The sequence below is a fragment of the Sphingobacterium sp. 18053 genome (assembly GCF_902706145.1).
Taxonomy (GTDB): Bacteria; Bacteroidota; Bacteroidia; order Sphingobacteriales; family Sphingobacteriaceae; genus Sphingobacterium; species Sphingobacterium paramultivorum.
Genome location: NZ_CACSJW010000004.1, coordinates 115,343 through 230,685, shown reverse-complemented (window position 1 = coordinate 230,685; position 115,343 = coordinate 115,343). Strand labels below are relative to the sequence as shown.

Here is a 115,343-nt window from a genome sequence, read left to right as displayed (position 1 = left end):
TATGGAGGATGCAAAGCGGAAAAATATACCTGTGGTTGGCGTTGGAGAACGCTGTTATATTGAGAATGCTATTTTGGATAAAAATTGTCGTATCGGTAACGATGTACGGATCAATGGCGGACCTCATTTGCTGAATGCCAATCATCCCACTTATACCATTTGTGACGGCATTGTTGTTATCAAAAAAAATGCAGTTATTCCAAACGGAACAACAATAGGATTGACAAGCCTATAAAATTTATAGAACAAGGGAGATAATATATTGTTATCATTGCAAGTTATTCTAATGGAAGTATCGCGAAATACGGCTAATCTACAGGCTCAATTTATGGCAGATAGCAATAATTGTTTCATGGTACTGTCTTTGCTAGCAAAGAGCATTTTAATATAATGAAATCGTATGCAATTGAGACAGGTTATCTCCCTTTTTTTTATACTGTTTGTCTTTGTAGGTTGTGATACCTCATTGATGGTTCAAGGTAGTGGTGTCTTGCGTGATGCCTCGCGTAGATTTGAACTTCGTAACGGCAATCGAACAGTCGTTTACATTCCAATGCGGCATCTGGGTACGCGTGTGTACTATGATCAAATCCAGCGTGCTGTAGATTCTCTTCAACATTTGGGCTATGTTGTTTTTTATGAAAGCATCGCTTATCAGGTGGATAGTGCGGCACAACGTGATCTGTATGACCGCAAATTTAGAAAGCTTACTGGTAATCGGCTAGGGTTGCAGCAATGTGTTGAAATACCGGGCGATACCTCCCGGGTTCTTCGGGCGCCCATTTACCGTAAACTGGGGCAGCGAATCATTAGTCAGCCCGATTATTCTTTTTTTCTGGTGAATTATGAAACGGCGGTGAATGCGGATATTCCCAAAAACAAATTGCTTGACGAGTTTGAATATTTGTATGGTGCAATCAGCCTGGATGATTGTGATTACAAAACACCGCTCCAGGAACCTTATTCCTGCAAACCTATAAAAGCAGCATTAAAAAACAAATTTGATAAAGAATTCGTCATGAAAAAAAGGGAAGAGAACCTGGCTTCGTTAGTTGCTGACGCTCCACAGCAAAAGATTTTAATCTTATTTGGAACCTCACATTTTAAAGGCTTTTTACGTAATTTGCAGGCTCGGGATCCCAAATGGATACAGATCAAATAGTATGCTAGGAAAACTATTCATTATACTGCTTATACCAGTAACCATTTATGTTGTTTATTACCTGTTAAATCGTACGGCCAAAAATAGCAAAGCCATTAAACGTGTATTAAGCGACGAAGGCAAGGAAATTCTAGAAAAAGAAGTTGCCTATTACCGCAATCTGTCCACTGCGGACAAAGCGGAATTTGAAACCCGCTGTTTAAAATTTTTGGATACGGTCAAGATTGAAGGTGTGGGTGTAACGGTTGAGCTGAAAGATTATATGATGATTGCCGCCAGTGCAATTATTCCAATATTTGCCTTTAAGAAATGGACTTATCCCAATTTGACCAATATTATGGTTTATCCTTCCCAATTCAATACTGCATATGAATTTGAAGGCCATGCTGACCGTAATATTATGGGTATGGTGGGTGAGGGAGCCATGAACGGACAAATGATATTGTCTAAATCGGCACTGGAGTATGGCTTTAAGAATCCAAAGGATGGACAGAATACAGCGATACACGAATTTGTGCACTTGATCGATAAAACCGATGGCACAGTGGATGGCATTCCCACACATTTGATGGATAAAGCTTCAGTCATTCCTTTTATGAATCTGATACGGGAAGAAATTACCAAGATAAAAGAAAATAAATCTGATATTGATGTATATGGCATGACCAATCCAGCTGAGTTTTTTGCGGTTGCGTCTGAATATTTCTTTGAGAACCCGGCGAAATTCAAGACCCATCATGCCGAGCTCTATAAAGCACTTTCTGAAATTTTTGAACAAAGTTAGTTATAGATAAATAAAATTTTAGTATTTTTAAGGCAAACAGAAGTTGTTTGCCTTTTTTCTGCGAGCACCCTGCTCCTGGGCTAGAAAGAAGATCATCGCTTCGCTAAAGTTTTGTTAATTATAACTGTTATGCCTAAAACTACAATTTATTCTTCTATTGCCCTGGCTTGTATGCTATTTTGTGGCAGTAATCCGGGATTTTCCCAGCGGCGTTTTGCTACAGGGACAACATTTACTGAAATGGCCGATCCCACAAAGGATACTTTATCCAACTGGTCGAATGTTAAAGCCGGTCTACATGCTTCGTTTGTATCGATAGACAAACGTTATCCCAAATCTGTTAATCCAAATCTGACAACACAACGTACGGCGACTGTGGATGCCTGGAAAGGTGAGCAAGTATCGGCGCAAGTATTGTTATGGACCAGTGCTGCCGCAGCAGATGTTGCTGTATCGGCAAGTGAATTAAAGTCTACAACAGGCAAGGTGATCGGTAGCGATGCGGTACAAGCACGTTTTGTTCGTTATGTCATGACTGATGAATTTGCAAGTGGTTGTGGCCATCGTAAACCAGAAGATTTTAAAGCCTCTCTGTCGGCAGATATGTTGGATGATCTGAAAAGCTATGACCTTGAAGCTAAGAAAGTCCGTCCTGTATGGATTACAGTAAAAGTTCCCAAAGAAGCTGCTGCTGGACAATATAAAACGACAATTTCGGTTAAGCAAAATGGTCAGGTAAAGGAACAGTTACAACTTACGGTCAATGTGCAAAATCATGTGCTGCCACCTGCATCCCAGTGGACTTATCATTTGGATCAATGGCAACACCCTTCTGCTGTGGCTCGCGTCAATAATGTGAAGATGTGGAGCGATGAGCATTTTGAAGCGTTGAAGCCTACTATGAAACAACTTGCAGCTGCAGGGCAAAAAGTGATTACTGCAACTTTAAATAAGGATGCCTGGAACGTACAGACGTATGATCCCTATGCAGATATGATCACCTGGAAGAAGGCAAAAGACGGTTCATGGACCTATGATTATACTGTTTTTGATCGGTGGGTAAACTTTATGATGGATTTGGGGGTCAACAAACAGATCAACTGCTATTCGCTTTTACCATGGAATAACGAGGTACATTATTTCGATGAGAGCAAAAATGAACTGGTCAATGTTATTGCGAAGCCCGGTACAGCTATATTCGAGGAACTATGGACGCCTTTCTTAAAGGATTTTAGTAAACACATTACCGCAAAGGGCTGGTTAAAGATTACCAATATTGCGATGGATGAAAGAGGCCGGGAGGAAATGGATCCAGCAATAGCATTGTTGGAAAAAGTAGCGCCTGAATTTGGTGTTGCATTTGCAGATAATCACAAAAGCTACCAACGCTATCATAAAAGTACCGATATCAGCGTTGCCGCTGGAGATCCTTTTGATCAGAAAGATCTCATTGAGCGACGTAAAAAAGGGTATATCACGACATTTTATGTTTGTTGTTCGGACGAATTCCCAAATCAATTCACGTTCTCGGATCCAGCAGAATCCACCTATATGGCTTGGTATGCGCTAGCGGCAGGCTTCGATGGAGCATTGCGTTGGGCATTTAACTCCTGGGTCAAAGATCCGCTGCATGATTCAAGGTTCCGTACCTGGCCAGCGGGAGACACTTATATTGTTTATCCACAAGGAAGAAGCTCTATCCGTTATGAGCGTATGTTGGAAGGTATTCAAGATTATACCAAAGTCGGCATTCTTAAAGCAAAGTTGGAGAAGTCAAAAGATCAAGCTAACCTTGCGAAGCTAAATGCAAAAATTGCAAAATTGAATACCGCTAAACGCTATGCGGACTGGAACAAAGATCTCAATGATGCGAAGCGTTTTGTCGATGAATTGTCGCGACAAATCAACTAAGGATTTATTAAGTCTATAATTTTAAAAAAGCTGTTTCAATCAATTTGAAACAGCTTTTTTGTTGATTACAATTTTTTTCTATTTTAAGTGCAGCGGATTATTGGCTGAAATTTTCGGGGCAGTGTCCTTGCTTCTCGTTGAGGCTATCCTTGCACATGCGATCATTTTATACGCTTGGGTAATACAGTATTGTTCAGGTAGTATCCCAAACCATTACGCTAAATTATTGTTGTTATTAAGTGGCGATAACATAATTTGCATAAGGTCGCTGTCACAAAATCTTAAATTATAGTATAAGTATGAAAAATGTAGCACACCAGATTGTGGGTCTTTTAAAGGATGCGGGAATTCAGCGTATTTATGCCGTAACGGGCGATAGTTTAAATTTTTTCAACGAAGCTGTTCATGCAGATGGAACGATGCAATGGATACATGTAAGACATGAGGAAGTGGGGGCATTTGCCGCAACGGCAGAGGCTGATTTGCACGGGATCGCCTGTTGTGCGGGAAGCAGTGGACCAGGACATGTGCATCTGATCAATGGGGTTTATGAAGCACACAAGACACGGGTACCCATGCTTGTGATCGCATCAACCTGTGCTACATACGAATTTGGAACCGATTATTTTCAAGAAACCAATCCAATCAAATTGTTTGATGATTGTTCTTGCTACAATCAAATGATCACTCGACCAGAGCAGGTGCAACGTATGGTGCAAAATGCATTACAACAGGCTATCTCTAAACGGGATGTGGCGGTTATCGGTTTGCCTGGTGATGTATCAGAAATGGAAGCGGTTCAAATGAATACCTCAACCAAGGTGTTTTTTACCGAGCCGCAAATTAGACCTTCGGAGATGGAAATTGGGCGATTAGCCCAATATATCAATCAAGCAGAAAAGATAACCTTGTTCTGTGGTGTGGGAGCCAAGAAAGCACAGGAGCAAATTGTAGCGTTATCACAAAAGATCCATGCGCCGGTGGGTTATTCATTTAAAGCAAAGTTGGATATTCAACGCGACAATCCCAATGAAATCGGCATGACCGGACTTTTGGGCATGGCGTCGGCATTTCAAAGCATGCACCATTCGGATCTTATTTTACTTTTGGGGACTGATTTTCCTTATAAGGATTTTATACCGACCAACAAAACCATTGTCCAGATTGATATTGAAGGTGAAAAGCTTGGTCGCAGGTCCATCGTAGACTATGGGCTTGTGGGGGATATCGAGCATACTTTAAAAGCGGTATTGCCTTTTGTGGAAGCGCGTTCGGATACAAAATTTCTGGAGAAGCAGCTTGCTTCTTATGCAAAGGTCAAGGAAGATCTCATGACTTATGTGGACGATTCGGGCAGTGAATGCGCGATACAGCCTGAATTTGTTGCGCATACCATTGATCAAAAAGCCAGTGATGATGCGATTTTTCTGCTTGATACCGGGATGTGCTGTGTGTGGGGAGCACGTTATATTAATCAGCGAAAGGATCGTATCATGCTGGGGTCTTTTAACCATGGGTCTATGGCTAATGCCATGCCAATGGCTATTGGAGCGGCATTGACACATCCTGAACGTCAGGTTATTGCTTTTTGTGGTGATGGGGGACTATCCATGTTGTTGGGGGATCTCGCAACAATAAAACAATATAACTTACCGATTAAAATCATCGTCTTTAACAACCGTGCACTTGGTATGGTTAAATTGGAAATGCAGGTATCAGGTCTGAAAGATCAGGAAACCAATATGGTCAATCCAGATTTTGCGATGATCGCTCAAGCGATGGGAATACGCGCATTTACGGTCACTCAGCCCCAAGAAGTGGATGCTGTTATCACTGAAGCTCTTGGTATGACGGACGAGCCTGTCCTGATCGATATATATACCAATCCCAATGCATTGGCTATGCCGCCCAAGATATCCTTCAGTCAAATGAAAGGGATGACAGAAAGTATGGCAAAATTAATGTTGTCGGGTAATTTCGAAGAAGTATGGGATACCATTAAGTCTAACTATAAACATTTGAAATCGCTTTAATCACTTGTGATATTCGAATTGTTAAACATATTAAAAGCCCCTCGAAGCATAACAGCTGAGGGGCTTGTTTTGTGTTAAAAGTGACTTGAATGTGTGGCTGTCAGACCATAATATGCTGATCAGCGGATAGTCGAAATTTGGAGGAAAATGTTATCTCAACATTGACGTTGAACAAACCAAAGACTTTTAAGTAATTCTTCTTTACAGCGTCTGAGTTTTTCAACTTTGGATTCGGAAGAAATGGTAACTTGCTCTTTAACAATAATAGCCAAGTCTGTTTCAATGGACAATTTTGTGAGTGATGTACATCCACTATCAAATTTCTTAAAGCTTACATCTTTCATACTAATATTGGTTAAGAATTCCTGAATTTTATAGAGTACAATTTACTAATAAAAATTAGCTTTACAATAAGCCAGCAATAATTTTATTGTTACTAAATTGTTTATTTTTAATAGCTTATATCGTGCTAAAATAATCGAGTGCTATCTAACTTATAAACAATATTTGCTTGCTTTTTGTTTTCTGAATTTTAAATTTTTAAATGTTAGTTATTTAAAACAAAATTTCTTTTGAATTGCTATCTATACTATCAAACAAAAAAACACGATGAGAATAAGAAATTTTGGATTTATAGTGCTGCTGTGTTGCGCTGCCTGCCATCAGGAACAAAAAAAACAGGATACTTCGGCGAAACTCGGTGACACTGTTCAAAGTACTCAACCATTGGATACCGGAAGTTTTCTTACAGGAAAGAGTACGTATCAATACCTTAAAAATGGCGATACCATTTCATTATCAATCACTGTTGATGGAGAAAAGGTTCAGGGTGATCTAAGCTATGCCTGGAAGGAAAAAGATCGTAATAAGGGACATATTGATGGTGTATTGAAGGGGGATATTTTAACTGCCGATTATACTTTTTCTTCTGAGGGACAGGAATCCGTCCGCCAGGTAATATTTAAACTATCCAAAGAGCGTGCACTGGAAGGTTATGGTGCGATGGAAGAGAAGGCTGGAAAAATGACTTTTGCCGATCCTAAAAAGATAGCTTTTGATGAGAAATTCGCGTTAGAAAATTTAGCGAAGGGCCAATGAGATCAGCTTGGGAATAAAAATTAAGAGGCCGATCAATAGTGCAGCGATGCTGCTGATCATCACTGCCGCTGCGGCAACATCTTTAATTTTTTTTATGTTTGGATTATCTTCAGGACAGATAAAGTCGGCTATATTTTCCAATGCGGTATTTAACAATTCACAGACAAATACAAAACCAATGGAAAAGAGTACAGCAATCCATTCGTAGGTACTTATGTGAAGCACAAATGACAGGGTAATGGCAATAATGGCCGCTATACAATGCACCCTGAAATTATGTTCTTCCTGCCAGGCTGTTTTTAGCCCACTGAACGCATAGTGAAAACTCTTTAATCTAGCACGAAATGAAAAGTTGTTTTTGGCCATAGTTGTCCTACTATTTTCTGTAAAGATAGCGCTTTCTGCTTATCTTGGCATACTGGATTTTTTATTGTATTTAGTCCGAGTTATTCCTTTGCCATATCCATCTGATCAGCTTTCTTGTTCATCCTTTTTACTTTATGGGGCTTTTATTACAAATGCAGCTTAATTTTGATTAAATTGCTGTATGATCTATAATTTTGATAAAACGATTGTTCGTCGTGGTACCGATTCGGTCAAATGGAATCAACATGATTATGACGATTTGATTCCACTCTGGGTTGCGGATATGGACTTTCCAGCAGCACAACCTGTTGTGGATGCACTTGCACAACGGGTTCAACATGCTGTATATGGATATGCCACTATTCCAGATACTTTTTACAGCGCGGTTATGAGCTGGTCTTCGCAGCGGCATAAATTTGTACTTCAGCCGGAATGGATACTTCCTGTGATCGGTGTCGTACCGGCGCTCTCGGCTTTGGTTAGCGCATTTACCTCACCCGGTGACAAGGTTTTGGTTCAAGAGCCTGTATATCATTGTTTTTTTTCTTCAATAGAACGCAATCAAGCTGAGGTGGTTTCCAATGACTTGATTTACCGCAATGGTGAGTATGCCATTGATTTTGAAGATTTTGAATATAAAGCAAGTGATCCGAAAGTCAAGTTATTTATTTTATGTAGCCCACATAACCCCGCTGGCCGTGTTTGGACTAGAGCTGAGCTTGAACGTCTCGGTGAAATCTGTTTGCGGCACCAGGTTTTAGTCATTTCGGATGAAATTCATTGTGATCTGGTATTTGAGGGCCATACACATATTCCTTTTGGAAGCCTCAGTGCGGCCTTTTTGGCGAATTCGATTACCTGTGTAGCACCGAGTAAAACCTTTAATTTGGCAGGACTCCAGGTCGCTACGGTCTTCGTGGCCGATCCTGAACTCAAAAGGAAAGTGCAGCAGGCTTTCTTAGCCAACGAGATAAGTAGCATAAGTCCCTTTGCCATTACAGGTCTGATCGCTGCGTATGAGTCGGGGGGAGAATGGTTGGATCAAGCTTTAAGCTACATTCATGCGAATTATGTTTATCTGAAAGGCTTTATGGCTGAATACCTGCCTGCTTTGCATGTGCTTCCTTTGGAGGGTACTTATCTGGTATGGGTAGATTGCGCCGCTTTGGGGATTTCAAGTCGAAAATTGGGGCAGCTCTTATTGGACGAGGTACATGTACAGGTCAATGTCGGTGCGATGTATGGCAAGGGAAGCGACGCCTTTATTCGCCTCAACATTGCTTGTTCAAGGGAAGTTTTGACAACAGGCTTGTTGCGTTTGAAGACTGTTTTCTCCTCTTTACTGCAAGGAGCAAAATAGTATACGAATAGATGCTGCGTTGGTAGATGAATAGGTTCCGATTTACGGAGAGTTCTTCGTTCATAGTATCATGCCGCCGAGCGAAAAGGAAATAGCGTAATGAACAAAAAAATCCGCTGTATCTCTCGATGTAGCGGATTTTTTGAAGTTTGTTTAGACCCTATTAAATACCCATTTCTTTCAGAATGAAATGCGCGTTGTCAATTTTATCGGCAACCCAGAGGACATAACGAATGTCGACTCCGATGGATCTGCTGTAACTCTCGTTCCAAGCGAAATCATTAATTGTTGCGTCATAAGCACGGTCAAAATTTACACCAATTAATTCACCATTGGCATTCATTATTGGAGATCCTGAATTTCCGCCTGTAGTATCCATATCATATAAGATATTGACCGGCACAGATCCCAGATCTTTTTGAAGATAAGGACCAAAATTCTTATTGAGGTAAGCTGTCTTGATTTCTTGCGGGTAGTCAAATTCTGCTAAACCAAGATTTCCTTTTTGAATGATTCCTTCGATTGTCGTGAATGGCTTCATATAAGTTGCATCAGCAGGAGAGTAGCCTTTGATGTGCCCATACGTCAGACGTAAGGTTGAGTTTGCATCAGGAATAAAGTTTTTGGCCTGAAAAATTTCCTTGACGGCAACATAATCGCCCATTAATTTGTTCAGTACCCCTTCACGTCGTTTTTGTTCAGCAGCGAACTGGACAATATCATTGTTCAATTTGCCCTGGAAATCCAATAATTTGTCGTCAAATTTCTGAAGTGCATCGGCATTGGCCAAGACAGTATTTAGTATGTAATTTTGATCGCCAAGTTTACTGTTCTGAATAATCTCTGTTGCAAATTCTTGTGCGGTAGCCGTATTAAATTGTAATTTCTGAATGGAAGCCAATTGATTTTTACCTTGGAATGCGATGGCATCTTCCAACATTCTGGAGAAAATACGCTGATCAGCCTGCTTATTGTAGCTTTCGTAGGTTTCTTTAACAGCGGTTTTTAATTTTTCGATATTCAGATCGAAAAGCTGCTTGGTAGCTTGGGAAGATTTTTCCTTTGTCAAGTTGGTTTTCAGAACGTTTAGGTCGCGGGCTACTTTCAATAAGCTCGTACTATTGTAAATATTATTGATCCAAAGTTCTTTCAGGGCATCTTGATCACTCAGCTGATAATAGGCGTCAATATCAGTGAGTAGACTTCCATATTTGTTTTTCAGTTCGGGTTTACTTAAGATAAACGCCGCCAGTGCTTCGTCTTCTTGTTTTTTTGTCGATAGCAAGTCGATTCCTCGTAAACCCTTGAGTTTACCACGATAGTTTTTCAATACATTCGCATTACGTTTTATGCGTGTTGCCAAGGACAAGGCGATATCGGTATTATCTTTTCCTGCTTCCTCCATCTGTTTATTTTGGAAATCATACAGGTTGGATACGTAAGGCAAAAGGTATTCCTGTTGATATTGAATATATTGTGCTGGTCTGTGTCGGAATGTTTTTCCGGGATAACCAAGGATAAAGGTGAAATCATTTTCCCGGACACCATTTGGATTGACTTTAAGGTGTTTTTTGGGCTGGTAAGGAACGTTGTCTTTAGAATAAGGTGCAGATTTTCCGTTTTTGCCGACATAAGCTCTCAGAAAAGAATAATCTCCGGTGTGGCGTGGCCATACCCAGTTATCTGTCTCTCCACCAAATTCACCGATGTTTTGACGTGGAATATAAACTAAACGAACGTCTTCGATTGTTTTATAACGGAATAGGACATAACTTTTACCGATAAACATTTCCGATACTTCAGCTTTAATCGTGGGATCTTCTTTTTCCGCTTGTTTAACCAGTTCTTGTTGTTTACGTTTAATCGTATTGATACGCTCTACCGGGTCACTGATGTTGGCGACAGCATTTAATATTTTAGCGGAAACATCCTCATAAGAATCGGTAATTCTTATTTTTAATCCTTTTGCCTCAATTTCCTGTTCTTGATTTTGTGCGACAAAACCGTTTTTTAAGTAATTGTTGATTGCAGTACTGGCAAGTTGAACGGCAGAAAAAGCACAGTGGTGATTGGTAACGATCAGACCACGGTTTGAGACAAACGACCCTGTACATCCACTGACTTGAACCAGGGCATCTACCAGTCCGACCTGACCGGGATTGTAGATATCTTTCTCACTGATCTTTAACCCAGCTTTCTTCAATCCAGCTCTATTTAATTCGCTCAATGGAAACATTCCCTCATCGGGATTTGCCTTGCTGTAAGGACTGTTTGCCATGGTTAAGAATAAAGCTAGTGCAATTGTCGTACGATTTATAAACTTCATAGGATTTTAACTATCAACTGTTGTAAATCTCCAAATTTAAGAAAAGCATTTTGATGAAATCGATTTTTTATGTGAACTAATGTAACAATAGTGGATATACTGGATCTTTTTGGCAAGGTATTTATTGTATAATCGGCAGGCCAAATGCTCCTGTTGACTTTAATTATAAAGGATTTGACATTGGTTTACGACAGGATTCGTAATTTTGTGCTTTAAAGATAGTAAGATGACCTTAATCCAACTGGAATATATTGTAGCTGTTGATACCTACCGAAGTTTTGTTGCAGCTGCAGAAAAATGTTTTGTCACGCAACCGACGTTGAGCATGCAAATACAAAAACTTGAAGAGTCTTTAGGGGCAAAAATCTTCGACCGGAGCCGTCAGCCTGTTGTTCCTACAGAAATCGGCGAGAAAATTATTCTTCAAGCTCGATTGGTATTGACGGAAAGCCGAAAGATCAATGAGATTGTACAAGATAAAAAAGGGGAAATTGAGGGTACACTAAGGGTCGGTGTTATCCCGACAATCGCACCTTATTTACTTCCGAATGTGCTGACCACATTTATGGAGAAATATCCGAAACTACAATTGCAGATATGGGAATATACGACAGAACGGATTGTGCATGAATTGAAGGTCGGACTTTTGGACTGTGGTGTGCTATCTACTCCCTTAAATGATCCCGGGATTTTGGAATCACCCTTATTTTACGAGAATTTTGTTGCCTATATTTCAGCCAATAGTCCACTGTTTCCAAAAAAGATACTGAGTGGTGATGATATTGCCGATGATAAACTTTGGTTGCTCAATGAAGGACATTGTATGCGCGGGCAGGTGCTTAATATTTGTCATCACAAACATAATCAAGATCTTACAGGGCGATTTGAGTATAATACGGGTAGCGTAGAGACCCTAAAACGTATGGTAGATATCAACGACGGAATCACGATATTGCCTGAGTTGTCGATTTGGGATTATTCCGATGAACAATTGGATAGGATCCGTTATTTCAAATCACCGGAACCAGTACGGGAGATATCATTGGTGACGACGCAAAATTATGTAAAGAGACATGCAATTCAGGCCTTAGAAAAAGAAATATTGGCCGTAGTACCCGATAAATTCAAAACAAAAAAGAAAAAGGAAGTGTTGAGCTTTCAATAGAACGATATGAGAAACCTCAAAAGACGTTTTTTTAAAAAAATAGACCAGATCAATCAATGGCGAATGAAGAAAGTTTCTAACCGGAACTTTATCATTATACTCGCGTTTTTGGTTGGAATTGTTGGTGGTATTATGGCATCTGTGCTAAAAAGATTAACCCATTTTATTGCAACGACTATACAGGATGATATCGATTGGAAAGTAAAGTACTCGGTTTACTTGATTTTTCCATTGATCGGGATTCTGCTCAGCGTGTTTTTTGTTCGCAAATTTTTGAAAGGGAAGAAGATGGAGCACGGGATTACCCCGATTATTTATGCCATCAGTCGGAAAGGCAGCCGATTGGATCCCAGCAATATTTATTCTCAGGTGGTGACATCGGCTATTACCGTTGGCTTTGGCGGGTCCTGTGGTTTGGAAGCTCCTGTTGCTTTGGGTGGTTCTTCTATCGGTTCTAATATCGCCCGTTTCTTTGGATTGCAGTATAAGGAAGTTACCATGTTATTGGCTTGTGGTGCAGCTGCAGGAATTTCAGGCGCCTTCAACAGCCCTTTGGCAGGAATGATTTTTGCTATCGAGATCTTGCTTCCCGAATTTTCAATTCCAGTGTTCATTCCTTTGCTGATCTCATCGGCATTGGCTTCTGTTGTCTCTCGGGTGCTTTATAATGAACCCTTATTCAGTACGTTCAATTCCGATTGGCAAGTTTCGGCATTGTTGTTTTATTTGCTATTAGCTGTGCTGATTGGGCTTTATACGATTTACTTTGCACGTGTTTCCAGGAGTGTGGGGAAATGGTTTTCTAAGATTAAGAATCCCTATAATAAAGTGTGGGTCAGTGGTATTGCCTTAGGTCTGATGATTTTTGTATTCCCAGCGCTGTATGGTGAGGGCTATATTACCATTCAGCAGATTCTCAATGGTCAGTTTAACTCGATTGTTAAGAACAGCTTGTTCTCAGACTACAAGGATATGGGATTAGTCGTCCTGGGCTATACGATATTGACTTTATTTGGAAAATCCCTTGCTGCATTATTTACCTTAAATGGCGGTGGAAATGGTGGGGTATTTGGGCCAAGTTTAGTGATGGGAGGTCTGTTGGGCTTTGCATTTTCTTATGGTGTAAACTTGACGGGAATTGCCGAGTTAAATGTACCAAATTTTGTGGTAGCGGGGATGGCCGGTGCGTTGAGTGGAATTATGCATGCGCCGTTGACGGGCATATTTTTGATTGCAGAAGTGACGGGAGGTTATACTTTGATGGTTCCATTGATGCTGGTTTGTTCCATTTCCTATTTGATTAATCGGTCGGTTTTAAAGCATTCCATTTACACCAAGGTATTGGCGGAGTCTGGTGATCTAATTTCTTATGAAGACAAGGATCGATCCGTGTTAAGTATGATGCGGATAAAATATGTATTGGAAACTAATTTTGTGATCTTACGCCCTGACGAAACACCAAAAGGTCGACAAACCGACATCATCCATAGTAAACGCAATATCTTTCCGGTGGTGGATTACGAAGGGAAATTTATGGGGCTTCTTTATAGCGAGTTTCTATTTTCGGTATTATTGGGCGAAGTGGATGGGGGAGATACGACCTTTGAAAAATTAGCTCAGAAGCCAAATGATACGGTAGGAATCAATGAAAACATGGAAATTGTGATGGCTAAAATGAATAAGGACGACACGTGGATACTTCCAGTTTTAGGGGATGAAAATAAGTATATGGGCTTTGTTTCCAAATCGAGTGTATTCAACAAATATCGTGCGTTACTGATACGTCAGGGGCATTATTTGGAATAAATCGAGTACACATTGTTAGAACTCGAAATGAACCGTGTTCGGATAGGCTTCCTTGGGTTGGCTTTAAACCCAAGGAAGTATAGCAAATTTTTTAACCGCGTAAAGCCATTATCTTTGTGACATATTTTCCGATAATATCAAACTCCAAGTTGACTGTGCTACCCACTTCAACTTGTTGCAAGTTGGTATGCTCTAGTGTATACGGAATGATAGCAACGGAAAACTGATCGTCTTTAGAGTCTACTACGGTCAAGCTGATACCATTTACGGTAATAGATCCTTTTTCTACGGTGATATTTTGTTTGGAAACATCATATTGAAAGGTAAAAATAAAACTACCATTTTCATCTTTCTTTTGGATACAACGCGCAGTCTGATCCACATGTCCCTGGACGATATGTCCATCAAATCTTCCGCCTGCCAAAGTACAACGTTCCAGATTGATCAGGTCGCCCACCTTTAATTGAGCGAGATTTGTCTTCTGTAGGGTTTCATCAATTGCCGTAACTTTATGTAGATCATTGTTCAATCCCACAACGGTAAGGCAAACGCCATTATGGCTTACACTCTGGTCTATTTTAAGTTCATTGGAAATAGCAGAACTGACGTAAAAATGGATATTGCTTTTTTCCTGTTCGATATTTTCTATTTTTCCTAGGGTTTCTATGATTCCAGTAAACATGATATTTTTTTTGATTTATTCCAAAGTTACTAAATAATTAAATGAAATATCGCTGTTTAGATAGCACAAATACTGTCGCGATAAATCATGCCTATGCAAATTGAAACTAAACTTGATATTCAAGCCAATTGGATCGCTAAAAGGAGCTTTAAAAAGGGCAACCCCTAATTTCGAGCCTGTCTATTGAGCCAATTGAGTCTATAAAGAAAAGATTAATTGATAAAATGATGCAATGAGGTGACAGATCATTCTATAGTAAATTTAAATAATGCAATGGTTAAATACTGTGGTTGGGACTAGCTGAGCGAAGCTACCAAAAAAATAGCCTGTTGAAAAATGCAAAAAGATTGTAGTGTACATTGTACACTTACTATTCCTTTTGTGATTGCTGTGCTAAAACAAATTTATGGGAGTTGAAAAAAAATATAACAAAATTTTTGTTTATATCATTTGAACCACTATCTTTGTCCTAGGTTTAGGTTGATTGCCTCTTACAAAGAGGTATTTATAAAAGCTTAGCAGGTCGCCCGACCGAATGCTAAGCTTTTTTTTGTGATCATTTTTTTTTGATTATTATTCCCATAAACACTTAATAGCAAGTTGTTTACTTTCTTTTATAAAATTCTGGGATGGGGATGCGGGCTGTGTGGTAGCAGTTAACTTTTGAAGGCATACCATGCTGTCAGCATTAGCATGGTGAGGTATTCAAATTTTTTCGATTTGAAACGTTCTTTTAAGGCATGTAATGCTTTGGATCTCGCATAATAGATGGTTGATGCGGTTGTGTTCAATGTTTCGCAAATTTCATCTGTATTCAAGCCTTCCAAAAAACTGAGCTTGCAGATCTGAGCTTGTTGTTTGGGAAGCAAATTGATTTCAGCAAGTAACAACTCGGTGAGTTCTGTTCGGAATATCTTCTTGAGTACATCTTCATCTGGAACCGACATATGCTGAAGAATATCGAGCTCCTCTTTCCGTATTTTGAATTGAGTAGTTCTTTGCATATCGATACAGGCATTTTTAGTAGCGATAAAAAGAAAGGCTTTAAGGCTTTCATAATTCTCTACCTTTTGTCTATTATTCCAGAGTTTAACAAAAACATCTGAGACAATTTCCTCGGCATCGGTTTTGTTACGGAGGTAGGAAAAGGCAAAATAGCGTAAAGAATGACCAAAATGATCCATAAAAAAGCATAAAGCCATTTCATCACCTTCTTTCAGTGTATTGATGTATGATTCTATTTGCCGCATACTTGGTTATTGATCGTTTTACGTTGGCCGTCGGAATATGTTATATTCCTGTGTGGTCAATACGTCATTCAATAGGTAAATTCACATAAGAGCCCCGCTATGGATTGCTTGGCTAAATTACATAAAAAACTTGGGTTGTCATGATTCAATCCGGACAACCCAAGTTTTTTAAGATTAAAAAATTAAGAAAGAAATCGATTTATTTTTTAATCATCTTATTCGCTACAATCTCCCATTCCTGTATATGAGCAGGCTGGTGTTCATTATTGACAATTTCATCGAAATGCTGCAGCATTTGTGGGTGCTGTACCGCGATATCTTTTTCTTCCCAAGGGTCTGTTGTTAAATCATATAATTGCCATTTTGCTTTGGGGTTTTTCTTCAGATCGAGTTTGACTGCCTTCCAGCGTCCTTCGCGTATGGCGATCTGGCCGCCCTTTTCTGGATATTCGAAATAAAGATATTGATGTTTTTGTTGGTTCTTTTCACCCAGCCAGGTTGGAAGGAGGGAGAGCCCATTGCTGTGGCCGGGGCTTTGTTGAACCAGCTGAGCGAAGGTAGCCATGAGATCGTACTGGGCCGAAATCAAGTCTGTTTCGGAATTCGCTTTGATGCGGTTGGGCCACCTGACAATTAACGGAACTTTGATACCGCCTTCAAAAACATCCATTTTCAATCCTCTAAGTGAATCGACACTGCGAAAAAAACGATAATCTATACCCCCATTAAAACCAGTTCCGTTGTCACTGGAGAACAAAATAATGGTATTGTCATCTATTCCCAATGATTTGATATGCTTCATAATCGTGCCGACCTGGTCATCCAGATAGGTGATCATACCGGCATAGGTTGCTCTTGGATAGGGGGTAGCCGTATAGCCGTCCTGTCCGTAATAAGGTTTATCATGGAAGAGGTCCTTATATTTATCTACATATTCCTGGGGAACTTGTAGTGATAAGTGCGGCAATGTATAAGGAAGGTATAAGAAAAAAGGTTTGTGTTGGTTTTTGTCGATAAAAGCCAGTGCTTTCTCTGTCATTAGTTCAGGTGCATATTCCTTACCGTCAAACTGTTTGAATTCCTCCGCCGTGGCCTTACTGGAATCCAAAGGAGAATGGACAAATTTTTCCTTGTTTTGAAGGGGATATTTTGTTCCATTTTCCCAAAGATGTGTTGGGTAGTAATTGTGTGCCTGTTTTTGGTCCAGGTAACCAAAGAAATAGTCAAATCCCTGTTTATTGGGGCTTCCGGTGGAATTATTCATCCCAAGTCCCCACTTTCCAATGGCAGCGGTCTGATAACCAGCTTTTTTAAATAGGTGAGCCATGGTATATGTTCCTTCAGGTAGTGGCATCTGGCCACCCTCGAGGCTATCTGCGAAACCGCCCAATTCATAATTTCCACGAATATAAGATTGGCCTCCATGCTTGCCTGTTAATAACATGCAACGGGCTGGGGCGCATACTGGAGTACTTGTATAGTGGTTTATAAAGCGTAAACCTTCATGTGCCAGCTGTTGGATATGTGGTGTTTTGATCAATCGTTGTCCATAGGGCTCAGTTTCGGCATAACCTAAATCGTCCGCATAAAAAAATATAATATTGGGCAATTTATGCTGCTTTTTCTTTTGTTGTGCAAAAAGAGTCCCCCATCCGAGGAGGATGAGGGAGAGTCCAACTTTTAGTTTCATTTTTTACGTTCTCCTTCCAATAATTGCTTGAGTTCAGCGACCTTTTCTGGATATTTTGAAGCCACATTATTCTTTTCGCCGATATCATTTTTAAGATCGTATAACTGATCTTCCGGAAGACTTCCTGTTTCAGTATCGGTTAATTTCATGTAGGGGGAACCTTTGCTTGGCGCAATATATTTCCATTCGTCCTTTACGATGGCAAGTGTCTGTGCATGCTGAACCATACTGCTACGTCCCTTATTATCTTGACCGGTTAAGGTTTTCAAGAGTGGCGCGCTGTCTTTTGCTTCATCTGCCTTTAGTGGAACATCCAATAATTGGGCACTTGTTGCCAAGAGGTCTATTTGGCTGATCAATGCATTGGAAACTTTTCCCTGTGCAACGCCCTTGCCACTTACGATAAAGGGTACGCGAGTTCCGCCTTCGAAGATGCTATATTTGCCACCGCGTAGTGGACCTGCGGGTAAATGGCCATTTTGCTGGGCCACAGCGCCATCCATATAGCCGTCGTCGAGAACGGGGCCGTTGTCGCTGCTGAAAATTATAATCGTGTTTTTGTCAAGTCCCAAAAGTTGCAATTGCTGTTGAATTTGTCCGACGGTCCAATCCAATTGAAGAATTGCATCGCCGCGGTAGCCGAGTTTGCTTTTACCTTTAAATTGTGTTGCGGGCATGCGAGGGACGTGTGGTTCTGTCAAGCAGAAGTAGAGAAAGAACGGTTTGTTTTGATGTTGCGAAATAAAGTCCTGGGCTTTGTGAAGAAATGTTGTGGAAACTTCTTCATCTACCCATCTGGCACGTGTTCCACCGCTCATGTAACCGATTCTTCCGATACCGTTGACAATAGTTTGATTATGTCCCTGGCCAGGTGAAGAATGCATTTTGAGCAGTTCGGGATGCTCTTTTCCTGTGGGGTCGTTACCTATTTTCTTTTCATAGTCGACCAGGATTGGATCATTGGCCTCTGCAGCCACGACCTGATCATTTTCAAGGAACACCGTTGGGACGCGATCTGCTGTTGCAGGAAAAATGAATGAATAGTCGAAACCTACATCATTAGGCCCGGGTTTTATTGGTGCATTCCAGTCTTTTTGGACCTGATTTCCGAGTCCCATATGCCATTTGCCAACAATGGCAGTAGCGTAGCCCGCATGTTTAAATACTTTGGGTAAGGTGATTTTATCAGTAGGAACGATTAGCTTGGCATCTCCGGGCAGAATGCCTGTTCCTTCCTGACGCCATGGATACGTTCCGGTCATCAATGCAAAACGGGAAGGGGTACAGGTTGCCGAAGTACTATGAGCATTGGTAAATCGTACGCCACTTTGGGCGAGCTTATCCAGGTTGGGGGTTTCGATCTGTTTGGCACCATAGCTGCTTAAATCACCAAAACCAAGGTCGTCAGCATAAATATAGATCACATTCGGTTTACTAGCCTTTTGGGCAAAACTAACCGTGGGGAGCGCTGCGAAAAGGCTCGAGGAGAGTAATAACGTTAGGGATAGTGGCTTCTTCATATACGTTAAGTTTTGTTTAAAGGGTATCGTTTGACAATTGACGATACCCAAGATACTATTTTAAATTTGGATTGATATTAACTTCATTTTGTGGAATTGGCCAATGTTCATCTTGGCCAGCTCGGAAGGACTTGCTGGTCACATACCATCGGCTATAAGGGTCTTTACTTCCACCGGATTTTATACGAAGATTTTTCGCATTTGGAAATGGAGCGCCATAAAAGTCACCTTTCAGTACATCCTTTGCGATACCCCAACGTAGTAAATCCCAATAACGTAGTCCTTCCAATGCGAGTTCAATACGTCTTTCGTTGCGTAACGTCGTACGCAAGGAGGTACTACTTTGGACGTTAATGGCTGGCATATTAACGCTGCTTCTTTTTCTGACAGCGTTGATGGTTTTGTCCAGTAGGTCGCTGGTAATAGGATCTCCATTTTCGAGTTTGGCTTCAAGGTAACTCAGGAGAACTTCGGCGTAGCGTACAATAGGAACGTCGGCTCCAGAGTTTTGTAAGTTTCCACTAAACCCTTCGTCGTTGAACTTGCGTAATCCGTAGCCCGTACGTGTGGCCTGTTTTGTGGTTGTCAATTGGTCGATAGATAGGGTGGAGTCGGGGTGAGACGTATATTTAAGGTTTTTGAAACGGTCACCATTCGTTATCACCGTGAAGGCTAAACGCGGATCCCGGTTTTTGCTGATGTCTTGCGCATTATACCGCGCATCATCGTACGAAAATGCCGTTCCATCGGTGAAACCATAGCTTTCTACAAGACTACCGAGCGGGCAGTGAAGATGCCAGCCGCCTGCGATTGCCGGAAAATTGTGCTGAAACATACCGTTTCCGGCAAGATCAACCAAGTACTGCGTGGCAAAAATAATCTCTTTGCTCGTTTCGTTGGTTCCATTAAACAAGCCTGAATAGTTAGGATCTATGCTATTTTCATTGGCATTGATGATCTGCTCATAGCTTTTGATAGCGTCGGCGTAAGATTTTTCTGCCAGTTGGATGCGTCCAAGGAAAGCGAGGGCTGCCTGTTTACTTGCGCGGCCCCGTTCTGCGGTAGTCAATTTGCCATAACTAGGTAAGTCGTTTGCTGCTTCCTGCAATTCACGCGCGACAAATGTAACCAATTCCTGTTTTTTCGCTTTGGAAACCTGATTTGCTTCACTGGGTGTTAAAGTTTTGGTAACTAAAGGGGCATCACCCCAGTATTGGGACAGGTAGAAATATTGGCAAGCACGAATAAACCGAGCTTCTGCTTTAAATCGTGCGAGTAGATCTGCTGAAATAGGAGTTTTATCTATGTTTTCAAGAAAATAATTTACACGGGCGATTTTCTTGTAGGTATACATCCAATAATTGTCTAAGTTGCTATTATTGCTTGTCAAGGTACCATGGGATAGTTTATTGAAAACCGAATTATCACCACGTCTATCGTAGGCATTGTCCGAAGCAAACTCCAGGTAAAGAAGTCCGTTATAGGACCACCAATCTGTGGGGCTGAATTCGGCGAGGGAGTTCATTTGTATTTCCGCTTTGTATAATCCTGTCAGCGCTGCTCGAGCATTCGTTTCGTTTGTCCAAAAGGTTTCGTTGGCAAATTTATCCAGTGGATTGGTTTCCAATTGTTTTTTGCAACTGGTACTTAGGCTTGATGCAAAAAGAATGCATAAGGCCAATTTTATAGGTTTGTATGAGATGTGTATCATGGTTTTTTATCGATTGGTTAGAAACTAAGGTTAACCCCAAATGTAAAATTGCGCATAATAGGGTAGTAGGCTCCGCTTGAATTGATTTCGGGATCCCAACCTTTTCTATAGCTGCTTTTCGTGAATAGGTTTTCGGCATTTGCGTAAACCCTTAGACCCGACAATTTCCATTTGGTAAGGATGTGCTTAGGTATGGTATAGCCCAATTGGATGTTCTTGAGTCGTAGGTAGCTCGCATCCAGTAACCAGTAGTCTGATAGCAGGGTATTTGGTGTGCCGGTATTCGGAAATTGTTCAATTCTTGGGTATATGGCATTTCGATCGGGATTGGCTGCAGTCCATCTGCCGTCAGCTTGCCAGCGTTGGATATTGCCGTTTTGTGTCAACGCAAATCCAGCATAATTGTCCAATAAGCCTTTGACACCGCTTACACCTTGAAGAAGTATTCCTAAGTCAAACCCTTTGTAGTTCATTCCGATATTCATCCCGTAGGTGTATTTGGGGATACGTGATCCAATTACAGTTCGGTCGTACGTAGCGTCTACTTTTCCATCAGGTACACCGTCGGGGCCACTGATGTCCTTGTATCGGATATCACCAGGTTGCGGTTTGGGGTTGATGTTGGTTTGATTGGCATAGCTTGCAATATCGGCTGCGTCAACAAACAAGCCATCGGCTTGGTAGCCGTAGTAGGCTTGAATCGGGTAGCCGATAAACAGGGTGGAACCATTTCCCACTAAGCCATTCGGTTGATTGATATTGCCGACTCCCAAATCGACGACCCTATTTTTGACCGTAGAGAAGTTCAGATTTACGTTGTAAGAAAAATCATTTAATTTTTTTTGATGCCCTAGTGTAAATTCCCATCCTGTATTTCGAAGTTTTCCAGAATTTTGTACACCTACTTCAAAACCCAAAATTTTGGAAACACTAGAACCTGGGCTCACCAAAATATCGTAAGTATATCGGTTGTAATAGGTACTGCTGAATGTCAGTAAATTTTTAAATAAAGCCACTTCCACGCCCGCATCTGCCGTTCGGGTCGATTCCCAGCGTAGCATAGGATCAACAATTGTGGTTCGAGCGACCCCTGGAGAAATAGTGTTTCCAAAGGGGTAATTATAACCCGGATTTAAAACATCCTGGTATGGGTAGTTGGAGACAACGCGCTGTTGGACATTATTGACAATATTTTGGTTACCGAGAATCCCATAAGATCCTTTGATTTTTAATTCGTCTATCCAACTATAATGGTCTTTTATAAACGATTCTTCGCTTAGTAGCCAACCTACTGCAATCGAAGGGAAGGTAGCATATTTTTTATTCGTTGGAAAGCGGGAAGATCCATCGTATCGAACAACACCTTCGACAAGGTATTTCTTGGCATAGTTATATTGTACGCGTGCAAATAAAGATTCCAATGCCCACTCAGTAGCTGTACCTGTGTTTTGTTGCCCATCTGGTGAGCCTACATTTAACTCGGTAAGATCATTGCTGGGGAAATTCTGGCGGTAAGCGCTTAAACCTTCGCTGTAGCCTTTCTCGAAAGAATAACCGCCCAATATTTTCAAGGAATGTTCCCCGATCGTTTTATTATAGTCTGCTAAGGCCTGAAAAGTTTTATACGTTTCATAAGGAGCAGTTTGATTGAGGCTAGAAGGTCCGAGCGTAATGGAATTGTTGATCCGTTGTGAGGCTCTAAAAAGTTTTGTGCGGCCATTCGTCTGCGTATAGCCCCCAATAGCGGATAAGGTCAGATCTGAAATTGGTTTCCAGTCGAGTCTTGCGTTTCCTGAGATATTGGACACTTTTTCTTTGTAGAAGGATTCGCTCTCCAGGAAAGATACTGGTGTCCCCTTCAGGTTATTCCCTGCGCCCCAGTCGCCATTGCTCAGGCGGATCGGGTATATGGCAGGATAGCGAATCACCTGAGAAATGATATCCGTCATGCTGGAGAAGTCAAGCGTTGCTGGTGCTGCCGGTTCGTCTGTTTCGGTCTGAATTGCCGCTACCCGCGTCGTTAATTTGAGCTTGTCATTGAGGTTTGATATGAGATTGAGGCGGACATTGTATTTGTCAAAATTGTTTTTGATGACAATACCTTTTTGATTGAGAAAGCCAGCAGATAAGGTGTATTGTATTTTATCTGTGGTATTGGATATATTTAAGTTGTGGCCTGTTTGCGCCGCTTGGGACTTGAATGAACTGGTCAAGTAGTTACTATTTGGATAGTTATCGGGATCCGAGCCATCTTTAAATTTTTGGATCTCCTCTGCCGTGTAGCCGCCGCCGCCACTTGTCGTTTCATTGAGCAAGGAAGCGTACTCCCAAGAGTTGACAAATTCGGGGAAAGCTGTTGGTTTCTGGATACCGTAATAGGCATTGTAATTGACCGTTAATTTTCCACCCGTTGCCCCGGTTTTTGTTGTAACTAGAATAACGCCGTTTGCGGCTCTAGCTCCGTATATGGCTGCCGAAGAGGCGTCTTTCAGTACCGAGATCGATGCAACATCATTTGGATCGATATCATTGAAGGAATTGGTGGGTATACCGTCGACTAAAATAAGTGCGTCGGTACTTGCACCGAACGAACCCACCCCACGGATCTGTATGGTATTGTTTGCTGCTCCAGGCTGACCAGATCGTTGTATAACGGTCACACCGGGCATTTGACCTGTAAGGGCCTGAGCAAGCTGGGGAACCGAGCGTTTTGCTAGTTGTTTCCCATCAACTTGGGAAACCGAACCGATTAATTCTTTCTTTTTTGTCGTACCGTAGCCTACGACGACGACTTCTTCCAAAGCATCGACATGTTGGCTAAGTTCAATATTCAGGTAAAGCTGGTTGGATAATGGGATTTCTTTGGTTTGGTAGCCGATCATTTTAATCACGAGTACGGCATTATTATTTGCTTCGATCTGAAAGTTACCACTTTCATCTGTGGTGGTTGCCCTTGTCGAACCTTTTATTATAATCGTCGCGCCTTGAAGCATTGTTCCTTTGCTATCGTGAACATTTCCTTTGAATGTGCGGGTTTGTTGTACTAACGTGTAGTTATTTGGAAGCTCATAAGTCGGATAATTTGTTTTTAACTTCGTTACGACAAGCATATTATCCTGAAAACTCCAATCGACAGGTTGGTCTTTTAAGAGAACCTGTATGGCTTTTTCTAAAGGCATATTACGAACCTGCGCCTCAATTTTAATGTCGGCAAGTTCTTTACCATTCAACAGAAAGGGGACGCCACTCTGTTTTTGGATGGTACGTAATACCTGCACCAAAGACATTTTTTTGGCGTTAATAGTAATTGATTGTGCGTAGCTAGCTGCAGACAGCTTAACAACACATGCAAGGGTAAAAAAGGCACTAAGCTTCATTTTGGTCTTCCATTGCTTGGGTATGTTCACAGCAATTCGATTTCTATGAACAAGAAAATTAAAATTCATAAATTTGTTGAATTAGGGATATAATCTATTATTAAACTGATTGGGTAAATCGGTCAAAAATGGAGATCGCTATTATGGCCGATTAATGTTCGTAGCATTGGTCGGCTTTTTTAGTATCTCGTTTGGTCTCGTTAGGTTGGTTTTCTCATAATTTTTGTTTTTGGGTTATTTTATGGATAATTGGTTAGTTTGAAACAAAGAGTTTACGAACTCCATTTTCTTGGATCAATTCAAATTTAATATGGCTACGCTCCAGGATCTTTAGGACTGCCGCGAGACTTTTCGTGCGTTTAATTTCGCCATATAAAAGTGTTTCTTTTATCGGTTGCGTGTAGATGATTTGCAGGTCATACCATTGACCGATCAGTTGTAGAGCAGTATGAAGGTCCGTTTCATTAAAATAGAATTTATTGTCGAGCCATGCGATGTAATTAGCGGGATCGACCACTTTTTTCGATAGTTGACCCGAAGCTAAGAGCGCTTGCTGATTGGGCTTGAGCTGTAACGTTTGCCCTTGCGCCGATAGATTGATACTCCCCTCTACAAGCGTTGTACTACTTTGGGATTTCGAATAGGTGTTTACGTTGAATTCAGTGCCCGTGACTTCAATTTGTTGCCCGTTGGAAAGGACATGGAAGGGAACCTTTTTATTTTTTGCAATTTTAAAATAGGCTTCACCGTCCACTTCAACAACACGTTTGTTTTTTGCAAAATGAAGCGGGTATTTAAGTGTTGTTTTTGCATTGAGCGTAATCTCCGATCCATCTTCCAGTTGGAGTTGCAGCATTGTGCCAGTAGGGGTGTTGACCGTGGCCATCAGATCTCCTTTTAAAGATGCGTTTTGAAGGATAGTACCGTCTTCGTAGGTTAAATTTTCTCCTGAAACCAAGGCTCCTTTCTGACTCGATACCTGGAGCACTTTGCCGTTCGAAAGCCGTATTTCTGCCTGGTTGCTCTGTGCTTCTACGTCATTTAAGACGATTCGATTACTGACTGGTGCAACTTGTTTTCTAACCATGAAATACATCAAACCTCCTAAGATTATGCTTATTATAGCTGCAGCGTAGGGAAGCAAGCGTTTCATATTTCTGATGGGGGATGATTTTACCGCAGTGGTCCGAATTGTTTCTAGGGTCTTTGCTTTTAACCTTTCGTTCCAATCCATTGCATCTGAAGCCTGAAGCTCGTTCCATTGATTTAAGTCGTTTATCAAATCATTGCTATCCAGGAGGTCTTCAAAAAAAATACGGTGTTCTGCTGATTCATCCAACCATAACTTTAAATCAGCCTTTTCATCGGACGTTAAGTTGTCGCCAATGTACTTTATGATTAGTTGTTTGATATCATCAGTCAATCTCATGGTGTATAATTTTAGATAGATACGTAACAGGAAGGATAAACCTTAGTAAAAAAATGAAAAAATAATCAGGGGTAGCGTGCCGACAAATATTAAGGTCCAAGCGTCCAATATCGTCAATACCACGTCCAATATTACTTTGACATTTATCTTTCAAGGATTAATTTGCACCTTTAAAAAGATTATTGTCTTTATTAAAGCTTGATGTTAGTGGGATTTTTCAGCTGTAACTTGTGAAAAACCAGCGTTGAATTCAGTTTTGGAATTGCAGCTCCCCGCAGGAACTGGTCGAAATTTATTAAAGGGAAATAGGGGGGAGCGAGGAGTTCAGGCCTATTCGCCGCTTTGTTTATTTATTTTAAAATATTGTGCTGATGAAAAGAAAGCTAAGTTTTATTTTCTTGCGAGTTATAGGGTTTAGTGTATTGACGACCTTTGTCCTTACAGCTATACTTCAGGCAAATAATGAGGCGGCAAAAAGAGCACGGTGTTACATGCCCTTATTTACTGAATTGCTGCTTTCATTCGTGGCACTCTGTATTGCGATTGGTACGATATCTATTTTTCTAAATCTAAATAAGCAATTCAGAAACAGTAGGGTTGGACGGGCGCTATCCTTTGTTTTATTGCCCGCTGCTATTAGCCTATTGTTTTCGTCCTTTCTGATCCAAGCTGGCGGAGCATCCAATATATTTGAAATGCTCCACATGGCTGCAACCGTAGTTCCGGTATGGGGGTTGATCTTATGGCAATATAATAGATTTAATCATTGGCTGACTACTACGGCTTACCAACATTAATTATAATGACAGCCATTAAAATCAGGAGTATGCCAAACCATTGGAATCCCGATACAACTTCCTGTAGAACCAACATGGCAGATAAGGTTGAAACAGGGATCTCCAGACTTGAAATAATATTTCCCATCGCTATGCCAGTTTTCGGGATTCCCTTTGTAAACAATAAAGGCGGTAGGATCGTTCCAAAAATGGCAATCAGTAATCCCCAGGGTAATGCATTAGGTTGCATATACCGAATAATATCAATGTTCCAAAATGCTACGATGAGCAGCAGTCCGCCTAAGACCAAGAATTGGCTACGTATCGGACTCGGCAGCTCTTTTTCCACTGTGCTTGAAGCATAAATTGCCAGCGCATAACTTATTCCCGCTCCGAAACCCAGTATTATTCCTCTGTAGTCAAGGTCATTATTGTTTTGGAAGAGATTGGTTGCTAAGGTCGTGCCGAGCAAAACAATAATAACTCCTGTTATCTTGCCTTTTGATGGAAACTTTTTCAACAGCACTGCTTCTGCAACCAAACTTATCCAAATGGATTGCATCAGTAAAATAATTCCAACGGATACGGGGATATATTGGATGGAGAGATAGTAAAGTGTTGTTGTTAGACCAAGGGAAATGCCCCAGACCATCAGTTTAATTTTTGATGAAAATTTGATGGCGTTATGTTCTTCTGCATTACGTTTTGACAACAGATTAAAGGCCAACAAAAAGAGAAAACCAAACATAAACTGCAGAAAGGTCAACAGACTTGTGTGTATCCCTAAATGGTTTGCATATTTCACAATTGTTGCGAGCAGTCCATAGCTGCAAGCGCCTGCAGCAACATAGAGTGTCGATTTATAGTCCTTCATGTTGAAAGTAGTTTTGAAATAAAGCCAACTGTTGTGATAGTGATTTGCTCCAATAAGCAGTATCGTGTCCTCCTTTTGATTCGATGTAAAGATGCTCGATATTTTTGTCGGTCAGATGCTTGTGGAATATACGGTTCATTTCCAGCATTTGCAGGTCTTCAGTTCCACAATCGAGGATATAGCGTTGTTTATTGTGCTTCATTTTATCTTCGTTGCTGTAGATGCGGTCTACATCGTTCAGATTTTTATAGTCGCCCAATACCTTGTCTACCTGATATTGCTGGTAGGCCTGTCCGAAGCGGTCGAAATCAAGAGCACCGCATGAACTTCCGACGATCGAAAATGTCTGTGGATAGGCTATGCCGATGTGCAATGCTCCGTAGCCACCCATGCTCCAGCCCAGTATTCCGCGCGCATTTCGGTTTTGTTGCGTCGGGTAGTGATGATCGATGTAACTTACTAGCTCATTTCCAATAAAAGTGGTGTACTGTGCATGTGGATCGATGGGACTATCTACGTACCAAGAATTGAAATTTCCATCTGGTAGTACATAGATCGTCTGAAATATTTTTGCTTTTTGGATTAAGTCCGGAATGTCTTCTTGCACGGTACGGGTGGGGTTACCGCTATAACCATGGAGAATATAAACTGTTTTATAATTGATCCCGTATTGCATGTCGGGTGTAATTATAATGGTTTCAATGTTTTTGTCCATTTTGGCACTATGGATTTTTGTCTTAACGACTTTTTGTGCCGCCAGTGGTAGGCTAAGGGCAGAAAATAGGAGTGTGTATACTGTTTTCATAGCTTAAAATTTTGTCTTTATAAGGCAAAATTCAACAGTATAATCTTTAAAAACGTATACACATGTTGATGGAATTATTCTTTTAATTCCTTACGGATGCGACTTAATTGCGTGGGAGTTACACCAAGATAGGAGGCGATATGATGCTGCTTGAGGCGTTTGAAAAGCACCTGATTCTTATGAAGTTCAAGATAACGTTCCTTTGCAGATTCCCACTTGAGCTCGATTTCAAGTGGTTCTTTTTTGACCACCCAATTTTTTTCCAGGTAGGCTATCTGAAAGAGCGCCAAATCATGCTTTGTGCGGACAAGCTCACGGAAAGCCTTGGCTGAATATTGAATTAACTCCACATCTTCGAGTGCAATGATGTTGAAGGTGCTCGGTTTTTCTTCAATGATGGCGGCGGTGGAAGCGCAAAAGCTATTTTCTTCAAAAAACATTTTGTAGATAATATTGCCATCAGCGTTTGATTTATAATAACCTAATAATCCATTGCATATAAAATAATAGTACTTAGCATATTCTCCAGCACGTAGAATATGTTCATTTTTTTTGAACTGTTTTACCTGGCAGATGGTTTTCAAAATTTCTGTTGTAGCTGGGCTAAGCGCAGCATAAGTATTCATTTCGAAGAGGAGTTTTTCTATCATCGTTGCTCCATGTTTTCTTTTTTATCAATACCGAGTCATGCAATACCGAATTGCAAAGCTAAGGAAAAAAGAATTTATGCAATTGGACAATGTCATGTATAAGGATTATTCGTCTGAAAACAGGAGTAAAATCATTACAAGGTATTTACGACCTGTTGGAGAATAAAATCTAGCTGTCGATCAAATTTTGTGTTTAAGTCTTTCGGTTGTAATGCTATTTCAACATCTGGTTTTATGCCTTTTGGATCACTCCTAAAATTCGGTGTCTTCATTTTGTGCTGGAAAGTAGGTATCCAAACTAATGTTTTCGAATATGGTAAGGCAAAAGCCTGTCCACCTGCATTACTGTAGTTACTTCCCTGGCTATATTCACCATAGAATTTTCCAATTTTATATTCCCGCATTAGGGATAATAAATGCCCTGTGGTTGAAAAACATCCACCATTTATCAAAACACTAATTCGTCCGGTATAAAAATTCGTTTTATTTTCTTGTTTTTTAAACCACCAATAGTCATCAGGACTGTTGGTCGATGTATAGCAGTTTAGTCCGTATTTATTCTTCGTTTCTTCTAAGTCTATTTCTTCGATATTATCGGGAAATTGTGCATAGTGTTTCCAAGCTTTTACGCTGTTGTATTTGGCCCCAACATAGTCAAAATAATCATAGGGCACATTGACTAGATACGAAAATAAGTAATTGGCTATTTCCGCCGCGCCGCCACCGTTGTCACGTAAGTCAATAACTAGATTTTTTATTTTTAAACTGTCAACTTTTGCGAAAAAAGCATCTAGTTGACTTTGTGCAATTTTTCTGTCAGCTTCGTTGTGGCCATTTTCAAAAGAATGAAATCTGAGTATGGCGACATTATTTGATTTGAAGTCTGTCGTTAGTGGTTGAATATTTTCGGTACTGGCTTTAGTGAACGTATCAAAAGTAATCCCAGGAAAAATCGCTTTCTTGACATGTCCATTTTCCTCCATATATTCAATTTCGAATGTTTCAGATGGGTTATAAATAAAATAATAGAAGGGGAAATTTTTAAACCTTGTGTTTAAGCCAGTCTCATTATTTCCTTCCAGATGGATATAGTTTTTAATTTCTTTAACAACCGAATGGATGTTCTTTCCGTTGATTTTAAGAATCTGTAAGCCGGAATAGTTGCTGTTTTCTACAACAGACTTATCAAAATAGTACTGATCTTTAATTTTATAGATACTGAATGGAAAAACCAGTCTTTCTTTTAGTAATGCTGAAATTTTATTTCTGTCAACTGCGGTATGACCATCTTTAACCTTTGCCATTAATGTAGCGGTCAATTTATAGTATTCTATGATTGACAAATCATGCTTGATGGAGTTTTTTAGATCAAAATAAGTTTTGTCAAATTCCTTCTTTGAGGTAAACATAAACTCTCCAGGATGAATGCTATTGATCAAGTTATATAGGGTAGTAAATTCGGCGGTAATACTGTCTTTTTTTAGGGTTTTATCAAACAAAAAGTTGTTTTGCGCCAAGCTGAAATTTATTTTAAAAAATAGGAGTAGAAATAATACTTTAAAATTCATAATTGATTAGTTATTAAGTCTCGCAGTTGACTGACCTGCTGGTGATTAATGGAAAAAATATAGACGCCGCGGACCAAATTGTACAAAATGTTCAATTTCAGATCATACGGGCCAATACTTTTCCAGCTCGTCCAAACTTAAAGAAAAAAATAGTACGAAGGGCATTGATGTATACATATTTTATGCTTTTTTGGGGGTACAGATGAAAACTTATTAGGATTTCATTCCGACGGCTTTTTTTACTACCCAGTTCTTTTCGAGATAAACAATCTGAAAGAGTGCTAAATCGTGTCGGATCATCATTACACTCAGGGAAAGGTTTGACTGAATTCTGAATCAACGCTACATCGTCAAGTGCAATGATGTTTAATGTGCTCGATTTTTCTTCGGTGATGGCGGCGGCGAAAGCACAAAAGCTATTTTTTTCAAAAAACACTTTGTAGATGGTATTTCCATCAGCGTCCAGTTTAGAATGACCTAATATTCCCTTGCATCTAAAATAATAGTGCTTGGCATATTCTCCAGCACGTAGTTGAGTAAAGGATATTTACCGACTAAAGCCTCTAAACCTCGCAGTGTCGCATTGCGCAGGATTCGGATTTTTTAAGTTTTTAAGTATATAGATATTTGCATTATAAATATTTTATGCTATGGAAGTTGAAAATTGTCTAACAAGCGATATTGAAGATATAATGGCACTTTATAATCCGCCAGAGATTTGCAAATGCAGCGGAAAATGGTCGTTTGGCCTTTCTTTGAATATTCATATCTTAAAAAGGAAATAGACGAGAGCCGTCAATGGAAAATCGTTATAGACCATATAATAGCATGCAATTGGACCATCACCTTTGAAGATAAGGAGATTTGGGGCGAAAAAGATAAAAACGATGCTATTTATATTCACCGTATCTGTACGAATCCAAAATTGAGGGGAAATAGATATATCGATGAAATCGTAGACTGGGCAAAAGAATATGCAACGAACCTTGGAAAACGTTTTGTCCGCCTTGACACTTTGGGAAATAACACAAAATTGATTCAACATTATACTTCGGCAGGTTTTAGTTTCTTAGGAATGGTTAAATTGACTGAAACAAACAATTTGCCGGCTCATTATCAAAACGAGAGAAATTGCTGTCGCTTTGAATTAGATCTGCAAATTAGGAATTGATTCCTAAATCAATATTTATATCGCTCAAATATTTATATTTGAGTGATATAAATATTGATGCCATTAACGATGTTCTATCCACTAACCATACTGAACACTATTGCGAGTATCTCTGCTTTAGTTCACTCACCTAGAATGCAAGCCTTAGCCAAAATGGATAGAGGTGCAATTGTGCTAAAAACAGGGCAAAAAGTAACGAATTTACTTAAGCAGCATCTTCTTGTTAAAATAACTATTCAACAAGAAGATGGCGAAGTCTCCAGATTATCTGTTTATCCGGCGATTTATATCGCTATCACAATAGCAGGAATCTCAAAGAGGGGGAGGGCAGTATGAGCTTTGCTGAAAAAATTCTTTTCTTTATTAGTTTGTTGGGAGCATTTAACGCGTTCATTTTAGGCGTTTATTTTATCTTCTTTACAGCTAAGAAATATTTGCCTAATTACCTTTTAGGTGGATTGTTGATGGTACTGAGTATTCGGATTGGCAAATCGGTTATTTATTTTTTTGACGCTAATTTACCACGGACATTTCTTCAAATCGGTTTAACCGCATGTCTTTTTATCGGACCTTTTTTGTATTTCTTCATAAAATCTGAAATCAGAAAGATTAAAAGATTACCTCGCCTGTGGTTATGGCAACTTGTCGCCTGGTTTGTATTGATTGTTGTAATCGGTGTTATTTACCCTTACCAATATTTTGCGCCTTTATGGTGGCATTACATCATCCCTCTCATTTATTTTCAATGGGGGATTTATATTGTTTTTTCAGTCTTTTTACTGATGCCAATAATAAAAAGGGCGTTTGGTAAAGAAGAAATAAAAGTTTTTGAAAAATGGATATTGACCATATGTGGTGGGGTATTGCTACTTTTTGTATCCTACGTTTGGGCATTTTTTAATATTACCAAGGGCAGCTATATCCATGCAGCTATTTTCTTTTCTTTGATTATTTATCTCGTCATATTTACGTTGCTTTATCGAAAAAAAACGAACGACCTCTCTTCTTTCTCTTTGCATAAATATGCAGACAAAAAAATAGATACTGAGGAGGTAAAGCAAATAATAGGGAAGTTAACACTGGTAATGACTGAAAAGGAGCTTTTTAAAAATCCAAACTTGAAGATATCAGAGTTGGCAAAAGCAATCAATATTTCCACTCATCAACTTTCACAGATTCTAAATGAAAGTATTGATAAGAATTTTACCCTTTTTGTGAACGAGTATAGAATAAATGAGGCCTGCAAACTATTGTTAAGTAATCCAAACCTCACGGTTGAAGCTGTGGCGGATGAAGTCGGGTTCAATGCAAAATCAACTTTCTTTGCCGCGTTTAAAAAAATGCGGGGTACAACTCCCAGTGTTTATCAGAAATTAAATACTCCAGATTTATAAAATCGTAGTACTGCATTTAGGTTATAAGACCCTAATCATAAAAGTAAGGTGCAAATTTGAGAATCAAATAAAAATTTTATTACTTATCAAAACACTTTTATGAAAAATGTAATTCTGACTCTCCTATTAATTGTCGTTCTTTTTTCTTCCGCATTTTCTCAAAATCAGCCGACAGAGAGACAGCTAATAGAAAAGACAATAGAGCTTTATTTCGATGGTTGGGCAACCGGAGATAGTACTAAATTAGGACAGGCTATGCATTCTTCCTGTCATTTAAAGAACTATAACAATGGTAAATTTGTGGAGTTTACCAGAGATCAATACCTCAGTTTATTCAAACCTCATGAGCGCAACAAAAATTTAAAAACGCGCATAGTGGCGATGGATATTACCAACAATATGGGGAGCGCAAAAGTTGAAATCAGCACGGAGAGAGATTTATATACAGACTATTTTAATCTGATGAAAACCAACGAGGGCTGGTTTATTGCCGATAAAGTTTCGACACGAACACCCCATAAAATAGTGGATGTAAACGCTATTCTACCGAAAAAGGAAACCATCATAGAAGGTTTAAAACGGCCGTGGAGTATTGCTTTTATGTCGGAGAATGAAGTGCTGATATCAGAGAAAGAAGGCCATCTTGTGAAGACTAATCTTTTGACCAAAGAAAAGACTAGGATACAAGGTTATCCAACCGATCTGGAGGATAGCATCGCTGGTTTTGGGGACAATACCGGGAAATTTGAAATATTGTTAGATCCCGATTTTAATACAAATAAGTATGTTTACTTATCGTATGTCGCCAAAAAGTCAGCGAGCAGAACGACAAAAATTATAAGAGCAGTGCTGAAAGACGACTCCTTACAGCAAATTAAAGTCCTTTTTGTCGCTGAGCCTTATACGAAAGAGCGGTATCACTACGGTGGTGGAATGGTGTTTGGGAACGATGGTAAACTCTATTTTACCATTGGCGAAAGATTGTTTTCTGAGCAGGACGAACCAATTATTCCTATTGCTCAAAATATCGAAGATAAAAGAGGGAAAATCTATCGAATTAATTCTGATGGAACTATCCCAAAGGATAATCCGGATTTTGGAAGTAAGGCGACTCCTGGATTATATGCGATAGGAATTAGGGCGGCGCAAGGAATAACGCTTGATAGAACTCATAACAAAATATGGTTTACCGAACACGGTACGCATCAGGGAGACGAAATTAATGTGCTCCATGCAAAAGCAAATTACGGTTGGCCAATGAAAACGACTGGGAAGTATCGTTTTGCGGAGTTTGCACCCAAAGCTATCCCCAATAATGTCTATACGGACCCTGTATGGTACTGGTTACACACTGTTGCACCTACTGGGTTACATTTTTATTCGGGAAGTGAGTTTGCAGCTTGGTCGGGAAACTTACTTGTGGGCGGATTATCGAAAGGTAGTTTATGGCGAATGGTTATCGAAGGGGAGTATGTACAACGTGTTGAAGAATTATTTACTGATGATAGAGTAAGGATACGAAAAGTGACACAAAGCCCCATGGGTAAATTATATATTCTTACGGATGAAATTGATGGTAAGTTAATCAGAGTAAGAAATGCAGCTTTCTAAGCGGAAGCGAGTTATTGCGAATATTCCCACCGAAAGAAATTGCTAAATAAAATACGCAGATTTCTTATATAACATCAAGGAGGAAAAGGGGCTTACGGCAGATACATATAAAAAAATCGTCCGGGCGATTTATAGTGACAGGTGTTGCTAATGTGTCTGCCGTATTTATAACCGGCTTTATACCGACATTGAGGTTTTTACTGTGAGGTGTCATTTCTCCTACGGATGCTATCGTTGCTACAACTGCTTTTGAAGAGATTGAAGGCTCCGAACAAAATGCTTGCTATTCTTTTTGGATGTAGTACTCGGTTCCATTCAGACCGACATATATTTCCTTGTCGAGGTCACCGCGATAGCCAATAAACAGCGGATACTGCTGTTCACGTAATGGATTATTATAAAGCTCCTCAATATTCGCATACTTTGCTTTTACAATGATTTGATTGGTCTCACTATTTTTTATTCCCTTTAGTAAAGTGTTCTCACTGGTAAAATCTACGTAAGGTATTTCTTTTCTTTTGGGGCGGAAAATCAATTTAACTCCTTCCTCAATCAACTCCTTATTTTTTATGCGAAATTCCTGAATGGATTGCTCTTCCGGAAATATTTGTTTTCCGCTCTGGTTGTCTTTGATGTGTTGAAAGAGTGTGTTTTGATCTATGCTGTCGCTAAAATAAACAGTTGAATTTTTGTACAGATAAATTGTTGTTTCACCTGTTTTAAAATCTGCGGCATTGTATTTATATACTCGTGTTCCCTTTTTATCGATACGGTAGCGTTCGCCATTGAATAGTACCCAAGCATAGTCTTCTGTTCCATATTTAATGATCTCAGGATTATTTACATGGAAAAGTTGGAAATTGTAATCAGCTTCGAATAGTTCTGCTTTTTCAAAAAGTGCCTTTATTTTAACGTTTAGTGATTTGTCACAGTAACCATAAAAGCTGTTCTGCATAAGTGTCGGAATTAAATCAGGATACACCAAATCCGTTGAAGCTAATTTATCTTGGGCTGGCGAAGGTATACTTAAGAGGGTTAGAAGAAGTAAAACAAAATTTTTCATCCGTTGTGCTATTTAATGTGCATAACAAAACTATCAAATTAGATCTGTTAAAAAATCAATGAAAATAGTGATTTTTAATCGGGGAATATTAGTGCCAATTCACCGTTAAAAATTAATCCAAATTTTCTATCTTTGTGGTCTGTTATACTATATCTAACATATTATCTGGTCTTACTCGAAAGACAACTCTAAAACAGAGTGATTAATGCATTGAAATCTTGTGGTTTTTAATGCACAGATAATCCTATCGACATATTTCTTAATCTTAAACAAAACAAACGATTATCAAATCGATTGCATTATCACTTTTGCAGTGTATTCAACATTTCAAAATGTGGTGACACGATGAATAAAAATGAATAGTAAACAGTTAATAAGTAGAGATATAGAGCTATTTTACAATAGAGCATCCGAAGAAACTCGACTTGACAAAGGAATGGGCGTATTTGAATTTGAAAGAATTAAATCACTCGTAGAAAAATATATACCAACTTCATCTTCAAAAATAATAGATATTGGTGGTGGTACGGGAAAGTATTCGGAATGGCTTGCTAAAAAAGGACATCAAGTTCATTTGGTAGAGCCAGTTGCAAAACATATACAAATAGCCCAAAACAGAGCGAATAGATTAAAGAACAAGTTTTTTGTACATTTAGGAGAAGCTCGAAAATTGGAATTTCCAGATAATTATGCAGACCTAATAATACTACACGGCCCTCTTTATCATCTTCAAAAAAAGGAGGATAGAGATTTAGCCATTTGCGAAGCTAAACGTATTTTAAAGAATGATGGGATTATTTTGGGTTTTGCCATCAATTATACGGCATCAACATTGGTTGGTCTTTTAAACGGCTTAATTCACAAAAAGCCATTTTTTGAAATGTGCAAAGAAGAACTAATAAGGGGGATGCACAATCCGCCCGATGATTTCCCTTGGCTTTTAGCAGAAGCATTTTATCATAAGCCACAACAGCTAAAAGATGAATTTATAAATCAAGGCTTAACCTATCTAAATACTTATGCGGTTGAGGGTATGGCATGGTTGGATAAAGAATACTTTGCCAATATGCTGAATAACAAAAAACGAAGAACATTAATGGAACTTATTCAAGTTACTGAAAACGACAGCTATCTTTTACCCTTTAGTCCACACATGATGATAGCTGTGCAAAAAAAATATAATTATGGAAAATAAAGAAAAATATTACAGAGCATTAATAGAAAATGACGGTCAACTCAATGAAATTGACCTCGGGGAAAAAATAGGACTTAATGAAGATGAAACAAACGAAATAATTGTACAGCTTCTATCTGAACATAAAATTGAATATGCAGAAAACAGAGCGTGTAATTACAGTCTAATGAAAAGGGTAAGAAAGAAAAATAACAGCAGGTAATGAGAGCTAAATTTTACAATCAGACATTGTCTAAACTGGAAACGGCAATCAACGAATTGGAAATTGAAACCGATTGCTCCGTACAACGGATGGAGGCTGTTATACACTTTATCCTTGAAGCACAGCGCTGAGCCTCCATTGGACCGAACCCGGCCGACCTTTCTTTCGAATCCTAATAGTCTTAAAACAAGAAAAGCTAATCTTGCGATTAGCTTTTTTCAGTGATCCCGCTGGGATTGGCTCAGCCCCTCATGTCCCAAGCACAGCCCTGAGCCTCCATTGGATCGAACCCGGCCGACCCTTCTTTCGAATCCTAATAGCCTTAAAACAAGAAAAGCTAATCTTTCGATTAGCTTTTTTCAGTGATCCCGCTGGGATTCGAACCCAGGACCCATACATTAAAAGTGTATTGCTCTACCAGCTGAGCTACGGAATCTTACTTCTTTGTTTTTGAACTACCGTTCCTTGTTTGAAGTGATGCAAAGATAGGGTTAATCCCTATTCCACGCAAGTATTTGTGCGATAAAAATGCGCTACGGCTGTTTAGGGCTTCATTTTTAGTGATTTATTTTTTTATTTAGGACAGAAATTCCCGGTCTTCATCGGATAATTGGGACTTTCTGTCGCTGTTTTCTTCTTCCGATTCGTCTATTTCTTCCTCTTCATACGCCCGCTGTTTCTTTTTTCCGATTTTCAATAGAGATACAAATACAATTCCCGCAATAAAAAAGGCCAATAGTAGCTTCCATAGTGTCACCTGTGATTCCCCGAGAAAATTGAGCTGCACCGATTGCGGATTTTTGACACACACAACTGTGATGATAACCGTTATCAAGATTAAAAAGATATTACGCATGTTACTGTAAACTATATGTCGTTATTCTAACAGCGAATATAGGGAATATCTGTTTTTAATCGATATCGATCTTTGCACGATTTAAGCGTAAAGAATTCAAGATAACCGAAACGGAGCTGAAACTCATCGCAGCGGCAGCAATCATCGGGGACAGGAGAATTCCGAAAGAAGGATATAGAAGTCCGGCAGCCAATGGAATCCCGAGTATATTATAGACGAAAGCAAAACCCAGGTTCTCCTTAATATTACGGAGTAGTTTTTGGCTCAGTACCTTTGCTTTGGCTATTCCGATAAGGTCTCCTTTCAGCAAAGTGAGTGAAGCGCTTTGTATGGCAACATCGGTACCTGTGCCCATGGCAATGCCGATATCGGCTTGAGCAAGGGCAGGGGCATCATTGATGCCATCACCAGCCATAGCCACCACATGTCCTTTTTGCTGTAACGCATGAATTTCCTGCAATTTATCTTTGGGCAAGGCATTGGCTTTGAAATGCTTGATGCCAACTTGATCCGCCACAGCCCTTGCCGTATGGATATTATCTCCCGTCAGCATAACGACATCGACTTTATGCTGTATAAGATATTGAATTGCACGCTTCGAAGAGGCTTTTATTTGATCTGAAATACTAAAATACCCCAATAAGCTACTGTCTTTTGCCAGGAAGGATACCGTCTTTCCATGGGATTGGGCGGTTTCGGCCATCTGCTTCATATCATGAGGGATTGCTATGCCGATAGACTCCATCAACAATTGATTGCCCAGTGCTATGCTATGTCCAGCTATGTTTCCCTTGATTCCTTGCCCGGCAACATTTTCAAAATCGGAAACTGCAAGGTCCGTTTTACTATTTTCCTTTTTTGCCCTTTCAATAATAGCATGGCCCAAAGGATGTGTGCTATTGGCGTTTAAAGCGGCAGCCAAAGACAATATCTCGTCTTTGCTGCTGGACGAGTTTGGCTGAATATCATCAACGGTGGGTTTTCCTTCGGTAATGGTACCTGTTTTGTCTGTTAGTACCACATCCACTTGGTTCATTTTTTCCAGCGCACTTGCATCTTTGATCAGGATCCCATGTTTGGCCCCTTTGCCGACACCCACCATGACGGACATTGGTGTAGCGAGTCCCAAGGCACAGGGGCAGGCGACAATAAGTACGGCAAGTGCATTGGCAAAGCCGAATGCTAGGGAAGCAGAAGGAACCCAAAGCCACCAGGTAAGAAATGTCAAAATTGCAATGATTATGACAATCGGGACAAATATCTCGGATACTTTATCCGTTAATCGTTGAATGGGTGCCTTGCTTCTGCTCGCATCATTGACGAGTTGAATGATCTGAGCCAGTAGTGTGTCCGAACCGATACGCTCTGCTTTCATGAGGAAACTACGGTCGCCATTGATTGTTCCTGAACTGACATGATCTCCAGCTTGTTTTTCTACCGGAATAGGTTCACCCGTCAGCATGGATTCATCAATGTTACTGTTGCCATCCGTAATCTGTCCGTCAACGGGGATTTTGTCCCCGGGTTTTACTTTCAGTATATCTCCGAGTTGAATTTGATCTATGCCGATTTTTTTATCTATTCCATTTTCTACGCGCGTAGCTTCGGAAGGACTCAGCTTGATTAGCTCTTTGATCGCCGAATTGGTTTTGGAATGTGCTTTGGCCTCCATCACCTGGCCTAATAATACCAAAGTCAATATGACGGTAACAGACTCGAAGTAAAGTGCAATGTAGCCATGATGATTTTTTAATTCAGCAGGGAAGACCTGCGGAAAAAATAGACCAACCAAACTATAGACAAATGCAGCTCCAGCACCAAGTGCAATCAGGCTAAACATATTAAGGCGCCAAGTTTTGAAAGATACCCAGCCTCGTTGAAAAAAAGACCAACAGGTATAAAAAACGACCGGCAGGGATAAAACCAGTTGTATCCATCCAGACCAGCTGGGCGAAATGATTTTACCTATTGGATTGCCAGGAAGCATTTCACCCATGGAAAGTATAAAGATCGGAACCGTAAATAGGATAGAGACCCATAATTTCATGCGTAGATCACGATAGGTATGATCGTCGGCCTCATCATTACCATTGGCTATAGGCACAAGGTCCATACCACATATAGGGCAATTTCCGGGATGATCTTGTACAATCTCAGGATGCATAGGACAGCTATATTGAAGGTCTGTCTTTAACATGGGGACCTTTTCCAGATTCATGCCGCATACCGGACAGTTTCCAGGTTCGTTATAAAGTTTGTCGCCCTCACAATGCATCGGACAATAGTATTTATCAGCGGATGTATGACCATGTGCTTTGTCAGCTGAAGATATTGTCTGTGATTGATGTACCGTAGCATTTGACTGAGCGGAATGGTTGTGTTGCTGTTCGTGATGGGCATGCGAGGTCGCTGCATGCTCAGTATGTAGCTTATTTTTAATTGCTGTGTCTGCATCCAGCTTCACCAAATGCATACCACAGATCGGACAATTTCCTGGCTGGCTGTACGTTTTTTCACCTTCGCAATGCATAGGGCAACCATACCTGTCTGAAGCTTGTGCTACAATGTGTTGATCGGATTGTACGTCACCCTTATGCTTATGTATTTCGTCGACCTGGTAAGGACCTAATTGTGATATTATTTCCTGTAATTGCTGTAACGGAATATGTTTCTGGGATGTTACTGTCATGCTTGGCGGGTTTAAAGTTACCTCGGCATGAAGCCCAGGAAACTCATTCAATGCATGTTCGATTGTGGTTCTACATCCATCACAGGACATTCCCGAAAGTGTATAGTGGTGTTGCATAGCGTTGTCTTTGTTGCCTAAAGTTAAACGTTATATCGAGGTGATTTTTACACTTTTACCAGGTTTTCTTGTAAAATTTCCCGTTGATAATATGTGCTTCCGGTTTGCTCTCATTTTCTAGGTCGAACCAGCGTTATAGTCTTCCGGAAATGGAATATGGTGTAAAAAAAACAGCGAAATTACGCTATGATAAACACAACCGAGCGATGTTTTGTTTGCTCTGGGGTAGGTATGGGATAGGGGAATTTCCCTTTGATTAAGCCAGTAACATTACTTGGGGATGTTTGATCAATGCATTGATGGTTACTTGTTCTTTCAGAACTGCTTCGTGAAAAGGAGCCGGGATCATCAATTTAAATGTTTTTCGGGCGGTTTTTACCAGGAAAAGAGCTCCGTGAATCACTTGATTATCGTCGATGATCAACGTGTGCTGTGTTGCCGGCCGATTGCCTAATTTTTCTTTTTCGATGAGTTGTATAAGTTGTTGCATTGTATCAAAATATTTAGCCAAAATTACCAAATACTTAGCATTTATTGTTTTTTTTCTAATCGTTGCTATTTGAAATTTATCCAGTGCTTTCAACCTTTTATTATTTTTTTAATAGCTAATAATCGTTTTAGCAAAGAAGAGTTTTCAAAACTTAGCGCAATCGATTGCGTATTTAGTCTGCTAAAATGCTAAATATGAGAAGGATGTATTTGCTAAAGTTTATTTAACTTTTTTAGCTTTGTGCAACAAATATCCAATAAAACAACATTATGAGTAGTATAACTACACTAGGTCAATTTATCATTGAAAAACAGGCCGATTTTCCGTATGCTAAAGGGGAGCTTTCTAGGCTACTGCGCGATATTGGAATCGCCGCAAAAATTGTAAATAGAGAGGTTAATAAAGCGGGATTGGTTGATATTTTAGGCGATGCAGGACAGGTCAATGTGCAGGGCGAGGGACAAAAGAAACTGGATGTTTATGCCGATGAACAGTTTATCAAAGCGCTTCAAAGTGGGGGAGAATGCTGTGTAGTTGCCTCAGAGGAACATGAAAATCCAGTGTATATCCAATCAGGGGTTTCCAAAAATGCCAAATATATTGTGTGTATTGACCCACTGGATGGCTCAAGCAATATCGATGTTAACGTATCTGTGGGGACCATTTTTTCCATTTATCGACGAATTTCTGATACGGGTGTTTCTTGTAATAGCAATGATATTTTACAGCATGGAACGAAACAGGTCGCTGCAGGTTATGTGATCTATGGTAGTTCAACCATGTTGGTGTACACAACGGGAAAGGGCGTAAACGGATTCACATTGGATCCTTCGATCGGCGAGTTTTGTTTATCCCATCCTGATATGAAAATTCCGGCTTCGGGTCAAATTTATTCGATTAACGAGGGAAATTATTCCAAATTTCCAAACGGCGTTAAGCAATATATCAAATATTGCCAAATGGAGGACAGTGCAACGCAACGCCCCTATGCATCACGGTACATCGGCTCAATGGTCGCCGATATTCACCGCAATCTCCTCAAAGGGGGCATCTTTCTTTATCCAACGACTTCTGCGCACCCTAATGGTAAACTAAGATTGATGTATGAGTGCAATCCAATTGCCTTCATCATTGAGCAGGCAGGGGGTAAAGCTTCGAATGGATCTCAGCGTATATTAGATATTGAGCCAAAAACTTTGCACCAGCGATCAGCAGCTTTTTTGGGTAATACCGATATGGTGGAATTGCTGGAAGATTTCCTGAAAAAATACAGTGATTGATTCTGTAGTGATTCAATGACAGGTAAGATTCTTTAGACAATAAGAATTATTTATCTTTGTCCTCAGAAAATGGCTTCATTATTGCGAAGCCATTTCTTTTTCACGATTTGTAATATGTTACGATTTTTAGTTTTTATTTCATTTGTTTCAGTAGTATTTTTTTCTTGTAAGGAGAATCCCCCAACTTATGGTGATGTTTTAGCGAAGGGGTTTGAGAATAAGTCTTATAAGGATTTTGACACAGCAGCTTATGTAAAGGCCTTCCATGAAGTGTATGGCAAGGAAAAATCTCAATTGGTTAATCCGAGCTGGATGAAGGAATTATCGGATTCTACTGAAGGGATGACTTTAATTGCCGAACACCTTTTTGATGGTAGTATCGACACCATGTTAACTTACTTTGAGCGAAGTGATGCGCATGGTATTCGAGCTAGTTATTTCCATACAACTGCGATTAAGGAAACATTATCTTCGCTTCGAAAACTGAAAAGCAAAGATGTTGCTGAAGTTTATCCATTATTGGCCAAACTTGACTTATTGAGTACTGATGGGCTCGTGGCTTATATCAGTAGCATAAAATATGGTGTGGTCAATCCCAAACGCCTTTATGGAAGATATTTCGTTCCTCAAAAGCGTATGAGCTATGGCAAAGTTGTACAAATGCTGGATAGTGTAAAAATTGGAACTGTGTTGACCGATATCCAACCTAAAAATCAGTATTACACCAGGTTTCAGGATTTATTGGAAAATGGGAACCTAAACAGTGCACAACGTAGCCAGGTGTTAATGGTATTGGAAAAATTGCGCTGGATGGGAGATGCTTTTCCGGAGAAATATGTATTTGTGAACATACCTGAACAACGGTTACATATTATGGAAGAAGGGAAGACAAGTCAACTGATGAATGTGTGTGTCGGTGAAACAGATAATCCGGCGTATACGCGAAAAGGTGAGAACCACGAGACGCCTGTCATGCAAGGGGTGTTGGATGCCATGCAAGTAAATCCTGTATGGAATATTCCAAGCAGTATTGTCAAGAAAGAGTTATTGTCAAGCGTTCGAAACAATCCAAACTATCTGGCATCGCGCAATATGGTGGCTTATTACAAAGGTAAACAAGTGGATCCTGCAACGGTCAACTGGAATTCGGATTCTGTGGAGAATTTTCGTTTTAAACAAAATCCTGGTTCGGATAATTCATTGGGGAATGTGAAGTTTTTGTTTGAGAACCCCTATTCCATTTACCTGCATGATACGCCTGCAAAACAAATGTTTGGGCAGAGCAATCGCGCCGTGAGCCATGGTTGTGTGCGTGTTGAAAAACCCGTTGATTTGGCATCTTACCTTGTCAATAATGAAAAACAGGCCGAAAAAATAGCGAAGGAAATTACGACAGATTCAATTTCAAAGTCTCGCTGGGTAACACTAAAACGGCAGATGCCAGTTTATATCACCTATTATACAACCTGGTTGGATGACGAAGGAAAAATCGTTACTTACCCGGATATATATGGTTATGATTCGCGTTTGAAGGAAGCGTTAAAGAAATATTGGACAAATTAACAAAAAAGGCTTAACTCATTTAGTTAAGCCTTTTTTATAGCTAGTATTCAGAGTTGTAGGCTAGCGCTATCCGGACAAAAGGATAGTCTTTGTTGACATTGTTATGGTCTTGATAATGACCTTCCAATCTAAAGTAACCGGAGTAAAGGTTGAGACCGAAGTTCTTCCAGATACGCATTGAAGCACTTGTGGATACCGCGTGTAGAAAATGGTGGGATTTGTTGCCACTGATTGTGACAAAATATCCGCCACGATAATCTACACCAAATTTAAAGCGGTTTAATGTGCTCAAGGTGGCTGAAGCCCTAACATCGGCCCCGGGGCCATAATCGTATGTGCGGCTTTCACCAAAATGGAGATAAGGATCGGGTACAGCGGCCAGTACCACTGGACCACCACCAAGGATGGTTGTGAGCTTGGTACGGCTACCAATATTGAAGTTTGAAAAGACATTGTAATTGATGCTCTGTGATCCGTAATAAAAAGCTTCATTGCGTAGAAAGTCGAAATGCGCAGACACGATACCACGATGACGTCCTGTTAAATTGGATAAAATACGGTTACCGTATAACGAGGCATACACATTGACCGCATTGACGATGGAACTATCATCTGATCCAAGTTCCAAATTGAGGAAGAAGTCATCAAAGGGTTTCTTTTTGTCTAGATCATCGTTGGTGTAAATCAGTTTGATACGTGCATAGATGTCGTTCTTTCCTTTATTCAAGATGTCATGTTCCTTGGCATCAAACCGTCTTAGTCCCAATTCAACTTCGGTGTGCACTAAAGAACTGTCGACCACCGCACCTTTTACCTTATCTCCCCAGCGCCCGTCGAGCAGACGGTTGAGCCCGTTTATTGGATTGATCAGCATGGCCAATAGTTCTTTTTTATTACGTTGTCCTTTGGTCAGACTTGGGCGCGAAAGAATATGATGCGATAGTCTATGGGTCATTTCACCTAAAATAGTACCGCCAAAACTTGTGTTGATGATATCATTGATGGATGGTGGTTCCGTTTCACCTGCAGTTTCCCAGATATAGCTACCAGCTACGGTTGCTGCTGTCGATTGTAGAAAACTGTAGTTGTTGGATCGGAACGAATTAAAATAAAACTGACCGTGATAAGGATGCGCTATTTGATTTGTTGCAAAAAGATTGTCGTCCCAGGTCCAGGCAGACAGTTTTAAATGGCTAAAGAAGTTTTTAAAGGAAATATGGGAAACAGGATCTTTTCGAATGAAGTAATTAACCGAAGCAGGAATAGCTTGGATGGAAAACCACTCAATTCCCGCCCTTAAGAAATTCTTTTTTTGGTAGTCGAATAGACTGTCTGTTTGTTTTACGTTGATAAGATGATTGTTCCAAAGTCGTGGTTGCTCATCGTGGTACATGGGATATTTTTCGATAGGTTTCGCTCGAAATAGGCTATCTGAAGTCATTAAGGAATCTCTAGCTGGTAGGAATGCAGCCTTACTAGGCCCTATAATCCCGAGCTGGACAAGCAACAAAAAGATAAATATAAAGAGACTATAATGACGTTGGTTAATGCGTTGTTTGATCGAAATGAACATACTGTTTTGCGATAAAATTTGTAAAGAATAACAAATATAGGGGAAAAGTGTTTGTGTGATTAGTACCTTTGCGGCAATTATCCTGTTCAAGTAATTTAAAAATGAACAATACCTTTGAAATATTCAATATAAAATCGATTAATCTTAAGAATGAGTTGTTTGCAGGATTAACGGTCGCAATGACAATGATTCCGGAATCACTCTCATTTGCAATTTTAGCCGGGCTACCACCGTTGACGGGACTTTACGCAGCATTTTTAATGGGTTTGATCACTTCCGTTTTGGGAGGTAGGCCAGGGATGGTATCTGGAGGTGCTGGCGCAACGGTGGTTGTTTTGATGGCCCTGGCGGCAAGTCACGGGATTGATTACCTGTTTGCTGCTGTCGTCTTGGCGGGGCTCCTGCAATTTTTAGTTGGGCTTTTTAAATGGGGGAAATTTGTACGCTTAATTCCGCAGCCCGTTATGTACGGTTTTTTGAACGGACTGGCCATTATCATTTTTATGGCTCAAGTAGTCCAATTTAAGGTAAATACCGGACAGGGGGCGGAGTGGATGTCGGGAAGTACCTTATACATCATGGGGGGATTGACTCTGCTGACGATGTTGATTGTGATTGGATTTCCTCGGATAACGAAGGCTGTTCCAGCTTCTTTAATTGCTATTTTGGTTGTATTTGGCCTGGTTTCTCTTTTAGGTATTGATACCAAAAAAGTAGTAGATATTGCCTCTGTTAGTGGGACATTACCACATCTACATTTACCTAATGTACCCCTGAGCTGGGAAACATTGCAACTGATTTTTCCGTATTCTTTGGTGATGGCTGGAGTAGGGTTGGTGGAGTCGCTTTTGACACTGAACATGGTGGACGAAATAACGGCGAGTAAAGGAAATGCAAACCGCGAATCCATGGCGCAGGGGATAGCCAATACAATCAATGGATTTTTTTGGGGAATGGGTGGCTGTGCCATGGTTGCTCAAACACTGGTCAATTTAAATGCTGGTGCACGCACGCGGCTTTCTTCTTTTATTGGAGCGATGACCATCTTAGTGATTATTTTGGTAGGTGCTCCTTTTATTGAGCAGATACCCATGGCCGCGCTGGTCGGTGTGATGATGATGGTAGCCATTGGAACCTTCCAATGGGTGAGCTTACGGATCGTCAATAAATTTCCCAAATCAGATATTTTCGTTGGGATTATTGTCGCCGGAATTACCGTGGTTTTACATAATTTGGCACTTGCGGTGCTTATTGGTGTAGTGGTATCCGCACTTGTATTTGCCTGGGATAATGCAAAGCGCATTCGGGCAAGAAAATATTTGGATGCCGAGGGCATCAAGCATTATGAAATCTATGGACCTCTTTTCTTTGGTTCGACAGCTAATTTTTTGGATAAATTTGATGTTTTGGAAGATCCCGAGCGTGTGATTTTAGATTTTAAGGAAAGTCGTGTGGTGGATATGTCCGCCGTGGATGCACTCAACAAAATTACCGAACGCTACGCTGCACAAGGGAAAAAAATCGAATTGTGGCACCTCAGTGAAGATTGTCGCTCTTTGTTAAAAAATGCTGCGGGCATTGTGAAGGTCAATATCATGGAAGATCCAACCTATCGGGTCATGCCGGGCAAGTAGACTATTTTTTGCGCAGCTCAAAAAACAGTTCATTTCCCTGTCTTTGGGGAATACTATTGGTTGAATCTGTCAGCTTTAAAATGTCAAATTGCGATGCGAATAATTGTTGATATTCCGTTTGATCTCCACCGAAAGGTGGTCCCTGTTGTGCAAATTCCCGTTTGAACAATAAACCCATCAGTATACCCTGAGGCTTGAGCAAAGTATGCATTTGTTGTACATAGCTGGGGCGTAATGAAGGATCCAGTGCACAAAAAAATGTTTGCTCAATTATATAGTCGTACTGGCCCTGGTGCTGGAAGAAATCTTGACATACAATTTGGATCTGAGGGCTATTGGCAAACTCCTTTCTTACCTTCGCAACGAGGGTCGGAGCGATATCAAGTAAGGTAATTTGATGGAACCCCATGTCAAGTAGAGCCTTTGCTTCATAGGCATTTCCACAACCGGGAATAAGAATAGATGCATCTTTGGCAATAGACTCCGCTGCATAGTTGATAATAGCAGGAGAGGCATAGCCAATATCCCAGCCTGTTGCTTTGTTCTTATAACGTTCATCCCAATAGTTTCCATCCAATAGTGAAGAATTCATAGCTGTTTTGTTCTATATGCTTTAGCAATTTACATAAATATTAAGTCAATAGGGTGCTTCTCTTTGCTGAAAATTGCTTTTAGCTACCCGCTCGGAAGTTGATTTTATTGAGTAAAGTCGGAAAAACAATGAGCAACAGGGGTAAAGCAACGATAAATCCCCCAATAACTGCGATTGCTAGAGGCTGATGCATCTGAGCCCCTGTGCCGATGCCTAAGGCGAGCGGCATCAAGGCGATGATAGCGCCAATTGCAGTCATTAGTTTGGGGCGTAATCGGGTGCTAATGGCATAGATGATTGCCTGTGCCTTTGTCTTGGTTGCTAAAGTTTCCTGAAATTGTAGATAGGTGAAAATAGCATTTTCGCCAATTATCCCGACCATCATAATAAGACCCGTATAGCTGCCAACATTGAGGGGTGTGCTGGTAAGGTAGAGGAGTATAATACCTCCGGAAATACCCAATGTTGAGATAAATAAGATCGTAAGCGCAAGAAAGAAATTCCGAAATAGAAATAGCATGATCGCAAAAACCAATAAACAGGAGATGAGCAAAATTGTCAATAACTCGCCAAAAGATTGTTGCTGTTCGGCATAGGCTCCACCGTAGATAATGGAATAACCTGTTGGCAATTTGATCTGTTGGTCGATTTGCTGCCGGATTGATTGGATAGTTCCGCCAAGATCCCCATTGTCTAATCGAGCAGTCACAATACCTAATGATTGAAGATCTTCCCTATTGATCTCTGCCGATCCCGCAGTAATAGTAACATTTGCAAATTCGCTTAGTGGCTTCAGTATACCATTAGGGAGGGCGATCATGCTGTTGTTGATGTCACTGAGTGATTGATTTGTACGCGAGTTGTAAAGTAAACGTATTGGCGTGTATTGCACCTTATCAAAGATGTTGCCCACAATATTACCATCTAAGTTGGTCTGTAATTGACTTTGGAAATCGGCGAGAGAAATATTGTATTGTGCTAGTACAGGGAATTTGGGATTAACGATTATCGAAGGACCGGCGATGATAATACCGTCAAATACATCAGCTGTACCGTTAACCTTTTGTACAATGCTGGCTATTTTTTTTGAGTATGCCTGTATTGTTCTTTGGTCAGTTCCGAAGATTTTGATTTCTATTGGCTGGACGCTGCTCATTAGATCGCCAAGCATATCGCCGATCACCTGTCCAAAGTCAACTGTCAAAGGCAGCCCTGATGCTTCAATGCGATTTCGTATCTCGTCGGTGACTTCATTTGTTGTTTTATTACGCTGTTTTTTTAGCTGAATAAGATAATCGCCTCGATTCGGTTCCGTAATAAAAAAGCCCATTTGTGTGCCCGTTCTCCGGCTATAAGCTTCTACTTCCGGTGTAGAGGTTATTATTTTTTCAACCTGTTTCAGCTCCCTGTCTGTTTCTTCCAGCGAGGTTCCTGGAGGTGAGTTATAATCAAGAACGATACTGCCCTCATCCATTTCTGGTAGAAAACCGGTGTCGATCTTTGGCAAAATAACCATTGCACACAGTATTAAAATAACGATGAACGAATAACTTAGCCAGGGGCGGGCCAGAAAAAATCCTACCCATTTCCGTTCTTTGACATCATGATGCTGGGACGTTTGCTGCCTTTTTTTCTCGGATGAAAAAAAGAGGTAAATGACAGGAAGTAAAATTGAACTTGCAAAAAATGAACATATAAGCGTCAAGATCATGGTGTCGGTCATGACCTTGAAGTAGGCTCCAGCTACGCCGCTCATCAACATAAATGGTAGAAATATCACGATGGTACTAAGCGACGACCCGATCATGGCTTTTAGCAAGTAATTTATAGCTTTTTGCACAAGTGTTGTGGCCGTTTCTTCGGGATGTTCTTCGTGTGTACGGTGTATTTGTTCTACAACGACAATGCCATCATCGATAATAAGTCCGATAGCTGCTGCAATAGCTCCTAATGTCATGATATTAAACGTTTGCCCCATGGCGTAAAGCGATAAAATCGTCAGTGCCAGTGTTATCGGAATGGTAATTAGGATAACAAGGCTAGCTTTCCAGGAACGCAGAAAAATAACGGCTACAATAATTGCCAATAATAGTCCAATCCATAAAGCATCTGTTACGCTTTTTATTGAATCTTTTACAAAATCTGCCTGAACATAGTACGGTTTTAAGGTAAGGTCTTTCGGTAATGTTTTTTGGAGCTCACTGATTTTCGCTTCCATGGCTGTTGTCACGTCGACAACGTTGGCGTTGGGTTGTTGGATCACGGCGAGCAGAATGCTCTCTTGCCCATTGGCATTTACCTTTATGTATTGTTTGGCTTGGTGTACCATAATTTGAGCAATATCTCCGAGCTTAACAATACGGTTGCCATCGTTGCTGATGACCAAATTTTGCAATTGCGCTTCATTACGGATTTGTGCATCGGTCAAGGTCAAGTATAAAAAATGGAAATCAGCAGAGTAGCCATTGGATTTAATAAAGTTTGTACTATTGATGGCTTGTTCTATTTTAGTGGACGTAATACCCAATCGCGCCATCATCTGCTGATTCATGAGAACCTGGTATTCTTTGTCCTGACCGCCGATAATCCGCACTTCACTGACCCCGGGCACCTGGGAAAGAAATGGCTTAATGGTGTATAGGGCAAGTTGTTTTAGTTCAATTGGATCAAGTGTATTTGAGTTTAATGAATAGCCGATGACGGGTAAAATAGCAGGATTCATTTTCTCTACAGTGATATTAATATCGCTAGGCAATTGATTACGTATCTGGTTGATACTACTCTCTATTTGTTGCTTGGCCAAATCTATATTCATATCCCAGGACATGAATGCCGATATTTCGCAGCTCCCTCTACTGGTCGTACTTTTGAGTAATTGCAAATCAGGTACTTTTTTGATTGCATCTTCCAGTATTTTAGTTACGCCTACAGTCATCTGGTCAATAGGTTGTTGCCCAGCATCTGCTATAATCTTTATTTTGGGGAAAGTAATCTGCGGGAATAATGCCGCGTGAATCTTGGAATACGCATATATACCGCCCATAATGATCAGGAGTATCGAAACAAACAGGGGGATTTTATAAGTAACGAAGAATGATTTTTTCATGAGAAAATGCTTTTAGGGATACTAGGGTCCTATTATTTATCGTTTTCCATTTATTCTGATATGAACTGCAGCGGTGTCTGCCAGGCCGAAATTTCCGGATATTAACACGCGGTCTTTTGTTGTTAAATCGCCTGATTTCACTTGAATAAATTTATCTGTTTCGATACCTTTTTCGATTGTTGTCTTTATTGCGGTCGAATCATTCATGAGTTTCATTACCCAGAAAGAGGTCTGTCCTTCGTCGCTCAATACGGCCATCTTGGGAACCGAAAGGCCATAATCGAGATTTTTTGAGAAACTAATTGTGCCAATAAGATTCTCGGGAATGTCATTAGGAGCGACTTTTAATAAAATTTTTACTGTTTGGGAGACGGCATCCACCGTTGGCATGACCTTCGCTATTGAGCCTTGCAAAACAATGCCGTCTGGCAACGTAATCGGTAATATCTTTTTGCTTTTTACGACCTGAAGATATTCGTAGGGAACGTCCACTACAAAACCAAAACTGTTCGCGTCGGTTATCGTAGCCAGGATTTCACCATCCTGGACGTAATCGCCGATTTGATGATTAAGCATAGCGACGTATCCTGTTGCTGGGCTTACCACAGTGGTATTACCATTAAAATGAAACGATGGATCCAGTTTATTGATTGTATTGCCCAGGGCCCGGGCCTCTTTTGTCTCCAGACCGAATAATAACATTCCTTTATTGACATGATCGGCCATTTTTATGGTAATTTTTGTAATATAACCATTGGTGTTAGCCTTGACATCGGACTTTAATAGATAATATGCTGTTGCATTGAGCGTGACCATATTGGCTAGCTTGGCTGTATCCGAAGGAAATGCAATACTCACTTCGGTTGCCGGTTTTATGATCGGATCAGCTATGTTCACATTTTCACTTTTCCCTGAATGACAAGAAAACAGCAAATAAGAACATATGAAAAGGGCCAGAATATGTTTCATAATTATTGGATGATGAGGTATTTCATCTGATTTTTAAGTGTATATAACGCATTGTTATATTGGATAATATTTGCTTTTAGATTGAGGAGATTATTGATGGACAGGATAAAATCGACCATTTTTACGTCTCCAGTGGGCAATTGTTTTGCATTAGCCTCAACTAAAGCCTTCGCATATTCAATTTGCTGACTTGCCATTCCCAACATGTTATCATAATGTCGTATCTGATTCTGCAGATTGAAAACTTCTTGTTGATACTGGTTCTGCGTTTGTTCGAGGTATTTCTTTCGGGTTTGTAAGGCAAGGTTGTTTTGCTGCAATAGGAGTTGTTTCTGATGTCCGTTATAAATTGGTAAAGAGACTGAAAGACCGATACTCATACCAAAATTCTTAAAAGGGGTATGTGTGAGTGATGATTGGTAGCCACCATCGGAAAAAGCATTTACCTTTGGTTTGTAATCATATGCAATAACCATTGCCTCATTCGCCAGCTTTGTACTGTCAGCTTGAAATGATTTTGTATAAATACTTTCTTGAAAAGAAGGAATAAATGATATTTCTCCTAGATCAGGAAGGCTAAGCGCATGAAAGTTGGTATCGATAATTCCCGACAAGTAATTGAGCAGGGCATAGTTATTTTGCCAGTCTGCAGTCTGCTGCTGTAATGCAAGTTGATTTTGCTGTAATGTAACCTTAAAAGAAAGGTAGTCTGTTTGTTTAAACGTTGCTTTTTGTGTTAGTTTTTGTAGTACCAGATCTTCTTTGGACAATAAGGCAATAATTTCAGCGCTCAAGTCCATCTGTTTTTGGCTGGTGTATGTCGCAATGTATTGATCTGTAATCTGTCTATTAAGTGTTTGAATCGCAAGGTCTTTTTGTGTGAGAACTTGAGCGATACTATTTTTGTAAGTCTTGAGTCTTGTCGAGAGATTGTTCCGGCTGATAAATTCTCGCGAGACACGGACGCCTGCAAAGATTGATTGGCCGTTCGTTAGTGCATTGTCATAGCCCCAGCCTTTGCTATTGGGCGCATAGCTGGCATTACCTTCAGCGGTGACAATAAATCCATAGGTCGCTCTTAATTTTAGGCTATCAATGCGTGTAGAAAGCATCTGATTGTTGTAGTCTGTCAATAGGGGACTATTGAGCTGGGCACTTTTGATAAAATATGTCAAATTACTGCTTGTCTGTGCATTCGCCAGACTAAAAAATAGCAATAGTACCATGGCTATTGAATAAACTAGAGTTACTTTAAAATAGCGCATACCTTTATGTTTAGCTTATATTAAACAAATGTCTCCACAACAATAGTGGCTAAAATTAACGCCATTCATGTTGGGTTGTCGAATTACAAGACAAATTACAGGTGGATTTGGTAGAAATTTTGAATTTTGAGCCATTCAAACAATTTAATATATGCCATTATTATTACATATAATTATAATTATCTATTTAAATAGTTATTTTTGTCGCTGGTATTCAGATTTAAGTAGATTTTCTAAATCGATGGATCAATGATGTGCTATTGATTTGCGCTATCGTGGTCAAAGTTCGATTGGCAAGATGTCGTATTGGAGAGAAATCTTGAAATTCACGTGTGTTCCATACGATATTAAAATTTATAGCGTTCAATTACTCTAGTAGGGATAATCCCTGATGTTTTTAGATGAATTATATTAAAGTAGTTTTATTTATTGTTTTATTTCTAATTGTTGGTCTTGCCTACGCTAATCAAGATTGGAATGGTTTGGAGAGTGTGCATCACTATATCGGTTATTTGTTGTTATCACTATATATATCAGGCTCAACACTGTTTATGTATAAGCCTCTTAAAGGGGATAGAAAACTAAAACGACATTTTTTTATTCGATTTTCTGTAGTCTGCATCGCCTTTCTGCTACTTCTTGTCCCATATTTGATTCTTAAACAACAAAATGATGGTTTGGGGGCTGGATATTTACTCTATTTTATGACCGTCAGTCTTGCAGCACCGTTGTCCATTTATGCCTTTATTGAGATCCTATGGTTATTTACCCAAAAGAAATATCCGCAAATAGGTGTTAACCTATTGCTTGTTGGCTATATCTACTGCCTTTTTTTATTCACTGGTCTATTTGGATATTAAACCTGTGGGAGACACGGACTTGTCATCATCGTCTTTTAATCGGTTAAAATTAAACATGTTTCTGCTCGTTTTTCGAAAATTATTTTTTTTGTAAAAAGAATGATTGATCAAAATTGTTGTTTGCTTCTTATCCGGAAAATTGCTAATTTAATAAGGATTCTTAAACCTGAATTTAAAGAATCTCGAGACTAAACCTGATCAGGTCCTTGTTCTTGAAGATAACAATTTTATAACCAATTAATGGATTGAGGTATGATACACAAAGTAGTTTCCCTTGTATTGGGAGGAGGTCGAGGATCGCGCCTTTTCCCATTGACACAGCAACGTTCGAAACCAGCGGTTCCAATAGCTGGAAAATATCGTTTGGTCGATATTCCGATTTCGAACTGTTTGAATTCTGGCTATAATAAGATCTTCGTACTGACGCAGTTCAATTCAGCCTCTTTGAACACGCACATCAAAAATTCTTACAATTTCAGCATTTTCAGTAAGGGCTTTGTTGACATCTTGGCTGCTGAACAGACCAATGAGGGCGATCGGTGGTTTGAGGGTACGGCCGATGCTGTTAGGCGAACGCAGAAACATCTCCTGAATGTCGATTACGACTACATTCTTGTCTTGTCTGGTGATCAGTTATACCAAATGGATTATTCGAAGCTTATTGACTTCCATGTTGAAAATGGGGGTGATGTTACCATTGCGACCATACCAGTCAATGGTAAGGATGCTACGGGATTTGGTATTTTAAAAGCGAATGAAGCAAATGAAATTACCGCTTTTGTCGAAAAGCCCGATAAGGACGAAGTATTAAATTGGACCTCAGAGGTCTCGGAGGATTTACATAAGAAGGGAAGGCATTATTTGGCATCCATGGGGATTTATGTTTTCTCAAAAAATATATTGCGTAACCTTTTAATTGCCAACCCGGGGATGGATTTTGGCAAAGAAATTATACCCGATGCCATCGAAGCACTTCGGGTATTGAGCTACCAATTTGAGGGGTATTGGACCGATATCGGGACCATCAAATCTTTTTTTGATGCCAATATCGGATTAACGGATGATATCCCGGATTTCAACTTGTTTAATGAGACCGTATATACACGTGCGCGGATGCTTCCGCCTTCGAAAATTTCAGGAACGACTTTAAATAATACGGTAATTGCTGATGGATGTATTTTAAATGGAGATAAACTGGAAAGGTCTGTTATTGGGATACGCTCCCGTATTGGTGAAGGGACGGTTATTAAATCGACCTACATGATGGGAACAGATTACTATGAGCAATTGGAAGAAGTATTGGAATTGGGAAATACACAAAAGCCACCACCGGTAGGCGTGGGTAAACGTTGTTATATTGAAAATGCAATTTTGGATAAGAACTGCCGTATTGGAGATGACGTTCGTATCATTGGTGGACCGGGCTTGAATGATGGCGATTTTGATACGCATATGATCTGTGACGGCATCGTTGTTGTGAAAAAAGATGCTATCATTGCCAACGGGGTTACGATAGGATTTTGATAATTTATATATTTTGAAGTTAAAGTCTGCTGTGTATATAAATGGTGTAAACAGCAGACTTTCGTTGCTTTTTCCTTTGTTTTAATGATAAAATGGAGATTGATGCCCAATATTGTCGTGCTGTATAGAGTAATACTGTCAAAGAGGTAGTTTATAAATATTATCTTTGCGCATTATAAAATTTTTTAAGGCTAAAATGATCGATTACAGGAAACAGATTGTTTTTTATTGTCTACTGGTTTTACTTTTTGTAATGCCGGTTACCTCATTTGCGCAGATCCAGTTGGAACAACCTTCGGATTCGAGCAGCGGATCTCATTTTTTTAAGAAAATTCCTTACAAAGAACTTGCTGTTCCTGTTGGATTGATCACCTATGGTATTGTTGCCAAAGGGAATCCCTTTTTAAAAGGGATAGATGAAGACATTAGAGACGGTGTATCGAGAGGGAAGAGCGGAAAAATTAAACTGGACGATTTCACCCGCTTTGCTGGAACTGCCGGAGTTTTTGTTCTGGATGCGGTCGGGGTACCTGCGAAACATAACCTTAAGCAACGGCTGTTTACCACAGCGGTTTCCAATATTATCATGACTTCGACCGTAAAAATTATGAAATCTACGATTCCTGTGTGGCGGCCGGACAGTTCAGCGAACAATTCCTTTCCTTCAGGGCATGCTGCCACTGCATTTGTTGGAGCTGAACTTCTTTGGCAGGAATACAGACAGGAGTCAATTTGGTACGGAATAGCGGGTTATGCTGTTGCTGCTGGTACCGGTTATCTGCGGATGCACAATGACAAGCACTGGTTCTCAGACATCGCTATGGGAGCTGGGGTCGGTATCTTAAGTACTAAAATCGCTTATTGGTTGCTACCTTTGGTAGACAGTCGATTGCAGAATTCAAAAAAGAGTTATGTGGTATTACCAACCTATAATGGGCGGCAATTTTGTCTAAATGCCAGCTTACAGTTTTAGGCTCTTATTTTTTTAAGCCCCATTCGGAGCCTCTACATTGCTCGTACGCGGCTCGCCTGAAAACAAAATTTCCTAGAGATTATTCTTACAGGGATATAAATCCACTTTAAATCCCTGTGTTCACTGCAGTTTTTAGGTGTTCTACCTGAAGATCGGGACTGCTGTGTCAGGCATTTCCATTCCCTATTTTAAGCATGTAACGTTTCTGTGAATTTTAGATTAAAAAATCATATTAGTTTCGTTAATAAGATTTTGTTTTTTAAATTTAATAGACAATCTAATCCACTTTTGCTGTTTTTTATAAAAAGAGAGGCATGCAAAGTCAATAAACCAAAGTTGAACCCCACGGTTCTTTATTATTTTAAACCAATTTGTAATTATGATGAGAAATTTTTTTCTTCATGGAAAGGCGAGACCCATTAGCCTTTTGGGGCTCTGCCTGCTGTTTAGTCAGCCTGATTCTTACGCGCTGAATCTGGATCCGATCAATGCTATTGTCGATCAAGATCAGGTTACAGGGATCATCAAAGATGAGAAAGGTCAGGCATTAGCCGGTGCTACCATCACTGTCAAAGGAACATCCGTTCAAGCGTCCTCCAATCAACAAGGTGTTTTTTCTATTCGCGCAAAGCGTGGTGATGTTTTGGTCGTGAACTACCAAGGGTTTACAAAACAGGAAGTAGCGATTTCCGAAGGTAACGTGAACGTAGTTATGGTTTCGAGTGATCAGGCACTTGAAGAGGTCGTAATCATTGGCTATGGTAAGCAGCGGAAAGGGAATATCACCGGTTCGGTTGCTACCGTCAATGCAGAACAGTTAAAAAACATCCCCAGTTCAAATCTTTCCAATTCACTTGCCGGTAGAGCCGCGGGTGTCAATGTCACCAATACTTCGGGGATGGCCGGAGCATCGTCGAGCTTGCGTATACGGGGGAGTTTTGCCGAACCGCTCTATGTAATTGATGGCGTGGTTCGCGATAAAGCTGCATTTGATGTGCTTGAAGCGAACGAGGTTGACCAAATGACCTTCTTAAAAGATGCTGCCACAGCCGCAGTGTATGGCACCCGGGCCGGTAATGGTGTAGTGGTGGTTACGACAAAAAAAGGAACAGCGCAAGCACCTGTTTTTAATGTACAAAGTAATTATACTTTCAATACGCCAACACAGGAGCTCCTTGCTAATTTAACGACTGCGAAAGATGAACTCACCTATCAAAACCGGGTTGCCGAATTTCGTGGTCTTTCCATCCCAAATGGACAAAAAGAGTTTGATTATTTCAAGGACAAAAATTACAATGCCAATGACGTTATCTGGCGCAATCCGTTTACACATCGACAATCGATATCGGTTAATGGGGGTGGCGACAAAATTACTTATTATAGCTTGCTGAGCTACCGTAAAGAAAATGGATCTTATAAATCTTTGGATCATGAGAAATTTAATCTAAGGAGCAATATCTCCGCGCAGATTACCGAAGATTTCAGCATGGATTTTAATATTTCAGCCAACCAGACGAATTCGAAGCGCTTTTTTTGGCCATTCAGCACATCTTCGAATGATGATGATTTTGATGTATCCGATTTCTACCGCGTTACATTCAACTGGCCAAAGATGTATCCGTTTTACCTGAATGCAGACGGAACACCGAGCAATACACCAACGGCTTATCCTGTACAGACGCCTATGGGAAGCTGGCAGGCGTGGAATGTGATCGATCAGGTCATCGGGGATCGCTATATAGACCGTAAAGTGCGGCAGGTCAATCCTATTATGACCCTAAACTTGAAGCTGGATAAATTGGTACAGGGCCTTTCGACAAAAGTTGTAGGAAGTTACATTGCTCAAGACTATATGCGCAAGCGTTATATGAGTTTTCAAAAGAACTATACCTTTACCTCTTTAAATCCGAATGACAACCGCTTTATACCAGCTCCGCCATCAGAAGCTAATATTAATATTTTTACTTTTAGTCAGAGCCAGCCTTTCATGGATTACAGCCCACAGCGATTGTGGGAATATCAGGTAAACTGGTTTTTAAACTATAACCGCAAGTTTGGTAAACATTCCGTAGACGGAACATTGGTTTATGAACAGTCCAAAAAAGGAGGGACTTATGTCACTTCAAGGGCAGAAAATCCAATTACAGCCCTAGATCAAATGTTTATTTATCCTACAGATCGCAACTTTAGGTCGACAACTGCCAATGAAACGATCGATTCGAGACGTGGTATCATCGGGCGTGCCAACTACAATTATGCGGATAAATATATTGCGGAGTTTTCTTTTCGTTACGATGGTTCACCATTATTTCCGACGGATAAGCGGTGGGGATTTTTTCCTTCAGTATCAGCAGCCTGGCGTGTATCGGACGAAAACTTCTTTACGGATTTAAAAAATACAATATCGGATTTGAAGTTCAGAGCTTCTTATGGTACAACGGGTAATGATTTGGATGTCAATGCCAATCGAATCGGGCAATTTGGTTATTTAGAAAAGTATACCACCTCGGGCGGCTATATGTTTGGTGACCGCTATTATAATGGTATTGCGTATGGTGCAACCCCAACACAAAATCTAACCTGGACAACTTCTAAGAGTGTCAACCTGGGTTTAGATTTTGGATTTGTTAATAATAAGCTGACCGGTAGCCTTGATCTGTTTTCACGCAAGGAAACCAATATTCTTGGTCCAAGATCGTTGAAAGTCCCTGACAATTACGGTCGTGCACTTGCTCCCGAAAATTATGCGGCGAGAAGTTATAAAGGCGGCGAGATTTCTTTTAACTGGAATGACAGGGTTGGTGAAGTGGCTTATGGTCTCAATGCCAATCTGGGGTATGCCAAAGACCGTTGGGACATCATTGACGAAGAACCTTCTTATGCATCGGGCCAACCGCAGAACTTTCGCTCCAGAATTGGACGACCTGAGAATAGAATTATCGGCTTAGAATCCCTTGGTTTGGTTAGGACACAGGCGGAAGCTGATGCGTTGAAAGCAAAAGGATTTAAGACCTACGGAAGGGATCCTTTTCCTGGGATGATCTTATATAAAGATATTCAGGGAGCGAACTACTCCGGTGGTCCGGATGGGAAAATTGATGATAACGATTTGCAGTTATTGTCGGACAATAATTCTCCGCGCATCAATTATGGGTTTGGATTCAATGCGAGCTGGAAGGGCTTTTATGTCTCGGCCTTATTTCAGGGAGTTCTTGCTTATGATCGCATGATCAGTAATCAAGAAGGCGGCGGAATGCGCCAGCACGGCGATACTTTCCGTCCATATTATCCAATTTGGGCTTCCGATGTCTGGACACCGGATAATACCGACGCCAAATATCCGCGGCCAACAGGATACTCTGGCTGGGCCGAATCCGGTGCAGCCCCTTCGTCATTCTGGATAAGAAATGGAGCCTATTTGCGCTTACGTGACATTAATGTTTCTTATCGATTGCCGAAAAGCATGACAGAGAAACTGCGTGTGAAAGATGTCAATCTGTTTTTTAACGGGACCAATTTGTTTGTTTTTTCGCCAATGAAAGAGTTTCACGATCCCGAACAAAAGCTGTATGATTCTTATCCAGTCATGAAAACCTTTACGTTTGGACTTGATGTTAAATTTTAAATGAAAAAAAGATGAAAAAAATATATTATCCTTTAATTGCATTGGCCTTGTGCATGTCCTCCTGTAAAAATGTATTGGACATTGAGGACCTCAATTCGCTGGATGAAGCTAAGGTATGGGCTGATCCAAATCTAGTGAACGGCTATCTTGCCAATTTATATCCACTATTTGGTAACTGGAATTCTGGTGCGGACGGAAATTCGGAACAACTAATCGGGATCGCTTTTCCATTGGATGCGGTTACCGTCAACAATGGTTCTTACAAATCATGGGATTATACAACCATCCGGAAAATCAATACAGCCATACAGAAAGTCAATGAAAGTAGTTCGTTAAAAGATGATTTTAAAAAAACGGTGATTGGCCAAGCGTTGTTTATGCGTGCCTTTATGTATTTTAACATGGTCAGGATCCACGGCGGTGTTCCTTATATTACTGTACCGCAAGACCTAAAAAATGATGATCTTAATGTGCCCCGCAATTCGACAAAAGAATGTTTTGATCTGATCGTTAAAGATCTGGATCAGGCTATTTCACAATTGCCAAAAACAATTGCCAAAGGAACGGCAGATTATGGGAAAATTGATGGTGATTTTGCAGCCGCTTTTAAAGCAAAGGTATTGCTATATAAAGCTTCTCCACAGTTTAACCCTTCCAATCCTTATGGAAATGCCTATTGGCAGGAGGCCAATACCGCAAATAAATTAGCTTATGATCAGCTTAAGGCGGATGGCTATAGTTTGACTTCAGATTATTCCAACATTGCGCTGGTAGAAAAGGGTCCAGAGGTTGTTTTTGCTGTGATTAATACCTATCCAAATAAAGTTGCCAATTGGGATAATGGTGTACGTCCGGGATCCGAAAGTAGGGGGCCGGCAGGTTCCGTTCCATCCTGGGAATTTGTAAAAGCTTTTCCAATGAAAGATGGAAAGTTATATTCCGATCAAGCGGGTAAATACCATAAGACAGAAGATCAATTTTTACAATCCTATTGGGAAAACCGCGATCCGCGTTTTGACAAGTCTATTGTGTGGAATGCCAAAATCTATGAAGTTTCCGGCAAGACCGGCAAAAGACAATACACTTCTGTCGGTATTGCTCCGGCTTTAGATGACTTTGGCATTAACCCGAAGGCAAAAACTCCATCGTCCAATTTGGATCGATATAGCGGGTTTTTTATCTTAAAAAATTCCAAACTGTCATTAAAGCAAACCGAAGTGGAAACTCAGTATGATGTCGACTTTGTGTTGATGCGCTATGCCGAGGTCCTATTGAATTATGCTGAAACGGCAAATGAAACAGGAGATTTTGCGACAGCCTTAGACCTGGTTACGCAAATTAGGAAAAGAGCGGGAATCGAGCCGGGCGCAGACAATAAATATGGCATAACGGCGACCACGAAGGAACAAATGCGTGAAGCTATTTTGGCAGAGCGTAATATTGAGTTCTGTTTTGAGGGACATCGTTTTTGGGATTTAAGAAGGTTACGTAAGCTCAATATACTGAACAATACAACCAAACATGGAGTTGAAGCGATAGCAATAAATTCAAATGGAACCGAGATGAATCTGGATGATGCCAATGCATTGGCCAAAACATATACATTGAAGGAAAATCAGTTCAAATATAGCGTCTTGCAGGTGCCAAGCACAGGAAACAAAGTGAATTTGGTACCCGATACCTATTATTTCTTTCCCGTCGCGCAGTCGGTCATTGACAAGAACCCAAATATCAAGCAGAATAAAGATTGGGGCGGAACATTTAATCCAACCATGGAATAGTATTTTTGTCTAAACCCATTCAATAAAAAACACCCGCAACGGCTTTAGCTGTTGCGGGTGTTTTATTTAAATCTCATTTATGGTGAGTTTATTAATCACCCGATTGAGCCCTATTTGGATGATAATTTAAAAACTCTTGAACTGAGTCTACCTTGGCCTTTGATTTTGATTTCTTTCGGATAGAGTTCCAAAAGTCCATAGGCGTTGCTGGTAGCTGTTTCGATCATACCTTCCATGGTTACAAAAGGAATATTATTTGCCATTACATAATTGCCTTTATGATTATGACCGGAAAGTACCAGCTTAACTTCGGGGAATTGGTATAGTATATCAAGAACCGCCCGGTTATTGAGTGTTTCATAGCCGTTTTCTGGCAATAAAGGATGATGTGTCAATACGATCACATGCTCTTTGTTTTTCCGCGCTTGGGCAAGTTCGTTTTGTAACCATTCGAGTTGTTTACGGTCAACTCCGCCATTCCAGGGTTGCGTATTTTTCCTTCCGCCTGCCTGTAGGCTATCCACCAAGGTTTTCCATTCACGTTGGTCTGCTGAATTGGGCGTTGTGGCATATTCACTGAGCGCATTCGTATTTAAGAAAACAAATCGCCATTTTCCTTTTGTAAATGCGTAGTATTTAGCTGGCATCCCAAAAGTAGTGTGCAAAAGATCTGGTTTGGATACGTTGACATAGTCGTGGTTTCCAAGTAGACAATAAGTCGTTTTTTTTAATGGGGAGAGATGTTCTAACAGTACTGGAAGATCTTTTGGACCTTCGTCGACAAGATCGCCAAGAATCAATGAAAAATCGACCTTATTGCGATTGAAGAAGTCTACAGCCGTATCGACCTTCATTAATGAATTGTGGTAGAAACGGCTACCGTGGTCTGTTTTGTCTGCGTATTGCATATCGGCCATGATACCGATACGGAGAACCGGTGTGTTGGATTGTGCCATGCTGAATAAGCTGGGTAAAGAGCAGATGACGAATATGGAAAGAAACTTCCATTCCCGTTTGATTTTTAAGCCAATCTGTTTCATTTTTTTAGCGTTTTAAAATATGTTGCTATAAGAATATATTAGTCCGTATTCCGGTAATGTTGCTTTACGGTCTGTTTAGTCTATTTTTTGAACCACTGTTCTGGGTAATTGATTATAATGTTATCACGAGTATACTGAGAATAAATTAGAGATTCAAGTAAATTGAATAGACAAACGTTTGTGTAAATTGATGGATCGCTAACGAATTATAAATAATTGCCAACACATATAAACTATCGATTTTTTAGATATTGTAATACTGTAAATTGGCGATTGTGGTGTTTAACGAATAAAAGGTTTAGGTATATAGATAATATGAAATTGATTCGTGCAATAACAATTATTCTTCTTACTTGTTATGGTATTTTGCTACCAATTTATCTCGGAATTATACTTCCCGAATATTGGGCTTGTCGGAAATGTATTTATGAGGGAGCTATGGGCACTGATATATGGGGAAACTCAGTACAGTGTTTTGGCGACAGTAAAGCTTTTGGTGAAGCTATTTTCCAGTTTTCGTCTTTTCTGGTCTCGGGATTAACTTCTGTGTTGATCATAATTTTTTTAAGGACTTATTATTTGAAACGAAATGCAAAAATAAATACGTATGATAAAGAAAATCCGGATTAGCTTGACTTAAATTACCATTATTGGTTGTTGATGGTTTTTTTTTACGCTATTCGACGCTATCGACTTGGCACCTACGAAAAATAATCATTTGGCAAGTGTGGAAAAATGGATAATAGAGCAGCCGGCTGATATTGTCAATAGGACAAGCTGGTCGTTGTTGTTCTGCAAAACATGGATGACTAGTATTCAAAAAAAACGTATTTTCACAATAGACAAATTTTATCCATACCAGTAAGGACTAAAAAACTATATCAATGATCAAACGGAATTCGGCGGAGAGAATCACTATTTACCTGAATACAAAGGAAGAGTGGCGATTTTGGCTTGAAAACAATCATCACATAGCACAATCAATTTGGGTGATCTGTAATACTAAAAAATCAAATTTACCGGTGGTCAACTGGACAGAACTTGTGGATGAAGCTTTGTGTTTTGGCTGGATTGATAGCACGAGGAGGCCGATTGATCCCTATTCATTTATGCAGCTATTTAGTAGAAGAAAGCCAAATAGTACCTGGTCTAAAATCAATAAAGAAAAAGTTAAAAAACTAATCGATGCGAATCTGATGACTCCAGCGGGGTATGAGGTTATAAAAATTGCACAAGAAAATGGTTCTTGGTCAATTTTGGACAGTGTGGAAGAATTAATTATTCCCGAGGATTTGGATGAAGCATTTCAACATTATACTGGTTCAAAAGATTATTTTCTTGGATTGAGTAAATCCGTCAAAAAAATGATGTTGCAATGGATTGTTCTCGCCAAAAGACCAGATACCCGCAAAAAACGCATTGATGAGATCGTGGCAAGGGCGGCTGAAAAAGACAGGCCTAAGCAATTTCAGTAAGTTTCCAGTATTTTGAACTGCTATTTCGAGTGGTAAATAAAGAATTTTTAGTCAGATCTAAACATCTGGTTTTAGGAATTCTATTGCCTGATAGGGCTGTTTAAATAGTGCTATTTTCATGGCTATTTAATAGCAATCTTTTGGAAGCGCTTCATTGTAAAACTGATTTTCGTTTTTTCCTACAAAACGTATTAATTGATTTATATCAGTTCTAACAATAATAGGGGTTTAGAAGGGGTATAACAGGGGGTTAACAGGGGTATAACAGGGGTAAACCCTTGCTAACCCCCTGATAACCCCCTGTAAAAATAGTATTATTCCGATTTAACTTACGAACATGATCGCAATGTGGTAACATGGTTAGGGGGATAAAGAATAGCTGTCTCAATAATGCCATTTTTTATATTGGGAATATGATAAGAGGTGATAGTGCGTGCTGTAGAATGATTAAACGATCAAAAGACCATGTTAAAGCTTATATTAATAGCAACTTGATTTGCTGTATTTGTTCAATTTTTGTATCATTGGGGAGATGATAACCAATGCAGCAGCTTAAGTCTTTTTTATACGCGTATCTCCAACTCTTTCTTTTCCTTTTCTTAGGGCAATCTTCCGTTTGGAGCCAGGTCAATACGTATGCGTTTAAAACCTTAACTTCTGACCAGGGTCTGGTCCATAATCATGTCAATTGCGCACTCAGGGATAAGTACAATTACCTCTGGTTTGGTACCGAATCTGGCCTGAGCCGATTTGATGGGGCGCAATTTACAAATTTTCGCTATTCCGCCAATAAACGTACCGGCCTAAGTGGAAATGCGATTTCCGCAATCTTTGAGGGACCAGAAGGCAATATATGGATCCGTACCAGCAACCGGATGAATGTGTATGATCAGCATTCAGGCATTATCGTCCAGCAGCTTGATTCCATACTCACCCGTTTAAAGTTGCCCGTTAAAGACGTACATACGATAAGACAGCTGGAAGGGCAGACCTTTGCACTATTGTATAGCGATCGTTCGCTGATCTTGTACGATAGCCTAAAGAAAACCTATCGTACTGTACCGCAGTTGACCAAAAACAACCGAATAGCCGATGTGATAGCTGGGCAAGGGCAGACGATCTGGGTAATCTACGAAAATGGCCTGCTGGGTCACATTGATACGAAATCACTGCGAAGTACCAAAACTAGCTTATTGCCGATCAGCAATAAGCTGGTAAATTATAATCTATTTGCCGATCAGGATGGGGCGATATGGATCTTCTCAAAGGATATTCCAATCGGTGTATACTGGCTTGACCCGAAAGATGGATCAATTCAACATCTCCAAAAAGAACTATCCAATCCTTTTGTAGGCAATATCGTGCAAGATGATAAAGGGCACCTCTGGCTAGGAACTGACCATGGTGGGATCAATGTTTATGATAAAAAAACAAAAAGTGTACAAATCATCGGTAACGATAAATATGATTTACGGAGCCTACCTTATAATAGCATAACGGCTTTATATCGGGATAAGTCAGGTATTATCTGGACGGGAACATACAAAGGCGGCATCAGTTATTATCATCCCAACTTGTTATTATTCTCCTTAGTCAAGAACTATCCTGGACTTCCCAAATCACTTCCCTTTGACGACGTCAATAAGTTTGTACAGGATCGAAAGGGTAATCTCTGGATTGGGACAAATGGTGGGGGATTGCTCTATTATGATATCAGTCAGAAAACCTTTACGCAATACCTGCATGATCCTCAGGATCCGAATAGTTTGAGCAGTAACGTGATTGTTTCCTTATTGCTGGATGCGGAAGACAGGCTGTGGATAGGAACTTATCGAGGTGGTATGTGTCGATTTGACGGCAAAAGTTTTAAGGTTTTCCACCGTGACTCGGCTCCCGGGAAATTGAACGACGATAGTGTATGGGAGATCTATGAAGATAGTCAACATCGGTTTTGGATAGGAACACTAAGTACCGGCCTGTACCTGTTTGATAAAAAAACAGAACAGTTTTCGAAAACATATACACGGCAGGGCCAAACCATCAACAGCAATTATATCTCTGTCTTATTTGAGGATTCAAAAAAACGTCTCTGGATCGGCACAGCTACAGGATTGGCATTGTTGGCCCCCGACGACAAGATTACTTATATCAATACATCTAGTTCGCCTATGAAACTCATGAATGATTTAATTTATGATATCAAAGAGGACAAAACTGGTCGTATTTGGGTAGCGACACAAGAGGGACTGCATGTAATTGATGGTGCAAAAATAAGCTATCTTACACAGCAAGATGGGCTTAGTGACGATGCAATCCTGGCGCTCTTGGTAGATGATCAAGGTGATATTTGGGCTTCCACAAACAAAGGCCTGTCGGCGATTGTCGGTACAGGGCAGGCAGAGAAGTTTATCATCCGCAATTTTACGCAGGAATTGGGCCTTCAGGGGAATGTATTCAATGAAAACGCTGCTTTAAAAATGCGGGACGGAAGACTTGTCTTTGGGGGGCCAAAGGGGTTCAATTTTATTGATCCTGCGAAAATTAGCCGCGAAAGTGAACTGATCTTGCCGCTTTTGTCCAATCTCTATTTATTCAACAAGCGGGTAGCCGTAGGTGAAGAATTTTCGGGCCGGGTCATTTACGATCAAGCCCTGAATAATCTTAAGGAACTGAGGCTTCCGTACAACCTCAATGCCATTTCGCTGGAGTTCTCAACCTTTGACTACCTACAGCAACATAATGGACTCTACCAATATCAGCTTGCTGGTCTAAGTGATGAATGGTTTGATTTTGAACCGGGAACCATGCGGGCCAGTTTTACCAATCTGGACACCCGCAGCTACAGCTTGTATATTCGGCATGCTATCGATTCAAGTAGCTGGTCAGATGGTGTACTACTTTTGACAATCGATATACAGCCACCGTTTTGGCGCTCAACAATGGCCTTTCTTTTTTATGCCGGTTTGATACTAGTCGTCCTATGGACTTATTTTTATTTGACAAAACTGCGTGTCAGGACGCGTAATCAACTTTACCTCGCACAAGAGCAAGCTGCACAGGCAAAGGAGCTGGATGCGTTGAAAACACGTTTCTTTACCAATATCAGCCATGAATTCAGGACTCCGATCAGCTTGATTCTAACTCCAGCACAGCAGCTGCTGGATGAAGAACAGCATCCAGAAAAAAAAGCCGACCTAAACTTGATCAAGAAGAATGCAGACCGTCTGCTTAAATTGGTCAACCAGCTGCTGGACTTTAGAAAATTGGAGAAAAGTGAACTTGAACTGAACGAAGAATATGGGGACCTCATGGGATTTATCCGCGAACAGCTCGATGCCTTTGCCGGGATAGCTCAAAGCAATCAAATCTCGCTGCAGGTCAATATCGCTCCAGACACATATCTGTCCTGGTTTGACAAAAACAAATTGGAAAGCATTATTTTCAATCTGATGTCAAATGCGGTCAAATTTAGCCCAGTATCCGGTATTGTGGCATTCCATGCCGAAATCACTGAACAAGAAACAGAAAAGATACTGTGTATTGAAGTTCAAAATCAGGGTATAGCGATTCCCGAAAATTTACAAGCCCGCGTTTTTGAGCGTTACATACAACTGGATGTGCCAAATGGAAAACTGAATCAAGGTACAGGCATCGGGCTTTCTATTGTCAAAGACTATGTCGAATTCTTGAGTGGAAATATCAGGCTGAGTAGCAATGCGCACTGGACGACATTTAATGTTCAGTTGCCCATAAATAAGGCCGTAGCGAGTGCCGATCCCGTCGAAAGCAGTAAGCAGGATAAACCCGCTATTTTATTGGTGGAAGATGATATTGACTTCCTTCATTACTTGGAGCGAACCCTGAGTTCGGTCTACCTAATTCACTCTGCACAAGGTATTAATGATGCAAAATTGATCCTAACCAATCAGCAGGTCGACCTTGTCATCACCGATCTCAGCCTGCCTGGAGAGAGCGGACTGGATTTTTGCCGCTTTATAAAAGCCCAGGCTAAGTTGGTTCATATCCCTGTGCTGATTGTAACTGCGGTAGTCAATCAGAAGATTGAACTGGAGGCCTTACAGGCAGGTGCAACAGATTATATCAACAAACCTTTTAATATCAGTCTACTGCGTTCAAAACTGGCACAGATACTCCATCAGCAGCAGACGTTGGTAAAACGGTATAAAAAACAGATCAACGTTAATCTGGCGCAGCCCGATATCGTATCTGCTGATGAACAGTTTATCCGTGTGCTTGTAAAGGAAATTGAACAGGATCTCAGTGACTCTTCGCTTTCTGTCGAACTGCTAGCTAAAAGAATGAACCTCACCCGCGTAGGGCTTTATAAAAAGGTGCTTGCCATCACAGGCTATTCACCGATGGAATACATCCGACATATTCGGCTCAAGCGTGCCATGCATCTGGTTCAGAACTCGAAATTATCGATGGCTGAAATCGCTTATGAAGTTGGATTCGGAAATCCGAAACAATTCAGCAAATATTTTAAATCTGCATTTGGTAACCTGCCTTCTTTTTATCGAAAAAGCTTGTAAATAAGTGGATTATCGATAGTGTTGCCCGCGAGTATTCCCGCATAAGTTAACAAAATAACCCCTAAAAGTTAACAAAACATACCCCTTATACAACCGGTTGCATTCTATATTTGATCTGTTCTTTCAATAGGAAAGGACGCGTAATAACCAAGGGAATATAATAACCAATAAATCTTATTTAAATGCGCAACTTAACGTACGCTTTAAGTGGTTTGATGCTCTTCGCAATCGTGCAGCAGGGATTTAGCCAAGCCAATAAAGCTCATTATGAAAAAATGCCTTCTGGTATTAAGGTCAGCTTCAAAAATTCGGAGACCTCCATTGATCAGGATATTTATTTGGATGTCGTGACCGACAAGATTGTGCGTGTCACAGCTGTTCCGGCTGGCGCAGCCTTACCGGGACAAACAAGCTTAGTGATCGTCGATTCACTGCGCCGGCAAGTAAAATCACTCGCGGTAAGCTCGACCGACTCGACGGTAAATGTACAGACGGCCAATATGCAAGCAGTGGTTTCTTTGATGAATGGTAAAGTGGAATTTTTTGATCTTAAGGGGCAATCCATCTTTAAAGAAGCAAAGCGGAATTCCAGTTCTTTCTTAGCCAATAGTTATCAAGGTGATGCATTTTATCACATTAACCAAGACTTTATTGTCAATGCGGAAGAAGGGATCTATGGACTCGGCCAACATCAGAATGCGGTGATGAATTATAACCGCGGAAAACAGGTTTCGCTGCTGCAATATAATACAGAAATCGGAATCCCCTTTTTACTTTCCACCAATAACTATGGTATTTTATGGCACAATTACTCCATTACAAAAGCGGGCGACGTGAGGCCATTATTGCCCTTAAATGCTTTTAAGCTACAGTCAAAAGAAGGTGAACCGGGGTGGCTCACAGCAACCTATGTAAATCGGAACAAGGGCGAAGAGGTTTATCTATCCCGGCCGGAATCGATCATTGACTATGGCTACCTAACAGATCAGCACAAGTTTCCAAAGGGCGTAAATCTGGCCGAAAGCAAAGTCATCTATGCCGGAAGTTTCTCTTCGCCCTACACAGGCAAACATGTGCTGCATTTTAAATATTCGGGTTATATGAAAGTCTGGATTGATGGCGAGCAGGTCGCCGACCGCTGGCGGCAATCCTGGAATGCAGGTACCTTTGAGATTGAGAGAGACCTCCAGAAAGATAAGATCCACCAGATCCGAATGGAATGGATACCAGATGGAGGGGAGTCTTATTTTACCTTAAACTGGCAGAGTCCAATCCCAGAAGCGCGTAAAAACGTATTTTCCTTTAATTCGGAAGCTGGCGATGCCATTGATTATTACTTTGTTCAGGGCGCATCAATGGATGAGGTCATTGCAGGTTATCGCCACTTGTCCGGCAAGGCACCGATTATGCCGCTTTGGAGCTTCGGATTTTGGCAGAGCAGAGAACGCTACAAGACGCAAGCGGAAATTGAAGCGGTCGCAGCTGAATTTCGCAAACGTAAGATTCCAATCGACAATATTGTGCAGGATTGGTCTTACTGGGCTGAAAATGACTGGGGGAGCCAGAAATTTGATGTAAAGCGTTTCCCAGATCCTCAGGCCATGGTGAAGAAGCTGCATGATCAGCACTTTAAGATCATGATTTCGGCCTGGCCCAAAATCAATGAAGAGTCTTCCGTATACCAAGAATTTAAGACTAATAAATGGATCTATCCACGAAATATTTATGATGGCAGAAAAGATTGGATCGGAAAGGGCTATACCTCGACATTTTATGATCCTTTCAACAAAGCGGCACGCGACGGGTTCTGGAAATTGTTGGACAACAACCTGTTCAAAATTGGGATTGATGCCTGGTGGATGGATGCCAGCGAACCAGATATTCACTCCAATATTGATCTGGATGAGCGTAAATCGGTTTTTCAGCCGAGTATAGGGTCATCTGTTCGCTATTATAATGCGTTCCCTTTGCAAAATGCCAAGGGTATCTATGAGGGCCAGCGTGAAACAGATCCTAACAAACGGGTATTTATTCTGACGCGATCTTTTTTTGCAGGGCAGCAGCGCTATGCGGCGGCGGCCTGGAGCGGCGATATTGCTTCGAGATGGCATGACATGAAAGATCAGATTGCCGGGGGTATCAATTTCTCGATGTCCGGGACACCTTACTGGACCATGGATGCGGGTGGCTTTTTGGTTGAAAATAGGTTTCACAAACCTAATGCGGCGGACTTGGAGGAGTGGCGCGAGCTAAATAGCCGCTGGTACCAATACGGGGCATTCTTGCCTTTGTTCAGGGCGCATGGACAATATCCCTACCGCGAGCCGTATAATATCGCTCCTGTGGATCATCCGGCCTATAAAAGCATGACCTATGCGATCAATCTACGGTATAAATTACTGGCCTATAATTATAGTCTTGCCGCGAAGACTTTTTTTGAAGACTATTCGATGATACGTGGACTTGCCATGGATTTCCCGCAGGACAAAGATGGATTCGAAAGCAACGACCAATACCTTTGGGGACCATCCTTGCTCATCAGTCCAGTCACTGAAAAAGGAGCGACCTCACGCAAGATACACTTTCCAAAAGGAGCCAGCTGGTATGATTTATACAGTGGCAAGATGGTAGCAGGCGGGCAGGATCTGCTTATTGCAGCACCATACGAACGTATCCCTGTTTATGTCAGAGCCGGAGCAATATTGCCCATTGGACCTGTCATGCAGTATACGGACGAGAAAAAGCCGGATGTGCTGGATCTTTATATCTATGCCGGAGCAGACGGTCAGTTTTCACTCTATGAAGACGAAGGGAGCAATTATAATTATGAAAAAGGGAAATATAGCCGCATTGATTTCAGCTACGATAATTCTGCACAGACGCTGTCTTTGGCCAGCCGTCAGGGAGATTTCGACGGCATGCTGACCAAAAGAAAGTTCAATATCATTTTTGTCAGCGACAGGAATGCCGTCGGACTGGATGTTTCATCAGCAAAATCTACAGTGGTAACCTATACAGGCAAAGCCTTGCAGGTCAAATTAAAATAATAAAAAACCAATTTATAAATCAAGACATATGATAAGCAAACAATTGTTGAGCAGGGGCATGGCCGTCGTTGTCATGACCAGCGTGACCTCTTTGGTCTGGGCACAATCCTTCACCGGATCGGTTGTTTCGGTTGATTCAGGATTGCCGATCGGGGGCGCGAGTATCAGCGTAAAGAATCAGAAGATTTCAACGAGCAGCGATGAATCGGGCAAGTTTTCTATTGCAGCCAGCACAGGGACTGTATTGACCATTACTTACGTAGGGTACAAAACGGAGGAAGTTAAAATTACCGGTCCCAATATGGTGATCCGCCTACAGCCGCAAGCTTCCGATCTCGAAGAGGTGGTGGTCATTGGCTACGGTGTACAAAAGAAAAAACTGAATACAGGAGCCAATTTGAAGGTGGAGGGTGAAGAACTGCAGAAACGCAATCAATTGAACCCGCTGCAGTCGCTTCAGGGGCAAGCACCTGGTGTATCCATTACATCAACTTCGGGTCAGCCGGGAGCAGATATGAAGGTCGTCGTCCGGGGGCTGGGAACAATCGGTAATTCGGGCCCCTTGTACGTCATCGACGGCGTTCCGGGAGGGGATATTTCGGTCTTGAATGCGGCCGATATCCAATCTATCGACGTACTGAAAGACGCAGCCTCGGCCGCCATCTATGGTTCGCAGGCTGCCAATGGGGTTATCCTGGTCACCACCAAAATGGGGGCTGCGGGCAAAAATGTGCTGTCGTTTGATGGCTATACGGGCATTCAGAACGTTTCGCGTAAAGCAAAATTGCTGGATGCAGATCAGTACAAGCTGATCATGAATGAGCAATCGCTGAATTCGGGGGCCGCGGTGATTGATTTTAACGGCATGGACGGTCTAGCCAATACCAATTGGATGGATTACATGTTTAAGGATAATGCAAAAATGGACAATTACAATGTTGCCCTGACCGGGGGCAATGAAAAATCCACCTACGCCTTATCGATGAATTATATTGGTCAGGAGGGGATTGTCGGTGGTAAAGACGTTTCCAACTATCAGCGTTATGGTTTCCGGACGAATTCGGAACATAAACTCTTTGATAACTTTGTGAAAATAGGTCAGCACCTCAACTTTAACTACATCAAAAATCGAGGCATCAGTGTGGGCAATCAGTACAGCAATACGCTGCGCGGTGCTTTTGCCACTTCGCCTTTGTCACCGGTGTATTCGGACAATGGCTTGTACGGAAGTCCTTTCAATGATACCTCCAATTCACCTTGGTACAATGGGGACAGCAATCCATATGGGGTGATGATGACCAATTCGAACAACGCCAATGATGGCCAAAAATTATTGGCCGATATCTTTGCGGAAATCGAACCAATCAAAGGCCTAAAGGTCCGGTCATTGCTGGGATTTAACTATTATGCTTCAGAATACAGAAGTTTTACGCCCTTATACCGCTTCTCCATCTACACCTACAACCAAGATCATACAACAACCTCGCAGAACATGAGCAAAGGTCATACGCTGACCTGGACAAATACAGCTTCTTATGACTTTGATATCAATACGGATCATCGCTTTTCGGCCATGGTCGGTATGGAATCGCTACGTTACCAGGGAACTTACCTTTCGGGGTCCAATTGGAATCTGCTTTCGCAGTTCAATGATTTTGCACATGCTTACCTAGACAATACCACAGGCCAGGCGCACCTGGATGAAAAAGGAAACGTCGTCGAAACGCGTACGGTGTCTGGAAAACCTGAGAACATCACCCGTAGGGTCTCGTACTTTGGACGGCTGGGCTACAATTATAAGGAAAAGTACCTGTTGAATGCTACATTGCGTGCAGATGGATCCTCTAAATTTTCGCGCAGCAACCGCTGGGGATATTTCCCTTCGGTATCGGCAGGCTGGGTAATTTCTTCGGAAGAGTTTTTTAAAGAACATTTAGCGGCTGTAAACTTCTTTAAACTCCGTGCTTCATGGGGGCAAGTGGGTAATCAGGATATCGCTGATTTTCAATATGCGGCACCCATCAGTACCTCAACAGGCATTACATCGTCCAACCCCGGCGCACATTATGTTTTTGGAACGAGCAACAATAATATTGCCGGGGCTTATCCGAGCCGCTTATCCAATCCGAATCTGACCTGGGAAACTTCCGAACAGACCAATATCGGATTTGATGCCAAATTTGCGAACAGCCGTCTGGATGTTGTTGCCGACTTTTATGTCAAAAAGACGAAAAACTGGCTGGTTACAGCGCCTGTTTTGGCGACAACCGGAACGTTGCCCCCTTTTATCAATGGCGGCGACGTGAAGAATACAGGGGTGGAACTGGGACTAAATTGGGCGGATAAGATCAATGAAGTCAAGTATCGTCTTGGGGTAAATGGTGCCTATAACAAAAATAAGGTTGGACAGATACCAACTGAAGATGGTATTATCCACGGACAGACAGCCATGTTATACGATAACTCGGAAGAATTTTACCGTGCCGCAAACGGCCTACCCATTGGCTACTTCTGGGGGTATAAAACAGACGGGCTATTCCAGAACCAAGCCGAGATCGACGCCTGGAAAACAGCCGGGAAAGGTATCCTTCAAGCGGATGTAAAACCGGGCGATGTAAGATATGTAGATCAGAATAACGATGGTATTATCAATGCCTCGGATAAGACAAATCTAGGTGTTGGCATGCCTAATTTTACCTATGGATTTAATATTGGACTGGATTATAAAGGATTTGATTTCTCGGTGAGTGCCTATGGTTCCCTTGGAAACAAGATTGTACAGTCTTACCGCAATCATGCCAATAAACAAGCAAACTATACCACACGAATATTAGACCGATGGACCGGAGAAGGTACTTCCAGTACGATCCCCCGTGTTACGGAAACTAATGTCAATTGGCAGTTTTCAGACCTTTATATTCAGGATGGAGACTTTCTTCGGATCAGCAATGTGACCTTAGGTTATGATCTGTCGAAGCTGATAAAATGGAAGTATGCTAATCAGATCCGCTTCTACGTACAGGGTCAAAACCTGTTTACGTTCACCAAATATGATGGGATGGATCCCGAGATCGGTTATGGAACAGATGGTTGGGTATCGGGTATCGACCTCGGTTACTATCCAAGACCAAGGACTGTATTATTTGGCCTAAATGTTAAATTCTAAACACAAGAAATCATGAAAAAAACGAGCTATATCTATCATTCCATGTTATTTGGTTCCTTAATCTTAGGATCATGTTCATCCAGTTTTTTGGATGTCGAACCGATGACAAGCGTTTTGGAAAGCAATTTTTATAAAACCGTAGCCGATGCTGACATGGCTCTGGTCGGTTGTTATGATGGTTATCAACGGACGACCTCCAATGGGAGCCAGTCTTTCTATCTGACAGCAGAGGTGGCCGCCGACAATTGTTTTGGCGGAACAGGTACAACAGACGGTCGCTCATTTCAGGCAATAGACCGTTTTGATATTGCGCAGTCCCAATCGGACAATAATATCTTTGATGGTACCTGGTCTGATTACTACGCGGGAATTTTTCGCTGCAATACACTTTTGGGAAAATTGGACGGTACTGATTTTTCAGGCAACACAACAGCGCGGGCACGTATCGAAGGGGAAACGAAATTCCTGCGGGCCACCATGTACTTTGATCTCGTCCGTCTATTCGAAAACATCCCTTTGCTAACGAGCCCGGCCAATGAGAATATTCCACAGTCGGACCCCAAAGCGATTTATCAACTGATTGTTTCAGACCTTAAATTTGCGGCTGCCAATATCCCAGCAACAGCTTACCCCAAGTCAGCTGCGGCAACCAATGATGGTCGGGCAACTCCATTTGCTGCTAAAGCGCTACTGGCCCGTGTTTATCTATTTTATGCAGGCTATTATGGCGGCGAAGATATCGGTGTCTCCAAAGCCGAAGCCCTGGCGGGACTGGAAGAGGTTATCAACAGTGGCCAGTTTGCGCTGGTGGCTGATTTTAAAAATCTGTGGCCGGCAGCGAGTTATATCCCCAATGCAAGCAATAATACGCTAGATATATCCAAATATGCCGGTAAGGGAAATGCTGAGGTTGTATTTGCACAGAAATTCAATAATACATCGAACTACAACGGTTATGTTGATGGCAACCGCTGGGTCGTCTTTCTGGGCTTGCGCGGTAAAAATTGGTCGCCTTATGGCCAAGGATGGGGGGCATGTACGGTAAGCAAAAAGTTCTTCAATGAGTTTGACAACATGGATACGCGCAAAACTGCCTCAATTATTGATATCGATGGCGAGAATATTACGGGATTTGACCTGAAAGACCAGCGTGAGTATACAGGTTACACCATCAAAAAATACGCGCCCACGGCATTGCCGGACGGCACCACCAATACTGGAGGGGATAAGGATATGCAACTGTCCCAAGACCAGGATTACTTTGTCATCCGCTATGCTGATGTCTTGCTTATGGCAGCAGAACTCGGTTCCGCAAACGCACAGAAATACTTTGACGAGGTAAGGAAAAGAGCGTACAAGACCAATTTTGTGCCGCTAGCAGTTTCAAAAAACAATATTCTGAAGGAAAGAAAATTTGAATTTGCATTTGAAGGTATCCGCTATTGGGATGTATTGCGGCAGGGGCTGAATAACGCCGCCGCTACACTGGAAACAACCGAAGATGTGCTCAGTGGATCTGTACCGGAGAAGGTCACTGTGACTAAAGAGCGTTTTTTGACAACGAAAGGATTTATGCAAATACCCAACAAGCAGATTACCTTATCCAATGGTGTACTGAAACAAAATGCTGGATGGAACTAAACACAGGTATACTAGGACTTACTATTGGTTGAATTATAACTAGACAAACATGAAAAAGATATTCACATATGCCATCTGCTTTTTTGCGGCGATGGTATTCTTTGGAGCTTGTTCTCCCGAGAATTATACACTGGGAGACATCGATGTCACTTCGGCGCAGTTGGAGAAGGGAAAGGCCTTTACCGTTGAACATGATGCCAGTAATCCCAATATTGTGTATTTAACCAGCTTGATGGATTCAAAATACACCCCATTGTGGGAACATCCACAAGGACGGAGTCAGGAGAAAAAGGTAACCCTGAAAATGCCTTTTCCCGGTGAGTACACCGTTAAATTTGGTGTCGAGACGCGTGGTGGCATCGTCTACGGCGAGCCAGTGACATTTAAAATCGATCAGATGTATGCCGAGTTTATCAGTGACGAGACCTGGACCTTATTGACGGGCGGGGCAGGGGAAGAGAAAACCTGGTACCTCGATCTGGATGCTGAGGGCATTTCCCGCTACTTTAAAGGTCCAATGTATTTTTACGGCACCGGTGACTGGTGGGGAAGCATCAATAAAACAGCCGCGCCTTTAAACAGCGATAGCTGGAGTTGGGAACCCGATTGGAAAGGCAATAGCTGGCTTATGCCTGCCGGCGATTATGGAAGTATGACTTTTGATCTGAAAGGCGGTGCAAACATCAACGTGAATCATGCTATGCTGGGCAAAGTCCAGAAGGGGACTTTTAATATCGATACCGAAAAGAAAACCATCCGTATGACCGGGGCTTCGCCTTTACATGGAAAGCCACAAGATGGGATCGTTGTCGACTGGGGCGATGTCCGTATTATGTCGCTGACCGAGAATACGATGCAACTGGCTGTATTGCGGGATCCCGTACTTTCGAACGACGGAGCAGCTATGCTGACCTTTAATTTTATCAGCAAGGCCTACAAGGAGAGTTTGACCGAAAATGCCTCGGATACCAATAAGACTAAATAAGCCTATGTTGAAGCGACTATTTCACACAGGATATAGCCGAATGATGATCCTGCTCTTCCTGTTATTGGCGACTGCGGGCTCCTTAAGTGGACAGTCCAGAAAGGTTATTGATTTTAATGGGGGCTGGTGGTTTAAACTGGATAGCAGCCAGCAATATAGCAATGGACGAAAAGGAGAGGGCTGGCGTAAGCTCGATCTACCACATGACTGGAGTATCGAAATGCCATTTAGAGAAAACAGCCCCGCAGGTAGCGGGGCTGCTTACCTCGATGGTGGCGTAGGATGGTATCAAAAAACGTTTAAACTGGCTCCGGCTGAGCAAGGGCAACGGATATTTATTGCATTCGAAGGTGTATACGAAAACAGTGAGGTCTGGATCAATGGGCATTTCTTAGGAAAAAGACCCAATGGTTATATCGGATTTGAATATGAGCTTTCCCCTTATTTATACTGGGATGGTAGAGACAACCTGCTTTCAGTAAAAGTAAACAATAAGAATCAGCCCAACTCGCGTTTCTATTCGGGGTCGGGGATCTATCGGGATGTCAAATTAATCAGCCGGAATTCAGTCAGCATAGGAACGAACAGCACCTTCATAAGAGCTGGGCAGCTCAGTGAGAAACGTGCTGTCGTGGATCTCTCCCTGGAAATTGAGCATAGCCCTGAGGAATCAAAAAAGATTACGCTACTGACAGAGGTTCTTTCGGCTCAAGGTGCTGTTGTCGCAAGCAAACGTACCACGTTGAGCGCTGTCAAAGCAGGTCTGCACTCCATCGCTCAGCAGATAGTCCTCGAAAATCCCGTCTTATGGGGTATTGAAAATCCCTATCAATATACTGCAAAAATTAAACTTATTGTTGATGGTCGGGTTGTAGATGAACAGCGTACGAAATTTGGCTTACGTAATTTTAGTTTCGATCAGCAACGGGGCTTTATACTGAATGGGAGGCAGCTTAAAATCCGGGGTGTCTGTTTACATAGTGATCTCGGCGCTTTGGGCATGGCATTCAATACGTCGGCAGCATTACGTCAGCTCCGCATCATGAAAGCAATGGGGGTCAATGGGATACGCACATCACACAACCCTGCGGCTCCAGCGTTTTTGGACCTTTGCGATAGCTTGGGTTTTGTCGTGATGAGCGAAACTTTCGATGTCTGGAAAGGGCATAAAAATCCCTATGACTATCATTTATACTGGGACGAATGGTACAAGCGGGACTTTGTTGACCATGTCAAAAGGGACCGGAATCATCCGTCGCTGTTTATTTGGTGCCTGGGCAATGAAGCGCAGGAGCAATGGCATTCCAAAGCTGATGGTACAGCCATTCCGATCGCGCTGGCAGCAATCGTCGATAGTCTGGATGGCACACGTCCGACCACCATTGCCAATAATGAGCTTTCCAAAGCAAATCCGGTGCTGATGAGTTCGGCGGTAGATCTGATTGGCTACAACTATAACCATAAGAAATGGGCAAGCTTCCCACGGGACCATCCCGGAAAGAAGTTTATCGTAACGGAAAGCACCTCGGCGTTGGAAAGCCGCGGAACGTATGATTTGGTTCCTTATGATTCTAGTCGCATGTGGCCTGAACGATGGGATATTCCTTTTTCTGGCGGGAATGAAGACAGGAACATATCGGCTTACGACAATGTATTTACACCATGGGGATCAGATCATCAGACAAGCTTGAGGTTGATGGAAAGGTATGACCATATTGCTGGGATGTATGTATGGACGGGATTTGATTATCTCGGCGAACCCACTCCGTACACCTGGCCGGCACGAAGTTCGTACTTTGGTATTGTGGATCTAGCTGGATTTCCGAAAGATGTCTACTATCTGTATCAAAGCGTATGGACAGAAAAGCCGGTCTTATATGTATTGCCTCATTGGAATTGGAAGCAAGGTGATCGGGTAGATATCGTCGTGTATTTTAATCAGGCTGACCGGGTGGAGCTTTATCTGAACCGTAAAAAGATAGGGGAGCAGTCCAAAGACCCAGACCGGTACGACCTTGTATTTAAGGCCGTTGAATTTGAACCAGGGGAGATTGAAGTAATATCGTTTCAAGGTGGCAAGAAACTGCTAAGTAAAACGATCCGTACGGCAGCGAAAGCGCATCGTATACAATTGTCTTCAGAAAACGTGACTTTCAATTCGGCAAACAAAGAACTTGCCTTTGTGCATGCCTATATCGTGGACGAGTTTGGTACGATTGTTCCTGATGCAGACGATAAAATCGAATTTGAGGTGGAGGGAGACGGTGCAAAAATTGTGGCGACAGACAATGGCAATACAACGGATCTGACAAGCTTCCAATCAGCTTCACGCAATGCTTTTCATGGTAAAGTCTTGGCGATTGTCAGGAGCAAAAACAAAGGTAAAATACGGGTAAGGGCAAAAAGTGAAGGACTAATTTCGGGTGATATTCAACTTGAAGCCAATTAGTTCTTGGCTCTGGTCAGCGCCGGATTTGTATGTTTTTTTACTAATACGAGCAAGATCTTACTATGGTAAGATCTTGCTCGTATTAGTAAAAAATATAACCATATTTAGTATTACACTGTCTAACTATAGAATGTATTATAGAAACTAAAGAATGAATAAACTCCTTCGATTTCAGTAACGCGAACTTGAACAATTGTTTCATTTTTGGTGTCCTCAGCTTTTTCAAAATTTCCACCAATTTGATAATAATATTTTAAATGTTTAGTTTGTCGATAGGCGTTATGGCAAGCAATAACTGTTTCAAAACCTAATTGCGTATTATCCGTTTTAAACGAGCATTTTCTTCTTGGAGTACTTTTAGTTCTTTAAGGTGTTGAGCATCCATACCTCCGTATTTTTGCTTCCATTGGTAGAACGTAGCAGCGGAGGTCCCATGCTCTCTGCAGATATCCTTTGTGGCCTTTCCTGACTCATATTCCTTGAGAATATTGAAGATTTGATGTTCTGAAAATTTGCTCTTTTTCATAATATATAACAAACTAATTTAACATTTTTAATTTGTCTGAAAAACAGGTAGGTCTACCATTGGCGAAGTTCCCTTTACGTGGAGCTGGTCTTTATCTGATCGAGGGCAAGGTCATCCTTGAATATGGCTGCCCAAGTATCGAAGTGATCCGTTGTGGGAAAATGCCGTTAAAACCAGATCCGAGAAGTGAATAGGGGCAATGTCTCGTTTAGTAAATATAAACGTTATGAATATCATACAAGTCTCAAAATCTCAAGTTAAAAAAGAATGATCATAAAAAATTGCCTGGATATTTCCAGAATATCCAGGCGATAATTTTGATTACCGGAACCTTGTTAAGAGATTCGCTAAGTAGATTGGTGTATCAAAGTCTTCCTCCTCTTCCTTATATGGACCTTCAGCATAATTGAGCTTCCTGACTTCCAGAAATGCTTCATCTTTTGATAACCATTCAGCATTTATATTTGGTTTTATAGCGATCTGATAAATATTATCAATGAGTTTTGATGCACCGCTTTCAATATAGGTTTCAGCTGTATATGGATCGCCATCATAGAGTTTCCAGACTAAAAAGTACTCAAAAACACTGATGCAAATCACAAAAATTCCCTGGTCACTGGAATTCACCTCAAAACATATGCATCTATCTTCCACCGGAAAAGGGCTGAATATCGAAAATTTTATATCCGGAAAATTCGATTTCAAATCAACGATAATTTTTTTGGAAAGATCAGGATAATTTGCCAGAAAATCCCTGCCTTTCTGCTCAACCTTATCCGTTTTCGATGACTGGGGCATCCAAAAAAAATCCCAGTCGAAATACTCATCAATTATTTTTTCAAATCTATTCATTATTAAAAATTAATTACAAACGCCAGTTACAGGAAATTTCGGTGTTGTTCTACCACTTAAATTTAAGGAAGCTCGTGCTTCGGGATATGTTTTTTTTAATTGGCTTAAAAATTCAGCCAAAAATTTCGCGGGGAATGTTCCCAGCTGCATTTGCCTTTTTGTTGCCCTATAGGAGTATTTTTTCAGTATGTTCTGCATTGCATCATTTGCCGCAGCAGCGGCCACATTTGCAGCTTGAGCTGATGGCCTACTGCCACTTACACCAATTTCAAGATTAAAGTTTGATGTAACAATGGATGATTGGCCGGTTACAACAGTCCAGATATTTTCAAAATAACTATCCGAAATAGTACTGACTGTCAGTCCTTTTATTGAAGCTTCTTTCCAGCCGGGAAGGTTATCTCCTTCTGAAACAACTTCTGTAAAAGTAAAGGATTTTGAGCAAATCCTATTTGCCAATAACTGTTGTTGTTGTTCATCTGATAAATAATTATCTACCTCTTCCGGATTAACTGCCGGTGCTGGGTCGCCAATTCCGCCAAATGGTGGTGGTGTTGAAGGGGGATTATTTGGATTAGGGTTATTTGGATTTGGCCCATCGTCATCGTTTTGACAGATAACCATTAACCTAGTTTCACAATATGTATATGGAGCATCACCAGCACATATTTGTACATACACTGTCTTACATGGAGGCTGCTCATCTATTGAGCCATCAGCCTTTTTTGTTAGCGGAGCGTCTTTTCTTCCTTGCTTTATGACGAACTGCCGATCTTTATATTCTCCTTATGAAAGTGTACCATTTTTATAATCTTCATATACGACAATACCCGACTTAAATTTGTCAGAGTCATCGTTTGGTAAAACTTTAAGAATGGTAAACTTCCAATTATCTTCTTTGTAAGTTGCCTTTAACCAGATATCGTTGTTGATCGACAATTGCTTGTTGCCGTCTATAATCGGAAATATTTCTTTATCAGCTTTTAATGGAACATAAATTTCGCCATTATATTCCTGTTTAGCTGACCAATCAGGAGTATAATTTATCTCCTTATCAACTCTGGATGAACTCTGGACTTTAAAAGACTCGACGATTCCGTTTTCTTGTACTGCCAGATCACTATCATTGCGATTACATCCAATTAATAGAATAAGACAAAGAAAAATTTGCAAAATTTTGAATTTCATAATTTAGGGTTATTAGTTAATAAAAAATGGCTATTTTAAAATTACCTCTTAAATTACGAAATTTATTATACAAAAGGAATGGAAGCGATAAATATATTTACGATAGTTTAAATATATATCATTTGTAGATTTTATCTAGATGGAGTACACATATCTTTAATGGAGTACACATATCTTTATATGAATATAAAACTGTCCATATCTCCATATCTATTACACCAGAAGTCAGCCCATAAATGGTAAGCCTTCTCATCTGAAAATTCTTTTAAGCGCTGAAGTCTTTCTCCAACTTCAATTGGATTAAAACCGGGACCATTTATGATAAGCCAAGCTTCGCTGCATAATTCCAGTATTTGGGTTATAAATAGGGGGATAAATCTCTAGATACAATGATTGCCTACCTTGGGAAATGGCCTTCTTTCTTAATGTAACCTTTGACATAATGTTGTTTTTATTGGAAAATTAAACAATGAGAAATAGCATCAAGTACTACGAGTCCTGAGAGGCATTATTTGGCTTAGTGACGCCAATCAAGATGGATAACCTACCCGCAATATTCGTTTCGCAGGATCTTAATTAAGATTGGCTCTATTAATTTTTTAGGGATGTACACGAATTTTCCTTTTTGAAATTTTGGAATTTTATGCCTCTGAATCAGGCTTCGTAAGGAAGTCTCAGAAAGCTTATATTCTTCAAGAATCTGCCCAATATTAAAGCAGTCTTTCAATGGAATATTTGAAAGGTCAGAATTTGAGATATCATTGTTTTTGATTGGCTCTCTTTGTATAACGAAAAGAGCATCAATATCCTTTTTTAAAATCCTTATTCTTCTTACAGATAAATTCCCTGCTGCCAGTCTTCCTGATTTGATTAATCTGTAAACGGTGCGACGGTCGCATTTTAGTAAGGTGGCTGCTTCTTTTACTGTTAAATAATCCAGGGTCTTGATATCAAAATAGGAGTCAGGATTTTCTTTAGCTTTTGGTTGTTTAATTGCGGTATCTGGATCTGCTGTACTCCCTCGCAATCGTAATTCCCTTACTTTAGCTTTGTAAGCTCTTTGTGCACATTTATGGCAACAATACTTTGTTACTGTAGTTCTTGCAATGAATTCCTGCCCACAGTGATGGCAGATTCCTTTAAGTTTGATGTTTGAACTCATAATATTTTATTTGTGAAAGGTCAAACATCATTTAAGGTACAATAAGGTACATTAAAGTACAATTAGATACATTTAAGTACCTTAAGTGACATAATCTCTCCCGGATTACAAAAAATAAAATATTAATAGTTGGAGGGGTAAATAAGGGGTAAATTATAACAAAACAAACCAAATACCTTAAAATTCATACAAAATTAAAAATAATGTAAATGATTGAATTTTAGATTGTTGGTTTGTTTTTCTTTGTTTTATTTTATCTATTTACTTTCCGATACAAAACTTGGAAAAGATATTATCCAATAAATCGTCTGTAGAAACACTTCCGGTGATTTCACCAAGATGATATAAGGCTTGGCGTATATCCATCGCTAGAAAATCAGAAGTGACAGGATTGTCAATACCATAGATTACGCGGTCCAGTGAATCTGCTGTTTTTTGTAGCGCTTCTACGTGACGGATGTTGGTGACCATGACATCGTCGGTATTTAAATTTCCTAATTGTACACGGTTGATCAATTCGTCTTTCAGTTCCTCGACACCGATTTGTTCTTTCGCTGAAATGTAAAGCGGATTAAGGACATTGTAAACCTCTTTTTGCGCCTCAGAAAGCAAATCTGATTTATTGATAATGGTGACAAATGGAATTTGTAGGCGCTCGATTTCAGGTAATTGCGCTTGTACTTCCTCGACTTTGTCCTGTGTAGGGTCAAATAGGTAAATGATCAATCGCGCCTGTTTCATCTTTTCACGGGTACGCTCAACACCTTTTGCTTCAATAACATCTGCCGTCTCACGTATACCTGCTGTGTCAATAAATCGGAATGTGACGCCATGAATATTAATTTCATCTTCAATGGTATCGCGCGTTGTTCCTGCAATATCAGAAACAATGGCACGTTCTTCGTTTAAAAAAGCATTCAATAGCGTTGATTTTCCTACATTAGGTTTTCCGGCAATGACAACAGGAACACCATTTTTTAGGACGTTACCCTGTTCAAAAGATTGCACTAATTTTTGAACAATAACCTGTATTTTGTTGATTAGATTTTTTAGCTGATCCCTGTTGGCAAATTCCACATCTTCTTCCGAAAAATCAAGCTCTAATTCAATCAGTGAAGCAAAGTGAATGAGATCTTCACGAAGGGATTTAAGCTGATTGGAAAAGCCACCACGCATCTGCTGCATCGCCACTTGATGTGAGGCGGCAGAATTGGATGCAATTAAATCGGCAACTGCTTCTGCTTGGGATAAATCCATTCCGCCATTGAGAAATGCACGTAAGGTAAATTCTCCCGGACGGGCAGCACGTGCTCCTTTTTTGATGAGTAAATTTACAACGCGCTCAATAATATATTTGGAGTTATGCGTTGATATTTCCACCGAATTTTCTCTCGTATAGGAGTTCGGGGCTACAAATAAGGAGACCAATACTTCGTCAATGATCTCTTCGCCATCGCGTATGGTTCCGAAATGGATGGTATGTGATGCTTGTTGAAGTAGGTTCTTTCCTTTAAATATTTCGTTCGTAATTTTTATGGCATTTTGGCCCGAAACGCGTATGACAGCAATAGCGCCGTTTGTTCCGGAAGATGTCGCTAATGCAACAATGGTATCTTCAGTGATATATCCTGTATTTGACATGGTACAAAGATACGTTAAATTGAAGTAATGGATTCTATATATTGCGGCACAAATTAAATTCGTCGCGATCGATTAAACCTTTGTTCAAACATTGAAGTCATACCCATAGAAACGCTTGTAAAAAAGAATGGAACACAGGCGGAGTGGAATTGATTTTTAAATTTAAATTATACTGTTATGAGAAAGATGATATACTTCGCGTTGGCAATTGGAGGACTGGTTTTAATCGCTCCTCAACAATCTTCGGCTCAACATCGTGGACATGAACGTGAATGGAAACAGGACAAAGAGCGTAGAAAATATGAAGAGAAAAGGGATAAGGAATATCGAAAATATTTAGAAAAACGCGAAAAAGAAGACCGTAAGTATCATAAAGAAGTAGCTAAGTCATACCGAAAAGGATACCGTCATGGAGCACCAGCCTGGGCAAGTGCACATCGTTACGATAGTAGACACCATGTATACTTTAGAGATTACAAAACATTCTACGATCCTTACAGAGGAGGTTACGTGTATATGCGCAATGGTCGTTGGAATTTTTCAGCAAATGTACCTTCATTTATGTTAAATGTCAACTTGGGAGCAGCCAATATCCGGATTGTAAAAGATGTTGCAATTAGCAGACATCCTGAAGATTTTTACAACGACTACCGTTGGGATTAGAAAGAATTTATCTTGTTGTTTGAATAAAAAAGCCTCAATCTTTAGGAAGATGAGGCTTTTCTTTTTGCTAGTCTTCTTCGAAACTGACTTTATTTACTTCAAGCGACTTTATCCGCGCTAACGATTCAATTCTTAAATTGGGCAATTCTCTTAATCTTTTGCCACCTTCCTGGAAGGATTTTTCGATAATAAATCCCATGCCCAATACTGAAGCCCCCGATTGTTTAACGAGATCGAGCATACCAAAAGCGGCATTCCCATTAGCCAAAAAATCGTCTATAAAAAGAACATTGTCGCTCGGCGTAAGAAACTCTTTGCTGACACAGATGTCATAGGTTCGGTTCTTGGTAAATGAATGTACCTGGCTTACATACATATCAGCCATGGTGGTCGGTTTTGCTTTTTTTACAAATACAACCGGTAATTCCAAAAGGTAGCCAAGCATGATCGCTGGGGCTATTCCGCTTGCTTCAATTGTAATGATTTTATTGATCGGGAGGTCTGCAAAACGACGGACAAATTCCACCGCAATAGATTTCATCAATACGGGGTCCATCTGGTGATTGATGAAGTTGTCTACTTTAAGTATGCCTCCTGCAAGACTTTTACCGTCATGAAGGATTCTATCCTTTAATAATTTCATGTTTTACTCGTATAAATATAGCGCGCTATGTCAAAATTGTGATTTGTTAATCCTTAATCCATCTCCATCTGATAGAGGTTATTGAACTCTTCCTGATGATGTTCGAGAATTACCTTTCTTTTCATTTTCAAGGTTGGTGTTAACTCTCCATTTTCAATAGTAAATTCATCTGTTAAAATAATTGGTTTCTTAATCTGCTCCCAGTTACCAAAGTGTTGGTTCGCCCGACGTACCTCCTGATTGACTTTTTTTACTATGGCAGGGTCAGTCAGAAAATCATCCTTTGTCATGGTTGCAAGTTCAGGAGCATCTGTTCTGGCCCAATCCAACAAATGGGCATAGTTTGGTACAATAAAGGCAGAAGCAAACTTCATCCCGTCACCGATAACCATTGCCTGTTCAATAAATTTAGATTCAACGAGCTTGGTTTCGATAGGTTGTGGTATGACGTACTTCCCGCCAGAAATTTTGAACATCTCTTTTTTTCGGTCAATGATTTTCAAGAATTTTTCATCTTCCCACTTTCCAATATCTCCGGTATGCAGCCATCCATCAATGATGGTTTTATCCGTTTCGGCCTTGTTCTTATAGTATCCCATCATGACATTAGGGCCTTTTACTAATATTTCCCCGTCTTCAGCAAGTTTTATTTCAACAAAACGGACAGGAAGGCCAACAGTACCTATGCGTATTCCTTTGATATAATGATTGACCGAAATGAGTGGGGAGGCTTCGGTCATGCCGTAACCCTCATATAATGGAATTCCTGCAGCTAAGAAGGCACGTGTTAACTTGCTGTGAAGAGAGGCTGATCCAGAGGCAACGGTAAGTAATTCGCCACCCAATGCTTCATACCATTTATTAAGGACAAGTTTCTTGGCAAGCTTTAGTTTGAGATTATAGGATAGACTTCTTTTCTCAGGATTTGGATCATATTCTTCTGCAACTGAAACAGCCCAATCAAATACTTTTCGTTTGAAACCACTGAGATCATGACCTGTTTTCATAATTTTCTCATAGACTTTTTCAAGAATACGTGGGACAACGGTCATGATATGAGGTTTTACTTCCTTCAGATTATCACCAATCTTGTCAAAAGATTCTGCGATATAGATCGTAAAGCCAAGATACATATAGGTATATAAAACCATACGCTCGTAGGCGTGACAAGGAGGGAGAAAGGTCAGTCCTCGGTCATAAGCTTTACAAGGGGTAATTTCTGCTGCGCCCAATACATTGGAAAAAATATTGTTGTGTGACAGCATTACGCCTTTTGGTTTGCCCGTTGTACCGGAAGTGTAAATCAGGGTAGCGAGATCTTCAGGTTTAACCTGGTCACGTAGTGCTGCTAGTTTTTCTAAGGAGCAATTGGAGCCTATATCATTAAGTTCTTTCCAGCTACGTGTGCCTTCCTGATCTGCGATACAAAAAATATACTTCAATGTATAGATTGAGTCGGTTAGATTCATCAGGCGATCGTACAAGCTTTTGTTACTGACGATGCAAACCCTGATTTCGGCATCATTAAAGATATATTGATAGTCTGTATCCGTAATATTTGGATAGATGGCGACCACTACTGCACCAATTTGCTGGATTGCAAAGTCAATCAAATGCCATTCCATACTGCTGCCGGCAATGAGACCAACTTTCTCGTTGGGTTTCACGCCAAGTTCAATCAGCCCTTTGGAGAGGCTGTCTACTTGTTCAAGAAAATCTGCCGTTTTGATGTGGTTCCACTTGCCGTCTATTTTGTGTGCAAATATGTCAAGATCGGGGTATTTGCCCATCTGTTGACGTGCAAGATCAAATAATCTAAGTTTTTCTTCCATTTCAAATCGTATTCTTTTAAGCTCCGGGGGAGCACCCTTCCAGTATGAACTTTGTTTTAAGGGAAAAGTTTGCAAACATAAATAATAGTTTCAAGAATATGGAATGATTTTGTAATTAGCTTGTTTCAAAAGGACGAAGGGGAGGCGAGTGGATAGGTAAAGTGCTTTTGTGCTTTTCAAAAGTAGGATGTTTCTTGGAAACCAATTGAGAATAGCTCCTTGAGTAGATGAACTTGATGCCCGTTAATTATAAAAAAAGCTAGTCGTTATCGACTAGCTTTTCTTCTTTGTTTTTCTTTGATCAAAAGCCCCAGCTCCCGACCTGTCGCTCCTGCGACGGAAGTATTTTCTTGTGCTCTACGGAAAAGGTATGGCATCACTGCTTTAACAGGTCCGTAAGGCATGTATTTAGCAACATTGTAGCCGTGTGCAGCTAAATTGAAGCTCAGGTTATCAGACATACCCAATAATTGTGCAAAGAAAATACGGTCGATTGATCTGTCGATACCACGTCTGTCAATTTCTTTTGCCAATAGCATGCTGCTATCTTCATTGTGCGTACCTGCCATCAGTCCAAAATTGTCCAAATGATCCAATATAAATTCAATAGCGTCGTTGTAATCTCTATCTGAAGCTTCTTTATTGGGTTGAATAGGGTCTGAATATCCCTTTTGTGCGGCACGTGCACGCTCGATTTCCATATATGCACCACGTACAATCTTGGCACCCATGTGGAAGCCTCTTACTTTGGCGTATTCAAAATCAGCTTTCAATGATGCCAACTTATCACTTCGGTACAATTGATAGGTGTTATAGACAATAGGTTTTTCCATATTGTATTTTTCCATCATTTCACGTGCAATATCATCGATCGCATCCTGAATCCATGAATGTTCAGCATCCACCAATACTTTTACACCAGCTGCATGACAAGCTTTACAGATGCGATCGGTACGATCCAACATGCGTTGGTATTCTGCTTGTTCGCTCTCTGTCAAGGTCTCTTTCGCATTGACTTTTTCAAACAGTTCAAATCGGCCTAATCCGGTTGGTTTAAATACCGAAAATGGAATGTACTTGTTTTTACTTGCCGCAACTACGGTACGTAATACCTCTTCGCAACAGGCGTCAAATGCACTTTCTGTTTCCTCTCCTTCAACGGAATAATCCAATATTGTCCCTACACCATTCTCTCCCAATTCGTTGATTGCTGTTTCGCAACCTGCGATGGTCTCTCCACCACAAAAATGCTTGAAGATTGTTTTACGGATGATGCCTTGGATAGGCAGTCCTATGTTTAGGGCAAAGTTGGTCATTGACGGACCTACTTTTGTCAAGAAGTTATTCGCTATTATTTTGAATAACCAATACGCTCTTTCCAAATCCTTATCGCTTTTACCTTTAAAAGCAATCTCTGTATTATCAAAGGATAATGTCTTGGGCTCAGAATTCTCAATCATAATCTTTATTTGCAATAAGGCAAATGTAGCAATTTAGTAAGCATTAAAACGATGATAATTCTTGTATTCCTCAGTTAAACCACTATTTTTGTGAAATGCAAGAATTTAAAATCGAGGGCGAATATATCCAGCTTATACAGTTACTTAAAGCTTTAAATTGGGTAGAGCATGGCGCTATGGCTCAATGGGTTGTGGCGGAAGGGTATGTGAAGTATAATGGGCAGGTTGATTACCGGAAAAGACTCAAATTAAGACCAGGAGATGTTGTTGAATTTGATGGGATGCAAATAAAATTGGTGTAATATTAAACAATATTGGTAAATAGAAAACTTAAACCTTAAAGAATCGTAGAATGGAAGTCATAGAAAGTTTGGGCTATCAGGTATATTTTGATGATACGTTGGCCTCTTTAGAGGCGTTTTTAGCTGAGCGCAATTACTCAAAGATCATCGTATTGGTGGATACCAATACCTTGGATAATTGTTTGCCGCTATTTCAGCAAGCTTTACCCAATTTAGCGAATTATGATGTGATAGAAGTAGATCCGGGCGAAGAAAATAAAAATATTGATTTCTGTATTGGTGTATGGCATAATATGCTCGATTTCGGAGCCGATAGACATTCATTGATGATCAATCTTGGCGGTGGTGTGGTGACCGATATGGGGGGATTTGCCGCATCGACTTTCAAAAGAGGGATGGATTTTATTCAAATTCCGACGACTTTACTTTCTCAGGTAGATGCATCAGTAGGAGGTAAAACCGGTATTGATATGGGAAGTGTGAAAAATATTATTGGAACTTTTGCACAACCCCAAGCTGTTTTTATTTCAAGCCAGTTTTTGAAAACCTTAGATCAACGTCAGTTAATCTCAGGTTTTGCTGAAGTAATCAAACATGGACTGATCTTCGATCGGGCTTATTATGAGCGAGTGAAAACATTGGAGATCGATCAAATCGACAATTCTTTGGTCAAACATTCTGTTTCGATCAAAAACCGTGTTATCCTTGAGGATCCGAAAGAAAAGGGACTGCGTAAAATTTTAAACTTCGGTCATACAATTGGTCATGCTATTGAGGGATACTCGTTGTTGAACGATGCTTCATCTTTATTACATGGAGAAGCTATTGCTGTAGGAATGATTTGTGAGGGGTATCTATCGCATAAATTGAATGGTTTGCCTTTGGATGAATTAAACGATTTGATCCAAACCTTCAGAAAATATTTCAACGATTACACATTTGATTCATCCATTGATACAGCCTTGTTGGATCTGATGCGAAATGATAAGAAAAACCTGTCCAATCAGATCGGTTTCGCATTGCTTGACCAAATTGGCAGTTGTCAATATGATATCTACGTTTCTGAGGAAGATATTATTGAAAGTCTTGATTTTTACCGTGAGCTAATCACACAATAATAAAACAGAAAAGCCGTGTATCGGGAGAATGTACGGCTTTTCTTTACAGCTATTTTTATCGCAATTTCATTGCGGAAAATAGTAAACCTAAACTTAAATCATCATAATAACCATTTATATCATGAATAGAATCTTCATTTTTCTGTTTCTCCTGTTGGGGATATCAGCTGCTGTTCAGGCACAAAGGCAAGTATTAATCTTTAGCAAGACAAAAGGGTTTAGACACGGAAGCATCGAAAAGGGTGTACAGGTACTTAAACAATTGCTAGATAAAGAAAAGATAAAATCTGATCATTCGGAGGATGCTGCTCTGTTTACAGATCAGGGATTGAAAAAATATGACGCTGTTATCTTTCTGAGCACAACTGGCGATATTCTCGATAATGCGCAACAGGAAGCTTTTGTGCGGTATATCCAATCAGGAAAAGGGTTTGTGGGTATCCATGCCGCGACGGATACTGAGTTTGATTGGCCATGGTATAACGGCCTTGTAGGAGCATATTTTGCGTCTCATCCTGCCGTACAAAAAGCCAAAATTGATGTGCTGGATAGAAAACATCCGGCCACCAAGCACCTCGATCCGATCTGGTGGCACAAAGATGAATGGTATAATTTCAAGGACGTGAAGGACGGATTGCATGTTTTGATGAATTTGGATGAAAAAAGCTACCAAGGTGGAAAAATGGGTGATCAACATCCAATCTCCTGGACCCAGAGCTACGATGGAGGGAAAGTCTTCTATACTGGGCTTGGACATACCGATGAGTCCTATGACGAACCTGAGTTCCAAAAACATTTAATTGGAGGAATTTTATCTGTTCTTCCCAAGAAAAAGTAACTTATTTTATAGTTGGCGTTTTCTTAAATAGGGCATGGTACATGCTTCTATGTGCCAATAGCACAATGAAAAGTCCCAAATGGAATGACCATTTGGGACTTTTTTTATAATTGATGGCGAAATGGGAAGAGAACTGATTTTGCCATTTGATCGGGTTTAATAGTTCAGTTTGTATTTTGCACCGATACTAAACCAACGACCGGGCATTGGAACGGCGGCAGCTTCTATATAGCTCTTGTCAAATATATTCTGAACATCCACAAAGATGTTTAAGTCGTGGAGTTGGTACGACCCTCTTACGTCAGCAATGAAATAAGATTTGTAACTGATACGCTCATTAAAGCGGTTTGCAGAAGTTAACATCCAGTTCTTGTGGTTTATGGTAAAGTTGGCAATAACTTGATGCCTTAAGCTTTCAATAGCATATTTGGATAGTATCCCGTCTGCTAATGTTATGCTTGGATTGAGATAATTATAACTTAACGTTGTAAAGTATCGTGTCGTTGCGCTGGGATCATTGATATTATATCGGAATGAAGCATTGAATCCATCAATTTTGTTTTTTCCAATATTTATTGGTTTCCACGGAATGACCGTTCCGCTTCCTGTAGTGGCATCCTCTTTTTGCCAGTCTATGAAATCGCTTATCCTTCGATGGAAATAGCCCGCTTGAGCAATAATCCGATTGGATAAGTATTTTATACCACCTTCGATCTGATAGGCATTTTCAGAGCTCAGTGTGGGGTTTCCGACGTTGGCTGTCTGATTGGTGTAAAGATCCGTAAAGGAAGGGATCCGCTGGCTAGAACCTGCGTTGACTACAATCTTCCAATGTTCGGTAATATCATATCCCAAATCTAGACCCGGGAATACCTGCCAGCCAAATTTTGAGTTGTAATTGATGTAGGCACCAGAGTTGATCATCAGTTTTTTGATCGCCTCTGTTTTGAATTCAAGGTAGCCGCCGTAATTCTCCCGGTTATGGTCGCCAATACTGGTGCTATTGATGCGTTCAAATCGACTTTCCAGTCCTAGGCCAAATGTACCATAACTTTGCTCCAATGTAGCATTGATTTCTGCTCCGAAGACGTTGCTGTAATGTTTGGATCTACCTTTGGTTGTTTCTCGGCCTAAATACCAATATTCATCTTCGTTGTAGCGATTACTGAGGCGTGGACTGATGGAAAATGCCTGTGTTAATTGATGCTTGGACTGCAGGGAAGCGAAAGCTGTCTTAACCTGTTCATAAGCTTCCTTGTCACTCGGTGCAGCATAGTAGCCATTGGCTCCAAATTGATTGTTGATATAGCCAACATTGGCTTTTATCATATTGGCTGTATTCGGTTGATATGTCCCGTCATAATAAAGTTTATTATTGTTGGAGGCCGTATTGTAACGTTGTCCATTCGAATCTTCGTGGCCAAAATATAAACCGTGGCTTGTTTGCTTGGTTAAGAACTGTGAGCCAAGCTGAACACCTTTACCATAATACTTGCCTGCACTTGTCTGCTCATTATCTTTGAATGAAGAACCACTATATACCTGGGCACTTATTTGATTTGATTCAATTTTCTTTGTTACGATGTTAATGGCACCGGTTAGTGCATTAATACCGAAAATCCGTGAAGCTGGCCCCCGAATGATTTCAATACGCTCGATGGCCTCCAGAGGAACCGGAAGGTTCATATTGTGATGGGCACTCTGTGGATCGGTGATTTTAACACCATTGAGTAGGATCGCCGTCTGTTCAAAAGACCCCCCGTCGATACTTATATCTGCCTGCGAACCGAATGGTCCACGTTGGCGAATATCAACGCCTGGGATATTGCTAAGCAATTCGTTGATTGATCGATTTGGGAGTCTCTGTATATCTTCCTGCGTCAATATTTGGATATTCTTGCTTTGTTTTGAAAAAGGGATCTGTAAGCGATTTTGATTAATGATGACTTCGCCCAAAGCGGTTGTGTCTTTAATCTGAGCAGTCGCAGCTCCAATACTCAGCACTAATGCAAGGTTGGTTAACGTAATATTCTTATTCAACATGCTTTCCTAGATTTTACGCTGCAAAAGTAGCTTAGCTGACTAAAAAATAAATAGTCCGGTGTGAATAATACTGGTAGTCCGGGTGATGTTTTGTAGCCTTTTTACATCCATTCTTCTCGACCGATACGCTTTTTTCCCGTTATATCGATGTGATCTTGCTTGTCGGTGCTTTTTATTTTTTCGATGTTGGTCAAGTCGGGTTGGCCGGATTCGAGCCAGGCTGAATACCAATAGGAAGCAACGCGTAAGATGGTTTTTTGCATTCTCCTTTCAACCATACCGTTCATGGCTTCATGATAAGCTATAGCATACCTGTCGGAATAGGTCCATACCAATTGATTGTTTCGCTCAATAAAAGATTTTTTTTGAGACGCCTTAAATTGACGATTGAGCCGGGCTTCAATGCTCAATACAGAATCCACAAGGCGATTGCTTTCACGGACGATAGTCCAGGCTTCCGCTAAGGGATCTTTGATATAGTTGGCTTTTCCAACGCGAAGGTTGTATTTTTCTGAAAACATTTCCGGTAAGCGGCTCTCCCAGAATGCATGTATACCTTGTTGATGCGTTAGCTGTCCATTATAATTTTTAGTCGTGTGCAATGGAACATGGGCATCAGCAATATAATGGCCGAGTTCTGCAGAGTGTTTGATAATCCGTTTATAATCTTTTGTTTGAAAGGCCTTAACAAGCTTTTGGTAGGTAAGATTGATTTGCCAGGGCACAATGCCATTTTTTAACAATTGCTTTTCTTGAAATTTCTCTTTGGCCTGTGACCAATGTATCGGTATAGAGTCAACTGTACCTTCCTTACGATAGTCCTCTAAATCTATAAAATGTCTTGGGCCTTCAGCGCTGTCTGTGAAGCAGCGTTTATCTGGATCAACAGCTTTTTCGGTAATAAGGTCAATATTGGATTTATAGAACTTAGCCAACTGAGCGGGGAGCGCAAAGACGGCATAATGATTAATTTTTTTATGAGCAAAAAATCCCCATGATGTTAGAATTAGCATGGCGACTATGCAAAGCATCCGATAAAAAAGAGACTTCATAAGGTATCAAACTGGCTATTAATTAATTGTTGATATTAAATATACATAAAGGAAAATTAAAAATGGATTAACGAATTTTTTTGTTGATGTTAATTTATATTTTCTTAACATAACTAAACAATAAAATAATATTGATACTCGTTAAAATTGATTAATTTGCCGACACAAAATGCAGTCGTTATGAAGATATTGTATGCCGTACAAGGGACAGGAAATGGACATCTGAGCCGGGCAATGGATATTGTTCCTTGTTTGAGGGAGTTAGGGGAAGTCGATGTTTTGGTTAGTGGAATTCAAGCAGATCTATCATTACCTTTCGAAGTGAAATACCGTTTTCACGGGTTGAGTTTTATCTTTGGTAAATCCGGCGGAGTAGATCTTTGGAAAACTTTTATGAGTTCGACGATCCGTAAATTTACGAATGAAATTAAGAGCTTGCCCATAGAAAACTATGATTTGGTGATCAATGATTTTGAACCGATTTCTGCTTGGGCTTGTCATTCAAAAGATTTGGAATGCATTGGGTTGAGCCATCAGATCGCTGCCTTAGATCCATCGAGTCCTAAGCCAGAAGATAGTGATATGCTGGGCAAATTTATTATGAAAAATTATGCTCCGTCTACCCATTCCTATGGTTTCCATTTCAAGCGGTACGCCAAGAATATTTACCAACCGGTTATCCGTAATGCTGTTCGTGAATTGAATGTCACAGATCAGGGACATTACACGGTTTACCTCCCGGCATATGACGATGCGCATCTTTTAAAGCATTTGATGAAGTTTCCGGATGTGAAGTGGGATGTTTTTAGCAAACATAATTCGAAGGCATTTGACATGAAAAATGTAACGATAAGACCGATCAATAACCAATCTTTTATTGATAGTATGGCATCTTCTTCTGGAGTTTTATGTGGGGCAGGTTTTGAAACACCGGCAGAAGCGTTATATTTGAAAAAGAAACTGTTAGTTATCCCGATGAAGAACCAATATGAGCAGCATTTGAATGCAGCGTCATTGGAAGAGATGGGGGTGCCTGTAATTTCGAGCTTAAAACAGAAAAACATGCTGGCGATAGAAGCCTGGCTCAACAGTAAATCTAGGGTTGAAGTTGATTACCCTAATATCACGCAGGAAATTATAAATGAAATCGTGCAGAAGCACCGTTAAACAAACATGAAGTATATTGCATTAGCCCTATTATCCTTGACAACAGTCACAGGATTTGCCCAACAAAAAAAAACGAACACGACGGCGAAGAAGAAGGTCGTCGCAACTAAATCAAGTACAACAAATCAACTGAAAACGAAGGCCGATTCTGTGTCTTATGCGTTTGGTGCCGATATCGGAAATTCACTAAAATCTATTGAGATCGATTACTTGAAGTCAGATGTTATTGCAAAAGCAATTTCGGATGTCTTGAAAGGGGATAAATCGCTATTGGAAGAAGGCCAAGGAAGAGCTGTTATCCAGCAGGCGATCATGGATGTTCGTGCTAAAAAAGAGGCTGCTAGTCGTGCTGAGGAAGATAAATTTTTTACCGAAAATGCAAAGGTCGCTGGAATGAAATCTACAGCTGAAGGAATTCAATATCTTGTTCTAAATCAGACGGAAGGTCCAAAGCCAAAAAGTGACGATGAGGTAACAGTGCATTATAGAGGTACCTTACTTAATGGAAAGCAATTTGATAGCTCATATGACCGTAAGGAGCCATTGAAACTATCCTTGGGTCAGGTGATCAAAGGTTGGCAGATTGGAATCCCGTTAATGTCGAAAGGTGCAAAGTATAAATTTTTTATACCAAGCAGATTAGCCTATGGCGAACGGGCAACAGGTGAAATTCCTGCAAACAGCACATTGGTGTTTGAGGTAGAATTGCTTGATATTGGTGCAGATGGAACAACGTAAATTAGGTAATACAAGCTTAATCGTTTCGGAAATAGGTTTGGGCTGTATGTCGTTAAAAGGCAATCAGTCCAAACAATCCAAAGATATTATCCAAAAAGCTTACGAGAACGGGATCACTTTCTTTGATACCGCTGATCTCTACGATAAAGGCCTAAACGAGATGATCGTCGGGGAGAGTGTGCAAAGCTTTCGTAAGCATATTGTGCTGGCGTCGAAAGTTGGTAACCTTTGGCGTGCAGATGGATCCGGCTGGGATTGGAAGGCTTCGAAGGACTATATTATCAAGGCTGTGGAAGGTTCGTTGTCACGTTTAAAAACGGATTACATCGACCTCTATCAGTTACATGGTGGTACTATAGAAGATCCGATAGAGGAAATTGTTGAAGCGTTTGAGTTGTTGAAGAAACAAGGGAAAATCCGTGCTTACGGCCTTTCATCAATTCGCCCAAACGTTATCAAGGCATTTTTGTCCAAATCTGACATTGCCTCAGTAATGATGCAATATAGTCTATTGGATAGAAGACCAGAGGAAGAAATCAGTGGCTTGTTGGAAGAACGGGGCGTAAGTATCGTCGTACGCGGTGTATTAGCCAAAGGTGTTCTCATCAACAAACCTATAGAACCTTTTCTTCAGTATAGTTCGGGAGAGGTGGCCCATATCGTGAGAAACTTGGCAAATCTTTCCAAACGTATCGGAAAAGACAATATGATTGTTGCACTTTCTTATGTGCTTTCTAACCCAGCTGTTGCTACAGCACTCGTTGGTGTGAGTACCAAATTGCAATTAGATGAATTGATCAGAGCAAAAGCGCAGATTATCAAATTAAGTAATTCGGATAAGCAGGTTCTATTGGAAGGTGTCCGGTCGTTATACTATACCGAACACCGGTAAGCTTTACTATTTATTGAAAAATAGTCTTAATATTTTAGTGAGGTCTTCTTTTGTATCCACGGCGACCGTTTCATGCGTTGTAATTGCCGTTTGAATGGCGTAACCGTTTTCTAACCAGCGTAGCTGTTCCAATGCCTCTGCTTCTTCTAGCATAGAAATGGGAAGTTGTGTCAGGGCTTTTAATGTATCTACCTGGTAAGCATATATTCCGATATGTTTATAGAATTTTTGCTTTTGTAACCATTGGTCTTTTTCCACACCTCTTAAAAAAGGAATGGTCTGCCTACTAAAGTAGATTGCTTCTCCTTTGCTGTTTCGGACAACTTTAGGGATGTTTACATTGAATAGTTCTTCCTCCGCTGTAATTTCCTTGACTAGGGTCGCTATCTGCGTAGTGGTATCTTCAAAACAGTGTGCTAAAAGATCAATTTGCGCTGGGTCGATAAAGGGTTCGTCGCCCTGTATATTGATGGCAACATCATAACCTTCTATATTCGTTATGACTTCGGCGCAACGATCTGTTCCTGATTGGTGGTGCTCTGCTGTCATTACCACCTTGCCACCAAAGGAAAGTACAGTTTGTGCTATGCGTTGGTCGTCAGTAGCAACAACAACTTCGTTTAATTTTGTTGATTTCTTGACCTGTTCGTAGACACGTTGGATCATCGTTTTTCCTTCGATGTCGATCAGGGGTTTTCCAGGGAATCTGCTCGACGCATATCGGGCAGGGATAATACCTAAAAATTTCATCTTTTATTTTTTATCAATGGATGGGCAACTGGAATTTATCAAAAAGCCTGTAAAATAACGTGATTTTACAGGCTTTTTAATGTGCTGATTATTCAAATAATCCGAATAATTCGGCTTCAATCTTTTGGATGATACCGCCGAGATCTTCTGGATTTTTGGTGAAATCCAGATTGTCCTTGTCCAGAATCATTACCTTACCTTCTTTGTAATTATTGATCCATTTATCGTATTTATCGTTCAGCTTCGACAGATAATCCAAGCGAATTGCGGATTCATAGTCACGGCCCCTTTTTTGGATATTATTCACCAGGGTAGGGACAGAGGCTTTGAGGTAAATCAATAAATCTGGAGGTTTGATATAGTGGATAATGCTTTGAAAAATATTACTATAGTTTTCAAAATCACGTGCGCTCATCAAACCCATATCATACAAGTTTTCGGCAAAGATATAAGCATCTTCATAAATGGTACGATCCTGAATCATATCAATGCCAGTTTCCTGCAATTTTACAATATGTCTAAAGCGACTGTTGAGGAAAAAAATCTGAAGATTGAATGCCCAGCGTTTCATGTCCGAATAAAAATCTTCCAGATAAGGATTGTTGTCTACAGCTTCAAACTGAGGTTCAAATTTAAAGTGACTGGCTAACATTTCGGTCAATGTTGTTTTGCCGGCACCTATATTTCCAACGATAGCTATGTGCATATTATTTCTAGCTTAATAAAATCTTTTAATACCAATAATCTCACGAACCTCTTTCAGTGTCTTGTGCGCAGATTCGCTTGCTTTTTCAGCGCCCATTTTTGCAACTTTAGCAATGTATGCATCATCGTTTGATATATCCTCAATGCGAGAGCGTACATCGTTGGTTGCAAGTACCATATCTTCTGCCAATTGTTTTTTGAAATCACCATAACGAATTTCGCATTTGTTATAGAGTTCATCAAAATGCTGTAACGTATCTGCAGTAGATACGACCTTCATTAAATCAAAAAGATTTTGGATAGCTTCAGGCTTAGGCTGGTTCATCTCAGTTGGACCAGAATCGGATACAGCACGCATCACCTTTTTACGAATTACGGTTTCACTATCCGATAGATAAATACAATCTGCCTCACCATTGGATTTACCCATTTTTCCCTGGCCTGCAAGTCCGGGAACTTTCACCAATTTGTCGGAATAGGAGAATGCAAATGCTTCTTTAAAATAATCTACGTTGTATAAGCGATTGAAGCGATTGCCAAAAGTCCGCGTCATCTCCAAATGTTGTTCCTGATCTTTTCCTACTGGAACCTTTGTGCCATGGTGAATCAATATATCACAGGCCATCAAGACCGGATAGGTCAATAAACCTGCGTTAACATTGTCGGGATTGCTTCTAACTTTATCCTTAAATGCTGTAGCACGTTCAAGCTCGCCGAGATAGGCGTTCATATTCATGTATAGATAGAGTTCCGCAACTTCTGGAACATCTGATTGAACGTAAATAGTCGATTTTTCGGGGTCTATTCCTGCAGCTAAATATTCAACAATAACTTGGCGAACCGTTCCCTGAAGTCCATGAGGAGTGGGGTGGGTCGTTAGTGAATGTAAATCCGCAATGAAAAAAAAGCAATTATATTCGTTTTGCATTTTCACAAAATTGCTCAATGCGCCGTAGTAATTTCCTAAATGTAATTTTCCGGTACTTCTGATACCGCTAACAACTGTTTCCATATTCCTGCGAATTTACGCATAAATTTGACAAAGTCGAATTAAATTCGGTCGGTGACTCCTTTTTAGGAATTGCGTTATTTTTTTAATTTTTTAGCTTCATTCCAATAAACGTCCATTTCTTCTAAACTCATTTCCTGCAGCTGTTGCTTATTTTCAGCGGCTTTTTGTTCTAAATAGGTAAACCGCTCAATGAATTTTTTGTTGGTGCGTTCTAGAGCATTTTCAGGATTGATACCAATATGCCGCGCATAATTTATTAAGGAGAATAAGAGGTCGCCAAATTCCCCTTCTGCTTTTTCCTGATCCATTGGAAGTGCTGTCTCCAGATTAAATTCTGCTTTAAATTCGGCAAGCTCTTCCTCTACTTTTTCCCATACTTGTTTCTTATCCTCCCAGTCAAAGCCGACACCGCGAACTTTATCCTGGATACGATAGGCCTTTACCAAAGCGGGGAGGCCTTTCGGGACGCCGGAAAGAACAGATGTATTGCCTTCTTTGAGCTTGATTGTTTCCCAATTGGATTTGACTTGATCTTCTGTATCAGCACTGGTGTCGCCGTAGATATGGGGATGGCGCGTAATCAATTTATCACAGATTGCATTGAGTACGTCTACGATGTTGAAATGTCCTTCTTCTTCGGCAATGCGGGCATAGAATACAAGATGCATCAAGACGTCACCAAGTTCTTTTTTGATTTCTGGATAATCTTTTTCCAAAATGGCGTCGGTTAATTCATACATTTCCTCCATAGTCAAATGTCGAAGGGATTCCATGGTCTGTTTTTTATCCCAGGGACATTCAATCCGTAAGGTATATAAGACATCGAGTAATCGTTGAAAAGCTAGTTGAGGTGTATGCTGATACGCTGGTGCTGCTAGATTTGCCATATTTCATCGTGTTTGGTAGCACAAAAGTAGAAATATGATTTTGAATAAACTATTTCAAATTGCGGAAAACAAAACCCTTTTGTCAATCGTTTTATAATAAAAATTAGAATTTAGATCGGATTTAGAACAATCAACTATGGAAAGAATGCATGGATACTCCTCGGCAAGTGTTGCCTTGGAAAAGTTAAACAACTTAGGTTACACGATAGATTATAATATTGAATTTGACGATTTGTTGGCTCATGCAGATCAGTACAGAATTGACTACTTATTTCGCTATGAAGGTGCATCGGATCCTGATGATGAATCGTCGGTGTATGGTATTAGCAAAAATTCGGGACAGAAAGGTGTTTTTGTTGCAGGCAATTTGTCTTTAATTGAAGGTAAGAAGCGGGATATTCTATTACAAATGGAACTTAAAGAGCGGGAAAGATAGCGTTATGGAAAAAAATGGAATGGAAACAAGAGAGCGGCTTGAGCAGCTTAAGCTTTGGGCCTTGAAGCGTGATGGTAAAGAAGCGGATACGGAATATCATGATCAAGCTTCGGATCGTTGGTTGCAGGTTTATAGAAATGAAGCATTAAACCTCATGAAAGCGGGATTCTACGATAAAGGCTCGGCTTTGTTTGAGTCTTATGTTGAGTCTCATTATCCGCATGACCTGGAAAAATTGATTGGTAAATTAGAACGTAGTTATGACAGTTTACAGCGTTTTAGTCCAGGATTACTTGAAGATGGTTTTTATAATCTCGTTTTGGGTGATATCCCTTTGCTCATGGCTGGTACGATCGTTGTTTTGCTTCGGGCTAAAGAGTCTGATTTTCCATCCATTTACAATAATGATGCGGATGCCGACATGCGAAGCTCTCCAAATTGGCTTATACAGCAGTCAAACAATGATATTTGGGTTGATATGCACCAGACAGCTTTAAATAATATTCACTACCCGGATAAAATTCTTTAGTCTGGCAAAATTTTTGTAGTCGATCGTACCAGAAAGAGGAAACCTGAATAGGTTGTTCACTTTTTGGACTTTTTATTGAATTATAAACCCATTCTAAATTTTATTTTATGATGTTGTACATTGGTATTTTTGCCGTTATCGTTGTGGCTTGCGTGTTCATTTCTCTTATGATGATGAAAAAGCAAAAGGAGACGGCCAAAAAGTATGAAGGTGAATCCGGGATTGGCCTAGCTCCAGGCGTAAAGGATGAATTGTTAAGTGATGAATTTAGTGAATTAAGAAAACAATTGAACGGTGCTCCGATCGATGCTTTTACGCAATGCGCGTATATTGCAACGGTTGGGGACAAAGTTGCTTCAGCTGCAGCTACGGCAGCCAAGACTGTTGCTTGGGCGGCTGTAGGTGTAAAGGCTCGTTATAATGAACGGGATAACGCTTCTTATCTGGTGCTTAGCAACAACGAGTTGCATTACGTATTTTTTGATGAGGGGGAGGTGAGAGACCATTTGGTTTTTGATCATGAAACCTTGCTCGATGCGCGAACTGCGCAGATTACTAATTCTGAAAAAGTAACACGCATGGGCTCTGTCATGGGCTTGAAACCTAAGAAAATGCATCTTGACGTCAATGGAAATGGGCTCGATATTATTTATTACGGCACTGTTCAGCGTATGCCGCATGGTATTATCTCTCCAGGTTCGGGTATGTTTGAAACACAGGCGCGGCTTCAATTGATGGGGCGTTTGTTTTTGGATAGATTATACAAAAAATATCCACAGCTGCAGGGCTAACTTTTCAAGAAATGTCATTTTAGTTTCGTTTTAATTGAAGTAAGTGGCCTTTTTGACTTGATTCCGCATTGCTTTTGGTAAATTGTCTGTATCATAAAATTTATATCATATGAAAATTTTAGCAGATAAAGTAGCTTTAGTAACGGGTGCTGGTTCGGGGATCGGACTGGCAGTTGCATTGGCTTATGGTAAAGAAGGTGCTAAGGTCGTTGTCTCGGATATCAACGAGCAAGCGGGGAATGAAACCGTAAAACAAATTGAATCTCTAGGAGGAGAAGCTGTGTTTTTCAAAGCAGATAGCTCATCTCCCGCTGACAATGAAGCCTTGGTGGGGTATGCTGTCAAGACATTTGGCCGGCTTGATATTGCATGCAATAATGCTGGTATTGGTGGAGAGGCTGCACTAACGGGAGATTACAGTCTCGATGGATGGAAAAAAGTAATTGATATTAATTTCAATGGCGTATTTTATGGATGTAAATATCAAATAGAAGCCATGGAGAGGAATGGAGGCGGTGTTATTGTCAATATGGCTTCCATTCATGGTACCGTGGCTGCGCCTATGTCAAGTGCTTATACTTCAGCCAAACATGCTGTAGTGGGACTGACAAAGAACATCGGCGCAGAATATGGTCAAAAAAATATTCGTTGTAATGCGGTTGGACCTGGTTATATTGATACACCGTTATTGGCTAAGTTGGATAAAGAGCATATCGATGCGTTAATCAGTAAACACCCTATTGGACGTTTGGGAAAGGCAGAGGAAGTCGCTGAGCTGGTTCTTTTTCTAAGTTCGGATAAATCGTCTTTTATGACCGGTGGGTATTACTTAGTTGATGGTGGTTATACTGCTGTTTAACAGATCAGTTTAGGAAAAAAAAGGGATCCAAGTGTGTCGTGTTGGATCCCTTTTTTTGCGCTATAACTGTGCTGCCGGACGTATTTCAGTCCCTTCCATGTTATTTAATCCGTCACCCAACGTGCGACGATATTTATCTGCTACCTGTTGGAGTTGTTTGACAATTTCGGGATATTGATCTTTTAGGTCTCTATCTTCACCGGGATCAATTGCAAGATTATATAATGCCAACGGGACTTTTACTGTAGCATATTTTCCTGGATACCGATCGCCGCCTATGGTTGCAGGTACTTCGTATGTTTCGGTTTCAGCAGGAAAAACAAGCTTCCATTTTCCTTTTCGGATTGCTTTCAAATTGTTTTTATTATGATAATAAGCGAGTTCATCTCGTGGAGTACTTTGGGTATTACCCAATAGAAGCTCTGTAAAATCAATCCCATCGATTTTCTTTGTTGGCTTGGCTGCCTGGGTAATATTGACAATCGTTGGTAGTAAGTCCATATTGGTCAAAAGCTGGTTACTTACAGTTGCCGGTTTGACATGACCGGGCCAGCTTATAATGCAAGGTACTTTTAATCCACCATCAAATATAGTTGCTTTACCCTCTCTGAGCCCTCCTGTCGAACCTGCGTGGTTTCCAAACGTGAGCCATGGACCATTGTCACTCGTGAAAATAACAATAGTGTTTTCGAGCAGATGATGTTGTTCCAATGTCTTCATCACTTCGCCTACGGACCAGTCTACTTCTTCCATGACATCCCCAAACATACCGGCACCGCTTTTGCCTTTAAATTTTTCGGAAACGCCAAGTGGGACATGAACCATGGCATGGGCTAAATAGAGAAAGAAAGGGTTGTTTTTATTACGTCTGATAAAAGAGACCGCTCGGTTTGTATAATCGGTGGTCAATTGATCCTGACCATCAAAAGAATCGATAATTTTAACTGTTTTGTTGCCTTCGATTAAAGGAAGTGGGGGGTATTGGGCCCGCCAAAAAGTTGAATCTTGCCATTTTTTTCCTTCATAATCGTAGGCCCACATATCATTGGAGTAGGGAAGTCCATAGAACTCGTCAAAGCCATTTTGAAGGGGAAGGTAAGGCTCTTTATGTCCAAGATGCCATTTTCCGACCATGCCGGTTTTATATCCTTTGCTTTTCAATAGTTCGGCGATAGTTTGTTCATCGGGGTTAAGTGCAAATTTGGCATTATGGTCAATCGCACCGCTAATGCCAATTCGCGTAGGGTAGCAGCCGGTTAATAGGGCACTTCGGGAAGCTGTACAGATTGGCTGCGCGGCATAAAAATCGGTAAAACGCAAACCTTGTGCTGCGAGTTTATCGATATTTGGCGTTTGGTAGGGGCTACCACCATAGCAGACTGGGTCGGCATAGCCCATATCATCCATTAAAATAATAATGATGTTTGGGGGTGGAGCTGGTTTATTCTCATCCGTAATAGAAGCTGCAGAAGCTCCAAGGGTAAATAAGAATGGTATAAAAGAAAATATATACTTCAAATCCATCGTTTGCATTTAATTATTTAACGGTTAAGTTTTCTTGTTTGAGAACCTGCTGAAAAGCTGCTCTTGTTGCATCATCATCGCCCGCTTCAGCTTTAAGTTTAGCCAATTTTTTCTTCAACCTGGCAATTTCTTTGACATATTTTTTGTCTAGAATGGCATTGTGTGTTTCCATGGGATCTTGCTGCAGGTCATAGAATTCCCAAGCTGGAGCCGTTGTTTTAGAGTCGCTGCCTGTCATTTCTAATGGCTGTCCATAGAAGTAGATCAGTTTGTAGCGTTCATCACGGACTCCAAGATGCGCCGGGCGTATTGGTGCATGTTGCCAGTAACGGTAATACATGGCAGACCGCCATGCTTTGGATGTATTTCCTTTGAGGTTATTCCGGAAGCTTTCGCCTTGGATGTAGGCAGGTTTTTTGATGCCGGCATAATCTGCAAATAGTGCAGCGAAATCGATATTTAGAATCATGTCGTCTAATCGACTACCAGCTTTGATTTCTTTGGGGTAGCTGATCACAAAAGGCATGCGCAGTGATTCTTCGTACATCAAACGTTTATCCATAAAATTGTGTTCTCCTAAGAAGTATCCCTGGTCGGAAGCCAGGATCACAACGGTATTTTCGTCCAAATTTGCCGTTGTAAGATAGCGCATAATTTTCCCCAGATTATCATCGATTCCAGCGACGCAACGAAGATAATCTTTGAGGAACTTTTGGTAGATCTTTTTGCGGGCTTCCAAAGGGCCCATTCCTTTTGTTGAAAACGGAAGCTCGGGATAAGATGTCCAAAAGGGGCCTACCGAAGCTTGCTCATAACGGCGGCCAAGCTCTTCCAAGGGCTGCCCTTCAAAAGAGCGGCCAGTTGTGATTGCTCCTGAATCCAAAAATGTCGGGGGATAAGGAAACTCCACATCTTTGTAGTAATCTTTGAATCGCTCGGCAAAATCAAAGGGTTCATGCGTCGCTTTGTAATGACACATTAAGAAGAAGGGTTTATCGGGGTTGCGTGATTTTAACCAGTCCAGACTCATCGTTGTGGTGATATCATCTACATAGCCTTCGTAAGGTGTACCGGCCTCTTCCTTATCATTCCAGTTGTCTTTAGAGAGGTAAGTCGGGTTATGATAAACACCGTGCCCAGGAAGAACTTTAAAATCGTCAAATCCACTTGGCCTTTTTTTCAGATGCCATTTCCCAAACACAGCAGTTTGGTAGCCCGCATTGTGCAGATCCTTGGCGATATTTTCCTTATCGGGATCCAACGCATCTTCCAGTGTGTAGACTTGGTTTTTATTACTGTATTGTCCTGTCAGTATGCTTGCACGGCTAGGGGTGCAAATTGAATTGGTACAGAATGTATTATTGAGTACCGCCCCCTGACTGGCTAATTTTTCAATATTCGGATTTTTGACAAAATCTTTTAAAATACCGCCATATACGCCCCATGCTTGGGCTGTGAAATCGTCCGTTAGGATAAAGACGATATTGGGGCGTTGTGTTGCGTTGTTCTTTTTCTGTGCTTGTGAAAAAATGGGCAATAGGCCGCAGATGAGCAATACAAATTTTTTATTCATGTGAATTCAGCTATATATTAGTCGACGAATTGACTATATCGGATTGCAATAATAGTTATAATCGTTCGTCTTGGTCTGGTTCTGTCTATTTGATTGTAGACAAATCTACTCTTTATAGACAAATATATAACGGATAAACTGTAATAAATATGTTAGTCATCGATACCTTTTCCATCTAGAATATGCTGGTAATATTTTTCGATTCTCGCCGCACGTGTTTTCACTTGTTTTGCCTGGTTAAAGTAGAATAGATACCCTTTTTGTCGACCTGGCGTAAGTGATTGAAAGGCTTTTTGAAGTAAAGGGTCTTCAAGTAAGGCACACTTAAATTCTTCCGGTACAGGGTAATCGGCAGCTTTTCGCATGTCAACTTTCTTGCCTGATTTTTCAATTTCGATGGCTTCCTGAATATATGCCGATATCACTTCCCGTAATGATTCTATCTGCTCAATAGTGGTGAATCTAAGCTGTCTGGCCGACTGAACATTTTCGGTTTGCTGGATCAGTATATTTTTGGGATCTTTTAATAATGCACCTTTGTGGAATAGCAGCGCACAGTATTCTTTAAACCCGTGTATCAATACGACATTTTTACCTTCAAATGTATAACAAGGATGCATCCATTTATAATCCTCCTGCAGTGTTTTATTGCCACGGACAATTTCTCTCAACAGATTGAATTCTTCATTCCATCTTGTCGCATTTTCAAAAAAATGTTCAATTTTTAGATTCATCATGTAGTGCTTTAGGTAAGTTTAGCAAGAGTTTCCTGTAATCTATTGTGCGCCATATTGATTCCTTGCGCAAAAGGCATCTGTAACAGCTGGTTTCGAAATGCGACCGACTGAAATATAATATGTATGTGAAGCCTGCTGCGTTCTGCACTTGTTTTTTCAAATGTTAAAAATTCCAACTGTACGGGAAATGCGCTGTTTTCCATTTCAAAAGTCCGTGTGATGCGTTGATTGGGGAGGAATTCATGTATCGCTCCATTTGCTTTGAACATGACCTGGCCGTTGTGCGAAGTTTCAAATGCATAGGAGCCATGCTTTTTATTTTCCAATTTCAGGACTTTGGTTCCCATCCACTGCTCGAAAATTTCGGGATCCTCGTATGCTTTGAAAAGCAGTTCAACAGGCAAATCGAATTCCCTTGTAATGACAATCTCCTGTTTATTATCCTCAGCCTGGACGTTAGTTTTTGACTCCATATTATTTGTTCTTATAGTTTTGCATAATAGTTTCCAATTTATTGAATCTGTCGTCCCACATTTGACGGAAAGGTTCAATAAAATCCGCAATTTCTTTCATCTTTGGTGGGTTCAATTGGTAGTATATCTCGCGTCCATTTTGTTGAGACTTTAATAATTCACATTCCGTCAATATTTGCAAATGTTTTGAAACGGTCGGTCTTGCTGTATTGAAATTGGCTGCAATTGCACCAGCAGTCATGGCCTGTGAGGCTAGAAGAAGTAAAATTGCTCTTCTGGTTGGGTCTGCTATAGCTTGGAAAACATCTCGTCTTAAGTTCATATTGATCTATTTGATTACTAATATAAGTGTAGTTATTTGGCTACGCAAATTTTTTATAAATTATTTATAACGGAATAGATGGGGGTGGAGCTAACGTGGATCAACGAATAAAAATTTTTCCCTGGCGAATTTAAAATGAAAGCGATTGGGAATTAAACCTATGGATCAATGTTGGGTGAATAATGCTAAATTAGCGTAATTAATTATAGCAGGATGAAAACACAGTTATCGTATTTAAAAAAATTGAGCGTATTGGGGACGAAAACCTTAGTCAAATATTATTTGCTGGCTATTGTTTCAACTTTACTGTATTTGGTGGTTGGCAGTTTTCAGTTTAAGGCTAGTCATGAAGCTTTCTTTTCGACGGTCAGTCCTGCGCAAGCCGCAGCTAAATTCATTTGGCTGATTGGATTGATCCTGCTACCTGTACTACTTTTTATTTTTAGCAACAAATATGTGTTTTCAAAGATTGCAAGTCTTGTTGTAGAAGAAAGGCAGGATGATCTCATTCTTCCGGCATTTGACAAAGTATTGTTAATTTTTCAATCGAATCAGCCCGATGTAATACAAAATGTTGCTGATTATTCTTTTGCGAAACTTAAATTGATCAATGACGTAAAAAATACCAAAATCGAGAACCCTTGGGTGCGACGCATTGTCATTTTTGGTTTGAATAAAGTGAAGTTTGATGCCCTCGATTTAGACAAAAACGATAGCTTTTATGCGATCATAAGATCGAAGTTTATCGATGTACTCGAAATCTTAACAGAACCAAGTAGCAAACCATTTTGGCTATGTATTCTTGCGCAATGGCTTATTCTACTTTTTGTGTGGCTGGCCAACTAAATGTGTTGATTACTGCAAGCAAGCAAGCAAGCAAGCAAGCAAGCAAGCAAGCAAGCAAGCAAGCAAGCAAGCAAGCAAGCAAGCAAGCAAGCAAGCAAGTGCTGAAATAACAGAATATCATGACGGTATAAGTTTTATTTTGTATTTTAACTGTAAGAATAAAAACCATAGAGTTTTAAATGGATGTTATGATGAAAAATATTTTTTTTACTGTTGTTCAGCTTTTGGTTGCATCATTTGTTTTCGCACAAATGCCTCAGGTAAAGGTTGAAGAGGGGATATTAGAAGGAATTACTTTGTCAAGCGGGGTAGAGTCCTTTCGAGGGATTCCTTTTGCAAAACCGCCAGTAGGCGACCTAAGGTGGAAAGAACCGCAAGCTGCTGAACATTGGTCTGGCATCCGTAAAGCAGATCATTTTGGTTATTCTCCGATGCAGAAACCGATCTATGGGGACATGCGATTTCGATCACCCGGGATCAATGAAGACTGTCTCTATCTGAATGTATGGCGTCCAAAGAATCTTGGTTCAGGTAAACTTCCTGTTTTAGTTTATTTTTACGGCGGAGGTTTCAATGCTGGTGATGGATCGGAAAATCGCTATGATGGTGAAAGTTTTGCCAAAGAAGGTCTTATTGTCGTTACTGTCAACTATCGCCTTGGTATCTTTGGCTTTTTTGCGCATCCGGCATTAACCGAGGAATCGGCGAAACATGCTTCCGGAAATTATGGACTGCTGGATCAGCATGCAGCTTTGGTTTGGGTCAAAAAAAATATAGCCGCATTTGGTGGGGATCCCGATGCCGTCACCATCGGCGGTGAGTCGGCAGGGAGTATGTCCGTTTCTGCGCAAATGACTAGTCCGCTATCTAAGGGACTATTTAAACGTGCTATCGGTCAGAGCGGAAGTGTTTTTAACTTGCGGTATGGCACTGCCTCTATTAGTGAGCAAGAGCAACAGGGGACTGCGTTTGCAACGCGCATAAATGCCGAGGGGCTTGATAAGCTACGTGAAATTCCTGCGGCCGAACTCCTTGATAAAGCCAGCGAACCGGGGGCCTTTGCGACCCGTTTGATTGTTGACGGCTATTTTCTGCCTAAATCTCCTTTGGCTATTTTTGAGGCAGGGGAACAGTCTAAAGTCCCGCTACTTGCAGGCTGGACGTCTACGGAAGCTTCATATACTGCCTACATGGGTAAATTGTATCCATCTCCGGAGAATTATGAAAAATTAGTAAGAGCGCAATATGGCGTTCAGGCTGACGAAGTGCTCACGCTTTATCCTGGAAAAACCGAAGCGGAAGTTATTCGATCTGCAACGGCACTGGCCAGCGATAATTTTATCGTTTATAGTACCTGGAAATGGCTTGATTTGCAACGAAGAAATAGCGGTCAGCCAGTCTTCGTTTATATATTCGGGAAACCGCGACCACCCATGCAACCGGCATACCGCGATGCACAAACCGGGCTTGCCGGAGGAATTAGCAAGAAATCTGCACAGGAAGTCAAGGAAAAAAGCCCAGAGCCTCTGCCGGGTGCTTTCCACGCAAGTGATATTGAATATTTATTGGGAAATCTGCAAAGCAATGATGTTTTTGCCTGGACTGAAGATGATTACAAGGTATCAAAACTTGGTCAGCAGTACTTTGTTAATTTTATCAAGACGGGCGATCCAAATGGAAAAGGGCTGTCAACATGGCCGAAAACAACAGCACTAGATAAGCGCATGAATATTCTGAATTTGAATATCGAGGTAAAAGCATCTGCTGAAGAATTTCGGAATAGATATCTTTTTCTGGATAAATTGTTTGTCGACCGTGAATATAAATCCAGATAGACAACTTCTTTATTCAACCTACAGCAGTGGTTAAGTCGTTAATCTATCAGGTAAATTAAAGTACTTTTTTATTTTACGGCCTAATAAAAACTATTTATTGCCAAGGGCTGTTATCAGATAGACTTTTTATGAAAGCGGATGGACGATATTGTCCTGTACAGGGAGATGCTAGACAATGGATAGATTTATCAAGAATCGTTTGTTGAATAGCGAGGGGCAACCAATTTAGGAGACTGAAGTACGATTTATGGCGTTGATTTTTTGTAGATGATACTCATATAGAGCAAACTTGGATATATGACAATAAATCCTGATGTGATTATTATAGGCGGTGGTTTGGCTGGACTGACTAGTGCATTGCATCTGTCTAAACAAGGATTCAACGTGACGTTAATCGAAAAACATGATTTTCCCCGTCATAAGGTTTGCGGCGAATATGTTTCGAACGAAATTTTGGCCTACCTGCATTGGCTGCAAGTGGATGTTGAATCGCTATATCCAACACATATTCAGGAGCTTGAGTTTACAACAGAAGGTGGACAGATGAATAGGGTCAGGTTACCCTTGGGTGGGATTGGTATCAGTCGTTACGCGTTGGATGATCTGTTATATCAGCAAGCAAAAGGTAATGGCTGTACAATTGTTATTGCGACTGTAACAGGTATATCCTTTAGCGCTGATACATTTGCTGTTTCGTTTCAAGATCAGGTATTAAGATCAAAAATTGTACTGGGCGCGTATGGAAAACGCAGCAATATGGATCAGCTCTTATCCCGTGATTTCATAACGAAAACCTCTCCTTGGATGGCTGTTAAGGCACACTATTCGGGCGATTTTCCGAATGATCTAATTGCCTTGCATCATTTTGAAGGAGGCTATTGTGGGATTTCCAAGGTCGAAGATGACCGGATAAATTTATGTTATCTTGCCGATGTAAAAACGTTCAAGAGATACAAAAACATAGGTGATTATCAGAAGTATGTTTTGTCTAAAAACAGACATCTTCAATATTTTTTTGAGCACAATAGGCTACTTTTTGAAAAACCGCTCACGATCAGTCAATTTTCATTTGATAAGAAATCAACGGTAGAAAACCATATTCTTATGATTGGTGATACAGCCGGTCTTATTCATCCATTGTGCGGAAATGGGATGGCGATGGCGATGCACAGTGCAAAAATAGCTTCTGAGCTTGTCCTGGAATATTACCGGGGTCATATTCATTCACGAAAGCAATTGGAAAAGGCTTATGTCAAGCAATGGAATCGGACGTTTAAAAGACGCCTCTTATTCGGACGACTTCTGTCGCGGCTGTTAAGCTATAAAATAGGGACCGCAGTTTTAATGAAGACTGCCTCATTTTTTCCGAAAATGCTCAGCTGGATTATTAAACAAACTCATGGAAATGCAAGGTCAATAAAATGGGAATAAACACAAAACAGAGAACATCGGAGCATGAGATCATGGACGATTTTCTGCTCGAAGGAGAAGAACTTCGGACAACATTGGACAGGATAGCAAAGATTAATCGTTTTTTAGGCGGAAATAACATTACGCTGAATGGTGTAAAAAAATTGCTTTCAACCAGCTGCAAGAATGAAACAATAACGATTGTGGATATCGGTTGTGGCAATGGTGACATGCTTCGCATGTTGAGCGATTATGGCAATAGACATCATATTAAGCTTTCAATGCTCGGTATAGATGCCAACCCCTATACAATAAATTATGCGGGGGATTTGTCTAAAGATTATACCAATATATCCTATTTGTGTGCGGATATCTTTGAAGAGAATTTTGAAGATGTCAAGTATGACATTGTTCTGTGTACGCTTACCATACATCATTTTGACGATGAAGAGATTCTTAGTTTGCTAGGTAGTCTGGTCAACGTATCAAAATTGGGGGTCGTCATTAACGATTTACAAAGGAGTAAAATTGCTTACCGGCTTTTTCAAACCATTGCTGTTCTTTTTAGGTTAAATAGAATGACAAAAGTGGACGGGCTTGTTTCTATACTGCGTGGGTTTAAAAAAGAGGAACTTACACAATTCTCCAATAAACTGAAATTAGAAAATTATAGCATCCAATGGAAATGGGCCTTTCGTTACCAGTGGATAATTTCCAATATATGAATGTTAAAATAATAACTGTTGCTAAGCAACTCCCTAAATACTCTTGTGCTACCGTTGATATCCTTCCGCTATTGGATATCTGGCTCCATGGACAAGAGCCTCGCTTTATTAAGAAGATCAAGAAACTTTTCGAAGGCTCCGCCGTGGAAAGACGATATGCTATTATGGATCCGAAAGAGGTCTTCACAGCGACGTCTTTTGAAGAAAAAAATAATGTGTACTGCCGGGAGGCAACGGTCCTAGGGGAGCAAGCACTTCGTAAGGCCCTTGCACAGACGGGATGGGATCCGCAGTCTCTGGATTATATCATTACAGTGAGTTGTACTGGAATTATGATCCCCTCCCTAGACGCGTATCTCATCAATAAGATGAAACTCCGACAGGATATTGTGCGGCTACCAGTTACCGAAATGGGCTGTGTTGCCGGTGTTTCAGGTATTATTTATGCTAAAAATTTTCTTCAGGCTAATCCAGGCAAACGTGCTGCGGTCATTGCCGTCGAAGCGCCAACAGCAACTTTTCAGCTGGAAGATTTCTCCATGTCAAATATGGTCAGTGCCGCAATATTTGGTGATGGTGCAGCTTGCTGTCTGCTTTCCTCCGGCGAGTCAGACAATGGTCCGGTGATTCTCGATCAGGAGATGTACCATTTTTACGATGCGGAAGATATTATGGGATTTAAGCTAACAAACAGCGGTATGCAGATGATACTGGATGTTGAAGTGCCGAATGTGATCGCGTCTCATTTTGACACCGTTATACATCCATTTTTGAAGAAGAACCAGCTTCAAATTAAAGATATTGATTACATGATTTTTCATCCAGGTGGAAAAAAGATTGTAGCTACAATCGAAGATATTTTTGCTGAATTTGATAAAGATATTGAGGATACTAAGGCTGTGCTGGCACAGTATGGTAATATGTCGAGCGCTACGGTGTTATATGTCCTCGAACGTATTATGAAACGTACTCCTCAGGTCGGTGAATTAGGGCTGATGCTGAGTTTCGGTCCTGGATTTTCAGCGCAGCGCGTTTTACTACAGTGGTAATCTACAAAATTTGAATGATGGATCTGAATTCTATACTGGCGAAATTGCCTTACAGTGCTCCGTTTTTATTTGTCGATGCGTTGACCCATGTCGATGAGGAAGGTGTTGCAGGTACCTATACCTTTGATGAAAATCTGGATTTTTATAGAGGACATTTTAATGAAAAAGCGATCACTCCAGGAGTTATTCTGATCGAAACGATGGCCCAAATAGGTTTAGCTTGTTTGGGAATTTTTCTGCTCAATAAAGACTTGATACATTGCTCTTCTATTGCATTGACTTCTACTGAAATACAATTTTTAAAACCCGTGTATCCAAAGGAAAAAGTTACTGTAATTTCAAAAAAAATATATTTTAGGTTTGGAAAGTTAAAGTGTGCGGTAACCATGAAAAATGAAGCTGGTCAGGAGGTTTGTAAAGGAATATTGGCAGGTATGATTACTGAGGAGCTATGAAGAGAGTTGTTATTACTGGATTAGGAGTCGTTGCACCCAATGGAGTGGGAGTACCGGCCTTTACACAAGCGTTAAA

The 115,343-nt window shown here is 40.6% G+C and carries 93 protein-coding genes, 1 tRNA gene and 1 pseudogene (2 of these 95 running past the window's edge); 50 read left to right on the top strand and 45 right to left on the bottom strand.

Annotated features, from left to right (window positions below):
• The 5 genes from GVK91_RS10855 to GVK91_RS10835 all read left to right on the top strand — a co-directional run.
• Positions 1-235, top strand: the 3' end of a protein-coding gene (locus GVK91_RS10855) for a glucose-1-phosphate adenylyltransferase (RefSeq protein WP_075992008.1). The gene continues 1,049 nt to the left of window position 1, outside the view; 235 of the gene's 1,284 nt are visible here — the last part of the coding sequence; the start codon falls outside the window, past its left edge; it ends in the stop codon at positions 233-235.
• 165 nt (positions 236-400) lie between these two features.
• Positions 401-1,162, top strand: a complete 762-nt coding sequence (locus GVK91_RS10850; protein WP_159728665.1) for a hypothetical protein — start codon at positions 401-403, stop codon at positions 1,160-1,162.
• Position 1,163: 1 nt separating this feature from the next.
• A complete protein-coding gene (locus GVK91_RS10845) occupies positions 1,164-1,946 on the top strand; it encodes a zinc-dependent peptidase (protein ID WP_159728663.1) in 783 nt (260 codons plus the stop codon).
• Between the two features lie 129 nt (positions 1,947-2,075).
• Positions 2,076-3,857 carry a DUF4091 domain-containing protein gene (locus tag GVK91_RS10840; protein WP_200845594.1) on the top strand — a complete coding sequence of 594 codons (1,782 nt, stop codon included), beginning with the start codon at positions 2,076-2,078 and terminating at the stop codon, positions 3,855-3,857.
• 299 nt (positions 3,858-4,156) lie between these two features.
• Positions 4,157-5,890 carry a thiamine pyrophosphate-dependent enzyme gene (locus GVK91_RS10835; protein WP_159728661.1) on the top strand — a complete coding sequence of 578 codons (1,734 nt, stop codon included), beginning with the start codon at positions 4,157-4,159 and terminating at the stop codon, positions 5,888-5,890.
• Between the two features lie 155 nt (positions 5,891-6,045).
• On the opposite strand, the gene GVK91_RS10830 is transcribed toward GVK91_RS10835, so the two are convergent.
• Positions 6,046-6,234 (bottom strand): hypothetical protein, encoded by a 189-nt coding sequence (locus GVK91_RS10830; protein WP_075992013.1) that lies wholly within the window; start codon positions 6,232-6,234, stop codon positions 6,046-6,048.
• A gap of 265 nt (positions 6,235-6,499) precedes the next feature.
• Here GVK91_RS10830 and GVK91_RS10825 point away from each other — a divergent pair, with 265 nt between their 5' ends.
• Positions 6,500-6,988: a hypothetical protein gene (locus tag GVK91_RS10825; RefSeq protein WP_159728659.1), complete on the top strand. Its 489-nt coding sequence runs from the start codon at positions 6,500-6,502 to the stop codon at positions 6,986-6,988.
• Here the strand turns inward: GVK91_RS10825 and GVK91_RS10820 are convergent.
• Positions 6,971-7,354: a diacylglycerol kinase gene (locus GVK91_RS10820; protein WP_159728656.1), complete on the bottom strand. Its 384-nt coding sequence runs from the start codon at positions 7,352-7,354 to the stop codon at positions 6,971-6,973. The two genes, GVK91_RS10825 and GVK91_RS10820, sit on opposite strands and share 18 nt — an antisense overlap.
• A gap of 181 nt (positions 7,355-7,535) precedes the next feature.
• Between GVK91_RS10820 and GVK91_RS10815 the strand changes: the two genes are divergently transcribed.
• Positions 7,536-8,714: a MalY/PatB family protein gene (locus tag GVK91_RS10815; RefSeq protein WP_159728654.1), complete on the top strand. Its 1,179-nt coding sequence runs from the start codon at positions 7,536-7,538 to the stop codon at positions 8,712-8,714.
• 163 nt (positions 8,715-8,877) lie between these two features.
• On the opposite strand, the gene GVK91_RS10810 is transcribed toward GVK91_RS10815, so the two are convergent.
• Positions 8,878-10,992, bottom strand: a complete 2,115-nt coding sequence (locus GVK91_RS10810) for a S46 family peptidase (protein ID WP_369073909.1) — start codon at positions 10,990-10,992, stop codon at positions 8,878-8,880.
• Between the two features lie 274 nt (positions 10,993-11,266).
• On the opposite strand from GVK91_RS10810, the gene GVK91_RS10805 reads away from it, so the two are divergent.
• Positions 11,267-12,205, top strand: coding sequence for a hydrogen peroxide-inducible genes activator (locus tag GVK91_RS10805; RefSeq protein WP_153846899.1), 939 nt, complete (start codon positions 11,267-11,269; stop codon positions 12,203-12,205).
• 6 nt (positions 12,206-12,211) lie between these two features.
• Positions 12,212-14,011 carry a chloride channel protein gene (locus GVK91_RS10800; RefSeq protein WP_075992018.1) on the top strand — a complete coding sequence of 600 codons (1,800 nt, stop codon included), beginning with the start codon at positions 12,212-12,214 and terminating at the stop codon, positions 14,009-14,011.
• Between the two features lie 91 nt (positions 14,012-14,102).
• On the opposite strand, the gene GVK91_RS10795 is transcribed toward GVK91_RS10800, so the two are convergent.
• The 7 genes from GVK91_RS10795 to GVK91_RS10765 all read right to left on the bottom strand — a co-directional run bounded on the left by GVK91_RS10795 (position 14,103) and on the right by GVK91_RS10765 (position 25,670).
• Positions 14,103-14,693 (bottom strand): riboflavin synthase, encoded by a 591-nt coding sequence (locus GVK91_RS10795; protein WP_153846901.1) that lies wholly within the window; start codon positions 14,691-14,693, stop codon positions 14,103-14,105.
• Between the two features lie 656 nt (positions 14,694-15,349).
• On the bottom strand, positions 15,350-15,943 hold the full coding sequence (locus GVK91_RS10790) for an RNA polymerase sigma factor (RefSeq protein ID WP_159728650.1): 594 nt from the start codon (positions 15,941-15,943) through the stop codon (positions 15,350-15,352).
• Between the two features lie 199 nt (positions 15,944-16,142).
• A complete protein-coding gene (locus GVK91_RS10785) occupies positions 16,143-17,633 on the bottom strand; it encodes an arylsulfatase (protein ID WP_159728648.1) in 1,491 nt (496 codons plus the stop codon).
• The gene (locus GVK91_RS10780; RefSeq protein ID WP_088161080.1) at positions 17,630-19,153 is read right to left on the bottom strand and encodes a sulfatase-like hydrolase/transferase; all 1,524 of its coding nucleotides are present in this window, start codon (positions 19,151-19,153) and stop codon (positions 17,630-17,632) included. The genes GVK91_RS10785 and GVK91_RS10780 overlap by 4 nt, the downstream gene beginning before the upstream one ends.
• A gap of 55 nt (positions 19,154-19,208) precedes the next feature.
• Positions 19,209-20,864: a RagB/SusD family nutrient uptake outer membrane protein gene (locus GVK91_RS10775; protein ID WP_159728645.1), complete on the bottom strand. Its 1,656-nt coding sequence runs from the start codon at positions 20,862-20,864 to the stop codon at positions 19,209-19,211.
• Between the two features lie 17 nt (positions 20,865-20,881).
• Entirely contained in the window at positions 20,882-24,271 is a 3,390-nt protein-coding gene (locus GVK91_RS10770; RefSeq protein WP_159728643.1) for a TonB-dependent receptor, read from the bottom strand.
• Positions 24,272-24,494: 223 nt separating this feature from the next.
• Complete coding sequence (locus GVK91_RS10765; protein ID WP_159728641.1) at positions 24,495-25,670, bottom strand: FecR family protein; 1,176 nt, start codon at positions 25,668-25,670, stop codon at positions 24,495-24,497.
• 371 nt (positions 25,671-26,041) lie between these two features.
• Between GVK91_RS10765 and GVK91_RS10760 the strand changes: the two genes are divergently transcribed.
• Complete coding sequence (locus GVK91_RS10760; protein WP_159728639.1) at positions 26,042-26,467, top strand: hypothetical protein; 426 nt, start codon at positions 26,042-26,044, stop codon at positions 26,465-26,467.
• Here the strand turns inward: GVK91_RS10760 and GVK91_RS10755 are convergent.
• From GVK91_RS10755 to GVK91_RS10740, 4 genes are all read right to left on the bottom strand, one after another.
• Positions 26,448-27,320, bottom strand: coding sequence for a DMT family transporter (locus GVK91_RS10755; RefSeq protein ID WP_159728637.1), 873 nt, complete (start codon positions 27,318-27,320; stop codon positions 26,448-26,450). The genes GVK91_RS10760 and GVK91_RS10755 overlap by 20 nt on opposite strands.
• The gene (locus GVK91_RS10750) at positions 27,307-28,125 is read right to left on the bottom strand and encodes an alpha/beta hydrolase family protein (RefSeq protein ID WP_159728635.1); all 819 of its coding nucleotides are present in this window, start codon (positions 28,123-28,125) and stop codon (positions 27,307-27,309) included. The genes GVK91_RS10755 and GVK91_RS10750 overlap by 14 nt, the downstream gene beginning before the upstream one ends.
• Positions 28,126-28,199: 74 nt before the next feature.
• Positions 28,200-28,775, bottom strand: coding sequence for a Crp/Fnr family transcriptional regulator (locus GVK91_RS10745; protein WP_200845593.1), 576 nt, complete (start codon positions 28,773-28,775; stop codon positions 28,200-28,202).
• Positions 28,776-28,909: 134 nt separating this feature from the next.
• Complete coding sequence (locus tag GVK91_RS10740) at positions 28,910-30,343, bottom strand: S41 family peptidase (protein ID WP_159728633.1); 1,434 nt, start codon at positions 30,341-30,343, stop codon at positions 28,910-28,912.
• Between the two features lie 724 nt (positions 30,344-31,067).
• On the opposite strand from GVK91_RS10740, the gene GVK91_RS10735 reads away from it, so the two are divergent.
• From GVK91_RS10735 to GVK91_RS10725, 3 genes are all read left to right on the top strand, one after another.
• A complete protein-coding gene (locus GVK91_RS10735; RefSeq protein WP_200845592.1) occupies positions 31,068-31,514 on the top strand; it encodes a GNAT family N-acetyltransferase in 447 nt (148 codons plus the stop codon).
• A gap of 332 nt (positions 31,515-31,846) precedes the next feature.
• Positions 31,847-32,908, top strand: a complete 1,062-nt coding sequence (locus GVK91_RS10730) for a helix-turn-helix domain-containing protein (protein ID WP_159728631.1) — start codon at positions 31,847-31,849, stop codon at positions 32,906-32,908.
• Positions 32,909-33,007: 99 nt separating this feature from the next.
• Positions 33,008-34,519, top strand: coding sequence for a PQQ-dependent sugar dehydrogenase (locus GVK91_RS10725; RefSeq protein ID WP_159728629.1), 1,512 nt, complete (start codon positions 33,008-33,010; stop codon positions 34,517-34,519).
• 283 nt (positions 34,520-34,802) lie between these two features.
• Here GVK91_RS10725 and GVK91_RS10720 read toward each other — a convergent pair whose 3' ends face one another.
• Positions 34,803-35,582, bottom strand: a complete 780-nt coding sequence (locus GVK91_RS10720) for a hypothetical protein (RefSeq protein WP_153846916.1) — start codon at positions 35,580-35,582, stop codon at positions 34,803-34,805.
• 355 nt (positions 35,583-35,937) lie between these two features.
• Here GVK91_RS10720 and GVK91_RS10715 point away from each other — a divergent pair, with 355 nt between their 5' ends.
• From GVK91_RS10715 to GVK91_RS27625, 3 genes are read left to right on the top strand one after another with little or no spacing between them, the layout of a single operon-like run.
• Positions 35,938-36,777: a bifunctional 2-polyprenyl-6-hydroxyphenol methylase/3-demethylubiquinol 3-O-methyltransferase UbiG gene (locus tag GVK91_RS10715; RefSeq protein WP_159728627.1), complete on the top strand. Its 840-nt coding sequence runs from the start codon at positions 35,938-35,940 to the stop codon at positions 36,775-36,777.
• The gene (locus GVK91_RS10710) at positions 36,767-36,979 is read left to right on the top strand and encodes a hypothetical protein (protein WP_159728625.1); all 213 of its coding nucleotides are present in this window, start codon (positions 36,767-36,769) and stop codon (positions 36,977-36,979) included. Before GVK91_RS10715 ends, GVK91_RS10710 begins: the two co-directional genes overlap by 11 nt.
• Positions 36,979-37,110 (top strand): hypothetical protein, encoded by a 132-nt coding sequence (locus tag GVK91_RS27625; RefSeq protein ID WP_259255229.1) that lies wholly within the window; start codon positions 36,979-36,981, stop codon positions 37,108-37,110. The genes GVK91_RS10710 and GVK91_RS27625 overlap by 1 nt, the downstream gene beginning before the upstream one ends.
• A gap of 232 nt (positions 37,111-37,342) precedes the next feature.
• On the opposite strand, the gene GVK91_RS10700 is transcribed toward GVK91_RS27625, so the two are convergent.
• The 4 genes from GVK91_RS10700 to GVK91_RS10685 form a co-directional block, all read right to left on the bottom strand.
• Positions 37,343-37,415: transfer RNA gene (locus tag GVK91_RS10700), tRNA-Lys, on the bottom strand.
• A gap of 141 nt (positions 37,416-37,556) precedes the next feature.
• A complete protein-coding gene (locus GVK91_RS10695) occupies positions 37,557-37,835 on the bottom strand; it encodes a lipopolysaccharide assembly protein LapA domain-containing protein (RefSeq protein ID WP_153846918.1) in 279 nt (92 codons plus the stop codon).
• A gap of 55 nt (positions 37,836-37,890) precedes the next feature.
• Complete coding sequence (locus GVK91_RS10690) at positions 37,891-40,641, bottom strand: heavy metal translocating P-type ATPase (RefSeq protein WP_159728623.1); 2,751 nt, start codon at positions 40,639-40,641, stop codon at positions 37,891-37,893.
• Between the two features lie 256 nt (positions 40,642-40,897).
• Positions 40,898-41,131 (bottom strand): hypothetical protein, encoded by a 234-nt coding sequence (locus GVK91_RS10685; protein ID WP_159728621.1) that lies wholly within the window; start codon positions 41,129-41,131, stop codon positions 40,898-40,900.
• A 269-nt stretch (positions 41,132-41,400) separates the two neighbouring features.
• Between GVK91_RS10685 and fbp the strand changes: the two genes are divergently transcribed.
• Together fbp and GVK91_RS10675 are read left to right on the top strand one after the other, a co-directional pair.
• Complete coding sequence (gene fbp, locus GVK91_RS10680) at positions 41,401-42,411, top strand: class 1 fructose-bisphosphatase (RefSeq protein WP_153846921.1); 1,011 nt, start codon at positions 41,401-41,403, stop codon at positions 42,409-42,411.
• A 114-nt stretch (positions 42,412-42,525) separates the two neighbouring features.
• A complete protein-coding gene (locus GVK91_RS10675) occupies positions 42,526-43,974 on the top strand; it encodes a L,D-transpeptidase family protein (protein WP_159728619.1) in 1,449 nt (482 codons plus the stop codon).
• A 40-nt stretch (positions 43,975-44,014) separates the two neighbouring features.
• Here GVK91_RS10675 and GVK91_RS10670 read toward each other — a convergent pair whose 3' ends face one another.
• A complete protein-coding gene (locus GVK91_RS10670; RefSeq protein WP_159728617.1) occupies positions 44,015-45,547 on the bottom strand; it encodes a DUF3943 domain-containing protein in 1,533 nt (510 codons plus the stop codon).
• A gap of 101 nt (positions 45,548-45,648) precedes the next feature.
• On the opposite strand from GVK91_RS10670, the gene GVK91_RS10665 reads away from it, so the two are divergent.
• Positions 45,649-47,181: a SulP family inorganic anion transporter gene (locus tag GVK91_RS10665; RefSeq protein WP_159728615.1), complete on the top strand. Its 1,533-nt coding sequence runs from the start codon at positions 45,649-45,651 to the stop codon at positions 47,179-47,181.
• Between the two features lies 1 nt (position 47,182).
• On the opposite strand, the gene GVK91_RS10660 is transcribed toward GVK91_RS10665, so the two are convergent.
• From GVK91_RS10660 to GVK91_RS10645, 4 genes are all read right to left on the bottom strand, one after another.
• A complete protein-coding gene (locus GVK91_RS10660; protein WP_159728613.1) occupies positions 47,183-47,773 on the bottom strand; it encodes a methyltransferase domain-containing protein in 591 nt (196 codons plus the stop codon).
• A 79-nt stretch (positions 47,774-47,852) separates the two neighbouring features.
• Positions 47,853-50,879: an efflux RND transporter permease subunit gene (locus GVK91_RS10655; RefSeq protein ID WP_159728611.1), complete on the bottom strand. Its 3,027-nt coding sequence runs from the start codon at positions 50,877-50,879 to the stop codon at positions 47,853-47,855.
• Between the two features lie 36 nt (positions 50,880-50,915).
• Positions 50,916-51,848: an efflux RND transporter periplasmic adaptor subunit gene (locus tag GVK91_RS10650; protein ID WP_159728609.1), complete on the bottom strand. Its 933-nt coding sequence runs from the start codon at positions 51,846-51,848 to the stop codon at positions 50,916-50,918.
• Between the two features lie 2 nt (positions 51,849-51,850).
• Positions 51,851-53,113, bottom strand: coding sequence for a TolC family protein (locus tag GVK91_RS10645; RefSeq protein ID WP_159728607.1), 1,263 nt, complete (start codon positions 53,111-53,113; stop codon positions 51,851-51,853).
• Between the two features lie 401 nt (positions 53,114-53,514).
• Here GVK91_RS10645 and GVK91_RS10640 point away from each other — a divergent pair, with 401 nt between their 5' ends.
• The 5 genes from GVK91_RS10640 (at position 53,515) to GVK91_RS10620 (ending at position 61,876) form a co-directional block, all read left to right on the top strand.
• Entirely contained in the window at positions 53,515-53,973 is a 459-nt protein-coding gene (locus tag GVK91_RS10640) for a hypothetical protein (RefSeq protein WP_153846926.1), read from the top strand.
• A 252-nt stretch (positions 53,974-54,225) separates the two neighbouring features.
• Positions 54,226-55,497, top strand: a complete 1,272-nt coding sequence (locus GVK91_RS10635; RefSeq protein ID WP_153846927.1) for a glucose-1-phosphate adenylyltransferase — start codon at positions 54,226-54,228, stop codon at positions 55,495-55,497.
• A gap of 196 nt (positions 55,498-55,693) precedes the next feature.
• Positions 55,694-56,470, top strand: coding sequence for a phosphatase PAP2 family protein (locus GVK91_RS10630; RefSeq protein ID WP_153846928.1), 777 nt, complete (start codon positions 55,694-55,696; stop codon positions 56,468-56,470).
• Between the two features lie 379 nt (positions 56,471-56,849).
• Positions 56,850-60,095 (top strand): TonB-dependent receptor, encoded by a 3,246-nt coding sequence (locus tag GVK91_RS10625; protein ID WP_200845591.1) that lies wholly within the window; start codon positions 56,850-56,852, stop codon positions 60,093-60,095.
• An 11-nt stretch (positions 60,096-60,106) separates the two neighbouring features.
• Positions 60,107-61,876 carry a RagB/SusD family nutrient uptake outer membrane protein gene (locus GVK91_RS10620; protein ID WP_153846929.1) on the top strand — a complete coding sequence of 590 codons (1,770 nt, stop codon included), beginning with the start codon at positions 60,107-60,109 and terminating at the stop codon, positions 61,874-61,876.
• A gap of 110 nt (positions 61,877-61,986) precedes the next feature.
• Here GVK91_RS10620 and GVK91_RS10615 read toward each other — a convergent pair whose 3' ends face one another.
• Positions 61,987-62,916: a metallophosphoesterase gene (locus GVK91_RS10615; RefSeq protein WP_153846930.1), complete on the bottom strand. Its 930-nt coding sequence runs from the start codon at positions 62,914-62,916 to the stop codon at positions 61,987-61,989.
• Positions 62,917-63,800: 884 nt separating this feature from the next.
• On the opposite strand from GVK91_RS10615, the gene GVK91_RS10610 reads away from it, so the two are divergent.
• The 7 genes from GVK91_RS10610 to GVK91_RS10580 all read left to right on the top strand — a co-directional run bounded on the left by GVK91_RS10610 (position 63,801) and on the right by GVK91_RS10580 (position 80,232).
• Complete coding sequence (locus GVK91_RS10610; protein WP_153846931.1) at positions 63,801-64,391, top strand: YdeI family protein; 591 nt, start codon at positions 63,801-63,803, stop codon at positions 64,389-64,391.
• Between the two features lie 542 nt (positions 64,392-64,933).
• Positions 64,934-68,944, top strand: a complete 4,011-nt coding sequence (locus GVK91_RS10605; protein ID WP_159728603.1) for a two-component regulator propeller domain-containing protein — start codon at positions 64,934-64,936, stop codon at positions 68,942-68,944.
• A 182-nt stretch (positions 68,945-69,126) separates the two neighbouring features.
• A complete protein-coding gene (locus GVK91_RS10600) occupies positions 69,127-71,991 on the top strand; it encodes a TIM-barrel domain-containing protein (protein WP_235032888.1) in 2,865 nt (954 codons plus the stop codon).
• A 28-nt stretch (positions 71,992-72,019) separates the two neighbouring features.
• Positions 72,020-75,157, top strand: coding sequence for a TonB-dependent receptor (locus GVK91_RS10595; protein ID WP_200845590.1), 3,138 nt, complete (start codon positions 72,020-72,022; stop codon positions 75,155-75,157).
• A 12-nt stretch (positions 75,158-75,169) separates the two neighbouring features.
• Complete coding sequence (locus tag GVK91_RS10590) at positions 75,170-76,798, top strand: RagB/SusD family nutrient uptake outer membrane protein (RefSeq protein ID WP_153846933.1); 1,629 nt, start codon at positions 75,170-75,172, stop codon at positions 76,796-76,798.
• Between the two features lie 49 nt (positions 76,799-76,847).
• Complete coding sequence (locus GVK91_RS10585; RefSeq protein ID WP_159728601.1) at positions 76,848-77,783, top strand: hypothetical protein; 936 nt, start codon at positions 76,848-76,850, stop codon at positions 77,781-77,783.
• Between the two features lie 4 nt (positions 77,784-77,787).
• Positions 77,788-80,232: a glycoside hydrolase family 2 TIM barrel-domain containing protein gene (locus tag GVK91_RS10580; RefSeq protein ID WP_159728599.1), complete on the top strand. Its 2,445-nt coding sequence runs from the start codon at positions 77,788-77,790 to the stop codon at positions 80,230-80,232.
• Positions 80,233-80,554: 322 nt separating this feature from the next.
• Here the strand turns inward: GVK91_RS10580 and GVK91_RS10575 are convergent.
• Positions 80,555-80,758, bottom strand: a pseudogene (locus tag GVK91_RS10575) (transposase); the annotation flags it as partial.
• A gap of 32 nt (positions 80,759-80,790) precedes the next feature.
• Here GVK91_RS10575 and GVK91_RS10570 point away from each other — a divergent pair.
• Positions 80,791-80,952: a hypothetical protein gene (locus tag GVK91_RS10570; protein ID WP_153846937.1), complete on the top strand. Its 162-nt coding sequence runs from the start codon at positions 80,791-80,793 to the stop codon at positions 80,950-80,952.
• A gap of 127 nt (positions 80,953-81,079) precedes the next feature.
• On the opposite strand, the gene GVK91_RS10565 is transcribed toward GVK91_RS10570, so the two are convergent.
• The 5 genes from GVK91_RS10565 to mnmE form a co-directional block, all read right to left on the bottom strand.
• Positions 81,080-81,610, bottom strand: coding sequence for a hypothetical protein (locus tag GVK91_RS10565; RefSeq protein ID WP_153846938.1), 531 nt, complete (start codon positions 81,608-81,610; stop codon positions 81,080-81,082).
• Between the two features lie 9 nt (positions 81,611-81,619).
• Positions 81,620-82,234 carry a hypothetical protein gene (locus tag GVK91_RS10560; protein WP_159728597.1) on the bottom strand — a complete coding sequence of 205 codons (615 nt, stop codon included), beginning with the start codon at positions 82,232-82,234 and terminating at the stop codon, positions 81,620-81,622.
• Between the two features lie 162 nt (positions 82,235-82,396).
• Positions 82,397-82,798 carry a hypothetical protein gene (locus tag GVK91_RS10555; protein WP_153846940.1) on the bottom strand — a complete coding sequence of 134 codons (402 nt, stop codon included), beginning with the start codon at positions 82,796-82,798 and terminating at the stop codon, positions 82,397-82,399.
• Positions 82,799-83,342: 544 nt separating this feature from the next.
• Positions 83,343-83,960 carry a helix-turn-helix domain-containing protein gene (locus tag GVK91_RS10550; RefSeq protein ID WP_159728595.1) on the bottom strand — a complete coding sequence of 206 codons (618 nt, stop codon included), beginning with the start codon at positions 83,958-83,960 and terminating at the stop codon, positions 83,343-83,345.
• A gap of 261 nt (positions 83,961-84,221) precedes the next feature.
• Entirely contained in the window at positions 84,222-85,601 is a 1,380-nt protein-coding gene (mnmE, locus tag GVK91_RS10545; RefSeq protein WP_153846942.1) for a tRNA uridine-5-carboxymethylaminomethyl(34) synthesis GTPase MnmE, read from the bottom strand.
• A 177-nt stretch (positions 85,602-85,778) separates the two neighbouring features.
• On the opposite strand from mnmE, the gene GVK91_RS10540 reads away from it, so the two are divergent.
• Complete coding sequence (locus GVK91_RS10540) at positions 85,779-86,264, top strand: hypothetical protein (protein ID WP_120334634.1); 486 nt, start codon at positions 85,779-85,781, stop codon at positions 86,262-86,264.
• 67 nt (positions 86,265-86,331) lie between these two features.
• Here the strand turns inward: GVK91_RS10540 and xpt are convergent, their stop codons facing one another.
• The 3 genes from xpt to GVK91_RS10525 form a co-directional block, all read right to left on the bottom strand.
• Positions 86,332-86,907, bottom strand: coding sequence for a xanthine phosphoribosyltransferase (xpt, locus tag GVK91_RS10535; RefSeq protein ID WP_153846943.1), 576 nt, complete (start codon positions 86,905-86,907; stop codon positions 86,332-86,334).
• Between the two features lie 53 nt (positions 86,908-86,960).
• The gene (locus GVK91_RS10530) at positions 86,961-88,739 is read right to left on the bottom strand and encodes a long-chain fatty acid--CoA ligase (RefSeq protein ID WP_159728593.1); all 1,779 of its coding nucleotides are present in this window, start codon (positions 88,737-88,739) and stop codon (positions 86,961-86,963) included.
• A gap of 266 nt (positions 88,740-89,005) precedes the next feature.
• The gene (locus GVK91_RS10525) at positions 89,006-90,199 is read right to left on the bottom strand and encodes a proline dehydrogenase family protein (RefSeq protein ID WP_159728590.1); all 1,194 of its coding nucleotides are present in this window, start codon (positions 90,197-90,199) and stop codon (positions 89,006-89,008) included.
• Between the two features lie 95 nt (positions 90,200-90,294).
• On the opposite strand from GVK91_RS10525, the gene GVK91_RS10520 reads away from it, so the two are divergent.
• The 3 genes from GVK91_RS10520 to GVK91_RS10510 all read left to right on the top strand — a co-directional run bounded on the left by GVK91_RS10520 (position 90,295) and on the right by GVK91_RS10510 (position 92,457).
• Entirely contained in the window at positions 90,295-90,501 is a 207-nt protein-coding gene (locus GVK91_RS10520; RefSeq protein WP_070568728.1) for an RNA-binding S4 domain-containing protein, read from the top strand.
• Between the two features lie 50 nt (positions 90,502-90,551).
• A complete protein-coding gene (gene aroB / locus GVK91_RS10515) occupies positions 90,552-91,619 on the top strand; it encodes a 3-dehydroquinate synthase (protein ID WP_159728588.1) in 1,068 nt (355 codons plus the stop codon).
• A gap of 121 nt (positions 91,620-91,740) precedes the next feature.
• Positions 91,741-92,457, top strand: coding sequence for a ThuA domain-containing protein (locus GVK91_RS10510; protein WP_159728586.1), 717 nt, complete (start codon positions 91,741-91,743; stop codon positions 92,455-92,457).
• A gap of 156 nt (positions 92,458-92,613) precedes the next feature.
• Here GVK91_RS10510 and GVK91_RS10505 read toward each other — a convergent pair whose 3' ends face one another.
• Together GVK91_RS10505 and GVK91_RS10500 are read right to left on the bottom strand one after the other, a co-directional pair.
• Positions 92,614-94,500, bottom strand: coding sequence for a TonB-dependent siderophore receptor (locus GVK91_RS10505; protein ID WP_159728584.1), 1,887 nt, complete (start codon positions 94,498-94,500; stop codon positions 92,614-92,616).
• A 101-nt stretch (positions 94,501-94,601) separates the two neighbouring features.
• A complete protein-coding gene (locus GVK91_RS10500; RefSeq protein WP_228280283.1) occupies positions 94,602-95,513 on the bottom strand; it encodes a zinc dependent phospholipase C family protein in 912 nt (303 codons plus the stop codon).
• Between the two features lie 219 nt (positions 95,514-95,732).
• Between GVK91_RS10500 and GVK91_RS10495 the strand changes: the two genes are divergently transcribed.
• The 3 genes from GVK91_RS10495 to GVK91_RS10485 are packed head-to-tail and all read left to right on the top strand — an operon-like array spanning position 95,733 to position 98,349.
• A complete protein-coding gene (locus GVK91_RS10495; RefSeq protein WP_120334628.1) occupies positions 95,733-96,719 on the top strand; it encodes a glycosyltransferase family protein in 987 nt (328 codons plus the stop codon).
• A gap of 6 nt (positions 96,720-96,725) precedes the next feature.
• Complete coding sequence (locus GVK91_RS10490) at positions 96,726-97,457, top strand: FKBP-type peptidyl-prolyl cis-trans isomerase (RefSeq protein ID WP_153848800.1); 732 nt, start codon at positions 96,726-96,728, stop codon at positions 97,455-97,457.
• Positions 97,444-98,349 (top strand): aldo/keto reductase, encoded by a 906-nt coding sequence (locus tag GVK91_RS10485; protein ID WP_153848801.1) that lies wholly within the window; start codon positions 97,444-97,446, stop codon positions 98,347-98,349. The genes GVK91_RS10490 and GVK91_RS10485 overlap by 14 nt, the downstream gene beginning before the upstream one ends.
• Positions 98,350-98,355: 6 nt before the next feature.
• Here the strand turns inward: GVK91_RS10485 and kdsB are convergent, their stop codons facing one another.
• From kdsB to mazG, 4 genes are all read right to left on the bottom strand, one after another.
• The gene (kdsB, locus tag GVK91_RS10480) at positions 98,356-99,099 is read right to left on the bottom strand and encodes a 3-deoxy-manno-octulosonate cytidylyltransferase (RefSeq protein ID WP_153848802.1); all 744 of its coding nucleotides are present in this window, start codon (positions 99,097-99,099) and stop codon (positions 98,356-98,358) included.
• 88 nt (positions 99,100-99,187) lie between these two features.
• Positions 99,188-99,805 carry a deoxynucleoside kinase gene (locus GVK91_RS10475; protein WP_153848803.1) on the bottom strand — a complete coding sequence of 206 codons (618 nt, stop codon included), beginning with the start codon at positions 99,803-99,805 and terminating at the stop codon, positions 99,188-99,190.
• Between the two features lie 12 nt (positions 99,806-99,817).
• Positions 99,818-100,816 (bottom strand): tryptophan--tRNA ligase, encoded by a 999-nt coding sequence (gene trpS, locus GVK91_RS10470; protein ID WP_088161124.1) that lies wholly within the window; start codon positions 100,814-100,816, stop codon positions 99,818-99,820.
• A gap of 74 nt (positions 100,817-100,890) precedes the next feature.
• Positions 100,891-101,703: a nucleoside triphosphate pyrophosphohydrolase gene (gene mazG, locus GVK91_RS10465; RefSeq protein ID WP_159728580.1), complete on the bottom strand. Its 813-nt coding sequence runs from the start codon at positions 101,701-101,703 to the stop codon at positions 100,891-100,893.
• 136 nt (positions 101,704-101,839) lie between these two features.
• On the opposite strand from mazG, the gene GVK91_RS10460 reads away from it, so the two are divergent.
• The 4 genes from GVK91_RS10460 (at position 101,840) to GVK91_RS10445 (ending at position 104,318) form a co-directional block, all read left to right on the top strand.
• Entirely contained in the window at positions 101,840-102,139 is a 300-nt protein-coding gene (locus tag GVK91_RS10460) for a hypothetical protein (protein WP_153848806.1), read from the top strand.
• Between the two features lie 19 nt (positions 102,140-102,158).
• The gene (locus GVK91_RS10455; protein WP_159728578.1) at positions 102,159-102,668 is read left to right on the top strand and encodes a hypothetical protein; all 510 of its coding nucleotides are present in this window, start codon (positions 102,159-102,161) and stop codon (positions 102,666-102,668) included.
• Positions 102,669-102,775: 107 nt separating this feature from the next.
• Positions 102,776-103,459, top strand: a complete 684-nt coding sequence (locus GVK91_RS10450; protein WP_159728576.1) for a hypothetical protein — start codon at positions 102,776-102,778, stop codon at positions 103,457-103,459.
• 109 nt (positions 103,460-103,568) lie between these two features.
• Entirely contained in the window at positions 103,569-104,318 is a 750-nt protein-coding gene (locus GVK91_RS10445; protein WP_159728574.1) for an SDR family NAD(P)-dependent oxidoreductase, read from the top strand.
• A gap of 60 nt (positions 104,319-104,378) precedes the next feature.
• Here GVK91_RS10445 and GVK91_RS10440 read toward each other — a convergent pair whose 3' ends face one another.
• From GVK91_RS10440 to GVK91_RS10420, 5 genes are all read right to left on the bottom strand, one after another.
• The gene (locus GVK91_RS10440) at positions 104,379-105,842 is read right to left on the bottom strand and encodes a sulfatase (RefSeq protein WP_159728572.1); all 1,464 of its coding nucleotides are present in this window, start codon (positions 105,840-105,842) and stop codon (positions 104,379-104,381) included.
• A gap of 13 nt (positions 105,843-105,855) precedes the next feature.
• Complete coding sequence (locus tag GVK91_RS10435; RefSeq protein ID WP_159728570.1) at positions 105,856-107,415, bottom strand: sulfatase; 1,560 nt, start codon at positions 107,413-107,415, stop codon at positions 105,856-105,858.
• 152 nt (positions 107,416-107,567) lie between these two features.
• The gene (locus GVK91_RS10430) at positions 107,568-108,152 is read right to left on the bottom strand and encodes a YdeI family protein (RefSeq protein ID WP_235032886.1); all 585 of its coding nucleotides are present in this window, start codon (positions 108,150-108,152) and stop codon (positions 107,568-107,570) included.
• Positions 108,153-108,160: 8 nt separating this feature from the next.
• Positions 108,161-108,625: an SRPBCC domain-containing protein gene (locus GVK91_RS10425; RefSeq protein WP_159728568.1), complete on the bottom strand. Its 465-nt coding sequence runs from the start codon at positions 108,623-108,625 to the stop codon at positions 108,161-108,163.
• Position 108,626: 1 nt separating this feature from the next.
• Positions 108,627-108,947 carry a helix-turn-helix transcriptional regulator gene (locus GVK91_RS10420; RefSeq protein WP_159728566.1) on the bottom strand — a complete coding sequence of 107 codons (321 nt, stop codon included), beginning with the start codon at positions 108,945-108,947 and terminating at the stop codon, positions 108,627-108,629.
• A 213-nt stretch (positions 108,948-109,160) separates the two neighbouring features.
• Between GVK91_RS10420 and GVK91_RS10415 the strand changes: the two genes are divergently transcribed.
• The 7 genes from GVK91_RS10415 to GVK91_RS10385 all read left to right on the top strand — a co-directional run.
• Positions 109,161-109,793 carry a hypothetical protein gene (locus GVK91_RS10415; RefSeq protein WP_159728564.1) on the top strand — a complete coding sequence of 211 codons (633 nt, stop codon included), beginning with the start codon at positions 109,161-109,163 and terminating at the stop codon, positions 109,791-109,793.
• Positions 109,794-109,981: 188 nt separating this feature from the next.
• Entirely contained in the window at positions 109,982-111,628 is a 1,647-nt protein-coding gene (locus GVK91_RS10410; protein ID WP_235032879.1) for a carboxylesterase/lipase family protein, read from the top strand.
• Between the two features lie 297 nt (positions 111,629-111,925).
• A complete protein-coding gene (locus tag GVK91_RS10405; protein ID WP_159728562.1) occupies positions 111,926-113,059 on the top strand; it encodes an NAD(P)/FAD-dependent oxidoreductase in 1,134 nt (377 codons plus the stop codon).
• On the top strand, positions 113,050-113,763 hold the full coding sequence (locus GVK91_RS10400) for a methyltransferase domain-containing protein (RefSeq protein ID WP_159728560.1): 714 nt from the start codon (positions 113,050-113,052) through the stop codon (positions 113,761-113,763). Before GVK91_RS10405 ends, GVK91_RS10400 begins: the two co-directional genes overlap by 10 nt.
• Positions 113,760-114,812: a type III polyketide synthase gene (locus GVK91_RS10395; RefSeq protein ID WP_159728558.1), complete on the top strand. Its 1,053-nt coding sequence runs from the start codon at positions 113,760-113,762 to the stop codon at positions 114,810-114,812. Before GVK91_RS10400 ends, GVK91_RS10395 begins: the two co-directional genes overlap by 4 nt.
• A gap of 14 nt (positions 114,813-114,826) precedes the next feature.
• Positions 114,827-115,267, top strand: coding sequence for a 3-hydroxyacyl-ACP dehydratase FabZ family protein (locus GVK91_RS10390; protein ID WP_227550130.1), 441 nt, complete (start codon positions 114,827-114,829; stop codon positions 115,265-115,267).
• A protein-coding gene (locus GVK91_RS10385; RefSeq protein WP_159728556.1) for a beta-ketoacyl synthase crosses the window boundary here: on the top strand, positions 115,264-115,343 show its 5' portion. Its footprint extends 1,192 nt past the window's final position; 80 of the gene's 1,272 nt are visible here — the first part of the coding sequence; the start codon lies at positions 115,264-115,266; the stop codon falls past the right edge of the window. Before GVK91_RS10390 ends, GVK91_RS10385 begins: the two co-directional genes overlap by 4 nt.

Bases quoted from the DNA above. Each gene is read 5' to 3' on its own strand.
- GVK91_RS10410 (WP_235032879.1), top strand. From the start codon at position 109,982: ATGATGAAAAATATTTTTTTTACTGTTGTTCAGCTTTTGGTTGCATCA.
- GVK91_RS10600 (WP_235032888.1), top strand. From the start codon at position 69,127: ATGCGCAACTTAACGTACGCTTTAAGTGGTTTGATGCTCTTCGCAATC.
- GVK91_RS10635 (WP_153846927.1), top strand. From the start codon at position 54,226: ATGATACACAAAGTAGTTTCCCTTGTATTGGGAGGAGGTCGAGGATCG.
- GVK91_RS10790 (WP_159728650.1), bottom strand. From the start codon at position 15,943: ATGCGGCAAATAGAATCATACATCAATACACTGAAAGAAGGTGATGAA.
- fbp (WP_153846921.1), top strand. From the start codon at position 41,401: ATGAGTAGTATAACTACACTAGGTCAATTTATCATTGAAAAACAGGCC.
- GVK91_RS10440 (WP_159728572.1), bottom strand. From the start codon at position 105,842: ATGGATTTGAAGTATATATTTTCTTTTATACCATTCTTATTTACCCTT.
- GVK91_RS10735 (WP_200845592.1), top strand. From the start codon at position 31,068: ATGCAGCGGAAAATGGTCGTTTGGCCTTTCTTTGAATATTCATATCTT.
- GVK91_RS10745 (WP_200845593.1), bottom strand. From the start codon at position 28,775: ATGATAGAAAAACTCCTCTTCGAAATGAATACTTATGCTGCGCTTAGC.
- GVK91_RS10645 (WP_159728607.1), bottom strand. From the start codon at position 53,113: ATGCGCTATTTTAAAGTAACTCTAGTTTATTCAATAGCCATGGTACTA.
- GVK91_RS10785 (WP_159728648.1), bottom strand. From the start codon at position 17,633: ATGAAACTAAAAGTTGGACTCTCCCTCATCCTCCTCGGATGGGGGACT.
- GVK91_RS10685 (WP_159728621.1), bottom strand. From the start codon at position 41,131: ATGCAACAACTTATACAACTCATCGAAAAAGAAAAATTAGGCAATCGG.
- GVK91_RS10660 (WP_159728613.1), bottom strand. From the start codon at position 47,773: ATGAATTCTTCACTATTGGATGGAAACTATTGGGATGAACGTTATAAG.
- GVK91_RS10590 (WP_153846933.1), top strand. From the start codon at position 75,170: ATGAAAAAAACGAGCTATATCTATCATTCCATGTTATTTGGTTCCTTA.
- GVK91_RS10580 (WP_159728599.1), top strand. From the start codon at position 77,788: ATGTTGAAGCGACTATTTCACACAGGATATAGCCGAATGATGATCCTG.
- GVK91_RS10415 (WP_159728564.1), top strand. From the start codon at position 109,161: ATGAAAACACAGTTATCGTATTTAAAAAAATTGAGCGTATTGGGGACG.
- GVK91_RS10390 (WP_227550130.1), top strand. From the start codon at position 114,827: ATGATGGATCTGAATTCTATACTGGCGAAATTGCCTTACAGTGCTCCG.
- kdsB (WP_153848802.1), bottom strand. From the start codon at position 99,099: ATGAAATTTTTAGGTATTATCCCTGCCCGATATGCGTCGAGCAGATTC.
- aroB (WP_159728588.1), top strand. From the start codon at position 90,552: ATGGAAGTCATAGAAAGTTTGGGCTATCAGGTATATTTTGATGATACG.
- GVK91_RS10530 (WP_159728593.1), bottom strand. From the start codon at position 88,739: ATGGAAGAAAAACTTAGATTATTTGATCTTGCACGTCAACAGATGGGC.
- GVK91_RS10615 (WP_153846930.1), bottom strand. From the start codon at position 62,916: ATGAAACAGATTGGCTTAAAAATCAAACGGGAATGGAAGTTTCTTTCC.
- GVK91_RS10810 (WP_369073909.1), bottom strand. From the start codon at position 10,992: ATGGCAAACAGTCCTTACAGCAAGGCAAATCCCGATGAGGGAATGTTT.
- GVK91_RS10690 (WP_159728623.1), bottom strand. From the start codon at position 40,641: ATGCAACACCACTATACACTTTCGGGAATGTCCTGTGATGGATGTAGA.
- mnmE (WP_153846942.1), bottom strand. From the start codon at position 85,601: ATGTCAAATACAGGATATATCACTGAAGATACCATTGTTGCATTAGCG.
- GVK91_RS10815 (WP_159728654.1), top strand. From the start codon at position 7,536: ATGATCTATAATTTTGATAAAACGATTGTTCGTCGTGGTACCGATTCG.
- GVK91_RS10715 (WP_159728627.1), top strand. From the start codon at position 35,938: ATGAATAGTAAACAGTTAATAAGTAGAGATATAGAGCTATTTTACAAT.
- GVK91_RS10710 (WP_159728625.1), top strand. From the start codon at position 36,767: ATGGAAAATAAAGAAAAATATTACAGAGCATTAATAGAAAATGACGGT.
- GVK91_RS10805 (WP_153846899.1), top strand. From the start codon at position 11,267: ATGACCTTAATCCAACTGGAATATATTGTAGCTGTTGATACCTACCGA.
- GVK91_RS10445 (WP_159728574.1), top strand. From the start codon at position 103,569: ATGAAAATTTTAGCAGATAAAGTAGCTTTAGTAACGGGTGCTGGTTCG.
- GVK91_RS10555 (WP_153846940.1), bottom strand. From the start codon at position 82,798: ATGAAATTCAAAATTTTGCAAATTTTTCTTTGTCTTATTCTATTAATT.
- trpS (WP_088161124.1), bottom strand. From the start codon at position 100,816: ATGGAAACAGTTGTTAGCGGTATCAGAAGTACCGGAAAATTACATTTA.
- GVK91_RS10840 (WP_200845594.1), top strand. From the start codon at position 2,076: ATGCCTAAAACTACAATTTATTCTTCTATTGCCCTGGCTTGTATGCTA.
- GVK91_RS10775 (WP_159728645.1), bottom strand. From the start codon at position 20,864: ATGATACACATCTCATACAAACCTATAAAATTGGCCTTATGCATTCTT.
- GVK91_RS10500 (WP_228280283.1), bottom strand. From the start codon at position 95,513: ATGCTAATTCTAACATCATGGGGATTTTTTGCTCATAAAAAAATTAAT.
- xpt (WP_153846943.1), bottom strand. From the start codon at position 86,907: ATGAAATTATTAAAGGATAGAATCCTTCATGACGGTAAAAGTCTTGCA.
- GVK91_RS10720 (WP_153846916.1), bottom strand. From the start codon at position 35,582: ATGAAAAATTTTGTTTTACTTCTTCTAACCCTCTTAAGTATACCTTCG.
- GVK91_RS10420 (WP_159728566.1), bottom strand. From the start codon at position 108,947: ATGAACTTAAGACGAGATGTTTTCCAAGCTATAGCAGACCCAACCAGA.
- GVK91_RS10425 (WP_159728568.1), bottom strand. From the start codon at position 108,625: ATGGAGTCAAAAACTAACGTCCAGGCTGAGGATAATAAACAGGAGATT.
- GVK91_RS10620 (WP_153846929.1), top strand. From the start codon at position 60,107: ATGAAAAAAATATATTATCCTTTAATTGCATTGGCCTTGTGCATGTCC.
- GVK91_RS10675 (WP_159728619.1), top strand. From the start codon at position 42,526: ATGTTACGATTTTTAGTTTTTATTTCATTTGTTTCAGTAGTATTTTTT.
- GVK91_RS10695 (WP_153846918.1), bottom strand. From the start codon at position 37,835: ATGCGTAATATCTTTTTAATCTTGATAACGGTTATCATCACAGTTGTG.
- GVK91_RS10395 (WP_159728558.1), top strand. From the start codon at position 113,760: ATGAATGTTAAAATAATAACTGTTGCTAAGCAACTCCCTAAATACTCT.
- GVK91_RS10435 (WP_159728570.1), bottom strand. From the start codon at position 107,415: ATGAATAAAAAATTTGTATTGCTCATCTGCGGCCTATTGCCCATTTTT.
- GVK91_RS10605 (WP_159728603.1), top strand. From the start codon at position 64,934: ATGCAGCAGCTTAAGTCTTTTTTATACGCGTATCTCCAACTCTTTCTT.
- GVK91_RS10610 (WP_153846931.1), top strand. From the start codon at position 63,801: ATGATCAAACGGAATTCGGCGGAGAGAATCACTATTTACCTGAATACA.
- GVK91_RS10630 (WP_153846928.1), top strand. From the start codon at position 55,694: ATGATCGATTACAGGAAACAGATTGTTTTTTATTGTCTACTGGTTTTA.
- GVK91_RS10430 (WP_235032886.1), bottom strand. From the start codon at position 108,152: ATGATGAATCTAAAAATTGAACATTTTTTTGAAAATGCGACAAGATGG.
- GVK91_RS10725 (WP_159728629.1), top strand. From the start codon at position 33,008: ATGAAAAATGTAATTCTGACTCTCCTATTAATTGTCGTTCTTTTTTCT.
- GVK91_RS10830 (WP_075992013.1), bottom strand. From the start codon at position 6,234: ATGAAAGATGTAAGCTTTAAGAAATTTGATAGTGGATGTACATCACTC.
- GVK91_RS10400 (WP_159728560.1), top strand. From the start codon at position 113,050: ATGGGAATAAACACAAAACAGAGAACATCGGAGCATGAGATCATGGAC.
- GVK91_RS10485 (WP_153848801.1), top strand. From the start codon at position 97,444: ATGGAACAACGTAAATTAGGTAATACAAGCTTAATCGTTTCGGAAATA.
- GVK91_RS10475 (WP_153848803.1), bottom strand. From the start codon at position 99,805: ATGCACATAGCTATCGTTGGAAATATAGGTGCCGGCAAAACAACATTG.
- GVK91_RS10820 (WP_159728656.1), bottom strand. From the start codon at position 7,354: ATGGCCAAAAACAACTTTTCATTTCGTGCTAGATTAAAGAGTTTTCAC.
- GVK91_RS10765 (WP_159728641.1), bottom strand. From the start codon at position 25,670: ATGAGATTGACTGATGATATCAAACAACTAATCATAAAGTACATTGGC.
- GVK91_RS10540 (WP_120334634.1), top strand. From the start codon at position 85,779: ATGAGAAAGATGATATACTTCGCGTTGGCAATTGGAGGACTGGTTTTA.
- GVK91_RS10490 (WP_153848800.1), top strand. From the start codon at position 96,726: ATGAAGTATATTGCATTAGCCCTATTATCCTTGACAACAGTCACAGGA.
- GVK91_RS10835 (WP_159728661.1), top strand. From the start codon at position 4,157: ATGAAAAATGTAGCACACCAGATTGTGGGTCTTTTAAAGGATGCGGGA.
- GVK91_RS10585 (WP_159728601.1), top strand. From the start codon at position 76,848: ATGAAAAAGATATTCACATATGCCATCTGCTTTTTTGCGGCGATGGTA.
- GVK91_RS10450 (WP_159728576.1), top strand. From the start codon at position 102,776: ATGATGTTGTACATTGGTATTTTTGCCGTTATCGTTGTGGCTTGCGTG.
- GVK91_RS10740 (WP_159728633.1), bottom strand. From the start codon at position 30,343: ATGAATTTTAAAGTATTATTTCTACTCCTATTTTTTAAAATAAATTTC.
- GVK91_RS10560 (WP_159728597.1), bottom strand. From the start codon at position 82,234: ATGGTTATCTGTCAAAACGATGACGATGGGCCAAATCCAAATAACCCT.
- GVK91_RS10780 (WP_088161080.1), bottom strand. From the start codon at position 19,153: ATGAAGAAGCCACTATCCCTAACGTTATTACTCTCCTCGAGCCTTTTC.
- GVK91_RS10595 (WP_200845590.1), top strand. From the start codon at position 72,020: ATGATAAGCAAACAATTGTTGAGCAGGGGCATGGCCGTCGTTGTCATG.
- GVK91_RS10455 (WP_159728578.1), top strand. From the start codon at position 102,159: ATGGAAACAAGAGAGCGGCTTGAGCAGCTTAAGCTTTGGGCCTTGAAG.
- GVK91_RS10795 (WP_153846901.1), bottom strand. From the start codon at position 14,693: ATGTTTACTGGAATCATAGAAACCCTAGGAAAAATAGAAAATATCGAA.
- GVK91_RS10495 (WP_120334628.1), top strand. From the start codon at position 95,733: ATGAAGATATTGTATGCCGTACAAGGGACAGGAAATGGACATCTGAGC.
- GVK91_RS10800 (WP_075992018.1), top strand. From the start codon at position 12,212: ATGAGAAACCTCAAAAGACGTTTTTTTAAAAAAATAGACCAGATCAAT.
- GVK91_RS10755 (WP_159728637.1), bottom strand. From the start codon at position 27,320: ATGAAGGACTATAAATCGACACTCTATGTTGCTGCAGGCGCTTGCAGC.
- GVK91_RS10505 (WP_159728584.1), bottom strand. From the start codon at position 94,500: ATGTTGAATAAGAATATTACGTTAACCAACCTTGCATTAGTGCTGAGT.
- GVK91_RS10520 (WP_070568728.1), top strand. From the start codon at position 90,295: ATGCAAGAATTTAAAATCGAGGGCGAATATATCCAGCTTATACAGTTA.
- GVK91_RS10550 (WP_159728595.1), bottom strand. From the start codon at position 83,960: ATGAGTTCAAACATCAAACTTAAAGGAATCTGCCATCACTGTGGGCAG.
- GVK91_RS10625 (WP_200845591.1), top strand. From the start codon at position 56,850: ATGATGAGAAATTTTTTTCTTCATGGAAAGGCGAGACCCATTAGCCTT.
- GVK91_RS10460 (WP_153848806.1), top strand. From the start codon at position 101,840: ATGGAAAGAATGCATGGATACTCCTCGGCAAGTGTTGCCTTGGAAAAG.
- GVK91_RS10525 (WP_159728590.1), bottom strand. From the start codon at position 90,199: ATGATTGAGAATTCTGAGCCCAAGACATTATCCTTTGATAATACAGAG.
- GVK91_RS10650 (WP_159728609.1), bottom strand. From the start codon at position 51,848: ATGAAACATATTCTGGCCCTTTTCATATGTTCTTATTTGCTGTTTTCT.
- GVK91_RS10670 (WP_159728617.1), bottom strand. From the start codon at position 45,547: ATGTTCATTTCGATCAAACAACGCATTAACCAACGTCATTATAGTCTC.
- GVK91_RS10405 (WP_159728562.1), top strand. From the start codon at position 111,926: ATGACAATAAATCCTGATGTGATTATTATAGGCGGTGGTTTGGCTGGA.
- GVK91_RS10850 (WP_159728665.1), top strand. From the start codon at position 401: ATGCAATTGAGACAGGTTATCTCCCTTTTTTTTATACTGTTTGTCTTT.
- GVK91_RS10655 (WP_159728611.1), bottom strand. From the start codon at position 50,879: ATGAAAAAATCATTCTTCGTTACTTATAAAATCCCCCTGTTTGTTTCG.
- GVK91_RS10845 (WP_159728663.1), top strand. From the start codon at position 1,164: ATGCTAGGAAAACTATTCATTATACTGCTTATACCAGTAACCATTTAT.
- GVK91_RS10825 (WP_159728659.1), top strand. From the start codon at position 6,500: ATGAGAATAAGAAATTTTGGATTTATAGTGCTGCTGTGTTGCGCTGCC.
- GVK91_RS10750 (WP_159728635.1), bottom strand. From the start codon at position 28,125: ATGAAAACAGTATACACACTCCTATTTTCTGCCCTTAGCCTACCACTG.
- GVK91_RS10510 (WP_159728586.1), top strand. From the start codon at position 91,741: ATGAATAGAATCTTCATTTTTCTGTTTCTCCTGTTGGGGATATCAGCT.
- GVK91_RS10730 (WP_159728631.1), top strand. From the start codon at position 31,847: ATGAGCTTTGCTGAAAAAATTCTTTTCTTTATTAGTTTGTTGGGAGCA.
- GVK91_RS10665 (WP_159728615.1), top strand. From the start codon at position 45,649: ATGAACAATACCTTTGAAATATTCAATATAAAATCGATTAATCTTAAG.
- GVK91_RS10640 (WP_153846926.1), top strand. From the start codon at position 53,515: ATGAATTATATTAAAGTAGTTTTATTTATTGTTTTATTTCTAATTGTT.
- GVK91_RS27625 (WP_259255229.1), top strand. From the start codon at position 36,979: ATGAGAGCTAAATTTTACAATCAGACATTGTCTAAACTGGAAACGGCA.
- GVK91_RS10565 (WP_153846938.1), bottom strand. From the start codon at position 81,610: ATGAATAGATTTGAAAAAATAATTGATGAGTATTTCGACTGGGATTTT.
- mazG (WP_159728580.1), bottom strand. From the start codon at position 101,703: ATGGCAAATCTAGCAGCACCAGCGTATCAGCATACACCTCAACTAGCT.
- GVK91_RS10760 (WP_159728639.1), top strand. From the start codon at position 26,042: ATGAAAAGAAAGCTAAGTTTTATTTTCTTGCGAGTTATAGGGTTTAGT.